We start from the raw sequence: 109,689 nt of genomic DNA, 5'->3' as shown, positions 1-109,689 counted from the left end.
CGGTTGCATGGCCGAGGCCGGCAGCGGCGCGCATCCTGTCTGTATTGAACGTCGCGCCCGCGATCATTCCCTGCATTGCGGCGAGACACAGGTCGAACAGGCCCGCGGCTTCGAAAACCGGTGGCTTGTCGTCCTGCATATCCTTCGAATAGGCGAGGGGCAGGCCTTTCATCGTGATCATGAGAGCCGTCGTTGCACCGACGATCCGCCCGGCGTGGCCGCGCACGAGTTCGGCGGCATCGGGGTTCTTTTTCTGCGGCATAATCGAACTGCCGGTCGAAAGGCTGTCGGGCAGTCGGATGAAACCGAACGGCTGGCTTGCCCAGAGGATCAATTCCTCTGCAAGGCGCGACAGATGGAGCGCGCACTGGCTCGCCGCCATCAGGTAATCGAGCGCAAAGTCGCGGTCCGACACGGTGTCGAGGCTGTTGGCGGTCGGCCGGTCGAAGCCGAGCGCCAATGCGGTCGCGTCGCGATCAATGGGGAAGCCGGTCCCGGCGAGCGCCGCGGCACCCAGCGGGCTCTCGTTCCCGCGATCTCGTGCATCGGCAAAGCGCGAGGCATCGCGGCGCAGCATCTCGTAATAGGCCATCAGGTGATGGCCCAGCGTCACCGGCTGCGCGGTCTGCAAATGGGTAAAGCCGGGCATCACGCTGTCGGCGTGTTCTTCGGCCCGTTCGACGAGCGCCCGCTGAAGGGCATCGATCCCGGCAATGGCGCGGTCGTTCGCATCGCGCACCCACAGCCGGAAGTCGGTCGCCACCTGGTCATTACGGCTGCGCGCAGTGTGGAGCCGACCGGCGACCGGGCCGACCAGTTCGGTCAGCCGCGCCTCGACCGTCATATGAATATCTTCCAGATCCCAGTCTTCCGGAACCCCGTCTCGCTCGTATTCGTCCGCAATCCTGGCCAGTCCGCCGTCGATGGTCGCTGCATCCTCGGGCGATACGATGCCTTGCGCGCCGAGCATGGCGACATGCGCGCGCGACGCTGCGATGTCCTGCCGCCACAGCGCCTTGTCGAACGGGATAGAGGCGTTGATTTCACGCATGATCGCGCTAGGGCCTTCGGCAAACCTGCCGCCCCACATCTGATTGGAGCCCGACGTGTCCTTACGGCTATCGCTCACAATGCCCTTCCTTGGTCTCGCATCAGCGCTGTTACTGGCTGGCTGCGATAGAGAGCCTGAACAGCCTGCGCAACAACAGGGCGAATTGGCGAGCGCAAAGCAGGGCTTGGACGGGGCGATAGATCGCAGCTTCGCGGGCGAATTGATGCCTGCAGTCGAACTCGTCGACCCCGCTGGCAAGACGCTGAACCTGGCCGCGCTGCAGGGCCGACCGGTGCTGGTCAACCTCTGGGCCACATGGTGTGCGCCCTGTGTGGTCGAAATGCCGATGCTCGATAACCTTGCCGATGAATTCGGCGACCGGCTGCGGGTTGTGACGGTGAGCCAGGACCTGCGCGGCGCGGAATTGGTCGAACCATTCTTCGCCGAAAAGAAATTCCGTAATCTCGAACCGTGGCTGGACACCGAAAACGAGCTTGGCTTCAAATTCCAGGGCAATTTGCCGACGACGGTGCTTTACGATGCGAGCGGCACCGAAATCTTCCGCGTGGCGGGGGGCTACGAATGGGATAGCGAGGAAGCGCGCGCTGCGATCGAAGAGGCGATCGGCAACTGAGAAGCGGCGGTGGTGGGCGATGACAGGCTCGAACTGCCGACCCTCTCGGTGTAAACGAGATGCTCTACCAACTGAGCTAATCGCCCCACGGCCCCGCTTCGGGAAGAGCGCTATCTAGCGTGCAAATCTTCAAAATCAATTGCTGAAAGCGCAATTCGTCGAAACTTGGACAATTGCTCCCTTGGCACTCGTCACTCCCGGCTAGTCACGCTAGTGAAAGAGCCATGTCGAGAGGCCTTCCGAAACTGAAATGCGCGGCAATCGCCGTGTTGCTGGTGTGGGCGATCTTTTCGGTTTCGAATGTCGGCTCTCCGCCGATCGACACGAGCCTAACGCCAGACACCGTCGAACTCACCGATATCGACCTCTATGTCGACGTTGCCGAAGGGGTCGCGTCGGGAAGCGATTATTACGAAACGGCAGCGCAGTTGCACCGCGAGCGGAACTATCCGCTCCAACCGTTCTACACCGTCCGCCTTCCGACCTTGGCTCTTTTTCAGTCGGTCGTTCCAGCGCGCGTTGGCGCGCTCGCACTGGCGTTTCTCGCCATACTTGTCTGGATCGTCAGACTGCCCGGGAGCGTGGTTGAACGCGCGGTTGCTGCCGTTGCGATGACGAGTTCGGCATTCCTTGCCGTCTCCACCGAGATGGCACATTCGCACGACTTGTGGTCGGGACTGCTTCTGACATTGGCACTGGGGCTGTATACGAAAGAGCGATGGCTCCCCACGGTCCTGCTTGCCGCGTTGGCGGTTTCGATACGCGAACATGCGCTATTGTTCGGAGCGATTTTCGGGGCCTTTGCCCTGTACCAGCGTCGCTGGAATGAAATGTCGGCGTGGCTGGTCGTTGCTGCATTGTTCGCAGCCCTGATGGCGTATCATTCCCAGATGGTTTCAGCCCAACTCCAGCCAGGTGACCTGACGTCCGGGGGTTGGCTCGGCCTGCAAGGCTGGGCAGGATTTGTCGATGTGATGTCGGATTACAGCCTGTTCGGACAGCTACCGATCATGCTCTTTGCTGCGATGCTGGCACTTTCATTCGTGGGCTGGTCGATACTTTCACCGGCGCGGGGGATGGCCGTGATGCTTGGATATTTCGGCGTGATCGCGATCTTTGCGCGACCGGACAATTCCTATTGGTCGCTGAACATGTTGCCTGCCCTGCTTGCCGGTTTGGCCTATGCTCCGAAAGCCATATCGGCACATTGTACTGGTAGATCAGCGTTCAAGTCCGGAGAGAGTTTCGCGGCATGACCGACACGATCAGGGTTCTGACGACCGGAGGAACGATTGCGGGCAGCGGCGGCTCCGCTTTTGGCAGCGGCTATCGCCCGGGACAGATCGGGGCGAGCGCCATGCTGGCCGAGGCGAGGGCGCTCGGTATCGATGCGCAGTTCGATACGCGCGAAATCGCATCGATCGGATCGCAGGACATCGGCTGGCCGGAGTGGCAGGCGCTTCACGCAGCGATCCTGGAGGCGCAATCCGATCCCGATATCTGCGCCGTGATCGTCACCCACGGCACCGACACTGCGGAAGAAACAGCGCTCCTGCTCGATCTCACGCTCGACTGCGGGATGCCCGTGATCCTCGTAGGCGCGATGCGGCCCGCCGATGCCGTGGGAAGCGACGGCATGCGCAATTTCGCCAATGCCGTGCAGGTTGCGCGCGACCCGGCTGCCCGCGATCGCGGCGTGCTGGTCGTGATGGGCGATACGGTCTTCGCTGCGCGAGATGTGCGCAAGGCGGCCACCAGCAACATCGATGCTTTCAAGGGATTTCCGAGAGGGCCGCTTGCCCGCGTTACGCCGAGCACTCTCGACTGGTTCGGCCCTGCGGCACGGATCGGAGAAAGGGCCCGGTTCGCCTGGCCGGAGGCGCTGCCGCGCGTCGCGATCCTGATCGCAGGTGCCGGGATGGATGAAAAGCCGGTGGAGGCGCTGCTCGGTATCGGATGCAAGGGCATCGTGCTCGCCGGGATGGGGCAGGGGAATGCACCCGAATGCGTGCTGGCTGCGCTTCAGCAGGCTGTTGCCGCAGGCGTCCCCGTCGTTCGATCGAGCCGGGTGGACGAGGGAATGGTTGATCGCAATGTCGAGGTGGAAGACGATGCTCGCGGCTTCGTCGCGGCGCGCGCGCTCAACCCGCAAAAGGCTCGCGTACTGCTGATGCTGCTGCTGGCGGGCGGGACCACCGACCCCGCCGCCATACAGTCTGCGTTCGACGCGCGCTAACGCGTCGCAGCCGGATCAGGCCCAGGGCGTGACGAGGTATTTCTCGCCCGTCTTCATCTGGCGATAGTCCATGACGGCGTCATTGGTCAGCATCTCTTCGAGATTGACCTTGCGCTTGTAGCTGCTGGCAAACGTCGTGGTAATGTTCGAAAGCACGCGCTGGCGCATGCGGCCAACCGTTTCCATCCCGGCGCTGGCGAGGAACGGGGTGAGCAGCCAGCCCGACAGGGTCCAGCCAAAGCCGTAGCTGGGCGTAAGGATCGTCGGGCCGAGGTCGAGCCGGCCATAGATGTACATGCGCTTCTGCTGGTTCGAACCATAGCGCGAATATTCGGACATCTTGCCCACCGCGACCTGTTCCATCGCCTTGAACACGGTGTCGACCGCCTGGCCGCCGCCGATCGGATCGAACCCGTAGAAGGCATTGGTCGCATCGATCGCCTCGCGCAGTTGCTTCATGAAATCGGGATCGGAGGAATTGACGACGTGCTTCGCGCCAAGTCCCTTGAGCATGTCGACATGCTCTGCCTTGCGGACGATGTTGACGAGTTCCATGTCGTCTTCCTGGCAGATCTTGATCAGCATCTGGCCGAGGTTCGACGCAGCGGCCGTGTGAATGATCGCCTTCTGGCCGTCCATCTTGGCATTTTCGACGAAACCCAGTGCGGTCATCGGGTTGACGAAGGCGCTTGCCCCGTCCTCTGCCGAAACGTCGCCCAGCGGCAGGCACATGGCGGCATCGGCAATGCAATACTGGCTGTAAGCGCTGCCCGGAACGCAGGCGACGCGCTGGCCCATCAGGGCTTTCGCCATGTCGCTGTCACCGGTCGCGACCACGGTGCCTGCACCTTCGTTACCGGCGGGCAGTTTCTGGCCGTGGCGCGCGCGCGCGCCGCTGTTGAACGGTTCGGGCATGTTGGCGACGAACTTGCCGGTGCTGTAATCCGCATTCTCGAGGTCGGCGGCGCTGGTGAGGATTGCGAGGTCCGAGGGATTGATCGGCGCGGCTTCCATCTTGACCAGGACCTGGTTGCCGGTTGGATCGGGGAAGCTCACTTCCTCGATCGCGACTGTCAGGGTGCCATCGCTTTCGAGCGTGGTGAAAAGCTGTTTGCCGGTAGTGGCCATGATCATTCTCCCAATTGCGAATCCGTTGCAGGTTGAAACGGTTGCTAGGCGCGGGAGAAGGGCTTGGCTAGGGTGACGTTAGGTCAAGCCTCGTCGGGATAGATCGCTTCGACGAAATAGAGCCCGTGCGGCGGTGCATTGAGGCCCAGCGCCTGCCGGTCGCGCGCGGCGAGCGCTTCTGCCACCTGTTCCTCTTCCCAGCGTCCCATGCCAACCAGCGCGAGGCATCCGACCATGCTGCGTACCTGGTGGTGGAGGAAGCTGCGCGCCTCGGCATAAATACGGATTTCGTCGCCATAAAAGCCGTCGACGCGCTCGACGTCGAGCCGGTCGAGCGTCTTAAGCGGGCTCGCCGCCTGGCACTGTACCGACCGGAAGGTGGTGAAATCGTGCTGGCCGACGAGCGCCTGTGCGGCGCGGTGCATGGCATTGTGGTCGAGTTCCTGCGGCACCTGCCAGGCGCGATTCTTCGCCAGTGTCAACGGCGCGCGGCGACTGGCGATGCGATAGACGTATCGCCGTTCGATGCAGGAGAAGCGCGCGTGCCAGTCACCTGCAACTTCCTCGCACGCCAGCACCGCCACCGGGTTCGGCCGAAGGTGATAGTTGAGCGCTTCCATCAGGCGGAAGGGCGCAATGTCCTTCTCGATATCCATGTGACTGCGCATGGCGAGGGCATGCACGCCGGTGTCGGTCCGGCCGGCACTGTGGAGCGTCACATCCTCGCCCGTTACCGCCTTGGCCGCATCCTCCAGCGCCTGCTGCACGCTCGGCCCATGCGGCTGGCGCTGCAGGCCCATGAAGGGCGTGCCATCGAATTCGATGGTCAGCGCATATCGTTTCGTGCCCGGGGCGGTCATGGACGCTTGCTAGCCAAGATTTCCGTAAAAGCCACCCGGCTTGGCACGCATCATTCGATGCGGATGCCTTCGGGCAGTGCTTCGGAGGTGCACTGGTACTGGCTCACCTCGACCGTGCCGTCGCGTTTCGTCACGGCACGTTCCATCGTCATTGCTTCCAGATCAACCAGGAACTGGTTGCGCACGCCGTTCTGGTTGACGGAGTAGGACGCGATGTCGTCGCCGATCCAGCCCTGTGCGCAATCGGGCTGGCCCGGATCGCAAAGGTTCCGGGCATAATTCTGGAACTGCGAATAGCTTTTCGCGGCACCCTGGGTGAGCACGAAATAGTTGGTGATCTTCGCGCCGATCTCGGTGGTGTGCGAACAGGTGAGAAGCTGTTCTTCGATAGGGTTTGCGCGAACAGGCTCGATTGCTTCGATCGTTACCGCTTGCGCGCCGCCAGCCGATTGCGCGGCTGCGCCATCGGATGCCTGCGAACAGGCTGCGGCAAATGCAAGGAGGCCGATCCCGATCCCGGCCGGGGCGTATTTCGATTTCATATCAGATCCTTGTTCTTATGCAGCTGGCCCGCTTATGCCTTCCGGTTCGGCAGGACGACACCCTTGTTTACGGGTTTTCCGCGCAAGAAATCTGCCCGATCCATCGCAGGCTTTCCCGCGCGTTGAAGGCGTACAGGGCGGATCGATCCCGTGCCGCAGGCAATGGCAAAGTCTTCGTCCAGCACCGTGCCGGCGTCGCCCGATCCTTCCGTCACTTCGGCGCGCAGCAACTTGACGCGTTCGGGGCCATTGACGCCGTCCATCTCGAACCATGCGCCGGGGAACGGTGCGAGACCGCGGGCGAGGCGCTCGATCTCTTCGGCAGGCTTGCTCCAGTCGATCCGCGCCTCCGCCTTGTCGATCTTGGGCGCATAGGTCGCGTCCTCGTCGTCCTGCGCGACCGGCACGTGGATAGCGAGATCGCGAAGGGTTCCGACCATCAGCTGCGCGCCGAGCTCTGCAAGTTCTTCGGTCAGTTCGCCGGTTGTCTTGTCCTCTATCGGGGTGCGGACCATCGCCAGCATCGGCCCTGTGTCCAGTCCCGCTTCCATCTGCATGATCGTGACGCCGGTCACTGCATCTCCGGCCAGGATCGCACGGTGGATCGGCGCGGCCCCGCGCCAGCGTGGCAGGATGGAGGCGTGAATATTGATGCAGCCGTGTTCGGGCGCATCGAGGATCGGCTGGGGCAGGATCAGGCCATAGGCGGCAACGACCGCGACGTCGGCGCCAAGCGCGGCGAATTTCTCCTGCTCTTCTAGGGACTTGAGCGAGACCGGATGGCGTACCTCGATCCCCAACCGCTCTGCGGTCTTGTGGACGGGCGAGGGCTGCAGCTTCTTTCCGCGACCGGCCGGACGTGGCGGCTGGGTATAGACGCAGACGATTTCATGCGCCGCATCGTGCAGCGCTTCCAGCGCCGGTACCGCGAATTCGGGCGTTCCCATGAAGATTATGCGCATGATGTAACTTGTGGCCTTTCTTGGTCGCGCTCTGGCCCCTATCTGTCACCCCATGGCATCGCAAGAGATCGAAGCATTGGCGAGCGCCCTGGCGCGGCTACCCGGGCTGGGTCCGCGTTCGGCACGGCGCGCTGTCCTGTGGCTGGTGAAGAACCGCGAGCAGGCACTGCCCGCGCTCCTGACTGCGCTGGGTGCGGTGCAGGACACGCTGGTCGAATGCGACACCTGTGGCAATGTCGATACGCGCAACCCTTGCGGCATATGTTCCGACCCGCGCCGCGACCAGAAGTCGCTCTGCGTGGTGGAAGACGTGGCCGACCTGTGGGCGCTCGACCGATCGCGCCTGTTCCAGGGCCGCTATCACGTGCTGGGCGGGAAACTGTCGGCGCTGGACGGCGTGCGGCCCGACGACCTCAATATTGCGAGCCTGCTGGGCAGGGTCGAGGAGGGCGGCATCGACGAGGTCGTGCTCGCCATGAATGCAACGCTCGAAGGGCAGACAACCGCTCATTACCTTGCCGAAAGGCTGGAGAAGTTTCCGCTCCGCATTACCCAGCTTGCGCACGGCCTGCCGGTCGGCGGCGAGCTCGACTACCTCGACGAGGGTACTTTGGCGCAGGCCTTGCGTGCGCGCAGACCTGTGGGTTGATCGATCAGACTTATCGGGAGCAATCGCTTGCGATGAGCGCGCCGCGACACTAAATCGCCCCCATGGCTATACGTGAAATCCTCGAAGTGCCGGATCCCCGGCTCAAGGTCGTGTCCGAACCCGTCAGGGACGACGAGTTCAACGACGAGCTGAAGACGCTCGTCGAAGACATGTTCGAAACTATGTATGACGCGCCCGGCATCGGCCTCGCGGCGATCCAGGTTGGCGTGCCCAAGCGCGTGCTGGTGATCGACCTCCAGCCCGAGGATCCCGACGGCGAGCCGGTCGAGTGCGAGCACGACGGGCACAAGCACACCCATCCGGCGACCAAGCTGGACCCGCGCGTGTTCATCAATCCGGAAATCGTCGATCCCGCCGAAGACCTTGCGACCTATCAGGAAGGCTGCCTTTCGGTGCCCGACATCTATGCCGATGTCGATCGTCCGGCGACCTGCACGGTCCGCTACCAGGACCTCGAGGGGAAGCACCACGAAGAACAAATGGAAGGCCTGATGGCCACCTGCATCCAGCACGAGATGGACCATCTCGAAGGGATCCTGTTCATCGACCACCTCAGCCGCCTGAAGCGCAACATGGCGCTGAAGAAGCTGAAGAAGCTTCGCCAGGCAGCGTAATCCGCTCACAAAAAACCCCGCCACTGGCGGGGTTTTTCTTTGCGGCGCGTGATGCCTGAAGTGGGATCAGGCGTGCTGCATCATGCCGTTGAGTGCCTTCAAGCAATCGTCGGCGCATTCGCGGCACATCTTTGCGCAGCGACGGCAGTGGTCGTTGTCATGCTTGGAACACTCATCGATGCAGTGCTCGCACGCGGTGATGCACGCACGCAGCTGGGCTTCGATCACGGCGACATTGCCGGCCGTGCGGCGGGTCGCGGTACGATAGGTGGCTGTGCAGATGTCCGCGCAGTCCATGCAGGCGCGGATACAGGCGGACATATCCATTTCTTCGGCGCTGCAGGCGTCCGCACAGCTGTTGCAGATCGCCGCGCAATACATTGCGTGCTTTACGGCCTCGCCCAGTTGCTCGTTCCAGTCGGCCCCGACTTGCGGGTGTTCCTTGATCATTTCCTTGATCGACATCGATTATCTCCTTTGCCTGATTAGCGTGCGAGGCTGGGGATTGGTTCCGAAATGTCCCACTGGCGTCTTGGCGAGACACCTCGTTCCAGCTATGTTCCGCTCATGGATCCTACACTTCTTGCCCTGATCGTTCTCGTCGTCGGCCTTGCTGCGGGCGCCATTGCCGGCTGGTTCATCGGTTCGCGCCCTGCCGCCGACTGGAAGGCACGACATGCCGAACGCGATGCCGAGGCGAAGGAGCTTGCGGAGAAGCTGTCCCGCATGGCGCCGGAACTTGCGACAATGTCGGACCGTGCCGCACGGGCGGACGATCTTGCGGCCAAGCTGGACGCTGCGCGAGACGAAAATACCGCGCTCAAGGCGCAGGCTGCAGGGTTCGAGGAACAGAAGCGCCTGCTCGAGGAAAGCCGGGAAAAGCTGCTCAAGGAGTTCGAGAATACCGGTGCCAAGGTGCTGGAAGCCGCGCGCGAGCGGTTCAGTAGCGAGGCGACCAGCAGGCTGGGCGAGGCCGAGGCCAAGCACAAGGAAGCCGTGGCTTCCCTGCTCAAGCCGGTGAACGAGCGCCTGCAGAAGTACGAGGAGCAGGTTGGCTCTCTCGAACGCCAGCGCGCCGATGCATTTTCGCGCCTTCATCAGCAGATCGAAGGAATGCGGATTTCGCAGGAGGAAGTGCGCAAGGAAGCGCAGCGGCTCGGCAACAGCCTCACCAATGCCCCCAAGGCACGCGGTCGCTGGGGCGAGCGGGCATTGCAGAATGTGCTCGAACAATGCGGGCTTGCCGAACACACCGACTTCCATCTCGAACAATCGATGGAAACCGAAGGCGGGCGGCTGCGTCCCGATGCCATCGTCAATGTTCCAGGGCAGAAGAAGCTGGTCATCGACGCCAAGGTCTCGCTCAACGCCTATCAGGCGGCGTTCGAGGCCGATGACGACGACGAGCGTAAACGCCACCTCGACCAGCATGCAAAGTCGATGCGTGGCCATGTCCAGACGCTGGGTTCCAAAGGCTATCAGAGCCAGTTCGACGATGCGCCAGATTATGTCGTGATGTTCGTGCCGGGCGAACATTTCGTGGCGGCGGCGCTCGAACACGATCCCGAGCTGTGGGACTTCGCCTTTCACAACAAGGTTCTGCTCGCAACGCCGACCAATCTCGTCGCCATTGCGCGTACGGTGGCGCAGGTCTGGCGACAGGACACGATCGCTCGCGAGGCGGTGGAAATCGGCAAGGCCGGGGCGGAGCTTTACGATCGCCTTGCCGTTGCAGCCGAGCACATGAAGCGCGTCGGCGGGGGCCTCGAAACTGCAGTCAGCAATTACAACAGGTTCGTCGGCAGTTTCGAGCGGAATGTGCTGTCATCGGGGCGCAGGTTGCAGGAAAAGGGCATCGAGATCGGCAAGCGCGAGATCGAGGAAATTCCGCTCGTCGAAGGTACGCCGCGTTACACCGCTGAGGATGTGAGTGATGCGGAACCGCAGATTGCCGCTCCGGTTGATGGGGAGGAATAGAATTTGGTCAGGACCTGTATGAAAACCGCATTCTCGCTCACCAGCGCCCTCGCACTATCGATGATCGTCGCAGCCTGTTCACGGGCGGAACCGCCCTCCGAAAAGCTGCGCGATTCGGTCGAGACTGCGATCAATGGTGTGGCGGAAACCGTCCAGACAACCGAACTGCAGGCCGGCCCGTATTCCCCGCGTAACGAGTGCGACGCCTTGCCGGGTGCCAAGGAGTTCCTGGCATCGCTCGGCCGCGCGGTCGAAGCGCGCGATGCCGATGCGCTGATCACCATTACCAGCCCCGATGTCGAACTCGATTTCGGTGGCGGTTCCGGAACCTCCACCCTCCGGGATCGGCTTGGTGATCCGGATTACAAGCTGTGGGACGAACTGGCCGCGCTCCAGAAGCTGGGCTGTGCTGCCAGTGATGACGGGTCGATCACGCTGCCCTGGTATTTCGCGCAGGACATGAACCTCGACGATCCCTATTCGGCGATGCTGGCACTGGGCGAGCGGGTTCCGGTGCGCGCCAAGGCTTCGGTAGATGCTGAACCGATCGAGTTCGTTGCCTGGGACCTCGTGACCCTGATCAACGACGGCTATACCGAAAAGCCGTTCCTCAATGTGCGAACGCGTGCCGGGCGCGAAGGCTGGGTGGCCCGCGAAGACCTTCGCTCGATCGTCGATTACCGGATGCTCGCCAACCGCAGCGAGAATGGCTGGCGGATCAACTTCTTCGTCGCAGGCGACTGATCAGGCTTCGAGGGTCTCCAGCACTTCATAGGCGAGTACTGCACCTGCGACTGCAGCGTTGAGGCTGTCGGCCCGCCCGCGCATTGGCATGGTTACGCGCAGGTCGCATGCGGCTTCGTATGCTTCGGGAAGCCCCTGAGATTCATTGCCGACCAGCACGAAGCACGGGGCGGAATAGGGTGCGCCGCGATAGGGCACGGCGTCGCGCAGGCTAGCGGCGACCAGTTGCCCTTGGCCGCCACGTAGCCAGGGCAGGAATTCGTCCCATCTCGCCCTTGCAACTGTCTGGGTGAAGATCGCCCCCATGCTGGCGCGCACCGCCTCCACGCTGAATGGGTCGGCGCAATCGTCGATCAGGATCAACCCGCCTGCGCCGACTGCATCGCCCGTGCGCAGCATCGTGCCGAGGTTGCCCGGATCGCGAAGTTCCTGCGCCACCAGCCATATCTTCGCGCTCGTGCGGTCGACGGCCGAAAGCGACGTATCGAATTCGTCGAAAACCCCCGCGACAGCCTGCGGGTTGGACTTGCCCGTGATCTTTTCGAGAATGTCGGGCGATGTTTCGATGATTTCCCCGCCAGCCGCGCTAACCGCATCTTCCAGGGCATCGATCAGCGGGTGCGGATCGCGTCCGCTAGCCATCACCAGGGTTTCCGGCACATGGCCGGATTCGCGCGCATCGGTCAGCAAGCGCAGGCCCTCGGCCATGAACTTGCCAGCAGCCTTGCGATGCTTCTTCTCGCGCAGGGAGCGCAGGAACTTTACTGTCGGATTGGAAAAGCCGGTAATCTCGCGGCGCATCATGTCTTCTCGCTCATTGCCGAGCCCGCGTCTGGATCACTCTTCGCCGAAGCCATCATCGACGAGCGTGACGAGCTGTTCCAGAACATTGTCCGCGTCGGTTCCGGACACGATAACTTCGATCTCGTCACCCTTGGCAGCACCGAGCATCATCAGCCCCAATATCGATCCGCCGGCAGCTTCGTTTGCACCCTTGGTGACGCGTACCTGCGTCGTATCGGGGAGCGCGCTGACGGCGCCGACGAATTTGGCGCTGGCACGTGCGTGGAGCCCGCGCTGATTGACGATCGTTACGGTGCGCCGGACTTCGCTCATGCCTTCGCCCGCTTTTCCGGTGTGCCCTGTTCGAGAAATTCGCTGGCGACCGTGATGTAGTTGCGCCCCGCATGCTGCGCCGCCTCTACCGCGTCATGAACGTCCATCGACTTGCGCGCGCCTGACAGGCGGATCAGCATCGGCAGATTGATACCGGCGATCACTTCGACATGCCCTGCATCGAGCAGCGAAATGGCAAGGTTCGAAGGCGTGCCTCCGAACAGGTCGGTCAGGATGACAACGCCCTTGCCTGCATCGACCTTGGTGATGGCGCTCGCAATCTCCTTGCGCCGCTGTTCCATGTCGTCGTTGGGGCCAATGCACACGGTAGCGACCCCGTCTTGCGGGCCGACGACGTGTTCCATCGCGTGAACGAATTCTTCTGCCAGGCGGCCATGGGTGACCAGAATCATACCGATCATGATTGCGAGAGAGTTCCGTTACCTGCGGGCGTGCGACGCCGTTGTGATCTTGCCGGGAAGTTCAACGCTTTTGTCCTTCGATCTCGTCGGTTGCGCGCGATCCCAGATTGCGGTGGCGGACAGTGGGCGAAAAACCTGACTCGCGCAAGCTTTCCGCCATACGTTCGGCAGTGAACACGCTGCGATGCCTGCCGCCAGTGCATCCGAAGGCGACATGGACATAGCTTTTCCCCTGCGCTTCGTAGAGCGGCAGCAAGGTCAGCAAGAGGTCGTGAATCTGCTCGAATGCTGGCTTGAATCCGGCGTCCTTTTCGATGTGTTCGCCCACCGGCGCATCCATTCCGGTCAGTTCGCGCAAGCCGGGTACCCAGTGCGGATTGTCGAGGAAGCGCATGTCGAACACCAGGTCCGCGAGCGGGGGCATCCCCCGTGCGAATCCGAAGCTCGAGACAGTCAGCGTCATCGGCTGTGCGCCAGTGTCGCCGAACAGGTCGCGGATGTGCTGCTGCAACTGGTTGGAAGAAAGCTCGCTGGTGTCGACGATCATGTCCGCCCACCGCCGCAACGGGTCGAGCAATTCGCGCTCCGCCTTGATGCCCTCTTGCAAGGGGCGTTCCTGTGCCATCGGATGACGGCGGCGGGTTTCGTTATATCGCCGTTCCAGTTCGCCCCCGTTGCAATCGATAAACAGGGTCGAGATCGCCAAATCGTCCCGCTGTGCGAGATCTTTGACGAGGTCGATGATTTCGGCAGGGACAAATCCGCGGGTCCGCGAATCGAAGCCGATCGCCAGCATTCCCTGTTGTCGGTCTGGCTTGGCGACGAGGCGCTTGAGCAGGCGGACGGGAAAGTTGTCGATCGCTTCCCAGCCAAGGTCTTCGAGCACTTGCAGCGCGGTCGTCTTGCCCGCTCCGGAAAGTCCGGTGACGAGAAGCACGCGCTGTTTGCCCGAATGGGGACCAGTTGAACTCATGGCCGTCCTTGTTGCGCCGTTGCTTCGCAAAGTGAAGGAGAATGTCGGCGGCCGGTCAAAATGCGACACCATGCAGCTTCAAGGCCCACTGGGCGCGGAGCGCTGCGTTGGGGGCCTTCGCGTCGAAGGGCAGGACCGGGATCGCGACATTGCCCATCGTTCGCATGACCAAAGTGTCGGGCAATCTTTCGGGACTGCCATCGAGGTCGAGGATCAATGCGATTGGAGCTGATCCGGTCGGCAGTTCGACGATGCCGACACCGCGGATTTCCAGCTTGCCGGCGATGTTCGGCGGGGGAAGGGCGATAGACCTGTTGCCGGAAGTATCGATCCGGATGCCGTCGTCCCCGATCAGCATCGCGCCCCGATCGATTATCGCCAGTGCGAGGGAGGATTTGCCGCTACCCGGCTTTCCTTCGATCAGGATCGCGCGACCGTCGATCGCAACAGCCGACACCCCCGACACGATGGAAAAGTGGTCGCTCATCGCGCGGCGGGCAGGTCCAGCCTCATGCAGGCACCTGGCTTTCCGTCGAGCCTGCTTTGTGCAGTCAGGATACCGTCATGCGCCTCTGCAATAGTGCGGGCAATCGCGAGGCCGAGCCCCGAGTGATTGCCGAAATCTTCCGTTTCGGGCCGCACCGAGTGGAAACGCTGGAACACCTTCTCGCGGTTTTCTTCGGGGATACCGGGGCCGCTGTCACAGACAGTCAGCACTACCCGTTCGCCGTCGTTCTCGACCATCACCTCGACCGATGCTTCCGGCGGCGAAAAGGACACGGCGTTGTCGAGAAGGTTTTCGACCACGCGTTCAAGCCGCGCACCAACGCCGGTGACGATCGCAGCATAACCGCGCGAATCCAGCACGATCCGGTGATCGAGGTTCTCCGCGCGTGCCTCTCTCGATCCGACGATGCGCTCCACGAGCTTGGTCAGGTCGATCCGTTCGAGCGTGGCGCGAGACATTTCCGCGTCGATGCGGCTGGCATCGGAGATCTCGGTGACAAGGCGGTCGATCCGCCGGACGTCGTGCGTGGCGATGTCGGTCAACTGCTTGCGAAGGTCGGGATCCTCGACCCGCGGCAGCGATTCGATGGCGCTACGCAGCGAAGCCAGCGGGTTCTTGATCTCGTGCGCAACATCCGCGGCAAAGCTGTCGACGGCATCGATCCTCTGGCGCAGCGCGCTGGTCATGTCCGAAACTGCACGCGCGAGCAGGCCGATTTCGTCCCGCCTTTCGGGCAGGCGGGGGACCTCGACTTCGCGCTCGCGCCCTTGCCGGACGCGCAGGGCGGCGCTCGCCAGCAATCGCAGCGGGGCGACGATGGTTCGGGCAAGGTAAAGCGACAGCAGGATCGAGGCGATCATGGCGAAGAAAACCGCCAAACCCAGTGTCGAGCGCGCGGCGCGTACGTTTTCCGTGATGTCGACCGCGTTGCGCGTCGTCAGCAGCGTGGCGCCGTTCAGCCCGACCGGCGCCGCGGCATTGATGACAGGCGTTCCGTCCGGCGCATCGCGCAGCTGGATCTGGGAGAGACCTTCCTCTCGTGCGCGAACGAGTTCTGGCCATGCGTCCGCCGAAGGATCCTCGGGCTCGTTGTAGTCGGGGATCGGTTCGGCACCGACGATCGTGTCGACCGCGCGGTCGAGCATTTGCGCAAAGTCGTCGGACAAATTGTCCTGCCGGATATCGTCGAACTCGAATGATGGTTCAGCCAATTCGAAGCTGTCAGCCCATAGGCGGCCCTCAGCGTCATACATGCGCACCCGCATCCGCTGTTCGCGGCCGATCTGGACCAGCAGCGCTTCCTGCCGTTCGCGTGTGGCACCTGCCAGCGCTTCGGCGGTGATCTGCGCTTCGATACGAGCCAGCTTGTAACGTTCTGACAGGAGCTGCTTGCGATAGGAATCGAGGTAGAAGATGCCGCCACCCAGCAGCGCCAGCGGCAGGATGTTCACGACCAGGATGCGCGAGGTAAGCGACAGGCGTCCCGCCCAGCCGAGCGGCTCGAGGTTCTTGTCCAGTCGCATTCGCTGCAATGTGCTAGCCATCGGTGAAGCTGTAACCTGCGCCGTAAAGCGTTTCTATTGCGCCGAACTCAGGGTCGGCCTGCCGGAACTTGCGGCGCATCCGTTTGATGTGACTGTCCACGGTGCGATCATCGACGAAGATGTCGTCGGGATAGGCTGCATCCATCAACTGGTTGCGGCTCTTGATGACGCCGGGCCGTGCCGCCAGCGCTTCCAGGATAAGGAATTCGGTGACGGTAAGCGAGACGGGCGCCCCGTCCCACGTCACCTGGTGACGGGCCGGATCCATGTGGAGGCGGCCGCGGTTGAGCGACGGGTTGGAAGGCTCGCCATCACCCACGTCGCTGTCCAGCGGGCGGGTCGGGTCGGCCCTTCGCAGGATCGCCTTTATGCGCGCCAGCAACAGGCGCAGGCTGAACGGCTTTGCGATATAGTCGTCGGCGCCAAGTTCCAGCCCGGCTTCCTCGTCCTGTTCATCGTCCTTGCTGGTCAGGAAGATGACGGGAAGGGCGGAATGTTCGCGCAGGCGGCGGAGCAATTCCATGCCGTCCATCTTCGGCATCTTGATGTCGAAAACAGCGAGGTCTGGCGGATTTTCCAGCAGCGCCTTCAAGGCAGTTTCGCCATCGGAATAGACCCGAGTAACGAAACCCTCTGCCTGGAGGGCGATCGAAACGGTCGTCAGGATGTTGCGATCGTCATCGACAAGAGCCACGACCATCTGGTCGCGCTTGCCGCTTTCCACCGTTTCCATCTCGTCCATGGCCGAGGCCCTTTCTGCTTTGCTCGCACGGGATTAGCGGTATCGTGTTGATGAAACAACGCGGCTGCGAATTTGGTCCTTTGGTCTTACGATGCGCGGACCGGTTTGACGCATGCCGCACGTCGCACTAGAGGGTTGCCGATCCCATGCATTCGTATGCAAATGTATCGCGAATCGCATGACCCGAGTCGATCCCGGCCGCCATCCCGGAACTGTCGCAGGAGAATTTCGTGTCCACTCCGCTTGCCCGCCCCCTTTCAGCCCAGGGCTTCGAAACGTCCGCCAAGATCCACGCCAATCTCGGCACGCCCCAGCTGGTCGAGCATGCTCTCGATCGTGGTGAGGGCAAGCTGGCGAAAGACGGCCCGCTGGTCGTCGATACTGGCAGGTTCACCGGCCGCAGCGTGAAGGACAAGTTCGTCGTCCGCGACGAAACGACCGAAGACACGATCAACTGGGGCGCGATCAACCAGCCGATGAGCCCGGAACACTTCGCCAATCTGAAGGCGGATTTCCTCGAGGCTCTGAAGGGTCAGGACGAACTCTATGTGGCCGACCTGTTCGGCGGTTCGCAGCCCGAATATCGCGTCAACGTGCGCGTCATCACGCAGATGGCCTGGCATTCGCTGTTCGCACGCACCCTGCTGGTTCGTCCGACCAAGGAAGAGCTGGCCGATTTCGACCCCGAATACACGATCATCAACCTGCCGAGCTTCAAGGCGGACCCGGAACGCCACGGCAGCCGCAGCGACACGGTGATCGCGGTCAGCTTCACTGAAAAGCTGATCCTGATCGGCAACACCGAATATTCGGGCGAGATGAAGAAGGGCGTCTTCGGCATCCTCAATTACCTGCTGCCTGCGCAGGGCGTGATGCCGATGCACTGTTCGGCAAATGTCGGCCCCGACGGCAAGACGGCAATCTTCTTCGGCCTTTCGGGCACGGGCAAGACGACGCTTTCGGCCGATGCCAGCCGCACGCTGATCGGTGACGACGAGCATGGCTGGTCCGACACTGCTGTCTTCAATTTCGAAGGCGGCTGCTATGCCAAGATGATCGACCTGTCGGCAGAGGGCGAACCCGAAATCTACGCCACGACGAAGATGTTCGGCACGATCCTCGAAAACGTCGCGATGGACGAGGACACGCGCGAGATCGATTTCAGCGATACGAGCAAGACCGAGAACACGCGCGGCGCCTATCCGATCAACTACATCCCGAACACCTCGGCCGAAAACCTCGGTCCGGTTCCGGCCAATGTCGTGATGCTCACCGCCGATGCATTCGGCGTGTTGCCTCCGATCTCTCGCCTCACGCCCGACCAGGCAATGTATCACTTCCTGTCGGGTTACACGGCAAAGGTCGCTGGCACCGAGATCGGCGTGACCGAACCCGAAGCGACTTTCTCGACCTGTTTCGGCGCTGCATTCATGCCGCGCCACCCCAGCGTTTACGGCAACCTGCTGAAGGAACGTATCGCAAGGGGCAATGCGACCTGCTGGCTGGTCAACACCGGCTGGACCGGCGGCCAATACGGCACAGGCAGCCGCATGCCGATCAAGGCAACCCGCGCACTGCTCAATGCGGCACTCGACGGTTCGCTCAACAATGTCGAATTCCGCGTCGATCCGAATTTCGGGTTCGAAGTGCCCGTCGCGGTTCCAGGTGTCGACAGCGCGATCCTCGATCCGCGTTCGACCTGGGCAGACAAGGAAGAATACGACCGCACCGCCAGCAAGCTGGTGCAGCTGTTCATCGATAATTTCGCGCAGTTCGAAAGCCACGTCGATCAGGGCGTGCGCGAGGCTGCGCCGGGGGCCGCCGTGGCGGCCTGACAACCGTTTTCCCGGTTGGAGAGGGGGGCCTCGTTCCTAAGGGAACGGGGCCTTTTCTTTGCGCCGGCTTTGCGTCAGAATGTACGCTTCTGATCCCTTTGGTGGAGAAATGACATGAGCCTGTTCGATCAAATCCTCGGTGCCGCTCACGACCATCCGACGGTCAAGAACCTTGCCGACAAGATGGGTGTGGATCCGCGTACGGTCGAGAAGGCGGTTGCCGGACTTGCGGAGGCGCACCACCAGGATGGCGACACCGTGGGCCTTGCAGCCAAGCGCACCGGTATCGACGAAAGCATCCTGGCGGAAGTTCGCGAAGCGGTCGGCGGCGAAGGTTCGCTCGCAAAGTTCATGCAAATTCTCGATGCCGATCACGATGGCAATCCGCTCGACGATATTGCCGACTTTGCCAGCAAGTTCTTCGGCAAGAAGTGAAACGAAAAGGGGCCGGAATCCCGGCCCCTTCAAACGGTCTAATGTGCGCCTGACCTAGTCGAGGAAGCTCGACGGCACCTTGCCGCCATTCTTGGCCAGCTCCTTCATCGTCTGCTTGTGCAGCCAGATGTTGTCTTCGGCGCTGCCCGAATAATCGCTGCGGCCCAGTTCGGTCGCGAGTTCCTTGCGATTCTCATAGGATGAATCGACGCCGATCAGCTTCATCAGGTCGACGATCGAGGTGCGCCAGTTCAGCCTGTCCGCGCCTTCCATGCCATCGAGACGCTGTTCGACATCGACTTCGCTCATGCCCTGCTTGTGTGCGGCAGAACCCCATCCGGCGCCACCACTTGGGGCAGTGCTGGGTGTCGGCGTGGTCGGCACGGTCTTGGCCTCTGCCTTCTTGCCAAAAATTGCATCCTTGATCTTGCCGAAAATACTCATCGCGCCGTCTCCTTCGTCAGTTGTCCCTGTTACAACCTATTGAACAATCGAAGGTCGAGGGATGTTCCGCCGCAGCCAATATTCGTCTAGCAGGATGTCATGACCATACGGAGACAGGTGTGAGCGCGGTCCTTTCCATCCTGATGCTGGCGGCGGTTGCGCTGGTGATCGGCGCGGTCGCGCTGTGGCGCAAGACGGGCGAGTTGAAGCGCCCGCTGCTGATGGTTTTCCTGGCCGTGATCGCGGTACTCAACATCGCGATCTGGACGGTGCCCGATGCGAGCGGGGATGCCCCGCTCGACAAGGTTTCGGGTCAGTAGTCAGTCCGGCATCTGCCAGCGGACGGCATTGGAATAGGTGCCGCGGGTGCTCGTACCCGTCGTATCCTTCGCAGCATCGAACCGGGCGCGCCTGGTGACGAGATCGCAAGTCGCGTCGTCCAGCGCCGGGTGGCCGGTGGACTGCGTGATCTGGCAGCTTTCGACACGGCCGTTCGATCCGATCTCCAGCTTGAAGCGGGCTGTGCCCGACAGTCCTTCGCGGATCCAGCGGCTCTTGTAGTCCGCGTCCGTCACCCATGCGCCCGGATTGTTGCGCGGGCTTGCGCCTTCGGCAGGCATGCCCGTCGGTTTGACGGGTGGGGTTTCACGAACAGGGGGCAGCACTTTAAGGATCACTTCGTCGGTCATCGGCGGCAATTCCGATGTCGTATCGACGAAGTTCGGCTTTGTGGGCAGCGGAATGGGTGCCGGCGGGACGTAGAGCGGCGGCGTCACCGGGTCGACCTGGGGCTCATCGACCGGCGGAGGCGGGGGAGGCGGTGGCTCGACCTCGTCCTTCACATCGAACGCGGCGACCGGACCATCGGTGATCAGGTTGACGACATTTGTCTGCAGGCCGAGCACGATGATCGCGCCCAGTCCGGCGTGGATGGCAATAACCCCCGCAACGGCGGCGGGGCGGTTGGCATGGCTCTGCGAAACATAGCTCATGATGCGGCTCCTCTCACTTTGCGAAGCCGCGCCTTGGCGACTCCATATGTGCAATGTTACAACATAACATTTCTGAGGCAAGAGATTTCGCGTTGCAAATCAGGACCTTTGGTGTGGTGGACCCTTGCGGACGCCCGATTACTTGATCGGGCAGTCCGGCGAGAGGCGGAAGTCGAGGTAGTTGTCGACCGAACCCATCAGGTCTTCCATTTCGTTTTCGAAGAAATGGTTGGCACGGGGAATTTCCTCGTGATGGATCGTGATGTGCTTCTGCGTGCGCAGCTTGTCGACCAGCTTCTGGACGGCGCCCGGCTGCACGACCGTATCGGCTGCACCCTGGATGAAGATGCCGCTGGCAGGGCAGGGGGCAAGGAAGCTGAAGTCGTACATGTTGGCCGGCGGTGCGACCGAGATGAAGCCGCGCACTTCGGGGCGGCGCATCAGCAGCTGCATGCCGATCAACGCACCGAAGCTGTAGCCGGCAACCCAGGTCGTCTGTGCTTCGGGGTGGATCGACTGGACCCAGTCGAGCGCCGATGCAGCGTCCGAAAGTTCACCGATCCCATTGTCGAAGCTGCCCTGGCTGCGGCCGACGCCGCGGAAGTTGAAGCGCAGGGTCGCGAAACCGCGGTCGGCGAATGTCTTGTACAGACGCTGGACGATGCGATCGTTCATCGTGCCGCCGCCTTCAGGATGCGGGTGCAGGATCATTGCAACAGGCGCACGCGGACGCGGCGGAGGGGAGAAACGACCTTCGAGACGGCCTTCGGGGCCGGGAAAGATGACTGAGGGCATCGAAAACCTTGCAGAAAATGGCCAATTCGCGAGCGGCCGGGTGGCCTATGCGAAGTCGGTGGCTATATAGGGCGTGATGTAAAAATCGCAATCATTTCGCGCACGTGACCATCGGGGGCGACCCATTCCTGAACGCATCTATCTCGATCATGCCGCAACCTCCCCGCTGCGCCCCGAAGCGCGCGCGGCGATGGAAGAGGGGTTTCGCATCTGGGCCAACCCATCGAGCCCGCATGCCGAAGGGCGCAAGGCGCGCGCCGCACTGGAAGATGCGCGCGAGCGGATCAAGGCGCGCCTCGGGTTGGGCCAAGGTGACAAGAACTACGAGCTGATTTTCACCAGCGGCGCGAGCGAAGCTGCGGCCCTTGCCTTGCAACAGGCGAAGGCAGGGGCGCGGCTGGTGAGTTCGGTCGAACACGACGCCGTCCTGAAGGCGGTGCCCGATGCAGAACGATTGCCGGTCCTTTCAAACGGCGCGCTCGATCTCGAGAATTTGCGCGAAGCGTTGCAGCGGGAAAATCCGCTGGTCGCAGTTCAGCAGGTGAATTCAGAGACCGGCAACCGCCAGGATCTCGAGGCGATTTCTGCCATGGTCGAAGATGCCGGCGGCATGCTGCTGGCGGATTGTGCGCAAAGCGCGGCCAAGTTGGCGCTGCCGCCTTGCGACATGGCGGTTTTGTCCGCGCACAAGTTCGGTGGGCCGATCGGCATCGGAGCATTGCTGGTAGCAGATTATGCCATGCTGTCCCCGACCGGTGGACATGAACGCGGCTATCGTCGAGGGACCGAGAACCTGCCCGGGGCGCTCGGCATGGCAGCGGCACTCGAGGTAGCGGGCCAACCCTATCTCGACCCGGCCATACTCAAACCGCTTGACCAATTGGCTGACGAGGTGCGCGCCGAGGGCGGCACCTGGCTGTCCGACAGGCTCTTAGACTCTACACCCTATATTCGCGCCATCGCCATGCCGAACATGAGCGCGACGGCCCAGGTCATGCGCTTCGACATGGCAGGTATTGCGGTCTCGCAAGGCAGCGCCTGTTCTTCGGGCACGATGAAGACCAGCCATGTCATGGAAGCGATGCAGGTCGAACCGGAAGTGGCTGCCAACACCATCCGCGTCAGCCTTGGATGGAATACGACCCGCGAAGAAGTGGAACGGTTCTGCGATGTGTGGTTAGGGATGGCCCGATCATGATTTATCTCGACTACCAAGCCACCACGCCGCTGGCCCCTGAAGCGCGCGATGCCATGCTGCGCTGGCTCGACGGACCGGAAGGGACGGGCTTCGGAAACCCCCACTCGCCCCATCGCATGGGGCGGCAGGCTAAGGCCGCAATCGAACTGGCGCGAGAGCGCGTTGCGGCCCTGCTTCCACCCGGCGGACGCGTGATATTCACCGGAAGCGCCTGCGAGGCGATCAATCTCGCCATGCGCGGTTCAGGCAGGGGCGGCAGCATATCATTAAGCTCATCCGAGCATGCCGCCGTGTACGATACGGCAAAGACATTGGGGCAGGCGCATTTCCTGAATGTCGCTGCCGATGGCCAGTGCAATACGAACCAAGATGTGCCAGCCGATTGCCGGCTGATCGCAGTCATGCAGGTCAATAACGAGATCGGCACGATCCAGCCGACGGCCGAGTGGCATCGCAAGGCGAAGGAGAACAACGCTCTCTACCTGTGCGATGCGGTGCAGGCCTATGGCAAGATCGAGGTTACCGGCGCGGACATGATCGCAATTAGTGCGCACAAGCTTTATGGCCCCAAGGGTATCGGCGCGCTGTGGGTGCGCGACGGGGTCGAACTCGATCCCCAGATCACCGGCGGTTTGCAGGAAGGCGACAGGTCCGGCACGCTCAGCCCGGCGCTGGTCGCAGGGTTCGGCGCGGCCGCCCATCTCGCGAAAGAGCGGATGGAAGAGGACGCCGATCATATCGAGGCCATGTGGAACCGCGCCAGGGAACTGTTCTCCGACTGGACCCTGAACGGCGGCGAGGATGCGCGCCTGCACGCCAATCTCAACATCCGGCGCGACGGGCTCGACGTGAACCGGCTGATGTCGGAATGCCGGGATGTGATGTTCAGCGCGGGAAGCGCCTGCGCCAGTGGTTCGGGCCGCCCGAGCCACGTGCTGAAAGCAATCGGACTATCGGACGCCCAAGCAAAAAGCTCTGTCCGCTTCGGCTTCGGGCGTTACACCACGCTCGAAGAAGTCGAGACTGCTGCGGCGAAGATCAACGCCGCGGTGAAGGAGCAGGGTTTGTGACCATTACCGTCCGCTTCATCGACGCCAGGGGTGGCGTCACAGAAGCGACAGCCGAAGCCGGCGACAACCTGCTGCGTGTCGCACAGGCGGTCGGCATGCCGCTGGAGGGGACATGCGAAGGGCAGATTGCCTGTTCGACCTGCCATGTCATCGTTGCCGATGATTGGTTCGGCAAACTGCCCGATGCCTCGGAAGAGGAAGAGGACATGCTGGATTTCGCTGCCGGTGTGAAACGGTGCAGCCGCCTGTCCTGCCAGATCGAGCTGACGCCCGAAATGGACGGTCTGACAGTCACGATCCCGATCGAAAGCTACGACATGCGCCGCAAGTAGCTGCGCGGCGAAAATTCTCGAACGCCTAGCTCACATGGAAAAACCCCGCCGCATTGCTGCGACGGGGTCCTCGCTGTGAGTCTGTCGGATCAGGCAGCTTCGGCCATCTTGCTCTGAAGCTGGCTGATCAGTGCCTTTGAGAACGCCGGAATGTCGTCCGGGTTTCGGCTGGTGATCAGATTGCCATCGACTGCGACTTCGCAATCATGGACCTGCGCACCTGCATTCTTGAGGTCGGTACGGATGGAGGGCCACCCGGTCACGGTCTTGCCGTCCAGGATGCCTGCTTCGGCGAGCAGCCACGGCGCATGGCAAATAGCGGCTACAGGCTTCCCGGCGTCGTTGAATTCGCGCACGAGTTCGATGACGCGATCGTTCATGCGCAGGATGTCAGGGTTCATCTGGCCACCGGGCAGCATCAGCGCATCGTAATCGCCGGTGCTGACTTCATCGACGGTCAGGTCGACCAGAACGCTTTTGCCCCAGTCCTTGTCCTGCCAGCCCTTGATCTCTCCGTCGTCGAGGCTGGCAACAGTGGTTTCGATTCCGGCATCTTCGAGATTGCCCTTGGGGCCCAGAAGTTCTGATTGCTCGAAGCCGTCCGTCGCGATGATGAGTACGCGTGTCATAGATAACTCCTTGTTTCGGTTTCGCTTGATCAACGGGCGGGGAAAGCGAAATGTTCCATGCTGACAGGTGAGCCGTGGCTCTGATAGGGCGAGATGTATGTCGACCACAGAACTCGATGATTCAGGCCCCGATCCATTCGACGCGATCGTCGATGCACCCTTCGATTCCGCGCTGGAGGAACGCTACCTCGTCTATGCGCTGAGCACGATCACGGCGCGTTCGCTGCCCGATCTGCGCGACGGGTTGAAGCCGGTGCACCGCCGCCTCCTCTGGGCGATGCGGCAGCTGAAGCTCGATCCGTCGAGCGCGTTCAAGAAATCGGCCCGCGTGGTCGGTGACGTGATCGGTAAATACCACCCGCACGGCGATGCATCCGTCTATGATGCGATGGTACGCCTCGCGCAGGATTTCGCTCTACGTTACCCGCTGGTCGAAGGGCAGGGGAACTTCGGCAATATCGATGGCGATAACGCTGCTGCCTATCGCTATACCGAGGCGCGCCTGACCAAGACCGCGCTGCAACTGATGTCGGGCCTCGACGAAGGGACGGTCGATTTCATCCCGACCTACAATGGCGAAGAGGTCGAACCCGAAATCTTCCCAGGCCTGTTCCCGAACCTGCTGGCCAATGGCGCAAGCGGGATCGCGGTCGGCATGGCGACCAATATTCCCAGCCACAATGTTGCAGAAATCATCGATGCGACGCTGGAACTGATCGACAATCCCCATGTCGAGCATGCGCGGCTGATGGAGCTGTTCCAGGGTCCCGATTTTGCAACCGGCGGCCATATCGTCGACAGCGCCGATGTCATTTCCCATGCCTATGAGACCGGGCGCGGCAGTTTCCGCGTGCGCGGTGTCTTTCACGCGGCCGAAGCTGAAAAGCCGGAGGATCGCGAGGCCGGGATCGAACGGCTGGGCGGCGGCCAGTGGCAGCTCGTCATTTCGGAAATCCCCTACCAGGTGCAGAAGGGCAAGCTGATCGAGCAGATCGCGCAGGCGATCGCCGACAAGAAGCTGCCCATCCTCGAAGACGTCCGCGACGAAAGCGACGAGCAGATCCGCATCGTGCTGGTTCCGCGCACGCGCAACGTCGATCCCGAATTGCTGAAGGAATCGGTGTTCAAGCTCACCGATCTCGAAACGCGCTTCGGTCTCAACCTCAACGTGCTCGACGCCCACCGCACACCGATGGTGATGGGGCTGAAGGAACTGCTGCAGAACTGGACCGCGAGCCAGATCGAAATCCTGCAACGCCGCAGCCAGCACCGGCTCGACCAGATCGCCCGGCGGCTGGAGCTGGTCGAAGGCTATATCATCGCCTTCCTCAATCTCGACCGCGTGATCGAGATCATCCGTTACGAGGATGATCCCAAGGCAGTGATGATGGAGGAATTCAAGCTCACCGACCGGCAGGCGGAAGCGATCCTGAACATGCGCCTGCGGAGCTTGCGCAAGCTCGAGGAAATGCAGCTTCGCCAGGAAAAGGACGACCTGCTGGCAGAGAAGGACGAGCTCGAAAAGCTGCTTGGTTCGCCCGCCCGCCAGCGCACAAGGTTGAAGCGCGACCTCAACGCCCTGCGCAAGGAATATGGCGAAGATACCACGCTCGGCAAACGCCGGACACGCATCGAGGAAGCCGAACCGGCGGTCGAATTCAGCATGGACGCCATGATCGAGAAGGCACCGGTCACGGTGATCCTGTCGAAGAAGGGCTGGATCCGTGCGGCCAGCGGTCACGTCCCGCTCGACCAGGAATTCAAGTACAAGGAAGGCGACGAACTCGCCTTCATCGCCCACGCCCAGACGACGGACAAGATCCTGATCGCGGCGGAAAACGGGCGATTCTACACCCTAGGCGCGGACAAGCTGCCGGGTGCGCGCGGCTTTGGCGAACCGGTCCAGTCGATGATCGACCTTGAGCCGGAAACGCGGGTCGCTGCGATGATAGTCCACCAGCCCAAGGACCGGCTGTTGCTCGGTTCGTCGGTCGGCAAGGGCTTCGTCGCCGAAACCAGCGAATTGCTGGCCGAAACGCGCAAGGGCAAGCAGGTCGTGAACCTCAAGGGCGATGCGAAGCTGGTCGTGGTGCGGCCCATCGGCGAAGGTCATGACCACGTCGCCTGCGTTGGCGAAAACCGCAAGCTGGTGGTGTTCAACCTCGAAGAAGTGCCGGTGATGTCGCGCGGGCAGGGCGTAACCCTGCAGCGCTATCGTGATGGCGGCCTGTCCGATGCCAAGACCTTTGTCCTAGCAGACGGACTCAGCTGGCAGATGGGGGGCAAGGGCGACCGTACGAGGACCGAGAACGATATCTGGCAATGGAAGGTCGCGCGCGGTGCGGCGGGTCGCATGCCGCCACAGGGCTTCCCCAAGGACAACAAGTTCGCGGGCGAATAAGCCCGGACCTGCAAGGAGCGCCGCTTGATCCGAAAGAGCCCTGACTCTGGACCGGCGGCAATTGTCCTACTCGCCTTTTTCGGGCCCCTCGCTGTACTCGCAATTGACCAGCATTTTCAGGCATTCGAAATGCTCGAAAATCCAGGTTTCGCGTTGTTGGCAGTAGGCGCGCTGGCGGGGCTGATCACCGGCATCGCTATGGCTCATAAATTTGCTGCGAGGCTACCGGCGGAAGCGCACCTGACAAAGGCGGGCCGGGTCGTATTCCTCCTGCTTTATACCTTGTACGGAGCAGGGGCTGCATCGGCGGCCTATCGCCATACTGCGACGCTGTCCGTGCAACCAGCCAGCCTTGGCGAGCAGGCCTTCGTCATTCACGATGCCAGCCGCCTTACATCGCGTAACAGGGAGCGAAAGCTTTACCTGGTTGGACCAGACAGCGATTGGGACCGCGTCGTGCAATCGACGTCGCGCAACCTGCATGAACGCTACAGCGTGGAAGCCAACAAGGACCGCGACTGCATCCAACTAGAGGTGATGCAAGGACGGTTCGGCCTGGAATTCGTTCGGAGAGATCCGGTTTTCGAAGAAGCTATCCTTCCCGGGTGCAGCTTCGGGCGCGAATAGAAAAAGGGCCGCGAGCGTTTCCGCCCACGGCCCCTTTCATTTCGTTATGGAAGCCTCGGCTTACTGAGCGCCGACGGTGGCCCCGTCGATCTGCTCCAGCGTGAACAGCGCCATCAGGCCGCCATTCGCGTCGACTGCGAAATGTTCGCGCTTCAGGGTCACGAGACCTGCGTCGCGCTCAACCACGATGGCATCGGCTTCGCTGTCGATTTCCTTGACCGTGCCGACGGCCTGGCCATCAGCCGAAACGACTGCTGCAGCAACCAGCAGGGCAGCGTCACGCTTCGCATTGGCGGCGGCGATCTGGTCGTCCATCATCTTGTTGAGGACAGTCTTGGTCACGGTGATGGTCAGGCCGGTTTCGGCTTCGCCGAAGGATTCTACACCCAGCGGAACCTTGTGCTTGCCGGTGTCGAGCACGGCCTGGCCGTTGGTCACGCTTTCGATCTTGCCGACTTCATTGCCTTCGGGTCCGTAAACGGTGGCACCCACAGCAACGTCGGCTGCGTGAGCCGCGATCGGGGTCGCCGCAAGCGCGGTGGCCAGGAAGGCGAGCTTCGCAAACTTCATGTAAAATCTCCAATTGGTTACTTCAGACGCGTCGCCAACCGCTGTCCTCACGCGGGGAGAGGCGACAAAAATTCGATTGTAGGGTGGCGGCACGAAGAGGGTGCGAGAACCGCCTGAAGGCCCGGAACGGGACCTTGCGGTGACAGGTCATAGCCACAAGGGCGCTATCCTGACAACCGCCCCCTTGTAGCAATCTCAGCCTGAAGCTGGGCTGAAGCACGGTGTCAGCGTTTGGCCAGTTCCTGGTCGAGCAGCTCGGAAACGCGGGCCTCGTCTGGAAAACCTTCGCGAACCCAGCGGTGTTCGATCGATTGGAGGATGCGGGCCACTTCAGGTCCGGCGGCCACCCCGCGAGCGACGATTGCGCCGCCTTTCAGCGGGAATTGCGGGATTTCCCAGTCACGAACGGTACCGGTATCGACCCCTGCCAGAAGCAGCCGGTCGATCGCGCAATCCAACCCTTCCGAATAGGCGAGGGCGCGGGGGTTTTCGCTGTCGGACGAGGTGCGCGAGGCCACGCAGGCGAGCCGGTTGCGCTGCGATCTCGACAGGCGCAGCCGCGAGGCGACTTCTCCTGCAACTTCGGGCATCGGAGGCAACAGCGCGGCAAGGCGGCGCATCGGATCGGGATCGATCCCCTGTTCCCGTTCGCGCGCGATCATCGTCGCCATCGTCCTGACGAAGGATTTGCAGCTTTCAGGCAGGATGACCTTCAGCACGCCGCGGTCGAGCATGCGCGCCACGGTATCGGACGGATCGGGCAGGGTGAGCAGATTCTGCAATTCCCAGCCGACGCGTTCTCGCGACAGGCCCTTAAGTGTTTCGGCCATTTCGGCACAGGCATCTTCTGCCTGCTGGTCCAGCGCGGAGCCGAAGCGGGCCTGGAAACGGTAGTACCGAAGGATACGTAGGTGATCTTCGCGGATGCGTTCATGCGCATCGCCGATGAAGCGCACGCGCCGCGCCGCAAGGTCGTCCAGCCCGCCGAAATAGTCGAAAATCTCCAGCGTTACCGGATCGGCATAGAGCGCATTGATCGTGAAATCGCGCCGTGCGGCATCGTCGCGCCATTCGGTTGCGAAATTGATCGTCGCGCGGCGCCCGTCGGTCGAAACGTCATGCCGCAGCGTCGTGATCTCTACATTGCCGCTTTCGAAGATCGCGGTGACGGTACCGTGATCGATCCCCGTCGGCACGGTGCGGATTCCGGCCTCGTCGAGGCGGTTGATGACTTCTTGCGGTTCGAGGGTCGTCGCAGCGTCAATATCGTGGACCGGATGGCCCAACAGGGTGTCGCGGACCGCGCCGCCAACCCAGCGCATGTTGTCTTTACCGAGAGCATCGACGAGCGCGGCAAGATCCTCGCGCTTCGGCCATTCGGCCTTCTGCAATGCCCCCAAATCGACCTCACCGGTCATCGAACAGCCCCCCGTGCGTGATCCGGCGCGACAGGTTGGCGATGATCGCCGCCGTCACGCCCCAGATCCGGAAACCCTGATAATCCATTTCGAGATATTGTCGCATCTTTCCGCGCCAGAAAACTTCCTGCTCGGTCCAGTTTTCGCGTCGGAGCACCAGCGAGAGGGGCACTTCGAACCATGCCTCTACCTCGTCAGGGTTGGGCGTCAGGTCGAGGTCGGGGGGAACCACGCCTAGAACCGGCGTCACGTCGAAACCGGTACCGGTCTGGTAACGATCGGTCGTGCCGATGATCCTCACCTGGGACGGGTCGAGCGCGATTTCCTCATGCGCCTCGCGAAGGGCCGCCTGCACGGCATCTTCCCCCGGATCGATCTTGCCACCGGGAAAGGCGACCTGTCCCGGATGGTCGCGCATGTCGCGCGGTCGCTGGGTCAGGAGCAAGCCCGGTTCATCTCTTTCGGTCACCGCGATCAGCACGGCCGCTTCTGTCGCCCTGCCAGCTTCGGCAAAGCGGGAATCGGTCATCAGGTCGGGAATGTCTTCCCGGTGCCCCTTTTCGAACAGGTCTGCGAGGCGGTCGAAAAGTGCGCTCATTCGGGCGTCAGCGTATATCGTTCGCCCTGGCTTTCGACGGTCCAGTCGTCTCCTTCGGCCAGGGCAATTTCGGCCAGCTGCTGGTAAGTGCTGCGATTGAGCCGCGCTTCGCAACCGCGCCGGACATGAAGGTAGATCGCCGGCGTATCCACGTCCCCTGCAGCGCGCAGGGCGTGATCGGGACCGGCAATCAGCAGCTCGTCGGTATTGAGACGGAATGCCAGCCCTCCGTCACGCCGTGCACAATCGGTCGCGATGAAGGCCGCATCCTCGACTTCTATCGTAAGTGCCTCGAACGGCGTCACCAGCCAATGCTGTCCATCCTCGTCGCGCTTCAGCAATCCGGCAAAGGCGCGGACCATGGCATCGCGGGTGATCGGCGATCCCTGATGGTACCAGGTGCCATCGGCAGCGATCCGCATTTCGCTGTCACCCTTGGACTGGGGTGCCCATCCTTCAACGGGGGGCAGTTTGCGCGCAGCGACTTGCTCGGCAATTTCACCCAGCGACAATTCTGCGAGATATGGGGGCGGTTCGTAAGGCATTCGGAATCCCGCGATGCCAGAGAGAGGTTAATTCGCCAACCCTGTCCGTTTACCGGTTTTCGGCAATCGCGGGCATCCAGGGGCCCAGCATGCCTTCCTGCGGCAGCACGGCTGTGTTCTTCGTCCGCACCAGCAGGCGCGCCGGATCGTTCGGTCCGGGGCAATGCCACCCGCCTGTCGCATCGGCATGGAAGCCGAAGAAGCGGCCGTAATAATCGGGATCGCCGATCAGCACTTGCGGCAGGGCCGGTTGTTCGCTCGACATGCCGTCTATCGCGTCGAGCGAGGCGATCATCAGCGCCTTGCCATATCCCTCGCCCTGGTGTTCGGGCACTACCGCGACGGGGCCGACCATCAATAGCGGGTGCTGGCGACCCTGCGGATCGGTCAACGCGACCGGCCAGATCTGGATCGTTCCGACCAGCATTTCGTCATCGTCGAGCGCGGCAAAGCTCAATCCCGGGAGCCAGTCGGTCCCCTCGCGAATGCGATAGGCGGTGCGCGCATGGCGGCCCGGCCCGAACGCACGGTCGAGCAATTGCTCGATCATTTCGGGCGGCACATTGGCAAGGGGGATCAGACTCGGCATCGGCGCGCGCGATTACGGTGCAGCGCACCCGCTGTCGATCAAAATACGCTTGGGCAGGGCAAAGCCCTAGCGCGGAGTGAGCTTCAGCAGGCGTCCCTTGTCGGCATCTTCCAGCAGATAGACCGCGCCGTCGGGTCCCTCGAACACCGAACGAAGGCGATTGTCGAAGCCATAGCGGGCCGCTTCGGTCGCGGTGTCGCCGTCGATCTCGACACGGATCAGCGCCTCGGTTGCGAGACCTGCGATCAGAGCATCGCCCTTCCATTCGGGGAACAGGTCGCCGCGATAGAAATGCATGTCGCCGGGCGCGATCACGGGCGTCCAGCTCAGCTTCGGAGCCTCGAGATCGGGGCGCGTGTCATGGTCGGGAATAGCGTCGCCATTGTAATGCACGCCGTTGGAAACGACCGGCCAGCCATAGTTCTTGCCGGGCAGGACGAGGTTGAGCTCATCCCCTCCGCGCGGGCCATGCTCGAGATCCCACAAGCGCCCTTGCGCATCCCAGTCGAGGCCGAGGATGTTGCGATGGCCATAGGACCAGACCTGCCGTGTCTCCTCGACCGGAGTGGCCGATTCATCGGTCCAGCCGAAAGGATTGCCCGTCGCCGCCACGCCATCCAGCGTCAGGCGGACGATCGAGCCGAGATTATTGCCGAGGTCCTGAGCGGGCTGCATCTTCTGCCGCTCACCGCTCGCGACATAAAGATATTGCTCGTCCGGAGAGAACAGCAGCCGGTGCGAGTAATGTCCGCGGCCCGATACCTTGGGCGACTGGCGCCAGATGACCTTCCAGTCGCGCACTTCGCATGTCTGGCGGTCCTTGCATGACAGGGTGCCCTTGCCGACTGCGGCGCCGCGGGTGTCTCCCTGGCCCGCTTCGGCAAAGCTCAGGAAGATCGTTCGCCCGGAAAGCGGCATGGCCGCCTCGCTCTGCAGGAAGGCGATGTCGCCCAAGCCACCCTGGCCGCCGTAGTCGACCTCGGGCAAGCCGGTGAAGGAGATCGTCCTGCCATTGTCCATGTCATGGCCGACGAGCTTGCCGGCCTTTTCCGTCACCACCACAACGTTGAGGCCGGGGACGAACGTGCCCGCCCAGGGCTCGTCGAAAGTTGCGATCTGTTCGACCTCGAAGGCGGTGTCAGAAGACGAGGCGCTGTCCACACCTGGCGCTGCCTGACAGCTTGCGGTCAGGGCCAGTGCGGGGAATAGGGATAGTCCTGCGAGAGATAGTTGCTTCATGCTGTGTGGAACTCCTGAACGCGGGCTTGGTGCCGCGCGACTTGTGATCGGCGTCGACGAGGCCGGTCGTGGCCCCCTCGCAGGTCCGGTCGTCGCTGCAGCGGTGGTGCTTTGCGAAGCCTACCCCGAAGGGCTGGACGATTCCAAGAAGCTGTCGGCCAAGCGGCGCGCACAGCTCGACGAAAGCGTCAGGTCCAGCTGTGCCTGGGCGGTCGGGATCATCGAACCGGCGGATATCGACCGGCTCAATATCCTCGCCGCAACTATGCAAGCGATGAGCGATGCGGTCGGACGGCTGACGGAGTTGCTGGGCGCTTCGCCGGACGAGGTGCTGATCGACGGCAACCTTACCCCCAACGGACGATGCAGGGACTGGCGCTGGCCGGCCCGGGCCATCGTCGGCGGAGACGGGATCGAGCCGAGCATTTCGGCCGCCTCGATCGTTGCGAAGGAATGGCGCGACCGGCTGATGCTGGCAGCGGCGGCCGAGCACCCCCAATACGGCTGGGACCGGAACAAGGGTTACGGCACCGCGGAACACATGGATGCGCTTCGCCGCCACGGCCCGACGCCGCTACATCGGCAGAGTTTCGCGCCAGTGGCGCAATTGACGCTTCTCTAATCCGCGCAACACACTACATCGCAGCCCATGATCGAAGCGATTATCTATAGCGCCATCGGCCTCGTGGCCCTTTTCATCGGCGGCGAACTGCTGGTCCGCGGCGCGGTATCGATTGCCCAGCGGCTGGGCGTGTCGAGCCTGTTCACCGGACTCGTCATAGTCGGCGCGGCAACTTCGATGCCTGAAATGGTGGCGAGCGTCGAGGCTGCCTTGCTCGGTTCGCCCGAACTGGCATGGGGCAATGTTGTCGGGTCGAACCTTGCCAATACGCTGCTTATCCTGGGCGTCGCCGCGCTCGTCATGCCGATTGCACTGAGCGGGACGGGCAAGCGCGACGCAGTCGTCGCCCTGGTGGCGACCTGCGTCCTGTGGGCGATCACCGCAGCGCAGCTTGCCTCGATATATGTCGGCCTGGTGCTGCTCGCAGGCATCGCTGCCTATGTTTACTGGCGTTACAACCACCCGCCGCATTACGAGCAGGAAGAAGACGACGCGGAAGGCGAGGGCGAAGCGTCCTATGGTCTGCCCGCTGCCATCGCACTGTTTGTGATCGGTGTCGGCATCCTCGTTTTCGGAGGCAATCTGCTCGTCACCGGCGCGATCGACATGGCGCGCCTGTTCGGCGTCAGCGAGACGGTGATCGGCCTCACCGTCGTGGCGGTCGGCACTTCGCTGCCCGAACTTGCTGCCTCTGTCGCCGCGGCCATGCGCGGCAAGCCCGGCCTTGCTCTTGGCAACGTGCTCGGTTCGAACATCTACAACATCCTGCTGATCGGCGGCGTCACGATGAGCGTCGCGCCCATGCCGGTGCCGACGAGCCTGCTGCTTTACGAGCTGGTCCTGCTGGCCGCATCGACTGCGGCCCTTCTCGTCATCCTTGCCAAGGCGAAGCAGATCGGCCGCGTGCTCGGCGCAGGGCTGGTGATGGTGTTCGCCGTCAACACGGCGCTGGCCTTCGGTGTCTAGCCGGAAGCGAAAGCTTTCTCCTTAAGCTCCGCGATATAACGTTTGCCGAAGGCTTCGGCTTCGTCGGGGCCCGGTTGGATCCCCTCTTCGCGGCTGGCCTCCTGGATCTCGTCGCGGCTGTTCACACGCGGAAATTTCTCAGGCGGGACGGGTACGCCCAAGAACTTGCACAGTGGCTCCCACCCTTCCTTGGGGTGGAACACCAGCAGGCGTTCGGGCGCGATCGTGTCGATCACGGTCTGGTTCCGGCGGTTGTACCAGTCGGTCATGAAGCCGCGGTCGCGAATATCGCCGCCGTCGAAGTGATCGAAGATCGCCCCCTTCATCATGTCGCCGGTCGGGCTGCCGACAAGGCCGGCCTGCATCTGGTCTGAAAAGATCGTCTCGCTGACGGATTCGAACCAGCCGTCGGCATCGCGCACGGTCAGGATGACCTTTGCCTGGGGGTAATAGTCGGCAAGTTCGCGCCAGTAGGAAGCGGAAGGGTAGTCGACGCAAGAGCGGAACCCGTCGAAGACTTCGTCCCAATCGGGCTTGCCGTTGATAACGCCCAGCCACAGCGGCACCTGCCTGCGGGCATCGGCCAAAACCTCTGCCATGTGGTGGCATGGACCGAAGCCCAGATGCTCCAGCGCAAATTTCATGGTGAAGGTTGCCGTACGGCCGGGGCCTGCCCCGATTACTTCCAGCGTCATGTTTCTCTCCCGGTTGGCGACCCGGGGCTCGTGACGACAGACAGTTCTTCACATTGCCGCCAATGTCGAGTCTTTCGTGTCACACCCCATCATGTCGAGTCACGAGAATCGATGCAGTCTCAACATCTTGTGCGGGACTCTTTTTGTTCTCTCATAGCTAACGCGCTGTTAACCATAACCGCCTATCGCTTTGCACTTGACGCAGAGTCCCGATGGACTCACCCTGTGGATAACTCGCTTGGATGCGACTGATGAGGGGTGAATGATGGGGGTCTTGGAGACCACGAAGACGCGCGCCACGCGTGCGAAAACAGCTGTCGAAACGCAGGCGGACCTGCCCACCGGGCTGATCCTGCCGGGCGATTGCGTGGAAGCGATGCGTTCGCTGCCCGACAACAGCGTCGACTGCGTATTTGCCGATCCGCCCTACAACCTGCAGCTTGGCGGCGATCTTTCGCGCCCCGATGGCAGCGCCGTCGATGCCGTGACCGATCACTGGGACCAATTCGACAGCTTCAAGGCCTATGATGATTTCACGCGTGCCTGGCTGACAGAGGCGCGCCGCGTCCTCAAACCCGATGGCGCACTGTGGGTCATCGGCAGCTATCACAATATCTTCCGCGTCGGCGCGATCCTGCAGGATCTCGGCTTCTGGATCCTCAACGACATCGTCTGGCGCAAGTCGAACCCGATGCCCAATTTCAAGGGCACGCGCTTCACCAATGCCCATGAAACGCTGATCTGGGCGAGCATGGGCGAGAAGTCGAAATACCAGTTCAACTATCGCGCGATGAAGACGCTCAACGACGAGCTCCAGATGCGCAGCGACTGGGTCCTGCCGATCTGCAATGGCGCCGAACGCCTGAAAGAAGGCGGGACGAAAGTTCACCCGACGCAGAAGCCCGAGGCGCTGCTTTACCGCGTATTGCTTGCGACGACCGAAAAGGGCGATGTTGTCCTCGATCCGTTCTTCGGCACCGGCACCACCGGCGCGGTGGCCAAGCGTCTTGGCCGCCAGTGGATCGGTTGCGAACGCGAGAACGTCTATCGCGATGCCGCCTACAAGCGGATCGAAAAGGAACTGCCGCTCGATGAAAGCGTGATCGAAACCATGCAGAGCAAGAAGTCGGCGCCGCGCGTCGCCTTCGGTTCGCTGGTCGAAAACGGCTTCCTCAAGCCTGGCACCGAAGTCTTCGACAAAAAGCGCCGCTGGGTTGCCACCGTTCGCGCCGACGGCTCGCTCGAACTCAATGGTTCCGAGGGCAAGCAGGTCGGCAGCATCCATGGCCTTGGCAAGGACCTGCAGGGCGCACCGAGCTGCAATGGCTGGTCGTTCTGGCACTACGAGGATGCGGCGTCTGGGGGCGATATGAAGCCGATCGACGCTGCCCGCCAGCTCTACCTCCTCGCGACAGAGGATTGATCGTCCTGTCCTACGCCTGCCTCGCGGGCTAGGACGGCGACATGACCGGCCCCCGTTTTCTCCCCCGCGATTCCAGTGCCGGGACTGTGTTCCATGTGTTCCATCGCGTAGGATTTGCCGAGGTAACCTGCATCTGGAAATGCCCGAGTGACTGACCGCATCTACATCCGCCCGATCGGGCTCGCATCGGCCCCCCAGGTGGAAGAAGGGCGGGCGGTCCGGCTCGCCGGCGGAATGGTCTATGCCAGCCGCTTTGCCGTGATCCTGCGCCGCGATGGCGAAGTCGCCGAACGCTGGCTTTGCGATGTCGAAAGCGTTGCCGAGGTTCTCGGCCGATTGCCCGACTGCGTGGCCGCCGAAGCGGAAGACCAGTGGTCGAACCTCGGCCTCGTCCACCCGCCGCTCGAATGCGGCCAGCGTACCGTGCGGCTCGACCAGCCGCAGGTCATGGGCATCCTCAATGTGACGCCCGACAGTTTCAGCGACGGCGGCGCGTTTCTCGACAATCCGGAAGCAGGGCGGGCTCATGCCTCCGCCATGCTCGAAGCGGGCGCGGCGATCATCGATATCGGCGGCGAAAGCACCCGCCCGGGTGCTCCTGCAACCTGGGAAGGCGACGAGAAGGATCGCGTCCTGCCGGCGGTCGAATACTGCTCTGCCATGGGCGCGGCAATCAGCGTCGATACGCGGCGCGCCGGCGTGCTCGAAGCCGCGCTGGAAGCTGGCGCGCATATCGCCAACGACGTGTCCGCGCTGCGCCACGATCCGCGTTCGGTCGAGATTGCAGCGCGTGCAGGCTGCCCAGTCATCCTGATGCATGCGCCCGGCAAGGGCGACGACCTCCATGCCGATGCAGATTACGACAATGTCGTGTTCGACGTGTTCGACTGGCTCGCCGCACGACGCGACGAGGCCGTGTCGAATGGCATATCGCGCTCGAAGATCGTGCTCGATCCGGGCATCGGCTTCGGGAAATCGCTGGCGGAGAACCTTGCGCTGCTGAATGCGCTGCCGTTGTTCCATGCGCTCGGCCAGCCGATCCTGCTCGGCGGAAGCCGCAAGCGGATGATCGGTGCGCTCTCGAACGAGGCTGAGGTTGGCGATCGGCTGGGCGGCAGCCTGGCGGTTGCGATCGCGGGAATGAATGCCGGGGTGCAATTGCTGCGTGTTCACGACGTTTTCGAAACGGTGCAGGCGCGCAATGTCTGGCGCGGGATGCGCGACGCGGCGCTCACCGATTTCAGCGAATTGCCCGAGGGCTAAGCTCGCTAGAGAATAAAGCCGCCGTCGCTGACCAGCACGTGGCCGGTCATGTTCGCGGCCTTGTCCGACAGCAGGAACAGGATGGTGTCCGCCATTTCCTCGGCAGTGGCGAACCGGCCCGAAGGGGTCGTCCCCGCCATCGCCTTCAATGTCGCTTCGCGGCCCTGTGCCTCGACCGATCGCTTGAAGTCTTCGGAGCTGTTCCAGATCGCGGTATCGACGCCGCCCGGGGCAATGGCGTTCACGCGAATGTTCTTCGGTGCGCCTTCCAGCGCCGCGATCCGCGCCATGTGCGCAACCGCCGCTTTCGCCACGCCATAGGGACCGATGCCGGCGATCGGCTTGATCCCGGTTGTCGAGGACGTGACGACTGCGCTCCCACCCTTTTGCGCCATGGCGCGCATGGCGGCGGCGAGGGTCAGGAACGCCCCGTCGAGATTCACGTCCATGACCTTGCGCCAGTCCGCGAAATCGAGTTCGGCGATCTGCCCGCCAGACCCGATGCCCGCGTTGACGACAGCATGGTCGAGCGCTTCCCATTCGCCCTCGAGCCGCTGCCACAAGGCCGGATCGGCGACGCTGCCGGTTATGCGGTGGACGGTGCAAGGGAGGTCGAGCGCATCGAGCCCGGCTTCATCGGTGTCGACGAGCCAGAGCGTATCGGCTCCGCGTTCGGCGAGAGCTTTCGCACATGCTGCCCCGATACCCGAAGCAGCGCCCGTAACGAGCGCAGTGCGCCCGGCAAAATCCTTGAGTTCAGACATGCGCAGCGGGCTAACCGCCTTAAGCTGCGCTGTCTATGCCGAGGTCTGAGAGCTTGCGGTAAAGCGTGGAGCGTCCGATGCCGAGGCGCCGGGCGACTTCGGTCATGCGTCCGCGATAATGGCCGATGGCGAGGCGGATGACGTCAGCTTCGATTTCCTCGAGCGCGCGGAGGTTGCCGTCCTCGGTGTAGAGCATCACGCCTACGCCTTCATGGATCGGACTGACGATTTCCTGCGGACCGCCGAGCAGTTCGGACAATTGCGGGAAGCTGTCAGCCGTCAGCGTTTCGCCTTCGCAATAGACGGCGGCGCGGAACAGCACGGATTGCAGCTGGCGGACGTTTCCGGGCCAATCATAGGCACCCAGCAAGGCGAGCGCGCTGTCGGTAATCGACAGGTGCACGAGGCCGGGCTGTTCGCCGATGCGGGCGAGGAAATGACGGGTCAGAGCGGAAATATCGCTCGCTCGTTCGCGCAAGGGAGGAAGCTTGATCGTCGTGGCGGCAAGCGCTGCATGCAGGTCGGCGCGGAAATGCCCGCTCTCGACGAGCTGCTCCATCGGGAAATTGCTTGCCGTCAGCAGCCGCACATCGACGCGGAAACCGTGGCTTGCGCCCAGCGGACGAACGATGCCCTTCTCGACAACCTCGAACAGCTGGTCCTGCAGGCTTTCAGACAGGCGATCGATCTCATCGAGAACCAGCGTGCCGCCGTCGCAATGCTGGAATGCCCCGATCTGGCGATCGAAAGCGCCGGCAAAGGCGTTGGGTTCATGGCCGAAAAGCACCGATTCGACCGAGTTGGCCGGAACGCCGCCGATGTTGATGATGCGAAACGGAGCCTTCGCACGCGGACTTGCCGCATGCATGGCGCGCATCAGCATTTCCTTGCCCGTGCCGTTTTCGCCCTCGATCAACACATGGCCGTGCCCTCGAGCTGTCTTTGCCGCCTGGGCAAGTGCCGTGCGGAACTTGGGCGCGGTGCCGATCATCGCGTCGAAATCGAGCGATGCGTGCATTTTTTCCGTCAGCGGCTGGAGCTCGTCCTGCGAGGAAGACCGCTCTGTCGCAGCACGCAACGCTTCCATCAGGCGATCAGGAGCGACCGGTTTTATCAGGTAGTCGGAGGCGCCGGCGCGCATGGCCTCAACCGCCAGCAGCGGAGAGGCGCTCGTCGTCAGCATGAGGATGGGCAGCGCGGGGCGGCGGCTCTTCAGTTCTTCGATCAGCGCGCAGGCGTCGTCACCCGGCACCCACTGGTCGAGGATGATCGCAGACAGCTGCATGCCCTCTCGTGTGCCGAGCATGGCGATGGCGGTTTCTGAGTCGGCGGCGACGATCGTGCGCCATCCCTCTCGCGAGGCAAGCGCCGAGATCAACCGGCTCTGTGCCGGTTCGTCGTCGATCAACATCAACAGGCGTTGGTCGCTCGTCCCCATATCCCTCAAACCGTCCCGATGTGAAACGCGGTCAGCTTTAACGGTGAGGAGTAAAGAGCCTATTAAGGCTGATAAGGATGCTATCGCCTGTCCGGCTGCATGGTCACTTGAGGTTGGCCGGAATGCGCGATAGACCGACGCCAGTTTTTGCCTTCACTACAGGGATAATCATGGCTTCGCAGGATATGAAATCGGCTGAAAAGATGTACGACAGCTTCATCGCCAGCCTCAAATGGACGGTGCCGCTCATCGCGGTCATCACTCTCGTCGTAGTCGTCCTGATTGCCGACTAAGCGGCGATAGCCCTTGCGGATCGCTATCCTGAAAGAACGCGCTGCCGGTGAGCAGCGCGTTGCCGCCACGCCCGAAACGGTGAAGAAATTCATCGGCCTGGGCGCCGAAGTAGCCGTCGAGAGTAGGGCAGGCGAAGGCGCCTCGATCACCGATGCGGCCTATGCTGAGGCGGGAGCATCCGTCGCCGGTGCGAAGGACGTGGTGAAGGGCGCCGACATCGTGCTCGGCATTCAGGCACCGGATGTTGCCGATCTGGCAGGCGCGAATGCAGGGGCGTGGGTCGCAGCGCTGTTCGATCCATTCACACGGCGCGACACGGTCGATGCCTATGCAAAGGCCGGTTTCGAGGCGCTTTCAATGGAATTCATGCCGCGCATCACCCGTGCGCAGAGCATGGACGTGCTTTCCAGCCAGTCGAACCTCGCTGGCTACAAGGCGGTGCTGGTCGCAGCGAACGAATATGGCCGCGCCTTCCCGATGATGATGACCGCTGCCGGCACGGTGCAGGCGGCCAAGGTTTTCGTCATGGGCGTGGGCGTTGCAGGGCTTCAGGCGATAGCGACGGCCAAGCGTCTGGGTGCGCAGGTTTCGGCGACCGACGTTCGCAGCGCGACGAAAGAACAGATCCAATCGCTCGGCGCCAAGCCGATTTTCGTCGAAAGCGTCGAAGGGATCGAGGGCGAAGGCTCGGGTGGTTACGCCACCGAAATGAGCGAGGAATACCAGAAGGCGCAGGCCGAGCTGGTGTCCGGCCACATCGCCAAGCAGGACATCGTGATCACCACTGCGCTCATTCCGGGCAGGGCCGCGCCGCGGCTGATCTCGGACGCGCAGATTGCGACGATGAAGCCCGGCAGCGTGATTTTCGACCTCGCGGTGGCCCAGGGCGGCAACGTCGAAGGCTCTGTGGCCGACCAGGTGGTCGTGAAACATGGCGTGAAGATCGTCGGTTATTCGAACACGCCGGGCCATCTTGCGGCGGACGCTTCGGCGCTGTTTGCTCGCAACCACTTCAATTTCCTCTCCGCCTTCTGGGACAAGGAAGCGGGCAAGCCTGTGCTCGACGAGGAGATCGGCAATGCCGTGCGTTTGACGCAGGGCGGCAAGGTCGTGAACGAGAGGCTGGCGGGTTGAGGGCTCTGCTTCCGCTCATGGCTTTGATGCTAGTGGCGGCAACGCCTGCTGAAGAGCGTGCCGAGGCGCTTTCGGGCGCATGGACCGTCAACTTGAGGTTGAACCTCGACGACCAATCCTATTCTCAGCCGATGGTGCTAACTGTCGGCAACGACGGCTCCGTTGGCGGCAGTTTCTACAACAGCGAAATTCTTGCTGGAAAAGCGGGAACGGCACAGGGCAGGACCTGTGTTGCCTTCCGTACCACCGACGGCAGCGGGTATTATCATACCTCGGCGTGCCTCGTGGATGGCAACATGATCGGGCAGACCTGGTCAGAGGGCCGCAGTTTCGTGCTGCCGTGGACTGCCAAGAGACCGGTAACCGGGGACTGACATGGACTTTATCTCGATCCTTTCGATTTTCGTGCTGGCGTGTTTCGTCGGCTATTACGTGGTCTGGTCGGTCACGCCCGCGCTGCACACGCCGCTGATGGCGGTTACCAATGCGATCTCCTCGGTGATTATCGTCGGCGCGCTGATCGCGGCGGCAGCTGCGGATGTGCCCGGGGCGAAGTGGCTGGGGCTGCTCGGCATCGTGCTTGCGAGTGTGAACATCTTCGGCGGCTTTGCAGTGACGGCGCGAATGCTCGCCATGTACAAGAAGAAGGAGCGCAAGTGATGGGCGTTCCTGCGCTTTCCGTGCCTCCGGGCACCGACTTCCAATTCATCGACGAGAACGGTCGCGAGGTTCTGGGTACTGTGGGCGAGGCTGCTGCCGCGCACGCACCGGTGAACCCGTGGGTAGCGCTTGCCTATCTCGTGTCGGGCGTTTTCTTCATCCTCGCGCTGCGCGGCCTGTCCTCGCCCGCGACGAGCCGGACGGGCAACCGCTTCGGCATGATCGGTATGCTGATTGCGGTGATGACGACGTTGGTTACTCATTGGCCCTATATTGACCCCAGCACGATAGATTGTTCGGGGTCCTTTGGCTTCGACGGGCCAGGACCTTGTGGAGGTGTGATCACTCCCGATTGGGCGTCTATCGGCGAAATTCTCGCTGCTATTGCCATCGGTGCAATCATCGGCGTCACCATAGCCCGCCGCATCGCCATGACCGCGATGCCCGAGCTGGTCGCGGCCTTCCATAGCCTTGTCGGCCTTGCCGCGGTGCTGGTGGGCTGGGCGGCCTATCTCAACCCTGAGGCTTTCGGCTTGCTCACTGAAACCGGCATAGGCGCAGTCTCAAAGGTCGAGATGGGTCTCGGTATCGCGATCGGGGCGATCACCTTTTCCGGCTCGGTCATCGCCTTTGCCAAGCTGTCGGGGCGGATGAGCGGTTCGCCGATCCTGCTGCCCGCTCGGCACGTCATCAACCTCGGCACGCTCGCTGCGATCATCGTTTTGACCGCACTGTTCGCCATGGCCGGACCTGCCGAGACCATGCCGCTGATCGTCGCGCTGACGGTGCTCGCCTTCGTCATTGGCTTCCTGCTCATCATCCCCATCGGCGGGGCGGACATGCCGGTCGTGGTCTCGATGCTGAACAGCTATTCGGGCTGGGCCGCAGCGGCGATGGGCTTTACGCTCGGCAATACGGCGATGATCATCACCGGCGCGCTGGTCGGCTCTTCGGGCGCAATCCTCAGCTACATCATGTGCCGCGCGATGAACCGAAGTTTCATCTCCGTGATCGCAGGCGGGTTCGGTGCCGATGCAGGCTCGGGCGCGGGCGGCGAAGCGAAGGAACAGCGCCCCTACAAGCAGGGCAGCGCGGCCGATGCCGCCTTCATGCTCGAACAGGCGGAAAAGGTCATCATCATCCCCGGCTACGGCATGGCTGTGGCGCAGGCGCAGCACGCGCTTCGCGAAATGGCGGACATCCTCGAGGAAAAGGGCGTCGAGGTGAAATACGCCATCCACCCCGTCGCCGGGCGCATGCCGGGGCACATGAACGTGCTGCTGGCCGAAGCGCAGGTGCCTTACGAGAACGTCTTCGAACTCGAAGACATCAACAGCGAATTCGCGCAGGCCGATGTCGCCTTCATCATCGGCGCAAACGACGTGGTGAACCCTGCGGCCAAGACCGACAAGTCTTCGCCCATCTACGGCATGCCCGTATTCGACGTGGACAAGGCCAAGCAGGTCTTCTTCATCAAGCGTTCGATGGGCGGCGTGGGCTATGCGGGCGTCGATAATGACGTTTTCTACATGGACCAGACCATGATGTTGCTGGCCGATGCGAAGAAAATGGTCGAGGAAATCGTCAAGGCGCTCGACTAGCGGCGCTTGCAATCTTTCTCCCTTGCGGCACAATGGCTTGCAAGGGAGAGCGACCATGATCCGCACCGTCATTTCCACCCTTGCGCTGCTGAGCGCATCGAGCCTTGCCGCCGCAACGCACGAGGTTGCCGCGGGCGCGGGAGCGCAGGAACGTTTGCAAGAGGCCCTGATCCTTGCCGAACCCGGTGACGAAATTGTTCTCGGTGCCGGGCGATTTGCCATCAGCGACGGGCTCAGCCTCGATGTCGACAATGTCACCGTTCGCGGTGCCGGGATGGAAGCGACGGTGCTCGATTTCACCGGCCAGCGTGATGCGGGCGAGGGGCTGCTGGTAACCAGCGATGGCGTGACGCTGCGCAATTTCGCGCTCGAGAATCCCAAGGGTGACGGGATCAAGTCGAAGGGTGCGGATGACATCGTCTATCACCGCATCAGGGTAACCTGGACCAATGGTCCGGCAGCCACCAATGGCGCCTACGGCATCTATCCGGTCGAAAGCACCGGCATCCTGGTCGATGCCTGCGAGGTGTCGGGCGCATCCGATGCCGGCATCTATGTCGGGCAGTCGAAGAAGATCACGGTCCGCGATTCCATCGCGACCGACAATGTCGCCGGGATCGAGATTGAGAACAGCCGCGATGCCATCGTGGAGCGCAACTTTGTCACCCGCAACACCGGCGGGATCCTCGTCTTCGACCTGCCCGGCCTGCCAGTTATGGGCGGCGGCAATGTCATCCTGAAACAGAACCTCGTCGTGGGTAACAAGACCGCGAACTTTGCTCCGCCGGGCAATATCGTTGCGGGCGTCCGGCGCGGAACGGGCATCATGGTGATGGCGAACGAGAAGGTCTGGATCAGCGACAATATCGTGCGCGACAATCCCACCGCATCCTTCATCATCGCCGCCTATACGAAGCCGTTTGACGATGCGCGCTACAATCCCTTCCCGCGCGAAGTCGTGATTGCAGAGAACGACGTCGATGAAGGTTCGACCGACCCGCAGCTTGACGGGGCAGAGCAATTGCTGGCGGGCTTCGGTGGTGCCCTGCCGCCGATCATGTGGGACGGACTGAATCAGGACAAAGACAATCCCGCACTGCTTGCAACGCCCGAGATCTCTTCGTGGACCCTTAACCTGACGCGCCAGGGACAGCCTCTCGCGGAAGCGCAGCCCGGCCCGGGCGATCTTCCGGCCTACGGGCAACCGTGGGAATTCGGTGAAATCGGCGCGCCGGAACGGCTGTTCGACCGTATCTGACCATGAAGGCAGGTGTACTTGCCGGCCTTGCGGTCGCCGCCTTGCTCGGCGCGGTCACGGTGCGGGCCAATCCCCAGACGGCGGTGGACGATACAGCGGTCAGCGGGCTCGACCTGCCGCGCAACCTTTCCGAGTTCGGCTTCTTCGCCGACGCGCCAGCGCAGCAGCCCAGCCCGGGCGTAGTGCCCTATCGCCTCAACACGCCGCTCTTTTCGGATGGCGCTGAAAAATTGCGCTTCGTCTATGTGCCTGGCGGCAAGGTGGCGAAGGCAAGGGGCGAAGGCTTGCTCGCTCTCCCGGTGGGCAGCGCGCTGATCAAGACTTTCGCGTTCGGCGAGGGGAATGGCCGTCGCTTGATCGAAACGCGTGTGCTGCTCCATCGCACCGACGGTTGGGTTGCCTTGCCCTATCGCTGGAACGACCAGCAGACCGAAGCGGTGCTGGCGGTTGCCGGAGGGCGGCTGCCTGTAACCACGCCTTCGGGGCAGACCATCAGCTACCGGATTCCGAACAAGAACCAGTGCAAGGAATGCCACGGATTGAATGGCGAGGTTGTGCCGATCGGGCCGAAGGCGCGCAATCTTTCCGCCGACTGGCTCGACGACTTTGTCGGATTGGGCAAGTTGGACGAGGCACCCGAACTCGCCGCCCGTATCCCCTTGTGGGAGGAGAGGGCATCGGTCCCGATCGATGCTGCAGCTCGCGGATATCTCGAGACCAATTGCGCCCATTGTCACCAACCGGGAGCCACGGCCTCCAATTCCGGGCTCGACCTGCGCTGGGAGCAGCACGATCCCCATGCCATCGGCATCTTCAAACGTCCGGTTGCAGCGGGACGGGGATCGGGTGGTCATGAATTCGATATCGTCCCGGGCGATCCGGATGACTCTATCCTGACCTTTCGCATGGGGTCGCCAGAACCGGGTGTGGCGATGCCCGAACTGGGCAAATCGACCGTCGATAGCGAAGGGCTGGACGTTGTGCGCCGCTGGATCGCGCAGATGCAGAAGTGATCTTTCCGCACGTGCGCTGCGCGTGCGGGCCGCCCTCACTAATTCCCCGTTAAACAACCAAGATCAGAAAATGCCTCGGAAAATCCTTGGCTCTGGACGCTCGTGACGATGCATGCATAAAAGCGGCTGCGAGGGGGAATAGACGGAAGGGGTTTTAGTGCGAAAACTCGGCATGATTGGCGGTATGAGCTGGGTCTCTACCGCCGTTTATTATGACTGCATCAACCGTTCGATCCAGAAAAGGTCCGCCCCCAAGGCAAGCGCGCCGCTTTTGATCGAAAGCCTCGATTTCCAGGAGCTTTACGGCCTTCGCGAAGATGCCGACTGGCAACGGGCGGGCAGCGTCCTGGCGGAGAGTGCTTCTCGGCTCGAAAAGGCCGGAGCCGAAGGGCTGATCATCTGCGCCAATTCCATGCACAGGATCTACGACCAGGTTGCGGACGCGGTTGATATTCCCATCCTCCACATCGCCGATTGCGTAGGCGCCCGGATGCATGCCGACGGCTGCGAGAGCGCGGCCCTGATCGGAACGCGCAATGTCATGACCGAAAGCTTTTATCGCAAGCGGCTCGTCGCGCATGGTGTCGATCTCCTGCCTCCCGACATGAGCAATGTGGAGGCGATCGACCGCATCATTTACGAGGAACTGATGGTGGGGAAGGTAACGCGCGCCGCCGAAAGGACGCTGCGCACGATCATCACGCGCAAGGAACAGGAAGGGGCTCGGGCGATCGTGCTCGCCTGCACCGAACTGGATCTTGTGGTCGATGTCGATGCCAACATCCTGCCGATCTATGACAGCACGCGGATTCATTGCGACGCGGCGGCCGAATGGATCTTGGGCAAGGAATGAACTGCTGATGTGGAGGGTGCTGGGGCGACTTATGCCACGGATCACCTCTTTCAGAAAACAACCTGTCGATTTTTTACAAGTCGCGCTTCCAATTCGTGACATCTTGATTACGAAATGACGAATACCGCGCTTCGCATGGCGCGTACATGAAGCTCAAAAGAGCTCTTCGGATCGCTTGGTTCAGTCGGGTCGCTCTCCCCTTGGGGAAAGCGACCCTTTCCATTTCTGGCGATGAGCTGCAGTGTTGCCCGATTGTTCCGGTTGTCGGCGCGGCGACGCTCCACTAATCCGCTACCCGATGACGAGGGCACCTTACGCAGCCGATCCCGCCGCTCCGCGCGGTCGCCAATACTCCCTCGGCAGCGGTGGGTCGCGTGGACCACGTAGCGAATTCCAGCGCGACCGCGACCGGATTATCCATTCGATGAGTTTTCGCCGGCTTCGCTCGAAAACACAGGTCTTCATCGCGCCCGAGGGCGATCACTATCGCACCCGGCTGACCCATAGCCTGGAAGTTGCCCAGATCGGGCGCGTCATTGCGCGTGTACTCGGCCTCGACGAGGACCTGACCGAGGCATTGTGCCTGGCACACGACCTGGGCCATCCGCCGTTCGGCCATGCCGGGGAATCGGCGCTGTCCGAAGCGATGGCCCGCCACGGCGGCTTCGATCACAATGCCCAGGCGCTGCGCACGGTGATGCACCTCGAAAGCCCTTATCCGGAACACGATGGCCTCAATCTCAGCTGGGACCTGCTCGAAGGCCTGGCAAAGCACAATGGACCGGTTATCGCTCCCAACTGGGCCTTGGCAGAGCTCGATGCCGAATTCCCGCTAGACCTCGGTCAATATGCGTCGCTGGAGGCGCAGATCGCGGCGGTTGCAGACGATATCGCCTACGACAATCACGACATCGACGATGGGCTCAGGGCAGGCTTTCTGGAGCTGGACGACCTGCTGACCGTCGATTTCCTCGCAGACCAGTGGCGTGCCGTCGAAAAACGCTTCCCCAACGCCCCGCGCGACAGGCAATTGCGCGAACTCGTGCGCGACCAGATCGGCCTGATGGTCAACGATGTGATCCAGCACACGAGCGAGCAGGTAAAAGGGATCGGCTCTATCGCGGAAGTGCGCGATGCCGGGCGGCAACTGGGCGGCTTCTCTCCTTCGCTCGCACAGGAAGAGCGCGGTCTGAAGAAGTTCATGTACGAAAGACTCTACTATCATCCCGAACAGATTGCCGCTGCCGAGCGTGCCCGCGATGTCGTGGCGCGCCTGTTTGCCGCCTATGCGCAGGACGCACAGTTGATGCCTAAGGACTGGTTGGACCGTCTTCCCGAACACGATCCTGCGCGCAGCCGCGTGATCGCCGATTTCATTGCGGGGATGAGCGACAGTTTCGCGATCGAGAGCTGTGCCGCCATTTACGGCGAGCGTCCCAAGGGTTTGACCAATGTCTGAGCCGGTCCGCATTGCTCTGGTCGGTGCAACCGGCCTCGTCGGCCGAACGCTGCTCGAAACTGCTGTGGGACAGCCAGAGGTCCAGGTCGTTGCCATCGCCCGCCGCGAGATGAAATTGCCCCCCGGCGGACGGATGGAAATGGTTCTCGCCGATCCGGCAAACTGGAACGAGGTGCTGGATGTCCTTCGCCCGACAACTCTCATCTGCGCGCTCGGTACGACATGGAAACAGGCGGGGAAGGACGAGGCGGCTTTTCGCGCGGTGGACCAGGACCTCGTCCTGGCGACTGCCCGTGCTGCATTGAATGCCGGGGCGGAACGAATGGTCGCGGTCAGCTCGGCTGGCGCAGACCCGCAGTCGAAGAACTTCTATCTCAAGGTGAAAGGCGAAGTAGAGCGCGAGTTACAGTCGTTGAAATTCAAACGTCTCGACATCTTGCGACCGGGTTTGCTGAAGGGACCCCGCGAACGAGACATGCGCATAGGCGAGGGGCTTGCCCGGATTGCCAGTCCGCTGGTCGATCCGTTCCTCAATGGCCCGCGTCGTCGTTACCGCTCGATCGAGGCCACAACCGTGGCAGAGGCGGCCCTGCAGCTTTCGATGCGCCGTGCCGCCGGAAAATTCATCCATGACAACGACGGCATAATCCGGGCAGCTCGCGACTGGGCAAACCGCACCAGCTAGGCAGGTGACGCTTTCGGCGCTAACCCGTTCTGGAGGGAGAGGGGGCGCTGGATGATCCGCAAGGCGACGGACCTTTTTGCAGTCTGGACGGTGCTGGGAACGCTGTGGGCGTGGTTGATCCCGTCGCATTTCCTGTGGGTCGTAGACGGCACTTTCCAGCCTTTCGGCCAGTCGCTGGTCAGCGTGCTACTCGGCCTGATCATGCTCGGAATGGGGCTGACGCTTTCTCCGGGGGATTTCCGCCGGATACTATCGATGCCCCGTGCGGTCGGCATCGGGGTGGCCCTGCAATTTACAGTCATGCCGCTGGCTGGCGTCGTCTTTGCTCGATTGTTCGGGCTTGAGACCGGGCTGGCGGTCGGTTTGATACTGGTCGCGTGCTGCCCGGGCGGCACAGCTTCCAATGTCGTGACTTACCTTGCCCGTGCCAATCTCGCGCTATCGGTGACGATGACGATGGCATCGACCATGGTTGCGATCGTCGCGACACCTCTGCTGACGAGCTGGCTGGCCGGGATCTATGTCGAAATTGACCAGTGGGCCCTGTTCCGGGGAATGGTCACGGTAGTCCTGCTGCCTGTCGTTGCCGGGGTCGTCCTGAATCGGCTGTTGCCCGGCGTGACCGCGAAAGCGGCAATTGTTTCCCCGATGGTCTCCGTGATCGGTGTTGTCCTGATCGTAGGCGGTATCATTGCCCGATCAAAGGACCTGATCATCGACAATGCAGGTACGCTGTTGTTCGCGCTCTTCGCCTTGCACGCCACCGGCTTCCTGTTCGGTTATTGGCTCAGCCGCTTGACCGGTTTCGGAGAGGAGGAAGCGCGAACCTGTTCGATCGAGGTCGGCATGCAGAACTCGGGACTGGGATCGACCCTGGCCTCCAGCCCCAGTTTCGCAGCCCAGTTCCAGATGCCGCTACAGGCGGCACTCGCACCGGTACCGAGCGCGGTTTCCGCACTGTACCATGTTGTCATGGGAAGCCTCTTGGCCGCATGGTGGCGGCGCGGCAGCAATACTGACACGGGAGAAATCGAATGAGCTGGGATGCCATATTCGGAGGAGTGAACCTGCTCGCACTGATCGCCTGGGGTGCGCTGATCTTGCTTCCGCGATGGCCGGCGCTGCTTTCTGCCCTGCTGTATCTCGGCGTGGGTTTGCTCTGCCTCGTCTATGCGGCCGGGCTAGTTTCCATCCTGACAGGCCTGGTCGATCCGGTCGGCGGTGCCGGTGGCAACTTCAATTCGATCGAGGGCGTTCGCACGATCTTCGCCAGCGATGGAGGGGTGACGATCGGATGGACGCACTATCTCGCTTTTGACCTGTTCGTCGGAATCTGGATCTCGCGCGACGCCGACGCCAAAGGGTTCTCGCGCATCTTGCAGGCGCCTATCCTGCTCGCGACGTTCTTCGCCGGGCCATTCGGCCTGTTGCTGTGGCTGATCATTCGCGAAGGCAGGGCCCGCGCACAGGGGCGCTGGAGCTGATCAGTCCTGCTGCGCAACTTATCTGGCGCTAGGCGATATTCCTTGTCATAAGTCTCAACCAGGGATCGAAGAATCCGTGGAGAGAGCATGACCGACCAGCATACCTACCTCACCTATGATGAAGTAATCCGACACTGGGCAAAGCATCGTCCCGAAAACATCGCGACCGAGCAGGACGACCGCAAGCTCACCTACACCGACCTGCTCGAACTGACCGACCGCGCTGTCGGCTATTTCCAGAGCGCCGGTGTTGCGAAAGGTGACCGGATCGCATGGCTCGGCAAGAACAGCGATCTTTATGCGATCCTGTTCGCCGCCGCGGCAAGGATGGGCGTGGTCATGGCCCCTATTGGCTGGCGACTTGCGCCGCCAGAGATCGCCTACATCGTTAAGGATACCGGTTCGAAGATCCTCTTTGCGGGCGAAGAATTCGCCGAAACAGCACGCACTGTCGCCTATGGGATCGATCCACGTCCTGCGGTGCTCAGCGAAGGCGAGGCGTGGAAAGCGGTGCGCACCAGCGATCGCGCCGAGTTCGACGCCGCCGGACCTGACGACGGCATTTTGCAGCTTTATACCTCGGGAACGACGGGAAATCCCAAGGGCGTGGTCCTTACCGGGCGCAATCTTCTTGGCTTGCGGCCTTTCGGTATCGCCGAAGAATTGCCTTGGGCCGAGTATCGCCCGACCGACTGCGTTCTCGTCGCTATGCCGATTGCGCATATCGGCGGAACCGGGCTGATCAACATTTCCTTTGCCAGCGGCGTCAGGGCGCTGATCCAGGCCGAATTCACTCCCGAAGGCGTGCTCGACGGAATCGAGAGCGGTGTAACGCAGATGTTCATCGTCCCTGCGGCGCTGCAGATGGTGATCCAGCATCCGAAGGCCGCGACGACCGACTTTTCGAACCTTCGCTACCTGATGTACGGCGCTGCCCCGATCCCGCTCGAATTGCTGCGCGAGGCGGTGAAGACAATGCCGACGACAGGCTTCCTGCAAGCTTACGGGATGACAGAAACAACCGGTACCATCGCGAGCCTGCCGCCGGACGATCATACGCTGGAAGGCAACAAGCGCATGCGTTCTGCCGGCAAGGCGGTGCCCGGGACCGAGATTGCGATCCTCGGCCCTGACGGCAAGGAAGTCCCTCGCGGTGAAATCGGCGAGATCGCCGTACGCTCGCCCTCCAACACATCGGGATACTGGAAACTGCCCGAAGCAACCGCTGCTACAATCGACAAAGATGGCTGGCTGCACACGGGCGATGCCGCCTACATGGATGATGACGGTTACCTTTATATCCAGGACCGCATCAAGGACATGATCATTTCGGGCGGCGAGAACGTCTATCCGGCAGAGGTTGAAAGCGCGATCTACGGGCACCCTGCCATTGCAGAAGTTGCCGTTATCGGCATTCCGAGCGAGAAATGGGGCGAAGAGGTCAAGGCCTGTGTCGTCGCAAAGCCCGGGATGGAAGTCGATCCCAACGATGTCATCGCATGGGCGCGTGAGCGCGTGGCTGCCTTCAAGGCGCCGAAGACCGTCGATGTCATTCCCGAAATGCCGCGCAATCCATCAGGCAAGATCCTGCGACGCGAACTGCGTGCGCCCTTCTGGGAAGGGCAGGAGCGCCAGGTCAGCTGAAGCACCGAACCGTCGCTAGAAAATGAAAAGCCCGCCGAAAACGGCGGGCTTTTTGCTTGGTCTCTTCAAGCGCGACCTCGAAGGTTCGGACCAGAGGGGTTCGATCAGGTAGCCTGATCTACGTCGTTAGCGACGGATTCGAGATCCTGACCGGCGCCGCGGACGGTGTTGCATGCGGCAGAAGTCAGGGTCATCGCAGCCAGGGCCGCTGCGATAAGGGTCTTGCGGACAGTCATGTTCGATCTCCTCGCACGTGATGCGCGTATGAGAGGCTAACGATCAAGGAACGCTCGGGTTCCTGCTAGAGCGTGGCAGGCGGCCTGACTTTCTTGCGGACGAGGTTTTCCCGCCATGCAATGATCAGACCGGCCGCGACCACCAATGGCGCGCCTAGCCAGGTCGTTGTCGACGGAAGTGCCTCGAACAAGGCGTATCCAAGCAGGGTCGCCCATAGCAGGCCCGAATAATCCATCACGATGACGCTCGCGACACTTCCGTAGCGCAAGGCTGCCGTGAGCAGGAATTGTCCGAGCAGACCGACGAGGCCGGCTCCGATCAGTATGGCCCATTGCTCCACTGTCTTTTCGGTCCAGAAGAACGGCAGCGCACCGCCGAGGATGGGAAGCGAGAGGAGCGAGAAATAGAACACGATTACAAGCGGTTGCTCCGTCCGCGATAGGTCGCGGATCAGGATCGAGATAAGCGCAATCATGAATGCAGCACCCAAGGCGACCGCTGCGCCGAGAACCGGGATATGTCCGTCGCCGGGTTGGGTGATTATGATCACACCGCCAAATCCGAGGGCAACAGCACTCCAGCGCCAGATCCCTATGTGTTCGTGAAGGATCAGCGCCGACAGGATCACGGCCCAGATCGCGGAGGTAAAGTTGAAGGTCGTTGCCTCCGCCAGCGGAAGCAATGTCACGGCACCGAAGTTCAGGACCATGCCCATCAGGCCGATCACCGCACGTTTCCCGTGCTGGCGCAGGCGATCGGTCTTGAGATCGGCCATCCGGCCCTGGCTCCAGAAGAACAACAGGACCAGCGGGACAGTGGGGAGTTGCCTCCAGAATAGGATTTCGGGGAGGGCGATCCCGCTCTCGCTGCCGAGCTTCACCAAAGCCACGAGCAAGGCGAGGCTTGCAGCGGCGGCCAATCGCAAAAGGAGAGCAAACAAAGGGCGCTGGTCGGGAGGCGACGCGTTCATAACGGCATCGCTCGTCCGATTTGATGCAGGTATTTGGGGATTGCGATAAGCGCCATCGAGACCCATGTGAGCCGACCGATGAACTTCTACCAGTCCATTTTGTTCGCCAGCGATGCAGAAATTCTTGCCCTGTGGGGGGCAGGCTTCATCGCGCTTTCGATTGTGGCGCTGATCGGTGACCGGCGTCGGTCGAAGCGGAGTGACATCAACAAGGTCAGCCTGGTGCCGTGGACCAGCCTGTTCATGGCGAGCATGATTATCGGCGGGGGACTTATCGCCCTGTCGCTTCCGAAGTTACTCGCCAACTAGAAGCCGGCGTCAGCGCGAAGTTTTAGAGGCAGGCTTCCAGATAGGCCTGGTCGAAACCGAACTGGCGTGCCTTTTCCAGCGTGTAGGGGCGCAGGCCCTGGCTGCGGAATTCGCCCAGGATCTTGCCGTCTTCGCTCTCGTCGAGATACTCGAACTTGAAAAGCTCCTGCGTCACGATCACGTCGCCTTCCATCCCGATCACCTCGGTGATGTTGGTGGTACGGCGAGAACCATCGCGCAGACGCTTCACCTGGACGATCAAGTCGACCGATTCCGCGATCTGGCGCGAGATGGCTTCCTTCGGAATCTTGATGTCGCCCATCAGGATCATGTTTTCCATACGGCCAAGACACTCGCGAGGAGAGTTGGCGTGGAGCGTACACATTGAACCATCGTGGCCGGTGTTCATGGCGGCGAGAAGGTCGAAACATTCCGCGCCACGAATTTCGCCCAGGATGATTCGGTCAGGACGCATACGCAGGGCGTTCTTCACAAGGTCACCGATGGTGATGGCACCTTGCCCTTCGAGGTTCGGCGGACGCGTTTCGAGCGGCAGCCAGTGGGGCTGCTGCAGACGAAGTTCGGCCGCGTCTTCGATAGTCAGCACGCGCTCGCCCGGGTCGATCATCTTCGAAAGGGCGTTGAGCATGGTCGTCTTACCCGAACCCGTACCGCCCGAGATAACGATGTTCATGCGGCAGGCGCCGGCAATCTTGAGGGCGGTCGCCATCTTCTCGCTCATGGAACCGAATTCCTTGAGCATGTCGATGGTGATCGGTTTCTCGGAGAACTTACGAATCGAGATCGCCGTGCCCTTGAGGCTGAGCGGCGGGACGATGACGTTCACACGGCTGCCGTCCTTGAGACGGGCGTCGGCCAGCGGTGTGGTCTGGTCGACGCGGCGGCCGACCTGGTTCACGATGCGCTGCGCGATCTGGAACAGGTGCTGCTCGTCGCGGAAACGGATCGGGGCAATGATCAGCTTGCCCTTCTTTTCGATGTAGGTCTGGTCCGGGCCGTTGACCATGATGTCGGACACGTCGGGATCGTTCAGCAGCTCTTCGAGCGGACCGAAGCCCAACAGCTCATCGATCAGGACCTTTTCGAGTGCAAACTGTTCGCGGCGGTTGAGCGTGACCTTCAGTTCGGCCAGCACTTCCATGATGATCGGACGGAATTCTTCCGACAGCTCTTCTTTCGAAAGGCTGGCGGCGGCTTCCGGATCGACGCGTTCGAGCAGGCGCGGCAGTACCTGTTCCTTGATCTTGTGGACGCTGGCTTCGAAACCACCGATTTCGGTGTTTTCGTGTGTCGCGTTCATGCGCTCCGACAGGCGCGCCATTGCATCTTCGGTGCCCTTGCCGCCCGAGCTGGGCGCGGGGGAGGGTGCTGGGACCTGCTGGTCGTCCGGCAGCGGCGGGAATTGTTCTCCGCCTGCGTTCGGGTTGGCAGCCTGCTGGCCACCACCGGCGCCGCCCTTCATCGGGCGAGCCACACCAAAGGACGGACGCGCCCCGGGCTGCATGCCCCCGGGTCCGTTCTTCCTTCCGAATGCCGTCATTCCAAGCCCCCTAGGCGTCAACTGTCTCACTTCGGCAATCGCCGTCATATGACGAAGATCACCTCACGAAGATTGGTGAATAAAGAGGAAACCTTATTTTTTTCCTAAGGATCGCCTCGTCCCTTCCAGCTATCGGCGGATTGCCGGTTTGCAGCGCGGTACAGCGTAGGAAACTAGCTGGAAAAGATGAATTTTCAGCGCATGCTGGACGCGATTGACGGAGCGTTTAAGGAAGGACCGATGCACGTCCTGTTCCTGACTTCGACCTTGCCCCGTTTCGAAGGGGACATGCAGGCAAATTTCGTCCGCGAGCAGGCCGATGCATGGCTTGCGGCAAGGCCTGGCGACAGCCTCACGATCCTTGCTCCGCACGACCTGGCGGCACCCCGTTTCGAGCAGCATGGGCGCCTTTCGATTGAGCGCTTTTCCTATTTCAGGCCGGCGAAGTGGCAGGGCCTCGCCTACCCGGCTATCCTGCCAAACCTTAGGCGGAACCCGCTGCTGGCAGCGCAGATCGCGCCATTCCTGCTGTCGCAATACATGCATGCAAAGCGATTGATCGAGGAGCGCGCAATCGACCTGGTCTATGCGCATTGGGTCATGCCGCAGGGGCTTGTTGCGCATCGGCTGAAGCGCAAACTTGGCATTCCGTATATCCTGCAAACCCATTCGAGCGACCTTGCCGTGTTCGATAGGCTTGGCGGATTGGGCAGGGCAACCGCACGGGCGATCCTGCGCGATGCGAAACGGTTCTTCTGCGTCAATTCCGGCCAGCTCGACCTTGCGCTTGGTTACCTTGGGGCGGCTGAGGGTGATGCGTTTCGCGCCAAGTCGGCCGTGCTTCCGATGGGCGTTGCCAAACTGGTCGAAACAATCCCAACCGAACAGTCGATCGATATCGGCACGATGGGCCGACTGTCGCGCAAGAAGGGGCTCAATTATCTCATCGAGGCAGCGGAGATGCTGGCTTCTCGAGGTGCCAAACCTTCGATTGCAATCGCTGGGGATGGCGAAGATGGAGCCGCGCTGCGCAAGATGGTCGCACAGTCGGATGTTAGCTTTCCGGGGTTCTTGGTCGGCGAGAAGAAGGACGCTTTTCTGGCCTCGTGCGCGCGCTTCGCATTTCCGGCCAGGGCGGCTGGCGGTGACGTCGAGGGACTGCCTGTCGCCTTGCTCGAAGCATTGATGCGCGGTCAGCCGGTCCTTGCCTCGCGCGACACGAATATCGAGCTGCTACCCGAATGGGAGAGCATCAAGGGCGACATCGTCTTTGTCGAGGATCCTGCGGATGTCGGCGCGCTGGCAGCAGGGCTTGAAACACTGATGTCACGCCAGCCCGGCTCAGCCGGTCGCTCTGCACAAATCCTGTCGCGCTATCGCTGGGAAAAGCTGATCGAGGAGTATCTTGCGCCGATCGAAGCGGCAATGGATCACTAGGTTCACTCGCCAAGGCGTGCCGCAAGATCGGCAATCATTTCCTGTTTCGAAGCGCGGATCTTGTCGCAGCTTTGCGCCACTGCCTGCCAGAATGGCCCGGCATCCTGCGACAATTCACGGACCTGGGCTGCGACGAGTTCCGGATCGAAGTCGCGCGCATCGTGAACCCATCGGGCAAGGCCAAGGTCTTCATAGGCGCCCCATCCCTTGCGTTCATAGGCGAGATGGATCGTCGGTCGTCCCGCCAGCAAGGCAGCGATCGCGCCGTGAAGCCGTACCGAAACCACCGGGCCCGTCGGTTCCTGCAGAACCTGCGCCAGCGACCCGGCATCGTGCCATCCGTGTCGGTGGTAGAAGGCGCGGTCGCTGCGAGGGCCGGCAACGTCGGCCTGCACCGCCCAGCAGGCATCGCCGAGAGAGTTCGACAGCTTGCCCAGACGTTCGACATAGTCACCTGCTCTTGGCAGGTCCCTGCCGACGAGGACCGGGCGGCCATCTGACGGGGAAGCCTCGATCCCGGAAAACCGCTCTGCTAGTTCCATGACTGCGAGATCCGGGCAGCGGCGCGTGTTGGAAAAGCCGAGCTCGCGCTCGGTCTCGTCGTCGCGAACCCAGATCCTGTCAATCTTCGCCAGGGCCGGCAGAGCGAGAGCCTTGGCCACTCCGTGGAGAGGGCCGATGCTCTGCGGCAAGTAGATCGTTGGGCCCGGATGGCCCGCTGCGGCACGCAATTGCGCGAGGTGATTGAGCAGCACGCCGGCCTGACGTGTCGGGCTATCGGCAACGAGATAGCCACCACCCACTGCGACGAGTGCATGCGATTTCTTCAGGCGGTCTCTCAAGCTGTCCACACCCGCAAGGCTGGCAGCAAGCGTACCGGCGGCCTTGGCAAGCTTGATCGTCGGCCTGGCTGTCGGCTCCCCCGGCGCGCGGTGCACCTTGTCCAGCTCGGGAAAGCTTTCCGGGTCGAGCGCGAGCACTTCGATCCGGTGGCGCTTCACTCCGGCGGCGGCCAGAGCATCAAGCGTTAGGTCGACCAGCAGGCCGTCGCCCGCATTGTGCCGGCTGAAAGCATGCAGAACCGTAATCGGTCTCGTTTCGCCAGACACTTTACAATCCCGCTGTTTTTGCCTGGCGCATTGCGTGGAGCGAAAACAGCCCTGCGGCAATGGCGTTGACAGCCAATCCCAACAACCTGCTGAGAGCAACGGCGAGAAATGCGCCGGCAGGTGCGACATTGGCAGGCGCCGCTACGATTGCGGCAAGGCCTTCCGAAACACCCAGTCCGGACGGAACGATGGCCGAGGCGGTCCCGGCAATGATCGCGAAAGTGAAGGCCAGTGTGTCGGACCAGGCGATAGCCAGACCAATCGTGGCAAAGGCAAGCCCAACCCGCACGGCCATCAGGCCCAGTCCAAGGATTCGCAGGGCGAGAGCCGCCATCGCGATAGCAAATCCGAACCGGGCTGCGATCCAGCCTGTGATGAAGAGGGTCGCCATCGCCGAAATCACTGCGACAGGAAGTGCGGCGGGACTGGCTGTCTGAAGCGACAGAGCGGCACCTACGGCAGCGCAAGCGATCCATAGCAAGCCGAAGCCGACGACCAATTCGACGCTGTGCGACAACTTGCTGCCCGATCTGACGAGCGCGTGCGAGCGCACGATGGCGCCCCCAGGAATTGGCAGCAATTCCGCTAGCGAAGCAAAGACGTTGGTGCGCAAGGAATCGGCGAAGGTCATGGCGGTGCCGGCCGCCCGTGCCATCAGCATGAGGTTGACGGCACTATAGGCGAGAGTGGCCGGTATGATGGCGACTATCAGGATCACGAGAGGTCCGATCGCGATATCGCCTGGGGCTAGATCGAGAGAAGCGATCGACCATATCGCACCGCCCAGGAAGAAGATTGCGGCTATGGCCAGGACAGGCGTCCGCCAGCGCCTCTGGAACGCGCGCAATTTCCCCGTCAGCGACACGGGTTCCGTTCCGGCCTTGTCGACTGGCGGTTTGAACAGGGCCGGTTCGGCGTTCAAAACAGCGTCCAGTATTCTTCGGGGAAGGGGCGCGAAGGCGCCTTGGTCCCGGCTCCCCAGAGTAGCCTCGCTTCCGTTCCGTCCCTGTTTTCGAGCTTCACGTCGCCGCGGTCCAGTTGCACCAGATCGCCGTCGGTGTGACCAACGCCGTCGATAAGCACATTGCCTTCGACAGTGTAGGTCCCGGGGACCAGCACGTTCCACGTCAACTGATCGCCCGCGGACACGATTTTGCCAGCCACGAAGACATCGCCCCAGAGCGGGATGTATGTATTGCGCAGCGCGGCGGCATCATCAGGGTGGAAGGTGATGGCGTCGTCCCCGTCGAACAGGCCGGTGAACAGGGTGTCATTGGCCAGAAGCAGCGGGACGGGCTTCGTTTGCATGGCTTCCAGCATCGCGGGGCGTCCGGAAGCGAGGTAACGCTCAATGCCCCACGGCGTGCGGAATGTGTTCGACTTGCTGAAGGTCGAGACCATCGAACAGCAATCGAAATAGGAAACCGGCTCTGGGAAAATCTCGTGCACGCCGCCGATGACTTCCTGCTGTGCACCAGTCATGCCGCGTTCGTCGACGATCCAGACCGCCGCTGCGTTGAGAGCGATGATCGCTGCCACTGCTGCTGCACCGTAACGCTTGGTCAGAACCGGCATCGAAAGGGCACATGCCATCGCGACCGGCGGAAGGATGAAGGTATAAAGATAGGGCGCGCTGTTGTGGTAAAAGAACGGTGTCAGGATCGGGAAGAACAGGCCCGCTATCGCAAGGCGCCTTGTCCAGTGGGCGTCGATCTTCGCCAGCCTGAACGGGACAAGCACTATTCCTATCGCAAGGATGATGGCGGTCAGCGCGCCTTTCACCATGAAGATCAGGTAGGGCGTGTTGAAGAATCCGAACATCTTCGCAATCGAAGAACTGGCAATGTCCTGCGCCGCGGCATTCGCCTGGTCCGGATCGGCGCCCATCGAATGAAAGGCATAAAGGCTCGCAAAGCTCGCAGCGGCAGCGAAAACAGAGGCGGCAACACGAACGACGTAGCCCTTGTCCCAGCCACGTTCATGCCATTGCATCACGCCCACAGCCGCAAAGGCGGGCAGCCACAGAACGACCTTGATCGTCACCATCGCGGCCAATCCGCACAGAGCCCCCATCGCGAGGGCGTGGAACCAATTCATCTGTGACCTTGCGAGAACGAGCAGGGCGAGTGAAAGCAGGGCCGCAGCCATCGGATCGACCCGAAACGAAGTGCCGTGCTGAAGTACCAGTCCGGCACCGAGATAGGCTGCGCTACACAGCGCCGCGTTCTGCTTGTCAGTGAATTTCGATGCCACACCGTAGATCGACGCACCGATCGCGCCGAGGCTTGCGAGCATGAATAGCCGCGCCACGATGATGTGATCAACCTCGTCACCCGGCAGGGCAGCGATCCAGACGAACAGGCGGGTGTGGATTGTCTGCAGCGGCTTCAGGAACTCGCCCCGCGCCAGCATTTCCACCTGGCCGTAGAAGAAGAATTCGTCCCAATTGATCGCCCGGCCGAACGCCATCGAAAGGTGCATCCCGGCGAGCATCGCGAACAGGGCAAGCGTGAGCGGGCGGCTCAGCGAGCGTGAAAAGAATGCGCTGCCATTGTTCTGAGGGGTAACGGCCAAGATCGGGGCGCTCGCCATGGCGCCTATCCAGCTTTGCGGACCGGCTCTGCTTGCGCGGGCACTTCTGCAGGGCCCTCTCTGCGCAATCCGGCGACCTCGTCACGCAGCTGGCGGATTTCGAGCAGGCTCGTTTCGACCAGTTTCCTGTTCGAGGCGACGAGATCCGCAAGCACTCCAAGCAGGCAAAGGAGCACACCGATCACCATCAGCGATCCGCCGATGACGAGCGACTGGATGTGACCCGATCCGTCCCCTTGAAGGACGAACCACACGAAGCGCAGCATCGGAATGACACCGATCGTGCCGACGACGAGGCCGGAGCCGACGAATGCCCGCAGCGGGTTATACGTCGTATAGGCGCGCGCCATGGTGACGCCGGTGTTCATGATGAAGCGCGGGATCGATTTGAACAGGCGCGAGGGACGTTCTGTCGCGTGGGTCCGCACCGGCACGCTGGTAATGGCCAGACGCTTGCGACCGGCCTGGATCAGCATGTCTGTGGTGTAGCTGAATTCGGTCGTGATCGTCATGCGCTGGGCTGCATCGCGGCTGATGGCGCGAAAGCCACTCACCGCATCGCCGATATCCGCGCGCGAAAGGCGCCGAACGACATAGCTGCCGAGCCGCTGCAGGCGGCGCTTGAACGGGCCGAAATGGGCATTGTCGGCCACGCCGCGGTCGCCGATGACGATATCCGCCTCGCCTGCGAGGAGGGGTTGGACGAGAAGGGCGATGTCGGCCCCTTCGTATTGGCCATCGGCATCGGTGTTGACGATGATGTCCGCACCAGATGCCAGCGCCTTGCGGACGCCGTCCTGGAATGCTGACGCCAGACCCTGGTTGCGGCGATGGCGCACCACGTGATGCACGCCCCAACGGCGCGCAACCCCGACTGTGTCGTCGGTGCTACCGTCGTCGATGATGAGGATTTCGATCGTGTCGATCCCGTCGATCTGGCGCGGCAGGCGCGACAGCGTTTCGGGCAGGGATTCTGCCTCGTTCAGACATGGGATCTGGATGATCAGTTTCGTCATGAAATTTCAGTTGCCCCCGGCTTGTGGAGGCCGTTCTGGGGCAAGGCCCTTTAAGGAATGGTAAACCATGGAAACCAAGGCTTGCCTTTGACTTGCATCTGCGGGAGGGGCTGCCGGGCTAAGAATTCGCCAGGGGAGACGGGGTGCAACACGACGAACGGGCCGGCATGCTTTACGCGCTGGCCGGATTTTCCATTCTTTCCGTGGGCGATGCGGTGGTGAAATCCATGGCGGGCGACTGGCCGGTCACGGCTGTCGCCGCACTTCGCTTTGCAATTGGTGCGATTGTGCTTTCTGCGCTGCTGGTGGTTCGCCAGGGGCCGCGTTCCCTGATGCCCGATCACCCGTGGTTGCAGATCGGCAGGGGCATCTGCCTCGCCTTCTCCTCGCTCGCGTTCTTTGCCGCGATTTTCATCATGCCGCTGGCAGAAACTATGGCGATCACTTTCGTCTCGCCGGTGCTGACTGCGCTGCTGAGCGGTCCTTTGCTGGGCGAGCGGGTGCGCCCGGCGGTGTGGTTCGCCTCGCTTGCTGCGCTGGGTGGCGTATCGATCATCCTGCGGCCCAATCTCGCTGAGGTCGGCTGGCCTGCAGTCCTCCCGCTGATTGCGGCTATATTCTTCTCGCTGATGATCATTCTCAACCGTGCATCTGCCGGCAAGGGCAGCGCCTTGTCGATGCAGGCATATATCGCGGTTGTTTCGGCGCCGATCCTGATCGTCGCGGCTTTCGGAGCCGATTGGGCCGGTATTGACGGTTTTGAAATCGGCATGCCGGATTGGAGCGTTGTCATCCGCTGCGCTATCGTTGCGGCGACCGCTTCGACGGCGCACTGGCTGACCTACATCGGCACGACGAAGGCCGGTGCAGCGCAAATCGCACCTGCGAGCTATGTCCAGATACTGGTTGCCAGCGTGCTCGGCTGGTTGTTCTTCGACGATGTGCCCGACATTCTTACCGTCGTGGGTGCAGCGATCATCATCGGGGCAGGGCTGTATCTCTGGCGAGACAGCCGAAAAACGGCGTCGCCTGCGACTAGCGTTTGAAGTGCGGGCAATTCCCGTTACAGCACACGCTTCGTTCATCATCGAGCGCCTAGGGGCGCGCCACTTCCAACTCGCAAACGGATAGAAACATGTGCGGAATTATCGGCATCGTCGGCAATGATATGGTCGCAGACCGGCTGGTCGATGGCCTCAAGCGGATGGAATACCGCGGCTACGACAGTTCCGGCATCTGCGTCGTCCATGATGGGCAACTGGTGCGTCGCCGCGCCGAGGGAAAGCTTGCCAACCTCGTCGATGTCCTGAAGGCCCAGCCGGCAGACGGTTCGATCGGTATCGCACATACCCGTTGGGCAACGCACGGGGCACCGACCGCCAACAATGCCCACCCGCATGCGACGGGCGAAGTCGCTCTCGTACACAACGGGATCATCGAAAATTTCAAGAGCCTGCGCGATGAACTCACCGCCGCCGGCCGCACGCTCGATAGCGAAACCGATACCGAAGTCGTCGCCCACCTCGTTTCCCGCGAGATCGAGAACGGAGCCTCGCCCGAAGACACGATGAAGACCGTTCTTCCGCGCCTTCGCGGGGCATTCGCGCTCGCCATTGCCTTCCGCCAGCATCCCGACATGCTGATCGGTGCACGGCTCGGTTCGCCGCTTGTGATCGGTTACGGCGAAGGCGAGATGTATCTCGGCTCCGATGCTCTAGCGCTGGCTCCGCTGACGCAGCGCATTTCCTATCTCGAGGAAGGCGACTGGGTCGTCGTGACCAAGGATGGTGCACGGATTTACGATGCCGACAACAATGCCGTCGAGCGGGACGTCGTCACATCGGGTGCATCGGCCGCAGCGGTAGAGAAGGGCAATTATCGCCACTTCATGCAGAAAGAGATTTTCGAGCAGCCGACGGTCGTCGCGCAGACGCTCGGTTCCTATCTGCGCCAGGCGGACAACTCGGTTGCACTGCCGCAGATCGATTTCGATCTTTCGGCGATCAATCGCATCACCATCGTCGCGTGCGGCACTTCCTATTACGCCGGGATGGTGGCGAAATACTGGTTCGAGCAATTCGCCCGCGTACCGGTCGATATCGATGTAGCCAGCGAGTTCCGCTACCGCGAACCAGTGCTCGAGGACGGCGGCTTGTCGCTCTTCATCTCGCAGAGCGGCGAGACTGCAGATACACTCGCAGCCCTGCGCCACTGCAAGGAAGCGGGGCAGACGATCGGCGTGGTGGTGAATGTGCCGACAAGTTCGATGGCGCGCGAAGCAGACCTGCTCCTCCCGACGCATGCCGGACCGGAGATTGGTGTTGCATCGACCAAGGCCTTCACCTGCCAGCTCGCCGTGCTGGCAGCCCTGGCAGCGCACATGGCGGTCAAGAAAGGCCGCATGAGCCGCGAGGAAGAACAGGAAGTCGTGCGACACCTTCTCGAAGCGCCCGCATGTCTCAATTCCGCGCTCGACCATGATGACGATATCGCCTCGATGGCGCACCTGATCGCGCCTGCCCGCGATGTCCTCTACCTGGGGCGCGGACCTGACTATCCGCTCGCGCTCGAGGGTGCACTCAAGCTCAAGGAAATCAGCTACATTCACGCTGAGGGTTATGCCTCTGGCGAGATGAAGCATGGCCCGATCGCCCTGATTGACGAAGATGTTCCGGTAATCGTCCTCGCGCCCTCGGGACCGCTATTCGAGAAGACGGTCTCCAACATGCAGGAAGTTCGCGCCCGCGGTGGCAAGGTCGTCCTGATTTCGGACGAGGAAGGCCTCGAGGAAGCGGGCGAGGATTGCATCGCGACGATCCAGATGCCCAAGGTGCATCCGCTGATCGCTCCGCTGGTCTATGCAGTGCCGGTGCAATTGCTCGCCTATCACGTCGCCTGCGTTAAGGGGACGGACGTCGACCAGCCGCGCAATCTCGCAAAATCCGTTACCGTCGAGTGACACCCTGTGTGGCGTGACAACTCGCAGACAGGCTGATTTGCGTAAATTTTTCTGCGAAATTTCGCAGACAGGGTCCTGTTAGAGCGAAATTTACCACAGTTGAGCGGCTTGGTTTACTGCCGGATAACCTTTCGCACCTAATTGCGAAGGCGTGAGTGGACCTGCAGCCTCGTCAAAACCCGCACGGGAATTGATGCCTATCAAGGCAATACTCGGACTATCGGACAGTGCCGATACCGACTGGACGCGCCTGCGTGGCCTGCAATTGTCGACAGTCGGCCACCATGCGCGCATTCGCATGGCTGCTCACCTGATCCTCGGCTTGATTACGGTCTGGACCTTTCAGGGCAGCTTCAACATCGTCGGCTTGCTGATGTGGTTTACAGCGCTCGCATCGCTGCACATTCGCGGAGGGCTGGCGGACCAGAAGCTGGTCCATGCAGAACGCAAGCGGATGTCCAACCGCGAATTCCAGCGCCACCTGGTGACCCCGGTGGGTTCGGGCGTCATCTGGGCGGCGGCGATCCTCGTCTTCGCACCATTTGCCGAACTGGCCCAGCAAGTGACGCTGTGGAGCGCTGTCGCCGTCCTCATCGCGGCATCGATCCTGTTCTATTCCGCTGCTCCGATGGGCCTGTTCGTTTTTGCCCTGATCACCGGAACGGCATCTGCCATCAGCTTCCTGCTGCAAGGTCATTTCGAGATGGTCCTGCTTGTCGCCGCCATGGTGGCGACCGCGCTTGCCGGATCGGTCGAGATCGCGCGCACTTCTCTCGCCTCGCGCATTTCCGAAGGGCGTGTGAGCGAAAAGGACGAAGTCGTATCGATGCTCCTGCGCGAGTTCGAAGAGAACGAGGCCGACTGGCTGTGGCAGATCGACACGTCGCGCCGTGTCCGCTCGGTTTCGCCGCGCTTCGCTTATGCACTCGGGCGCCAGCAGGACGAAGCCGAAGGCCGTCCGCTGTTCGACCTGATCGGCGGCAAGAACCTCGAGCCTGCAGAGATGCACCCCAGCATGCACGAGCTTATCGACTACATGAAACAGCAGGAGAACTTCTCCAACCTGCTGGTTCGCGTTCAGATCCGTGGCGAGCGTCGCTGGTGGGAGCTTTCCGGCACACCCATTCGTGACAAGCACGGCAATTTCTCGGGTTTCCGGGGCGTCGGTTCGGACGTTACCGAGCAGCGCGAATCTTCCGAAAAGATCGCATACCTTGCCCGTTTCGATACGCTGACTTCGCTGCCTAATCGCATGCAGGTGAATGAATCGCTGGGCGAGGCGCTGATCCACGCAGACCAGTGGAAGAGCAGTTGCGCCTTCCTCATGATCGACCTCGACCGGTTCAAGGCGGTCAACGATTCGCTTGGCCACCAGGTCGGCGACAAGCTTCTGGCGCAGGTGTCGCAGCGGCTTCAGTCGCTGATGGGCGACGGCCAGCTTTGCGGCCGCCTCGGCGGAGACGAATTCGCGGTCGTCATCCGCGATGCCTCGAACCGCAAGGTTGTGTCGGAGGTGGCGAACAAGATCATTACCCTGCTTTCCAAACCTTACCGCGTCGATGACCAGACCCTGCACGTGGGTGCCAGCGTCGGTTCGGCCATTGGACCGCGCGATGGCGCCACTGTCGAAGAACTGATGCGAAATGCCGACCTCGCGCTCTACAAGGCGAAGGACAACGGCCGCGGCGGGCACTTCGGCTATGTTCCCAGCCTTCACGCATCGGCCGAGGAACGTCGCCAACTGGAACTGTCGCTGCGTGAAGCCCTGGACCGCGAGGAGCTGACCCTGCAGTTCCAGCCTGTCGTCAGTTCGAAGGATGGCAGCATCGTCAGCTTCGAAGCACTGAGCCGGTGGAACAGCCAGGAGCACGGCTTCGTCAGTCCCGGGAAGTTCATCCCGATCGCAGAAGACACGCGCCTGATCGTGCCGATTGGCAAATGGGTCATGCGCGAAGCGTGCGAGGAAGCCCGCAACTGGCCAGAGCACGTCAAGGTCAACGTCAACGTGTCGCCCGAACAATTGCTGGAAGATAACTTCGCCGACGAAGTGGTCGATTGCCTTGCTGCGACCGGCCTACGCCCTGAGCGGCTGGAGATCGAGGTTACGGAAAGCATCTTCCTGCGCGATGCGAGCATTGCACGCGCAGCGCTGGAACAGGTGCTCGCGCTCGGCTGCCAGGTCGCGCTCGACGATTTCGGCACCGGCTACTCGTCGCTCGGCTACATCCGCAAGCTGCGATTCTCGACGATCAAGGTCGATCGCACTTTCGTGAAGGGCGCAGCGCAGCACAATGCGGAAAGCCTTGCGATTATCCGCGCGGTGGTCGCGATGGCGCAGAGCCTCGACATGACGACGACCGCAGAGGGTGCCGAGACGACCGAAGAGGTCGAACTGATCCGCCGCCTTGGCTGCGACAAGATCCAGGGGTTCTATTTCGGCAGGCCGATGACTGCCGCCGATGCACGGCGCCTGTTCCGCACTCGCGAGGAACTCAAGCGCGCCTGACCTGGCGCATGGCCGAAGCGATCAGGCTTCGATCAAAGCCTTGAACGCGCCGTCGAAAAGCTTCGCACCGTCGCTGCTTCCCAGCACGTCTTCGATCGCGCGTTCGGGGTGCGGCATCATGCCGAGCACATTTCCGGCGGCATTCAGCACACCGGCAATGTCCCGCCGCGAACCGTTGCAAGGTTCAAGGTAGCGGAACGCCACGCGGCCATCGCCTTCCAACCGATCGAGCGTTTGATCGTCGGCATAGTAATTGCCGTCATGATGAGCGACCGGGATCTGGATCGTCTCGCCCGCCTCGTATCCACGAGTGAAAAGCGACTGGTTGTTTTCGACCTTGAGCGGGACGGTGCGGCAGATGAAATTCTGGCTGGCATTGCGCATCAATGCGCCGGGCAGGAGACCGGCTTCGGTCAGGACCTGAAATCCGTTGCAGACGCCCAGAACAGGTACGCCCTTGCCGGCGGCAGCTACTACGGACCGCATGATCGGACTGTTCGCCGCCATCGAACCCGAACGCAGGTAATCCCCGTAGGAAAATCCGCCGGGCAGGGCGATGAAGTCGAGATTGTCGGGCAGCTCCGCATCGCCGTGCCAAACGCGTATCGGGGCGGTGCCCGAAATCTTCTCGATTGCGACCGCCATGTCACGATCGCAGTTCGAACCGGGAAAGGTTATGACTGCGGCGCGGAAAGCCATCAGGCGGGCTCCCCTGCGGGCACTTTCTCGATCGCGTAGTCTTCGATCACCATATTGGCGAGAAGCTGGCGGCACATCTTGTCGACGTCTTCGTCGCTGGTGCCGTCGGCGAGATCCATCTCGATCATCCGGCCGATACGCACATCGTCGACGCCCGAAAAACCGAGTCCTTCGAGGGCATGGTGGACTGCACGGCCCTGCGGGTCGAGCACTCCGGGTTTGAGGCGGACCAGGATGCGGACTTTCATGATCGGTTCTCCGGCGCGAGAGGAGGGATATGGCCGGTGCCTATAGCGAAGCGGCGCTGCGGTGCAATCGCCCTGCGTGCATTCCCCACTGTCACCGAAGTGAAAGAATTGTAGCGGTTTTGCCACATGGCGTCACATATCGGCACTCCAAACCTGTGTTTTCGGCGTTTTCAGGCGGCGGAGGCTCGCAAAAAACGAGAAAAGCGCGCATGGGCGTGGGCCTCTCGTATCGTTCGCTGCCGCGCAGCGCATTCAAGGGCACAGCCATGAAAAACCGTCTCTCCATTTCGCGCCGGGCATTGCTTGGCACCTCGATTCTGTCTGCGACGCTGGCGCTGGGCGCTGCACCGGCGCTCGCTCAGGACGCCTCCACCGCAGAGGCCGCCGAAGAAGGCGCGCTCGACGCAATCATCGTCACGGCACAGCGCCGCGAACAGAACATCCAGGACGTTCCGATTTCGGTCACTGCGATCGATGACGAAGCGCTCGCCGCAATCAACAGCGGTGGCCAGGACATTCGCGCTCTTTCGGGCCGCGTACCCAGCCTGGTCGTCGAATCCTCATTCGGTCGTACGTTCCCGCGTTTCTATATCCGCGGCCTTGGCAACACCGATTTCGATTTCAACGCGTCGCAGCCGGTCAGCCTGGTCTATGATGATGTCGTACTCGAAAACCCGATCCTCAAGGGCTTCCCGGTCTTCGACCTCCAGCAGGTCGAAGTCCTGCGCGGTCCGCAAGGCACGCTGTTCGGTCGCAACACGCCGGCCGGCATCGTCAAGTTCGATTCGGTGAAGCCGAAGAACTACGCCGAAGGTTATGCGAAGCTCGCCTACGGCCGCTTCAACAACATCAACGGCGAAGCAGCGGTCAACATTCCGATGGGTGACCGTTTCGCCCTTCGCGTCTCGGGCCTGTACCAGCGCCAGGACGATTACGTCGACAATGTGCTGCCGACGGGCACCGAGAAGGACGCATTCGGCGGCTATGAAGACATGGCCTTCCGCCTTCAGGCCAAGGCTGATCCGACGGACAGCCTCGAAGTCCTGCTGACGGGCCAGTTCCGCAAGCTCGACGGTACCGCACGCCTGTTCCGCGCCAACAATTTCACCCGCGGCGAAGAAGGGCTCAACGCCAATTTCTCACGCGGTGAAGTTTCGACCGATGGCAAGAACGACCAGAGCCTCGACACACAGAACGCTTCGGCGCGCCTGACCTGGGACGTAGGCCCTGTCTCGCTGATCTCGGTTACCAGCTACTGGCACGGCACTTCGACTTCGGTCGGCGATGTCGACGGCGGCTACGGCTTTGCCGACTTCCCGCCATCGGGCCCGGGCTATATCCCGTTCACTGCCGAAACGCGGGACTCTGTCCCCGATCTCGACCAGTTCACCCAGGAATTCCGGATCGCGAGCAATGGCAGCGGCCCGATCAGCTACCAGGCCGGCTTCTTCTATTTCGACGAGCACCTGGAAATCCTGTCGGAGAACTATTCGACCCTGGGCGATCCGTTCAACGACGTTGGCGGCGTGAACATCGTCGTCAGCCAGGAACAGGACAGCAAGGCGTACGGCGCATTCGGATCTGTCACGGTCGATCTCAGCGAACAGCTGAGCGTGACCGGCGGCATCCGCTACAACGACGACGAGCGTGACTTCACGGTCGTCCGTTCGAAGGATACGCAGTTCCCCGGGTTCCTCCAGAACCCGCTCGGCACGGTGACCCGCAAGGTCAGCGACGACACGATCACGTGGGACGCAAGCGCGGTTTACGAAGCATCTTCGGACCTGAACCTCTACGCACGCGTCGCTCGCGGCTATCGTGCACCGAGCATCCAGGGCCGCATCCTGTTTCCGCCAGCGACCGCCACTCCGCTCGAAGACGGTGTCACCGTCGGCAAGTCGGAAACGATCACTTCGTATGAAGCGGGCTTGAAGTCGACGCTGCTCGATGGCCGCGCACGCTTCAACCTGAGCGGCTTCATCTACGACCTCAACGACGCGCAGCTCACCGCTGTCGGCGGCGAAGTCAACGCGAACCGCCTGATCAATGCCGACAACGTCCGCGGCTACGGTTTCGAAATGGATGCGGAAATCGCACCGGTCGACAACCTGCTGCTGACCGCCGGCCTGAGCTACAACCACACCGAAATCCAGGACAAGAACCTGACCACTGCCGCTTGCGGTGCGGTCCGTGTCGATACGTTCCCCGATGTTTCGCTGTGTACCGTACTTGATCCGGTGGTGGTCGATGCAGCGCCGTTCAGTGCCGCGATCGTCAGCATCGATGGCAACAGCCTGCCGCAGGCGCCGCGCTGGATCGCCAACTGGACCGCTCGTTACGGCGTTCCTGTGGGTGACGGCGAAGTCTATCTTTTCACCGACTGGGCCTATCGTTCGAAGATCAACTTCTTCCTCTATGAATCGGTTGAATTCCAGGACGCTCACCAGCTCGAAGGCGGCATTCGCGTAGGCTACAAGACCGACGCATTCGAACTGGCCGGCTTCGTTCGCAACATCACCAACGACACCTCGGCTGTCAGCGGTATCGACTTCAACAACCTGACGGCGATGGTCAACGAACCGCGCATCTGGGGCGTCGAAGCCGGTATTCGCTGGTAATCCCGAGGCTGAAAGCCGAATTCAGGCGGGGTCGGGCGCTCAGGCGTCCGGCCCCGTCGCCGTTTCGGGCAGGACAAGGACTTCGAACTCCTCGCCTTCGACCAGATAGCGTCGCGCCATTTCCTGCACGTCTTCTGCCGTGATCGAGCGCAGGATCGGTTCTGCTTGGAAATACCTGTCCAGCCGCTCGTTTTCGCTCTGGGCGTGGTCGGCAAGCGACATCCATCCGCCGAGCGATTTGAGCATGTTCGCATACCCTTCGAGCAGCGGCTCTCGGGCACGGTCGAGAAGATCGGCATCGACCGGCTTTTCACGGAGACTCGCAAGCGTCGCGCGGATGGCGGCGCGTGTTTCCTCCACCTCCGCAAGATCGACCGACGCGGCGAGGCTCATCACCCCGTAACCGGTATAGGTGCTGGACGGCGCGCTTCCGGTGGAAGGGGAGTAGGCCTTGCCCAGTTCCTCGCGCAATGTTTCCTGGAGCCGGATGCGCAGGACGCGTTCGAGCATTTCGAGCTTCATGACTTCCGCGAAATCGCTGTCGTCACGCGTCGGCCATGTCATGCGCACCAATGCCTGGTCTTCCTCGCCCGAATGGCGGATGACACGGGTGGAACGATCTGCGGTGAAGGTGCGGATGCGGGCTTCGGTACGCTCCTGAAAGGCATCTTCCCGTTGCGGCAAGGCGCCGAGCGTTTTGGCGACAGCCGCAATGGCAGCGTCCTCGTCGAAATCGCCAACCAGGGCGACCTCGATCGCGCCATTCGCCAGACGGTCGCCGATATCGCTGGCAAGCTTCGCAAAATCGAGCGCTTCGTATGCTGCCTGGTCCTGCACGGTGAAGCGCGGATCGCCATCGGAGAGTATGGATCCAACCGAGTTGGCATAGGCGGCTGCAGGCGTTGCATCGCGCTTTGCGAAGAATTCAGCGATGTTGCGGCGGTATCGCTCGATCGCTTCACCGCGATATCCGGGATCTGTCAAACCGGCGGTCACCAGTTGCATCTGCAGCAACAGGTCTTCGGGCGTCGTCCCGCCGCTGATCCTGAAACCGTCGGTCGATGCACCGATGGAGAGGCGCACGTCGTGCCCGGCGAGCACCGTTTCGAGTTCATCCTCGCTGTGCTTTCCGAGTCCGCCTGCAGACATCGAGGAGACAAGCGCGGTCTTGAGCGGATCGTCCGCGGTATTGAGCAAGGTACCGCCGTCCACGGTCACGCGGAAGCTGACGCGGTCCTTGCGAATGTCGGTCTGCTTCAGGTTGAGCATTACGCCATTCTCGAAGCGGATAAGCCGGAAGCCGAAGCGGTCGTCTCGCTCCTCGGAAACGACCACGCCCGGCGTTCCGAAATCGGTATAGGCAAAGGACTGGACCTGCTCCGCTGCCAATGGCTCGACCGGGGCGGCGGCTGCCGCTTGCCACGCGTGGCGCAGGGCCGCCTGGCCGCCTTCCGGTGCGGAACGACCGTGGTACCGGATCAGCGGGTTGTCGAGCGGGCTGCAATCGGCCTTGACTGCTGCCAGTGCCATCTCTGCCGTGATCGCATCCGCATAGGAATCGAAACGTTCGAGCGAGCTTTCCGGAGTGGCAGGGACGGTTCCATCATCGACGAGGTTCAGTGCCGTCCCGACCAGCGCGCCATTGGTGCGCGTGTCGCTGCTCTTGACCCCGTTCTCTATCGAATTGCGCAACCTTGCGACCTGTTCGCGCACCTCGTCTTCGGTAAAACCGAATTCGAGCGCGCGGCGCAATTCCAGCGTCGCTGCCTCCAACCCCTTCTGCCATTCTCCATCGGCGGTATCTATAACGAGATTGGTCATTCGGCCGTCCTCGAAAACATCGCCTACGCCGAATCCCGCACCCCTGAACGGTGCGTCGGCCTGCCGCGCGACCTTTTCGAGCCTGCGGTTGATGACGCCATATCCGATCTGGCGGACGAGGTTAGCCTGGCGCATGTCGGAGGTGTCGGGGCGTTCCTCCCACGGGCCAAAGCTGGTGACGGTCACCCGCTCCGACAGGGCAGGATCGACGTAGATATCGGTTTCGCCCTTGCGCGTGATGTCGATTGGCCCGGTCTCCGGCTCGACCGGATCGCCCGCGCCTTCCCAGTCGGCAAAGTGCGTGTTGATTGCGGCTTCCATGACAGCAACCGGGTAATCGCCGACGATGACCAGAACGGTGTTTTCAGGCACGTAGGTCCGTTCGTAAAATGCGCGAAGGCGGGCTGCGTCTGCCGTCTCAAGGACCTCGAGTGTTCCGATCGGCAGCCTGTCGACATAGCGGGCTCCAGGCGAAAGGAAGGCGAGCCGGTCCTCTGTCTCCGTGAGCGCGTAGTTCCTTCGATCGCGCCGTTCGGCCAGGATCACGCCTCGTTCGCGCTCGACAGCATCCTGGGCGATGGTTAACTCGCCTGCCGTTTCGCGCATCAGCATCAGCGCCGTATCCAGTAGCGCTTCGTCGTTTCGTGGCAGGTTGAGCTTGTAAACCGTGGTCTCGAAATTGGTCGACGCGTTGGTGTCCGCTCCGAACGCCAGGCCTTCGCGTTCCAGCAGCTTGACCATTTCGCCTTCGGGCACACGCTTCGATCCGTTGAAGGCCATGTGCTCGAGGAAATGCGCGAGCCCGCGTTCGTCGTCGCGTTCGTCGAGAGAACCCGAACCGATGTGCAACCTGACGAGAGCGGTGTCTTCCGGTGTGCTGTTCTGCCGGAGGATATAGCGCATGCCATTGGCAAGGCGTCCGAACGAATATCCCGGATCCACCGCAATGTCGGTCTGCTCGATTTCCCAGTCGGCGGGATTCCAGCCTGTGGTCGCTTCCTCACCTTCCTGTGCGGCAAGCGCAGTCGAACACAGCAGGAAGGCGGCAAAGGGCAGGGCAAATCGTGTCATGATCGATTGCTGCCTTAATGCGCAAGCAGTGACAATCGGATGAATGTGGTTTTCCGTCACATACCAATGGTTCTGGCCGTGACCGAACGCTAGAAGGCGCAGCATGGCAAGGGTCGACTTCGTCTACAATCCGGTATCGGGCAGTTTTCGCGAGCCCGTGATGCGTGGTTTCGTGACCGCGCTGGAAGAGGTCGGATTCGATGTAACGCCCATTCCGACAGAGGCGGAAGGTGTGCGTCTGTCAGGCAGCGCAGACCTGATTTGCGTCCACGGGGGCGACGGCACCTTGCGCGACACGGTCCAGTCGCTGGGCGACCGGGCCGGGGACACGCCGCTTTGCATAGCGCGTGCAGGCACGATCAACCTCGTTGCGAGGGAACTCGATTACCCGACCGATCCCAGGGCCTTCGCACGAAGGATCGCCGATGGTTTCGCCAAGGGAGCGGAAGGCTGGCTTCATTCCCCGCTTTATTCGCTGGGCAGTATGCCGATCGTATCCTGCCTCAGCATCGGGCCCGACAGTCACGCCGTTGCGCGTGTGTCCGGAGCGATGAAGAAGCGCATCGGCAGATACGCCTATGTCCTCGCCATGCTGCAACAGATGCGCGACTGGCCGCGCAATGTCATAACGATTAGCGGCGAGTTGAGCGATGGCACCGGCTTCGCATGCGAGGCAGAGGCCGTCATCGCATCGCACGGCGCATTGTACGCCGGGCCGTTCCGGTTGAGTCCGAAGGCAGCGCTGGGCGAAGATTCGATCGAACTGATCACGCTGCGACGGTCGACACGGCTGGGGATGCTCGCATTCAGCCTCGCTGCCATGCTGCGCATTTCCGTTGATCGGTTCGCTTTCGTCGAAATACGCAGCGTGCGCCGCGTCGTATTCGATCGCTGCGTCACGCCCGTGCAGGTGGATGGCGACCACATGCCCGAATGCTCATTTGCAATCGGGGCAAGCGGTCAAACCCTCAAATACGTGGTGTAGCCTTTATTTCTTCGGCTTGGGCGTGCCGCGCAGGCGGCCGCGATGGGCCGAAAGGTCGAAGACCTCGCCCGGAGCATTGTCGTCGCCTTGCAGCAGGCCGAGACGGCGCGCCACTTCCTGGTAGGCTTCGCTTTCGCCGCCAAGGTCGCGGCGGAACCGGTCCTTGTCCAGCTTCTCGCCCGTCTTCATGTCCCACAGGCGGCAGCCATCCGGGCTGATCTCGTCGGCCAGGATCACGCGGCTGTAATCGCCGTCATAGATGCGGCCGAATTCGAGCTTGAAGTCGATCAGTCGGATGTCGATCGCAGCGAACATGCCGCACATGAAGTCATTCACGCGGATCGCCATCGCGGCGATATCCTGCATTTCTTCGTTCGATGCCCAGTTGAAGCAGGCGATGTGCTCTTCCGCGATCAGCGGATCGCCGAGCGCATCGTCCTTGTAGTAATACTCGATCAGCGTGTGCGGCAGGGGCTCGCCTTCCTCGATGCCGAGACGTTTGGAGATCGAGCCGGCAGCCACATTGCGGACAACGACTTCGATCGGGATGATTTCGCACTGGCGAACCAGCTGTTCGCGCATGTTGAGGCGGCGGATGAAGTGCGTCGGAATCCCGATGTGGGCGAGGCGGGTGAAGACGTGTTCGCTGATGCGATTGTTGATCACGCCCTTGCCGTTGATCGTGCCCTTCTTTTGCGCGTTGAAGGCGGTCGCATCATCCTTGAAATACTGGATGATCGTGCCCGGTTCGGGGCCTTCGTAAAGGATCTTGGCTTTGCCTTCGTAGATCTGGCGCCGACGCGACATGCGGGAGTTCCTGTCAGAAAAATGCTTTGCCCCGGCTGGGCGAAACCGGTGGAGTCGCGCGGGCCGGGGCGAGGCCTGAGCCTTTACCGATAAAGCGGTGCCAGCGCAATTGCAGCGTGCCGGGTCCGGTCAGGCAGCGTCGTTGGTCCCGATCTCCTTTTCCATCGCCGGCGCATTGTTGGCCTTCATCGTATCAATCAGCTTGCCCAGCGTCGCGCGTTGCACCAGCACGGAAAATAGAACCGCAGCGAAAGTTGCGGCTAGCAGCAGGTCGCGTGTCGGACCGGCGGGTAGCGAAAGCGCGAGCGCAATCGAGATCCCGCCGCGCAGTCCGCCCCACCACAAGACGCGTCCGGCGCCCTTGGTATCGAGGCGCGCAGCCGGGATGAGCTTCACAGCGCTCCCGACCGATATGGCACGCGCTGCTAGGGTGATGACGATTGCTGCGAACCCGAGCACGATGTGCGGGACACCCGGCACGACAGCGATCAATTCCAGACCGATCAGCAGGAAAAGGACCGAATTGAGCATTTCGTCGACCAGTTCCCAGAACTTGATCACGTAGTCGCGGGTGACGTCGCTCATCGCAAAGGTGACGCCGTGATTGCCGATCAGCAGCCCTGCGACCGCCATGGCCAGTGGGCCGGAAATATGCAGTTGCATGCAGAGGGCATAACCGCCCATGACGATGGCGAGCGTGATCAGAACCTCTAGCGCATATTCGTCCATGCTGGCGAGCGCGCGGTATCCGATCCAGCCGAAAACAAGTCCAACCAGAACGCCGCCTCCGGCCTCGAGAGCGAACAGTCGCGCCCCTTCGGCGAGGGAAAATTCGGCTCCGGTCAGTGCCGCTCCGAGCAGGATGACGAAGATCACGATGCCCACACCGTCGTTGAACAGGCTTTCTCCCGCAACCGCGCTCTGCAGCGATCCGGGCACGTTTTCTTCCTTGAGTACGCCGAGGACGCTGACCGGATCGGTGGGGGAAATCAGCGCTCCGAAAACGAAGTACCAGATCGGCGCGATGGGAAGGGCCAGCAGGCTGCCCACGCCCCAGGTCGCAAAGCCGATCAGGGCGGTCGAAAGGATGACGCCAACGGTGGAGAGCAGCAAGACGGGAAACCAGCTCTGCTTCAGCTTTTCGAGGTCGACATGCAGCGCCCCTGCAAACAGCAGGAAGCACAGCATCCCTTCGAGCAGGGTGTCGGTGAAATTCATCTGTTCGAGCAGCCGCCCCACCGTATCGTCGAGCGTGATGCCGGGGATGAACGCATTGGCGAGCATCAGGCCGATGGCGCCGATGGCGCCCATGACCGTCAGGCCGATGACATGCGGCAGCTTCAGGAAGTGGTGGTTGAACCAGCCCAGCAGGGCAGCCGCGACCACCAGGATGGAAGCGATGTCGAAAGCGGAAAGCGCGTTGCCGGCAGTGTCGTGCATTCACTTTCGTTAGCCGGTCGGGCGCAGCGAAACCAGCCGCAAGGCTTTACAAATAATCACAGGCTGGCATTCCTAGATTTCAATCTCGATTTGCAACGAAAGCCGTTCCCCATGCTCGATACATCCAAGCGTTTCGCCTATAACGAAGATCACGCCATGTTCCGCGACACCGTGCGCAAGGTGTTCGCGCAGCATCTCGAGCCGCATCTCGACGATCACGAAAAGAACGGCATCGTGCCGCGCGAAACCTGGAAAGCCGTCGGCGAAGCGGGCCTGCTTTGTCCGACCGTGAAGGAAGAAAACGGAGGTCTCGGCCTCGATTTCGGTTATTGCGCGATCGTTGGCGAGGAGCTCGCCTATCTCGGATCGGCCGCAGGTTTCACCCTGCAAAGCGACATCACGGCAAATTATTTCGAGCGCCTAGGCACAGAGGAACAGCGCCAGAAATACCTTCCCGGCATGGTGTCGGGTGACATCATCACTGCCATTGCGATGACCGAGCCGGGCGCAGGCAGCGACCTTCAGGGAATTCGCACGACCGCCAAGAGCGACGGCGACGATTTCATCATCAACGGTTCGAAAACCTACATCACCAACGGCCAGAATGCCGACTGCGTGATTGTGGTTGCCAAGACCGATCCGAGCATGGGTGCGAAAGGCACCAGCCTGATCCTGGTCGATGACGGCACCCCCGGCTTCGTTAAGGGGCGCAACCTCGACAAGATCGGCCAGCACGGTGCCGATACTTCGGAGCTGTTTTTCGAAGATGTGCGCGTTCCCAAATCGAACATCCTTGGCGGGGAAGGGCGCGGCTTCATCCACCTGATGGAAGAACTGCCGCAGGAACGCCTTGGCATCGCAGTGGGCGCTCAGGCGGCAGCCCAGCGCGCATTCGACGAAGCGGTCAACTTCACCAAGGAGCGCAAGGCATTCGGCCAGACGGTGTTCGAATTCCAGAACACCAAGTTCACGCTCGCAGACCTGAAAGCGGACCTTCAGGTCGGCTGGGCGCACCTCGACTGGGCGCTGCTGCGTCATTTCGACAAGGAACTGACGACGGACGAAGCCTCCGCTGCCAAGCTGTGGCATACCGACCTGCAATGGAAGGCGGTCGATACCGCGCTGCAGTTGCATGGCGGTGCAGGCTACATGAACGAATACGCCATCGCCCGGCTGTGGCGCGATGCGCGCGTCACGCGCATTTTTGGCGGCACGAACGAGATCATGAAAGAAGTGATCAGCCGTTCGATCTGAGGAGGAAACACCATGTCCGATCCGCTCGATTTCTCCCAGCAACGTGTACTCGTGGTCGGCGGGTCGAGCGGTATCGGCAATGGGATCGCGCATGGTTTTGCCCGGCGCGGGGCCGAAGTCCACGTCACCGGCACGCGCCATGACGAGGGCGACTATCTCGAGAACGAGGATAGCGACTTCACCGGCCTGAGCTATCACAGGCTCGACGTGACCGACCGGTCTGCACCAGATGCACTGGCCGCCGGAATCGGGGTCATGAACGTCGTGGTCCTGTGCCAAGGTGCCGTTCGATACGGACGGGAGGAATTCGAACGCGAAGGCTGGGATGCCGTCGTCGATGTGAATCTCAACTCCGTCATGGATTGTGCCCGCGCATTCTATCCCGGCCTGGCGGAGAAGGGCGGCTCTCTCATCATCGTCAGCTCTACCGGGGCGTTCCACGCGATGATCGGTAACCCGGCCTATGGGGCGAGCAAGGCAGGGGCAGCAAGCCTTGTCGGTTCGCTTGCCCAGGCCTGGGCGAAAGACGGGATCAGGGTGAACGGGATCGCACCGGGCTTCGTTGCCACCAAGATGACCCGCGTCACGACCGACAACGAAAAACGGCGCCAGGGCGTGATCGAGCGGGTGCCATTGCGCCGGATGGGAACGCCGGAGGATATGGCGGGTGCCGCCCTGTTCCTCGCCTCCCCGCTCGCATCCTATGTCACGGGCCAGTCGCTGATCGTCGACGGCGGCCTATCGCTCTGAACAGGAAGGTCTGACACATGAAGTTCACCCGCCTCGGCAATACCGGGCTCATGGTTTCGCGGCTTTGCCTCGGCTGCATGAGCTATGGAGATACGACCAAGGGCTGGCACGGCGACTGGTTGCTGGGAGAAGAGGAATCGCGACCCCACTTTCGCCATGCGCTGGAGAGCGGGATCAATTTCTTCGATACTGCCAACATGTATGCTGGCGGCACCTCGGAGGAAATCACCGGCAAGCTGCTGGGCGAGATGGCGCGCCGCGACGAGATTGTAGTTGCCACGAAGGCCTATTTCCCTTGGCGCCAGGCACCCAATTGCGGCGGACTGTCGCGCAAGGCGCTGATGCAGGCGATCGACGACAGCCTTGGCCGGCTTGGGATGGACTATGTCGACCTGTTCCAGATCCATCGTTTCGATGATGAAACGCCGATCGAGGAAACGATGGAGGCGCTGCACGACATCGTGAAAGCGGGCAAGGCGCGGTATATCGGTGCGTCCTCCATGTTCGCATGGCAGTTCGCCCATATGCAGGAAACCGCCCGCGCAAACGGCTGGACGCGATTTGTCTCGATGCAGAACCAGCTCAACCTTCTGTACCGCGAGGAAGAGCGCGAAATGCTGCCGCTTTGCGCTGCCGAAGGGGTTGGCGTCATTCCGTGGAGCCCGCTGGCGCGTGGCCGCCTGACACGTCCTGCAGACGAGGAAACGGTGCGGAGCAAGACCGATGGCGTCGGCCAGCGCCTCTACAAGCAGGACGACGAGGCGGACCGGGCGGTCATCGATGCTGTCGGGGAAATCGCAGATGCGCGCGGGATCAAGCGGGCGCAGGTCGCGCTGGCATGGCATTTCACCAAGCCGCAGGTCACCGCTCCGATCATCGGCGCGACGAAACCGCACCACATCGGAGATGCCGTTGCGGCGCTCGAGGTCGAGCTTTCCAGCGAGGAAATCGGCAAGCTCGAAGGCCCGTATCGGCCCAAGGCCCCAACGGGTTTGGGCATGCCGCTGCCGCCGATGGAGCAGGTCAGCGTTCTCTAGGCGCTGGTTGCCCATGTTGACTGGCGAGTGACAAGCCGGACCGGCTGATTTACTTTGTCGCCTGGAGGCGCAAAGCGGCCAGCTTCCCGCCCCTCGATTACCGGAACGGCCAGAGCATGAGCAGCGAACCGATCACGAACGATAACGACGCGTCGACCGGCGCGGACGGAACGCTGTACTTCAATCGCGAACTGAGCTGGCTCGCCTTCAACGAACGTGTCCTGGCGGAAGCGGAAAACGAACGGTATCCGCTTCTGGAACGGCTCCGCTTCCTGTCGATCTCGGGCAGCAATCTCGACGAGTTCATGATGATCCGCGTCGCAGGACTGGAGGGCCAGGTCCAGCGCGGCATCGATGTCCCTTCTATCGACGGGCTCAGCCCGTCGCAGCAATTGGCTGCAATCCGCAGCAAGCTTGCCGAACTGGCAGAACGGCAGCAGGTCATCTGGCGCAATCTCAATCCGCTGCTTGGCGCCCAAGGCATTCACATCGCGGGTGACGAACGCGTGGACGAAAGCGCCTATGGCTGGCTGCGCGAATATTTCCTCGAAGAAATCATGCCGGTGATCACGCCGCAGGCGCTCGATCCGGCACACCCGTTTCCGTTCATCTCGAACGAAGGAATGGGGCTGCTGTTCAACCTCACGCGTGAGGCAGACAAGGCCAAGATCATGGAGATGATCCTGATCCCACCGGCCATGCCGCGCTATGTCAGGGTGCCGGGGCCGGAAGCTGTCTATATCAGCATGGCCAGCCTGATCTGCCGCTTTGCCGACCATCTTTTCCCGGGCTTCAAGATCAAGGGATCGGGTCTTTTTCGCGTCCTTCGTGACAGCGATATCGAGATCGAGGAAGAAGCCGAAGATCTCGTCCGCACGTTCCGCAGCGCGATCCAGCGCCGCCGCCGCGGCAAGGTGATCCAGCTCGAAATCGAGGAGGATTTCGACAAGCGGGCAGAGCAGGTCCTGCTCGAACAACTGGGCATCGGCGATGCGATGGTGATCAAGTCCGATGGCGTTATCGGCTTCGACGGACTGTCGGAAATCGTCGATGGTGAAGACCGCCCCGATCTGAAGTTCGAGAGCTATTCCCCCCGCTATCCCGAACGGATTCGCGAACACGACGGCGATTGTTTCGCCGCCATTCGCGAGAAGGACATCGTGATCCACCACCCCTATGAAAGTTTCGAGGTGGTGGTCGATTTCATTCGCCAGGCGGCGATGGATCCCGATGTCGTTGCGATCAAGCAGACGCTCTATCGTGCAGGCAACCAGTCGGCGGTCATCAATGCACTGATCGCGGCTGCCGAGGCCGGCAAATCGGTGACGGCCGTAGTAGAGCTGAAAGCCCGGTTCGACGAAGAGCAGAACCTGATGTGGGCGAGCAAGCTGGAGCGCGCGGGCGTCCAGGTCATCTATGGTTTCGTCGACTGGAAAACCCATGCCAAGGTGGCGATGGTCGTCCGGCGCGAGGAAGAGGGCTATCGCACCTACTGCCATTTCGGGACCGGCAATTATCACCCGGTCACGGCGATGACCTACACCGACCTCAGCTTCTTCACCGCCGATCCCCGGTTGGGACGCGACGCTGCGCGCCTGTTCAACTTCGTCACCGGATATGTCGAGCCGCGACACACCGAACTGCTCTCGATCGCCCCGCTCAACCTGCGCGAGGAATTGTACGAGCGGATCGATTTCGAGATCGCCAAGGCCAAGCGCGGCGAACCGGCCGCAATCTGGATGAAGTGCAACCAGATCACCAACAGGGCGATGATCGACCGGCTTTATGCCGCGAGCCAAGCCGGCGTATCGGTCGACCTGGTGGTGAGGGGAATCTGCTGCCTGAAGCCGGGAATCCCGGGCGTAAGCGACAATATCAGGGTGAAATCGATTATCGGGCGTTTCCTCGAGCACGGACGCATCTATGCCTTCGCCAATGGCAAGGCGATGCCGAGCACCAAGGCAATGGTCTACATTGCATCTGCCGACCTGATGGGGCGCAATCTCGATCGCCGGGTCGAAACGCTTATCCAGATCAAGAACAAGACGGTGCACGACCAGGTCCTGAAGCAGGTGCTGCTTGCCAATATGCTCGATACCGAGCAGAGTTGGGAACTCCATGCAGACGGCAGCTACACAAGGGTCGAGGCGGCAGGCGAACCATTCAACTGCCACCAGTATTTCATGACCAATCCCTCGCTCTCTGGCCGCGGTGGCGCGCTCGAAGCCGGTGCCGTGCCTGAACTTGCCCTGCGCAAGGGCGCGGCTGGATGACCCTGCGCGCAAGGCGTCCCGATCGCGAAGGGATTTTTTCCGGAGACAGGGCCCAGCGGGCAATAATCGATATCGGCTCCAATACCGTCCGCCTCGTGGTGTATGGCGGCTCGCCCCGTGCGCCGACGGTCCTCTACAACGAAAAGGTCGCGGCCCGGCTCGGGCGGGAGATGGCCGAAACGGGCGCGATGCCCGCCGATTCCATCGAACTTGCCATGCGCGGTCTCAAGCGGTTCGCCCTCCTGCTCGACGATCTTGGCATCGAGGATGTCGAAACGGTGGCGACTGCCGCTACCAGAGAGGCAAGCAACGGACCTGAATTCATCGCCGCCATCGAAGAACTGGGTCTGTCGCCGCGAGTGATTTCCGGCGAGGAAGAAGCGTGCCTTTCTGCCCACGGCGTGCTTGGTGCTTTCCCTGGTGCGAAGGGCGTGGTCGCCGATCTTGGCGGTGGCAGCCTCGAATTGGTGCATATTGCGGACAACCGGACGGGCGATCCGGTTTCTCTCCCGCTGGGAACATTGCGATTGCCTGCCCTGCGGCAGAAGAAGCGGTCGGAAACGCGCAAAGCTCTCGAAAAGAAGCTCGGCAAGAATGGTTGGGGCAATGCCGAGAACGCGCCGCTCTACCTCGTCGGCGGGACATGGCGGGCGATGGCTGTCTATGCGATGGAGGCCCGCAACTACCCGCTGACCGACCCGCACGGGACCTCGCTCGATCCGGAACAGGCAATGAAGCTTGCACGCAGGCTTGCCAGCAGCAGGCCGGACGATCTGCGCGCAATTGAGCGTATTTCCTCGATGCGATCCGAAACGATGCCCGATGCGGCGATCCTGCTCCAAGCGCTGATCAACCGCCTGCAGCCCACGCGGCTGGTCTTTTCATCATGGGGCCTGCGCGAGGGACTGCTTTACGACCGGCTGGCGGACCACGCCAAGGCGCAGGATCCGCTGCTGGCGGGCATGGCCGCCTTCGCGACACAGCGCGGGGCCCCGCCGCAGCTCTCTACACGAATTGCAGGCTGGACGGTCGATGCGCTGCAGTCAGGCACGAATGGCGAGGAAAGATTGCGCCTGGCGGCGACCATGCTCTCGCTGGCCTCTATGCAGATCGAGCCGAACCTGCGCATGCAGCAGGCGACCGACTGGGCCCTGCACAAGCGGTGGATCGCGATCGATCCAAGAGGTCGTGCCTTGCTGGCAGCGGCAGTTGCAGCCAACGGAAACCACCTCGACCTGCCGAAATCGCTGCGGGTGCTGGCGGACGAGCAGGGCCTGAACGAAGCCATCGGGTGGGGACTCGCGACCCGCCTTGCCCGGCGGATCGGGGCGCGGTCGCGCCGCTCGCTACACGTCAGCCGTGTGGGAATCGAAGGCGACGAGCTCGTTCTCAGCCTGCAGGAAAGCCATGCCGACCTGTATGGCGTGCCCAACGAAAAGGACATGAAGCTGCTCGCCGATCACCTCGGGCTGGAGCCTGCAGTGCGCTTCGTGCCCGATGAAGAATGGCACAGTGCGGACGAGAGCCTGTCGGATCCGTTCGCGAGTGCGGGCTAGGCCTCTGCCTTTTCCGAGGCAAAAGGCGAGAAATCGGTTTCCGTATCGTAGAGGTCGATGCCCTCGCGACGTTTGAGCGAATTGACGACAAGGTAGGTCACCGGCGTCAGCACGGCTTCCCACACGGTCTTGATGATCCACTGCGAGATCACGACCTGGAACAGCGTTTCGGGGGGCCATCCCGCGATACCGTAGAAGGCGAGGGGGTAGAAGATAAGGCTGTCCAAGCCCTGTCCGACCACAGTCGATCCGATGGTGCGCATCCAGAGGAAGCGGCCATCGGTCCAGACCTTCATCTTGGCAAGGACATAGGAATTGGCGAATTCCCCGACCCAGAAGGCTGTCATCGAGGCAATCACGATGCGCCAGCTGTTGCCGAAAACCGCCTCGTAGGCACCCTGGTGCGGCCATCCCTCGGCAGGCGGCAGCTTGACCACGACCCAGGCCATGAAGGCCATGAAGGCAAGGGCGGCAAACCCTGTCCAGATCACGCGGCGGGCGCGGGCATAGCCATACACTTCGGTCAGCACGTCACCGATGATGTAGCTGATGGGAAAGAACAGGACGCCCGCACCGAAGATCCATGTCTCGCCTCCGGGCAGCGAAATATAGCTCGGTTTCGACGCACCGATGATGTTCGACAGCAGCAGGATCGCCACGAAAGCGGCCATCACAAGGTCGTAATACCGGAAGCGGTTGGGCGCGTGGGTTGAGCGCACCGGGGCGTGATCGTTATCCATGGATAGACTGACTATCCGCATTTGAATGGACAGGAAAGCGCGCTAATGGGGCTGCGGTGCGCGCCCGTAGCTCATCTGGATAGAGCGCGAGACTTCTAATCTTGAGGCAGCAGGTTCGAGTCCTGCCGGGCGCGCCACCGGTCCTGTGACAGATCAGCCGCGCATAACCGTGTCGATCGGTTCGCCCGTCACCGGATAACCCAGGTCTTCGCCGATATTGAGCCAGGTCTTGCCCTCTGCCTCTGCCATAAATGGCGTGATGGTGCGGACGGGGATGGCATCGGCTTGTGCCTTGGCTTCATCGAAGCTGCCGAACAGGGCGAGCCGCTCAAGATTGCGGCGCGTAGGGAAGATAATCTTGATGTCGCCCGTTTCGGCGGAATCAAGCGCGCCTTGCGCCGTGGTCCAGAACAGGTGTGTATTTTCCGACAGGTCGGCTTCGATCTCGACCGCGCCTGTCCCGAGGTTCGCAAGATAAAACCGCGTATCGTAAACCCGCGGAATACGTTCGTTCTTGGGAAACCAGCGCGCAAAGGGGGTCAGTTGCGACAGGTCGAGCGACCAGTCGTACTCCTCCAGAACGGGCGCGAGCGAGCCGACATTGAGCAGCCTTTCGCGCGCCGCGTGCGCTTTTGCAGCAGTAACCTCTCCGGCCAGTCCGATCGCGAGCCCGGTTTCCTCCAGGGTCTCTCGGACGACCGCGATCTGGTGCGCCGTTTCGTCGTGCGGCAGCGATGTTTCGATCCTGCCTGCAAGTTCGAAATCCTCTGGGTCGACCCGTCCGCCAGGGAAAACCGCCATGCCGCCTGCAAACACCATGTTGCGCGAACGGATGGTCATGAGGATTTCCGGGGGCCCGCCATCGGGGCCATTGCGGAAGATTACGACGGTTGCTGCGGGGATGCCGTCGGGCGGATTTTCGGCGCTGGTGCTCATTGCGGTGGAGTGTGGCGCGATGCAATGCGATTGCCAAGTGGGATTGGAGGCCAGACCTGTCGGTAAAACTTACAGACCGCCACGTGGCAAAATCCTGTTAACCGTAAAACTCCGCAGATATCCGAGGGTTGCCATTTTTGGCACGGCCCATGCAAAGTGATGCTCATCCCGAATGGTCTTCGATAAAGAGGCGGGACCACCCTGGTCTCCCGGTCCCGCCTCCCCGAAACGAGAAAACCGCCCCGGAAGCCCCCGAGGCGGTTTTTCTTTTGCCAGTGACAAATCGGCCGCCGCAAGCGGCCTGAAGGGTTCAGCCTTCGGCCTTGGCGACCTGCTTTTCGTCCAGCAACTGCTGCAGCTCGCCGGCTTCGAACATTTCCATCATGATGTCGCTGCCGCCCAGGAATTCACCCTTCACATAAAGCTGGGGGATTGTCGGCCAATCCGAAAAGGACTTGATGCCCTGGCGGATTTCCATGTCCTGCAGCACATCGACGCTTTCGTAGGCGACGCCGCAATGATCGAGGATGGCGACAGCTCGGCTGGAAAAGCCGCACTGCGGGAAGAGCGGTGTGCCCTTCATGAAGAGTACGACGTCGTTGTCGCCAACGATGGTCGAAATGCGGGAGTTAACGTCGGACATAGATACCGGACCCAAATGAAATGATTGCTGCGACCTAGTTGGGGGCAGCGGTCGTCAGTTGCAAGGCGTGCAGCACGCCGCCCATCCGGCCGCCGAGTGCATCGTACACCATCTTGTGCTGCTGGACGCGCGACTTGCCGGCAAATTGCGGAGCGACGACCCTGGCTGCCCAATGATCGTCATCGCCTGCCAGATCGCGAAGTTCGATTTCCGCACCGGGCAGCGCTTCGGTCACCAGGCGGGTAATTTCATTCGCGCTCATCGGCATGGGATATCAGGCCTCGCCCATCAGCTGGCGACGGGCTTCGATCGCCTTTTCGTCGAGCTTTGCACGGATGTCGGATTCGCTGACATCACAGCTTGCAGCGGTAAGATCACCCAGCAGCTTGCGAATGACGTCTTCGTCACCGGCTTCCTCGAAGTCGGCCTGGACCACGGCCTTTTTGTAGGCGTCGGCTTCTTCGTCGGTCAGGTTCATCAGTTCGGCTGCCCATTCGCCCAGCAGGCGATTGCGGCGCGCAGCAATCTTGAACGCGTTTTCCTCGTCGAATGCGTATTTTGCTTCTTCGCCGCGCTCGCGGTCTTTGAAATCGGTCATGGGATACCCTCGGGAAATTGAATCGATACCGAAATAGGGCGGCGCAGCTTGTGCGGCAAGGCCGGGTCGCCCTTAATTTCGGTCAGTCGATCAATCAGTCCATCGTCACGACGAGCTTGCCCACTGCCTGACGGCTTTCGAGCTTGGCGATCGCATCGCCGCCACGTTCAAGGGGGAAAGTCTCTGATACGAGCGGGTCGATCTTGCCAGCTTTCATCAGCTCGAACAGTTCGGCGACCTGTTCGCGATACTTGACCGGTTCGCGCGCAGTGAAGGCGCCCCAGAATACGCCGCAGATGTCGCAGCTCTTCAGCAGGGTCAGGTTGAGCGGCATCTTCGCGATGCCTGCCGGGAAACCGACCACGAGGAAACGGCCTTCCCATGCTATCGATCGCAGGGCGGGTTCGGAATATTGTCCGCCAACGATGTCATAGACAATGTTTGCGCCTTCGGGGCCGCACGCGGCCTTGAACGCATTGGCGAGCGCTTTCGACGCGTCCTTGTCCATCTCGTCCTTGGGATAGATCACAACTTCGTCGGCACCGGCCTTGCGTGCGACTTCGCCCTTTTCCTCGCTCGAAACGGCAGCAACGACGCGGGCGCCGAATGCCTTGGCCAGTTCGACCGCTGACAGGCCGACGCCGCCTGCAGCGCCGAGGATGAGGACGGTGTCGCCTTCCTTGATGTGGCCGCGATCCTTCAGGCCGTGAATGGTCGTGCCATAGGTCATCAGCAGCGACGCTGCCTTCTCGAACGGCACGCCGTCGGGAATGGGGAACAGGCGGTTTGCAGCGACCACGACCTTTTCGACCAGGCCGCCGTTGCCGATGCCGGCCAGAACCTTGTCACCGACCGCAAATCCCTCGACGCCCGGGCCGACAGCTTCGACCACGCCGGCGATCTCGCCGCCAGGCGCATAGGGACGCTCGGGCTTGAACTGGTAGAGATCGCGGATCATCAGCGTATCGGGAAAGTTGATCGCGCAGGCCTTCACATCGACCAGTACCTGGCCTTCGCCGGGGGTGGGTACGTCGACCTCGTCGAGGGTCAGTGTGTCCGGTCCGCCAACGGCGTGCGTGCGAAGTGCCTTCATGCTGCAATCTCCCTATCTGTTTCGGTTCCGCGCGTTAGCCAGCCCATGGCCTGCTCGCGCGTCTTTTCGTGTTTTGCGATGGCGTCGTCACGCTCGAGCGTGAGGCCGATTTCGTCGAGCCCGTTCATCAGGCAGTGTTTGCGGAACGGGTCGATGTCGAAGGTAAATCGGTCCTGGAAAGGAGTCGTGACGGTCTGCGTCTCGAGATCGATATTGATCTCGTCGGTCTCGGCGACTTTCATAAGACGGTCGATCTGCTCTTGCGGAAGGACGACGGTCAATATGCCGTTCTTGAAGGCGTTGCCTGAAAAAATGTCCGAGAAGCTTGGCGCGATGACCGCCTTGATGCCCAGGTCCAGCAGGGCCCATGCGGCGTGTTCGCGGCTCGACCCGCAACCGAAATTGTCGCCCGCGATCAGGATCGGGGAACCGGCATATTCGGGATCGTCGAAGACATTGCCGTCCTGCGCGCGGATGGTCTCGAACGCCCCTTCGCCCAGTCCTTCGCGGCTGATGGTCTTGAGCCAGCTGGCGGGAATGATGACGTCGGTATCGACGTTCTTGGCGCCGAACGGATAGGCGCGTCCCTCGATTCCCTCCACCTTGTCCATCAGTCGGTTTCCGGGTTCTCGCCCGAAGGGATCGGACCGGGCTGGGTCGGCTGATTGTTCTTTTTGCGCTTGCCGGCATAGAGCAGTGCTGCAGCGATGGCGGCGGAACCGATGGCGGCGCCGATGGCGGCCTTGCCTTTGATCTTCTTTGTCATGGTTTTTCTCATGGGGAGCATGAATCGATAAGGCAAGAGGTCAACCGGCAAAGTCGCGGACGTCTGCGAGATGGCCGGCGACGGCTGCGGCAGCAGCCATGGCCGGCGAGACGAGATGCGTTCGCGCTCCGGGGCCCTGTCGGCCGACGAAATTGCGATTGCTGGTCGATGCGCAGCGTTCGCCGGGGGGGACCTTGTCCGGGTTCATCCCGAGGCAGGCCGAACAGCCGGGTTCGCGCCATTCGAAACCTGCATCGATGAAAACCTTGTCCAGCCCTTCTTCCTCGGCCTGGCGCTTGACCAGCCCAGAACCCGGCACGACGATCGCCCAGCGTACGTTAGGTGCCTTTGTGCGCCCTTTCAGTATCGCTGCGGCGGCGCGCAAATCCTCGATCCGGCTGTTGGTGCAACTGCCGATAAAGACGTTCTCGACGGGAATGTCCTGCATCCGCTGGCCCGGTTGCAAGCCCATGTAATCGAGGCTTTTTTGCGCGGCCTGCTGCTTGGAAGGATCGCTGAAACTGTCGGGAGATGGCACGGTGCCGCCGATCGCGACGACGTCTTCCGGGCTGGTGCCCCAGGTCACTGTCGGCTCGACATCGCGTGCGTCGATGGTGACCGATTTGTCGAATTCGGCCCCGGGGTCCGTTCGGAGCGAACGCCAGTATGCGACTGCCGCGTCCCAGTCCTCTCCCTTGGGGGCGTAGGGGCGCCCCTTCACGTAATTGAAGACTGTCTCGTCTGGCGCGATCAGGCCGGCACGTGCGCCGCCCTCGATGCTCATGTTGCAAACGGTGAGGCGTTCTTCGACGCTCATCGCCTCGAACACGGGGCCGCGATATTCGATCACGTAACCCGTGCCGCCGGCAGCGCCGATCCTGCCGATGATGTGGAGGATAAGGTCCTTGGCCGTGACACCCGGGCCAAGCTCTCCTTCGACCCGGATCTCCATCGATTTCGAGCGCTTAAGCTGGAGCGTCTGGGTGGCGAGGACGTGCTCGACCTCGCTCGTGCCGATACCGAAGGCGAGGGCACCCAGACCGCCGTGGCAGGCGGTGTGGGAATCGCCGCAAACGATGGTCGTACCAGGTAGCGAGAAGCCCTGTTCCGGGCCGACAACATGCACGATCCCTTGCGCTTCTGCCGTTGCATCGATGTAGCGGATGCCGAACGAAGGCGCATTCGCCTCGAGCGCTGCGAGCTGTGCCGCGCTTTGCGGATCGGTGATCGGAAGCCGTTTCCCGTCAGCGTCGACGCGCGCTGTGGTGGGAAGATTGTGGTCTGGTACGGCCAGCGTCAGCTCTGGGCGGCGGACGGTCCGTCCGCTCATCCTCAATGCCTCGAAAGCCTGGGGGCTGGTCACTTCGTGCACGAGGTGACGGTCGATATAGATCAGGCTGGTGCCATCGTCGCGCGTTTCAACGACGTGGGCGTCCCAGATCTTTTCATAGAGTGTGCGGGGGCGGCTTGCCATGAGCCTTGGCCTAGGATGGCCGCCCCCACAGGGGCAAGATGGTAAAACTTGGTCAGGCTATAGCTTCAGCGCCTGCCCGAACCGTCGCGATAATTCGCCGGGCGATCGTCCCTGCCATTGCCGCCATCGTTGAGATCCTTCGTCAGCTGGCGGCGAACATTGGAGATGCCGCGATCGAGCGCGCGGACCTCCCATCGCTCGAAGCCACCACGGGCGTAGCTGCGGAATTCGCGCTGCAAGCCGTCGACCTGCGCTTCCAGCCTGACAGCTTCACGGCGGGTAATCTGGCGCTTGACCAGCGCGCGGTCGATCTGGCGATCGAGCTGGGCGATATCGCTACGGAGCGATTTTGCATTGTCATAGCGGGCTGCAGATGCAGGCGCAGCTGCGCCCAAGGCAAGTGCGGCTGCTGCAATGGGAATCCCGAACATCGTCGTCTTCTTCATCGTCATTTCCTTCCATCAGGGCGGTAAAGTCCGCTGGTTCAGAAATATTGCCGATTTGATGAACGCGGAAGATACGGTCTGTCGCAGATGGCACTCGAAAAGTAACGAAATGTCGCCATTTCGCGCGCCGAAGCTGTGACAGTCATTGAATCGAAAGATATCCATGTCTAACTGACACTCATGTCAGCAGTGCCGCCAGCCAAACCCTTCGCATTCCCCATCAAGGTCCTTCCCGAGGACATCGATTTCATGGGGCATGTAAACAATGCGCGTTACCTCAACTGGGTGCAGGATGCTGTCCTGGCGCACTGGCGCAAGTTGGCGCCTGCTGAAGAGGTTGCAGCGAAGGCCTGGGTCGCGCTGAAGCACGAGATTACCTATCGCAAGCCGGCGTTTCTCGAAGATGACGTCATCGCCCAAACGGTGCTCGAACATTTCCAGGGTGCACGGGCATTCTATCACACGGTCATCAGCCGGGGTGAGGAAGTGCTAGCAGAGGTGAAGTCGAGCTGGTGCTGCATCGATGCAGAGACATTGCGACCGGCACGAATTGGCGATCACATGCGCGCCTTCTTTTTCCCGCGCGACTAATCTTCTATACCTATCGGCATGCCCGACTGGATTCTGCCCGTTGTCATTGTGATCGCGACCGTGTTCGCGATGGAATGGGTCGCGTGGGCGAGCCACAAATACATCATGCACGGCTGGGGATGGGGCTGGCACAGGGACCACCACGAACCGCACGACAACCTGTTGGAGAAGAACGACCTCTATGCCATCGTCGGCGCAGCGATGAGCATTTCAATGTTCGCCGTGGGCAGCCCGATGATCATGGAGGCTTCTGCTTGGTGGCCGGGCACGTGGATCGGCCTCGGCATTCTGTTCTACGGGATCATCTACACATTGGTTCACGACGGGTTGGTGCATCAGCGCTATTTCCGATGGGTGCCCAAGCGCGGATATGCAAAGCGTCTGGTGCAGGCGCACAAGCTGCATCATGCAACGATCGGTAAAGAGGGCGGCGTGAGCTTTGGTTTCGTCCTCGCCCGCGACCCTGTGAAGCTGAAGGCCGAACTTAAACGTCAGCGAGAGGCCGGAATTGCCGTGGTGCGGGACAGCGCCGGGGCGTAACTATTCGTTGCGCGTGGCGATCCAGCTTCCCGCGATCACCAGTATGGCAACCGAAATCCAGTACCAGGGATGGCCGAGCGTGAAGTAGGTTACGACCGCACCGGTCGCCATCGCGCCGATCGCCATGGTCTTTGCGCGGCGACTGATGGCGCGGCGCTCGCGCCAATCAAGAACTTGCGGTCCCCAGGTCGGATGGTCGAGAATCTTCTGTTCCCATTCGGGATTGCTGCGGGCGAAGAAATAGACCGCCAGCAACAGGAACGGCACGGTAGGCATGATCGGCAGGAAAGCGCCGATGATCCCAAGTCCTACGGCAAGAAAGCCCAGAGCGCTGTAAATTGGCCGCATGGAAAGGTAACGCGTTTCAGCCCCCGGCGATCCGGGCGGCGTGCTCCTTGACCAGCGAGATCATGTTCGGGACCCCCTGAGTCCGGTTGGATGACAGCTGGTTCTTGAGGTCGAACGGCTCGAGCGCACCGGTGACATCCATCGCAGCGACTTCGGCAGCGGGCTTGTCCTGTACGGCGGCAACGACCAGCGCGACTATACCCTTGGTGATCGCGGCATTGCTGTCGGCCAGGAAGTGCAGCTTTTCGGCCTCGCCCGTGGGATAGACCCAGACGCTTGCCGAACAGCCCCTGACGAGTGTGGCATCGGTCTTTAGCGCATCGGGCATGGGGTCGAGTTCGCGCCCCAGCTCGATCAGCAGGCGATAACGCTCGTCGCCTTCGAGGAATTCATATTCTTCACGGATATCGTCGAGACTACGCATGGCGGCGGCATCTAGCGGGGCTATGCCCCTGCGTCCAACGTTTCAGCCTGCCAGTCCGCCCGGGCGGGTCAGGGCGTAATAGATGACGTAGAACCAGCCGAAAAATCCCTGGATGACGGCCCAGACGATCGATTTGTGCAGGCTCCACGAGATTGCGACTGCGATCGCACTGCCAAGGCCAATCCCGGCACGAGCAGCATCGGTGCGCGCTGCGCTCACAGGTCCACCCCGCTCGCGATCGCTTCCAGCTTCTTGATACGCTCTTTCAGGTCCGCGATCTCGATCCGCGCGGCGCCTACGCCGCCCGTCATCCCGACGCTGCCTTCAATGTCGCGTGACTGGCTTTCGAGTTCGCGCTGTTTCAGCGACAGCCAGCCCTGCCATGCCTTGAGCAGTGCCATGGCAGTCACGCAAAGCCCGACAAGCGATGCTGCGGCGATGATTACAGTCGGTTCGAACATACCCTCATGTCCTCCTTCAACCCTGGCCTCTCAAAACGGCCTTAGCTGTCCTGTTCGTTGCGCAGCGCCTCGATTTCGGCGGCGATACGCTTCGTTTCCCTGGCATCGACCGAATTACCATCGGTGGCGATGCGTTCGAGCACCTTGATCCGTTCACGCAGATCCTCGATCTCCCGGCGAGCTTCGGGATCATCTCTCCGGACGAATTCTTCATTGCCCAGATAGTCCCGCGAAACGCCGTTCTGTGCGCGGTGTTTCGATTTGATCACTTCGGTCACCGCGACAATCGCGACGATGATGACGATGGCAGTCCAGAAACTCACCGCGTTGTCTCCTGTCGCGCTTCGAGCGCATCGAGTTCATGAAGGTCGCGCAGCTGTTCGATCTGCATCGCCAGGTCCTGCTTGCTGTCGGTTGCGATGCGTTCGAGCACGCGCACCCGTTCTTCCAGCTTGCGGAACACCTCTGTGTTGCCTCCCTTGCGCGCTTCTTCTGCGCGGGCGATCAGTTCCAGCTTGCGTTCCTCGTGGTTCACGGCGCGGCGGTGGAACTGGTGTCCTGCCCACAGCGCAATCGAACCGGCGACGATTACGAACAGGAAAATCAGGGCGAGGACGTCCATCAGACACGCTCCCCGTGCTTGATGTCGAGCGGCGTGCCGCTGCCGATTTCATCGTCGACGCGGCGCGTGTCGCGAAGCGCCTCGATCTGCGTGGCGACATCGTATCCGCGGTCGGTGACGATCCGCTCCAGGACCTGGACGCGGTCTTCGAGCCGCTGGATCTGGCTGGCGTATTGCGCCGCTTTTTCGGCGCTGGCACCCGCTGTCGCTTCCAGACGGCGTTCTTCCAGCTTGCTCCGCTTGGAGATCCAGACGATCCCCAGGACCATCAGGAACGGTGCGGTAACGCTGGCTAGGCCAATCAATTCACCCATTTCTCAATTCCCCCTTTCCAGATGTCAGCGCAGGCGTTCGATTTCGGCGTTCAGGCGCGGATTGCTCGAAACATAGTAGGTTTCGACATCGGCCAGGCGGCGATCGACGTCGCGGAACCGAGCGCGGATTTCACGGGCGGTGCGTTTCGGGCTCTGCCGCACGCGCTGCCAGTAACGCTGTTCGTCCTGGTCGACATAAAGGTGCGAAGGCTTCTTGTTCAGCAGGATGCCGGCGATGAAATAGCCCGGGATGACCAGCGGCGCAGCGCCCATCACTGTGAGTGCGATCGCGCCGAGGCGGACCCACATCACGTTGACGCCGGTGTAGTCCGCGATGCCCGAACAGACGCCCAGCAGCTTCGCATTGAACTTGTCGCGGTAAAGCGTGGTGCGGGGGCTGTTCATCGTGCACTTCCTTTCTTTTCTGCGAGCAGGTTCTCAAGCTCGCGCAGCTGCTGGTTATCGCGGTCCTGATCGGCGATCAGGCGCTTCGGCTGGAAATCGGGGTTGTCGGAGGCAACCAGTCGTTCGACCGTATCCATCCGCTCGTCGAGGCGTTTGGCGAGGCTGTAGAGCTCTTCCAGCAGCACTTCGTCGTCGGTGGTGATCGTCGCTGCCGTCTTCCAGCGCGTGATGTAGTGCAGGATCAGCCAGGGCAGGCCGATAACGATCATAGGGATGATAATGGCTTCTTCACCCATGACTTAGTCCTCCTTCTCGGCGCTGCCTTTGCCCAGCGCTCTTTTCAGTTCTTCCAATTCTTCATCGATCTTGTCCGAGCCTTCGAGCGCGGCAATTTCGTCTGCCAGGCTCGGCTTGCCCGACTGGTCGGCAATGCTCAGCGCTTCGGCGCGTCCTTCGGCGTAATCGACGCGGCGTTCGAGCTGGTCGAAACGGGCCAGTGCCTCGTCGGTGCGTTCGGTGCTCATCAGCGTGCGCAGCTTGACGCGGTTCTCGGCGCTTTCGAGGCGCGCGGCGATCGCGGTCTGGCGGCTGCGAGCTTCGCGCAGGCGGTTCTGCAACTTCTGGATGTCGGCTTCGTAGGCTCGCAGCGCATCGTCGAGCACGGCGATTTCCTGCTTCAGCTGGTCGGCCATGTCGGCCGCCTTCTTCCGTTCTACCAGCGCTGCGCGCGCCAGGTCTTCGCGATCCTTGCTAAGGGCAAGCTGGGCCTTTTCACCCCAGTCGGCCTGCAAACGATCGAGCTTCACGATATGGCGGTGCATTTCCTTCTGGTCCGCGATCGTGCGGGCGGCGCTCGCCCGGACTTCCACCAGCGTTTCCTCCATCTCGAGGATGATCATGCGGATCATCTTGGCCGGGTCGTCGGCCTTGTCGAGCATGTCGTTGAAATTGGCGGCGATAATATCACGGGTTCGGCTGAAAATGCCCATGAAGGCTACTCCATTGAGAAAGTTGTCTGCAGTCTTTTCGTCTTCGGCATCGCTGCGCGTGGACTGGGTCGGGGTCGGGCTGCGGCGCAGCCGTTCGATCTCCGCATCCAGCCGCGACAGGCGCTTGCCGGGAGGGGTTTGGGCCGGAGCGGATGCGCCGGGACTGGAAAAAGCGTCACCCGTCTTGCTTTCGGGGGGGACTGAGCTCTCCGGCCCAAGTTCGGTATTGGGGGTAGGCTTGGTCATGCCAGCTCGACGACTTCGTGCTGGGCGACAGCGGCATAAGCCGGGGTTGCCTGCATCTGGGCCGAGAGTGCCACGAACGCAGCCATCGCCGCGATGCTGGCGAGTGCTGCCTGTCCCAGCTTGGTCTGGAAGAAGCGGCGGTTGTACATGATCTCAAACTCCCTTGTGTTGTGTTCATCATTCAGCAAGGGGCATGCCAAACTTCAAAAATGCTTGATTTGCTTGGGTTTTATCCAGTTGCGAATTCGAGTGATTGGTTTTTCTTGCCAAGATTTGGGAAATATCACTATACATTGGGCATGGAGCGGGAAAATCAGTTTATTGGTCAATCCGGAGCGTTTCTCGACGCAGTGGAACGGACCTCTCGTGCCGCACCAATGAACCGTCCGATCCTGGTGATCGGAGAGCGAGGCACGGGCAAGGAACTGATCGCCGAGCGCCTTCATCGCCTGTCCACCCGCTGGGACGAACCGCTCGTCACCATGAACTGCGCCGCCTTGCCGGAAACGCTGATCGAAGCTGAACTGTTCGGTCACGAAGCGGGGGCATTCACCGGTGCTACCAAGGCTCGCGCCGGAAGGTTCGAGGAAGCCGACAAAGGCACGCTATTTCTCGACGAACTGGGCACTTTGTCGATGGGTGCGCAGGAACGCCTGCTTCGCGCCGTCGAGTATGGCGAGGTTACGCGCATTGGCGCTTCCCGTCCGATCCGGGTCGATGTTCGCATCGTTGCTGCGACGAATGACGATTTGCCTACTCTGGCAGAGCGCGGTGAGTTTCGTGCCGACTTGCTCGATCGCCTCAGTTTCGAAGTCATCACGCTGCCGCCGCTCAGGGTGCGGGAAGGGGACGTCCCGGTGCTGGCCGACTATTTCGGACGCCGGATGGCGGCCGAACTGGCGTGGCACGATTGGCCCGGTTTTGCACCGCATGTGGCGGCCGAACTCGAAAACCATCAATGGCCGGGTAATGTGCGCGAGCTTCGCAATGTCGTGGAGCGGGCGGTCTACCGCTGGGATGATTCCGGCCAGCCTATCGGCCATGTCCAGTTCGATCCGTTCGAAAGCCCGTGGAAGCCGTTTGCGCCCAATCACCGCAAGCAATCCAACAATGCCGCCGAAGTCACGGCGACTCCAGCGCCGGTTGTTGCGCCGGATCTCGATCAGATCGACGATCTGCGCGCGGCAGTGGACGACCATGAGAAGCGGATCGTTGAACATGCCTTGGGCAAGCATCGCTGGAACCAGCGGCAGACTGCAAAGGCTTTGGGCCTTTCCTATGATCAGTTACGCCATTGCATCAAGAAGCACGGGCTGAGCGAATAGAACAGGGTAGACTGGGTTATGCGTACGGGTCGAATGCTGGTGCTCATCCTGATCATGCTGCTCGTTGCCGGCCTTGCGGTCGGTTTCAACCATTATGCCAGCCAGCAAGCCGATGAAATCGCCGCAAACGCTCCTGCAGTTCTCGCCGAGACGGAAACCGCAGAGGCTGACGACAGCGAAGGACGCATGGAGATGCGGCAATGTGAAGAGGCGCAGGCGGAGTACGACGACCTGTGGGACCGCAGCCTGGAAAATCCTGAAGATGCAGAGCTCGAGGAAGAACTGGAGGTCGCATACGGCAAGGTGCTGAGCATCTGCGAAGGCTGAACCAGGCAAGCTCAATCGCTTTGCCGTTGATATGGAGCGGGCAGTCGCTTTGTTCACCAGCAATCTTGTCTAGGGCGCTCTTCGGCGCTTGCGGGAACAAGATGGCGCGTTATTGTCCGGCCGAGGGATTGGAATCACCAATATGTCGAATGCGTGCCCCCGGGTCGCCGGGCACTTGCATATTCTAATGTTGGCCGTGCTGGCCGTAGTCGGTGCGCTTCTTGCGCCCGTGGCTTCACGCGCGCAGGTCGTCCCGTCGGTTCTCGAAGAAATGACGGTCGTTACGCAGGACGATGAAAGCGCGACTTTCATCCTCCGCTTCTCTCCGCGAGAGCCGCGCATCGCGATCGTCGAGAACAATCCGACCAGGCCAGAACTGGTCATGGCAACGACATTGAAGACCGGGCGGACCAAGGACCGGCAGAGCTTCCGTGGGATCGTTCGCCAGCTGCAGTTCTTTCGTCAGGACGGCAGCCTGATCCTTCGCTTCGATACGGCATTGCCGGCTACGGTTAAAAGCGAGCTTGTCGGCAACAACGCGGTCCAGGTGCGAGTCCAGCGGGTCAGCGACGAGGAAGTGCTCGGCAGCCGCCCAATCGGATCGGAAGGCGAGGATGTCGTCCCCCAGCAGGAGCTCAATCGCGGTCCGGTCGATGCATGGCAGCCCGGCGATTCTTACGAGCTGGTAATGCTCAAATATGCCGATGTGTCGGAGGTTATCGGCCTGCTGACTGAAGGCGTCGAGATTCAGCCGAACGATGTCTTCATTCGACGCGAACCGGGTTTCGGGTCGCCCGGAGCGACGCAGCAGAACAACTACATTAGTCCGCCCCAGCAGGTGCAACGGGAAGAGCAGCCGCTTGGCCAGAATTTCGGAAACGGACTGGCCGTTGACCGGCGATTGAATGCAATCTGGGTTACCGGCTCGCCCGAGAGGATCGAGCGGGTAAAGCGTCAGATCGCACTGATCGATGTGCCCGTCGACAGCGTCATTCTGGAAACCCAGTTCGTGGAATTGACGGAAAGCGGCGCGCGCAATCTGGGGATCGATTTCACCAACCAGAACGGCCAGATCGCCGTGGGGACGGCGACACGCGGATCATACAATCCGTTCGGGATCGATCTTACCGACATTCTATTGTCGGGCCAGCTGCAGGCGGCGATCAACGCCCAGATACAGAAGGGCGAGGGCCGCATTGTATCGCGCCCGCGGATTGCGGCGCAGAGCGGTTCCACTGCCAAAATCATTACCGGCGATGCGCTTCCCATCCTGACTTCGATCCAGTTGTCAGGCGTCAACGGCGTTTCGCAGCAGGTTCAATATGTGAACGTGGGTGTGACGTTGCAGATTGCGCCGCGCGTCAGCAGCGATGGCTACATCACGTCCAAGATATACGGCGTCGTCTCTTCGGTTACGGGCTTCAGCCAGGGCTACCCGACGATCAGCCAGCGCGAGGCTGAGACGAGTGCTTCGGTGCGCGATGGTGAAACCTTCGTCATCGGCGGTCTGACCCAGGAAAACGTGCTCACCACGAAATCGAAAATCCCGCTCCTGGGGGATCTGCCCCTGGTAGGCGCGGCTTTCCGGAACGAGCGTTCGACCAGCACCAAGACCGAACTCTACATCGTCATCACGCCGCGGATTGTGCGCCACCGCCGCTTCGAGCAATTGCAGAGCGGCGAAATGGACTCGGAAACATCGGAAGTTGAAATGGACCGATTCAGTCAGTAAGGGACGTTAGGCAACACAAGAGTGAGTAATAATAATATAATAATTAGTAATAGCCAAATACTTAACTTGGTTAATATTAAGTGATTATTACTCTGATTTCCTCACTCTGATTTTTTTAGTGTGTAATTTCAAAAACTAGTGACTTTTTGCAGTCCTTTACTGGTTTTCCCGTCGACAGTGATATTTTCCTCCTTATAGTCTGCATGTCGGGTCGTTGCTCAGGCGAGCCGCCAATCATGATAATTGGAGGGTCTCAATGAAACTGAAGGTTCTTGCTGTTGCTGCTGGCCTGCCGCTGGTGGCGATGGCCACTCCGGCGCATGCAGAAAAAGCAGGCGACAAGATCGCCAACAGCTACATCTGCGTATTCAAGAAAGGTGCTGTTTCGCGCGGCAATGTGAAGGCCGAGGCAAATCGCGCCGCACAGGCCAATGCCGCACAGGTGAAGCATGTTTATGACGTCGTGCTTCGCGGTTTCGCCGTGAACGCAGCGCCCCAGGCTGTCGAGAACATGCAGCGCAACAACGCGAACATCGCCTATTGCGAGCAGGACCAGGTCGTAACCGCCATCCAGTGGCAGGGCAATGGTCTGGCCGGCAAGGGTAAGCCCGGTGGCGGCGGTGGCTCGCAGCCCCCTCAGGAGACCCCGTGGGGTATCGCACGTGTCGGTGGCGGCGGTGCGGGTAACTTCAAGACTGCATGGGTCATCGACAGCGGCATCCAGCTCGACCATCCCGACCTCAACGTCGATGTCGCCCGTTCGGCCAGCTTCCTCTCGCGCGGTGGCCCGGGCGATGAAAACGGTCACGGAACCCACGTCGCAGGCACGATCGCTGCGATCGACAACAGCATTGGCGTGATCGGTGTAGCACCGGGTGCGCCGGTCGTGGCCGTTCGCGTGCTCGACCGTCGCGGTTCGGGTTCTACCTCGGGCGTTGTCGCAGGCATCAACTATGTTGCGACCTACGGCCAGCCGGGTGACGTGGCCAACATGAGCCTTGGCGGCGGTATCAGCCAGTCGCTTGACCAGGCTGTAGTCGATGCTGCAGCGGGCGGTGTCCGCTTCGCCCTTGCTGCCGGTAACGAAGGCGACGATGCGAACAATCACTCGCCTGCCCGTGCAAACGGTCCGAACGTCTTCACCATTTCGGCGATCGACATTAACGACACGCTTGCGAGCTGGTCAAACTACGGCAACCCGCCGGTCGATTTCGCCGAGCCGGGTGTGAGCATCAAGTCGACCTGGACCGGTAGCGGTTACAACACCATCTCGGGTACCTCGATGGCGACCCCGCACTTCGCCGGAATCCTGCTGTGGCACACGACCGGTTCGGTTCCGACCGATGGCCGCATCAACGGCGATCGTGACGGCAACCCCGATTACGTTGGCGTCGTCCAGTAAAACTGGACCTCGCTACGAAAACGAAGGGCCCGGTTCACGCCGGGCCCTTTTTCGTTGCATTCGGCGCGCCTCGCGCCTATCTGCAGCTTATCCCGACATTGTCGATACAAGGTTTGGATGCTGGCGCCGAAAGGGGCCGGCACGAAAAACCGTTTCTGCAATGCTCGATCCGATGGAGACCGAATGGCGAATATCGCGCGATTGAACGAAGTTATCGAACCCGAAGCTCAGGCTCTGGGATTTGATCTCGTGCGCGTGAAAATGGTCCAGTCCGAGGCTGGTGATGGCGGCATGGCGCTGCAAATCATGGCGGAGGATCCGGCGACCGGCCAGCTGATCATCGAACAGTGTGCAGCCCTGAGCCGCCGCGTGTCCGAGCGGATCGATGCGCTGGAGGAAGCGGGTGAGGTGCTGATTGAGGGCGCCTACCACCTCGAAGTCTCGTCACCAGGCATCGACCGGCCGCTAACCCGGCCCAAGGATTTCGCCAACTGGGCGGGCCACGAAGCGAAGATTTCGCTGGTCGAGAAGGTCGACGGTCATCGCAATCTGCGCGGGCCATTGGTCGGCATCGACGGCGAAACCGTGACGGTCGCGGATAACAAAGCGGGGGAGGTTTCCTTCCCGCTCGACAATATTCATAGCGCCAAGCTCGTCCTCACCGACGAACTGATCGCTGCAACGCAACCTCTCGACACCAGTGGTGCCGAGGACATAGTCGAAGACGAAGAAGAAAAGGCTGACGACTGATGGCCAGTGCAATTTCCGCCAACAAGGCCGAGCTGCTCGCGATTGCGAACTCGGTTGCTTCCGAAAAGATGATCGACAAGGCGATCGTCATCGAAGCGATGGAAGAGGCGATCCAGAAGAGCGCGCGTAACCGCTACGGCGCCGAAAACGACATTCGTGCAAAACTCGATCCGCAGACCGGCGACCTTCGCTTGTGGCGCGTCGTCGAGGTCGTCGAAGAGGTTGAAGATTACTTCAAGCAGATCGACCTGAAGGCTGCGCAGAAGCTCGAGAAGGATGCCAGCATCGGCGACTTCATCGTCGACCCGCTGCCGCCGGTCGATCTCGGTCGCATCGACGCGCAGAGCGCGAAGCAGGTGATCTTCCAGAAGGTCCGCGATGCAGAGCGCGAGCGCCAGTACGAAGAATTCAAGGATCGCGCAGGCGAAGTCATCACCGGCGTGATCAAGTCGGTCGAATTCGGCCATGTGATCGTCAACCTCGGCCGCGCCGAAGGCGTCATCCGCCGTGACCAGCAGATCCCGCGCGAGGCAGCTCGTGTCGGCGAACGCGTTCGCGCGCTGATTACCAAGGTCGAGCGCAACAACCGCGGCCCGCAGATTTTCCTCAGCCGTGCGCACCCCGACTTCATGAAAAAGCTGTTCGCGCAGGAAGTGCCCGAAATCTACGACGGCATTATCGAGATCAAGGCCGCAGCCCGCGATCCGGGCAGCCGCGCCAAGATCGGCGTGATCAGCCACGACAGCAGCATCGACCCGGTCGGTGCCTGTGTCGGCATGAAGGGTAGCCGCGTTCAGGCGGTCGTCCAAGAATTGCAGGGCGAAAAGATCGACATCATCCCCTGGTCGGACGATCAGGCGACCTTCATCGTCAACGCGCTGCAGCCAGCAACGGTCAGCCGCGTCGTGCTCGATGAAGACGAGAGCCGCATCGAAGTCGTCGTGCCCGACGACCAGCTGTCGCTGGCCATCGGCCGCCGCGGTCAGAACGTTCGTCTGGCAAGCCAGCTGACCGGCAACCAGATCGATATCATGACCGAGGAAGAAGCTAGCGAGAAGCGGAGCAAGGAATTTGCCGAGCGTTCGAAGATGTTCGAGGAAGAACTCGACGTCGACGAAACGCTGTCGCAGCTCCTGGTTGCCGAAGGCTTCGCCGAGCTTGAAGAAGTCGCCTATGTCGAACTGGCCGAACTCGCCAGCATCGAAGGGTTCGACGAAGAGCTGGCAGAGGAACTGCAGAGCCGTGCAATCGAAGCTCTCGAGCGCCAGGAAGCGACCTATCGCGAAGAGCGCCAGGCACTCGGTGTGGAAGATGATCTGGCGGAAATTCCGCACCTGACCGAAGCGATGCTTGTCACGCTCGGCAAGGCAGGGATCAAGACGCTCGACGATCTCGCCGACCTCGCAACCGACGAACTGATCGCGAAGAAGCGCGAAGCTCCTCGCCGTCGCGGCAATGCCGATGGTCCGCCGATGCGTCGTCCGCAGCGCGAGCAGGACAAGGGCGGCGTTCTGGGCGAATACGGTCTTTCCGAAGAGCAGGGCAACGAGATCATCATGGCTGCCCGTGCACACTGGTTCGACGACGAAGAGGTAGCGGCACCCGCCGAATCCACCGAGGCAGCAACGCAGGAGGCCGCTGATGCGGACTCCACCCAATGAGCGCCTGACGCCCGACATCGCTGAAGATGCCGAGGCCCGGAGCACTTCCGGGCCCGGAAAGTCCTGCGCGAACAGGAAAGAGCCCGAACGGCGCTGTATCCTGACAGGGGATCATGCGGCGCGCGCATCGCTGATGCGTCTCGCAATTTCGCCTGACGGTGACGTGCTGCCCGATCCAGGGGCGAAAGCGCCTGGTCGCGGTGCCTGGATCGGTGTTTCGCGCACTCAACTTGAAGAAGCGCTCGCCAAGGGCCATCTGAAGGGTGCGCTGGCGCGTGCATTCAAAGGGGCTCCGCTCAGGATTCCCGATCAATTGCCGCAAATGATCGAAGATGCGCTGACTCGCAGCTTCCGCGACCGGCTCGGCCTTGAAATGCGTGCAGGGCATTTGCTGCTCGGCTCGGATCGCATTGCGGAACAGGCCCGCGCTGGGCGTGTGGCGCTGCTGATGCACGCGTCCGATGCCAGTGAAGATGGGCGCAAGAAGCTCGATCAGGCCTGGCGTGTCGGTCGCGAGGCGGAAGGAAGCGGAGAGCGCGGTACCGTCTTGCCACTGGACCGTGCGGCTTTGTCTGTGGCATTGGGCCGCGACAATGTCGTTCATCTGGGGGTGAGCGGCCAGGGCGGAGGCCGCATGGCGGCACAGCGGGTGGCATCGTCCCTCGTACGCCTGCAGAAGTTTATCGGGACTGAGACCCGTGAAGAATCAGACGGTTGTGCGCAGGATGCGCATGCCGATACGACGAATTGAATGCGTGAAGGAATAGCAAGCTAGATGAGCGACGAAGAAAACAAACCTGCCCGTAAACCGCTTGGCCTGAAGAGGTCGGTCGATGCTGGAGAGGTCAAGCAGACCTTCAGCCACGGCCGCACCAACAAGGTTGCGGTTGAGGTCAAGCGCCGCCGCAAGCTGCTGAAGCCGGGCGAAACCGCTCCGGCGCCGGAGCCGACCCCGACGCCCGCACCCGCGCCTGAACCCGTTCAGGAAGCGCCGAAGAAGGCTGCGCCGCCGAAGAAACCGGCAGCTCCTTCCGAAACCCCGCAGGAACGCGTCGCGCGTTTGCAGCGCGAGGCCGAAGAAGAGCGCCTGCGTCTGGCAGAAGAAGCGCGCAAGCGCGATGATCAGGCTGCCAAGAAGGCAGCCGAAGACGAGAAGCGTCGCGCCGAAGAAAACCGCAAGGCCGAGGAAGAAGCCGAGAAGCGCGCTGCCGAAGAAGCTAAGGCCGCTGCCGAAGCGCCTGCGGCCGAGGAACCGGTTGAAAGCGACGAATCGGAAGCTGACGACGGATCGGGCAAGGCTGCGCCCAGCCCGCGCAAGTTCACGCCTGTCGCACGTCCCGAGCCGAAGCGTCCGGACAAGAAGAAAAAAGAAGAAAAGCCTGCTCGCGGCGCGGTGGCAAACCCGAAGGACAAGCGTCGTTCTGGCAAGCTTACGGTCACCAAGGCGCTCAACGAGGACGAAGGGCGTCGCGCCCGTTCGCTCGCAGCGCTCAAGCGTGCGCGTGAAAAGGAACGCCGCCTCCACGGTGGCCCCGCCGCTCCGCGTGAAAAGCAGGTGCGCGACGTCGTCGTGCCGGAAGCGATCACGGTCCAGGAACTCGCCAACCGCATGGCGGAAAAGGGTGCCGACCTGGTGAAGGAGCTGTTCAATCTCGGCATGATGGTGACCGTCAACCAGACGATCGACCAGGATACGGCCGAGCTGCTGGTCGATCAGTTCGGACACAACGTCACCCGCGTTTCCGAAAGCGATGTCGATATCGACACCTCGCAGGATCAGGATCCCGAAGAAACGCTGAAGCCGCGTCCGCCGGTCGTAACCATCATGGGCCACGTCGATCACGGCAAGACCTCGCTTCTCGATGCACTTCGCGGTGCCAATGTCGTGAAGGGCGAAGCCGGCGGCATTACGCAACATATCGGCAGCTATCAGGTGAAAACGAAGGGCGGCGATACGGTCACCTTCCTCGATACGCCGGGCCACGCTGCCTTTACCGAGATGCGTCAGCGCGGCGCGAACGTCACCGATATCGTCGTGCTCGTCGTGGCAGCTGACGATGGCATCATGCCGCAGACGATCGAGGCCATCAATCATACGAAGGCTGCTGGCGTTCCGATGATCGTGGCGATCAACAAGGTCGACAAGCCAGAGGCCAATCCGGACAACATCCGCACCCGCCTGCTCGAACACGAGGTCATCGTCGAGAAGATGTCGGGCGATGTGCAGGACGTGGAGATTTCCGCGAAGGAAAAGACCGGCCTGGATGAACTCCTCGAAAAGATCGCGCTTCAGGCAGAGCTGCTCGAACTCAAGGCAAACCCCGACCGTATGGCCGAGGCGACCGTGATCGAAGCGCAGCTCGACAAGGGCCGCGGCCCGGTTGCGACCGTGCTCATCACGCGCGGCACCTTGAAGCGCGGCGATACCTTCGTTGTCGGTACCGAGAGCGGCCGTGTTCGTGCGATCGTCAACGACCAGGGCAAGCAGATCAAGGAAGCCGGTCCTTCGATGCCGGTCGAGGTTCTTGGCCTCGGCGGTGTGCCGAGCGCCGGTGATACGCTCACCGTGGTTGAAAACGAGCAGCGCGCCCGCGAAGTTGCCCAATACCGTCAGGAAAAGGCGACCGAGAAGCGCACCGCGCTGGCCCCGACCAGCTTCGACACCATGTTCAACAACCTCGCTTCGAACGTGATCGAATTCCCGGTCGTGGTGAAGGCCGACGTCCAGGGTTCGGTCGAAGCGATCAACACCGCGCTTCACAATCTCTCGAATGACGAGATCAAGGTGCGTGTCCTGCACGCAGGTGTCGGCGCGATTACCGAAAGCGATGTGTCGCTGGCCTCGGCTTCGAACGCACCGATTATCGGCTTCAACGTTCGTCCCAATGCCAAGGCACGCGAACTGGTGAAGCGCGACGGCGTCGAAATGAAGTATTACGACGTCATCTATCACCTGACCGAGGAAATCGCGAAGGAGATGGCGGGCGAGCTTGGTCCGGAGCGGATCGAGAACGTTGTCGGCCGTGCTGCGGTCAAGGAAGTGTTCCGTTCGGGCAAGCGCGACAAGGCAGCCGGCCTGCTGGTGGAAGAGGGTGTCATCCGCAAGGGTCTGCACGCTCGTCTCACCCGCGACGACGTCATTGTCTCGGCCACGACTATCGCGTCGCTGCGCCGCTTCAAGGACGACGTGGACGAAGTCCGCGCCGGTCTCGAATGCGGTGTGGTCCTCGCCGATACGAACGACATCCAGGCGGGCGACCAGCTGGAAGTCTTCGAAGTCGAGGAACGTGAACGCACTCTGTGAGCGCCGATCCAGCAAAGCACGCCTTGGGCGCGGCCCACGCCGACCTGATGGGTGTGGAGTTCGACAGTTTCGATGCGGAGCGTGAGGAAATCACGCTCCGTTTTCGGGCTCCCGACAGCTTTATTACTCCGCGCGGAAGCGTGCAGGGAGGGCTGGTCGCAGGCTTTCTCGACGAGGTAATGGGCTGGGCGCATGTCTGGGCGACCGATCACGCAGAAGCGCCGCTCAACCTCGACATCACCATGACGCTGCTGCGTCCTGTGATGGCCGGTCCGGTGATCGGCAAGGGCAGGGTGATCAGGCGGGGCAAGAGGGTGATCTTCCTCGAAGGCGAATTGTTCGACCTCGAAGGGCGTCTTCTCGCACGATCCACAAGCACTGCCATCCCGACGCCAAGGCCGGGCGGCGCCGGCTAGCGCTGATGGGGCGCGTGGTCGCTTTTCTCGGCAGCATCAATGTCGGCGGAAACCGGATCAAGATGGTCGACCTGGTGGACGCGCTGGAAGATGCCGGGTTCGGAGACGTGTCGACGGTCGCGGCCAGCGGCAATGTGATCCTTCCCGATGCACACGATCCTGCCATGTTGGAAATGCGGCTTGAAAGCGTCGTCCAGCAGCGTTTCGGCTTCAAATCCTGTGCGATGGTTCGCACGACTGCCCAGATCCGCTCGGCCATCGAAGACAATCCGTTTCACGGAACCGGACCGGAACACGGCACCGACAAAATGGTCCATTCGATCTTCCTCAGCCAGCAACCCGATGTGGCAGCGGTCGAAGCCGTTATCGTGGAACACAGCGCAAGGGGAAGCGAACGCCTCGCACTGGGTGACCGGGTCCTGTTTCTGGACTATGTGCACGGGGTTGGCGTGTCCGACCTTTCAAACAAGTTCCTCGAACGGAGGCTTGGCTGTAAGGGGACGGCGCGCAATATGAGCTCGCTAAAACGTATTCTTGGTAAGATGACAGCCTGATGGCACGACAACAATTCACCCCCGAGCAGCACTCCGTCCGCGTACTGAAAGTCAGCGAACGGGTGCGCCACATCCTGTCCGAACTTCTCGCGCGGCAGGAGGTTCATGACGAGCGTGTCTCGGCCGCGAATATCGCTGTGACCGAGGTGCGGATGACGCCGGACCTGCGCAATGCGACCGCCTACGTCAAACCCCTGCTGGGCAAGGACGAGGGCGAGATCGTCACAGCTTTGCGCCAGAACACGGCTTTCCTGCAGCGCGAAGTTGCCAAGCGATTGGGGCTGAAGTTTGCGCCGAAGCTCAAGTTCAGGGCCGATGAAAGCTTCGACGAAGCCGACCGTATCGAAATGTTGCTGCGCGATCCCAAGGTCGCCCGCGACCTCGACGAAGAAGAATAGGGGCGGACAGCAATGAGTGCGCCGAACGATCGCGTAACGGTCGTCCATGAGAATTTCCTGCGACGCGTCGCAGCCGGTGATTTTCCTGCGGGGCGAGCCCCTGCAGGACCGCTCGACGACAGGCTCGCCCTTTCGATCTTTCGCAGCGCATGCCTGACCCGCGCGATCGACCGTCAAAGCCGGAAAATGCAGGCGGCGGGGCAGGGGTATTACTCCATCGGGCCATCGGGCCACGAGGGGTTGGCGGCCATTGCGGCGGCACTTCGCCCCACCGACATGGCATTCCTGCACTATCGCGACACTGCCTTCCAGATCCAGCGAAGCGAGCAGGTGGCAGAGCGGCAGGGCGGCCAGACGACGGCTTGGGATATCCTCTTGTCCTATTCGTGTGCGGTCGATGATCCGATTTCGGGCGGACGCCACAAGGTGCTCGGTTCGAAACAACTCAACATCCCGCCGCAGACTTCGACGATCGCCAGTCATCTGCCCAAGGCGGTCGGCGCGGCCTACTCACTCGGACTTGCCAAACGTTGTCCGCCGGAATTCAAGCAATTGCCGGACGATGCGATCATCTATTGTTCGTTTGGCGATGCTTCCGTGAACCACTCGACGGCGCAGGGTGCGTTCAACACGGCCGCGTGGACCAGCTACCAGTCGGTCCCTTTGCCACTGCTGTTCGTTTGCGAAGACAACGGGATCGGAATTTCGACGAAAACGCCGACCGGTTGGGTCAAGGCGACCTTTCAGAACCGTCCTGGCATCAGGTACTTCGAGTGCGACGGACTCGACATCTACGAGACCTTCAAGGTCGCCAAGCAGGCTGCGGAATACGTCCGGACGCGCCGCAAGCCTGCCTTCCTGCATGTGCGCACGATCCGCCTGTATGGACATGCAGGCGCGGATGTCGCGATGGCCTATCTCTCGCGCCAGGAAGTCGAGGCGGAGGAGGCACAGGACCCGCTGCTGCACATGGTTCGCCAGCTTGAGGAAGCCGAGGTGCTGCCCGCTTCAGATGCCCTGGCGATCTACGAAGAAACCGGCCGCCGGGTAGCCCGCATTGCAGACGAAGTCGTCAAGCGCGCGAGACTTGAAAACGCCGACCAGGTCATGGCGAGCCTGATCCCGCCGAAGCGGGACTGTGCGATTGCCAAACAGCCTTCGGAAGAAGAACGCGCTGCGGTTTTCGGATCGGATATCGCACTGATGGCCAAGCCCCAGCCGATGGGCAAGCTGATCAACATGGCGCTCACTGACCTGATGCTGGATCATCCCGAAGTCGTCATGATGGGTGAGGACATCGGTCGCAAGGGCGGCAATTATGGCGTTACGCAGCGCCTATCGAGCAGGTTCGGCCGCGCTCGCGTGATCGACACCTTGCTCGACGAACAGGCCATTCTCGGTCTCGCCATCGGCATGGCCCAGAACGGTTTCGTCCCAATCCCGGAAATCCAGTTTCTGGCCTACCTCCACAATGCCGAAGACCAGTTGCGCGGAGAGGCAGCCACCTTGCCGTTCTTCTCCGACGGGCAATACACGAACCCGATGGTCGTCCGGATATCAGGGCTTGGCTATCAAAAGGGCTTCGGCGGTCATTTCCACAATGACAATTCGCTCGCCGTGCTGCGCGATATTCCGGGCCTCATACTCGCGTGTCCTTCGAATGGCCGCGATGCTGCCATGATGCTGCGCGAATGCGTCAGGCTCGCCCGCGAAGAGCAGAGGCTGATCGCTTTCCTCGAACCGATTGCACTTTATCCCATGCGCGACTTGCATGAAGCAGGCGATGGCGAATGGATGCAGCTATACCCCGAACGTGATGCGACTATCGGCTTGGGCGAGGTCGGAGTTCACGGAGACGGGACGGACCTCGCCATCGTCACTTTCGGCAATGGCGTTTACCTGTCGTCACAGGCTGTTTCGCTCCTGGCCAAGCAGGGGATCAACGCGCGGATCGTCGACGTGCGCTGGCTCACGCCATTACCAGAACAGGCCATCGCCGATGCCGTTTCAGGATGTGGCGCGGTTCTGGTGGTTGACGAGACGAGGCGTAGCGGCGGAGTTGCGGAAGCCTTGATGGCTACGCTGACAGAGCGCGTGGACATACCCCATTCGCGCCTCACCGCGCAGGACAGCTTCATTCCAACTGGGCCAGCCTATGCCGCTACAATGCCTTCGTGCGACCAGATAGTCGGCGCTACGCTCGATCTCTTGGGGAAGGGCGCATGAAGACTGCGGCAGTCATCTGTCCGGGACGCGGGACCTACAACGCCGCCGAGCTCGGTTATCTCGCGACACACTTTCCCGATCCGGCCCTGCTCAGCCAATTCGACGAGATTCGTCGTCAGGCCGGTCAGGATACGCTCAGCGAGCTTGACGGAGCCGAGCGATTCTCGATGGCGCGACACACGCGCGGCGACAATGCATCAGGACTGATCTTCGCCGCCTCTTACGGCGATTTTCTCTCGATCAACCGAAACGAGATCGAAGTCGTAGCGGTGACCGGGAATTCCATGGGCTGGTACACTGCACTGGCGTGTGGGGGCGCACTGACTGCGACCGATGGGTTCAACGTTGCCAACACCATGGGAACCTTGATGCAGCAGGCGCTGATCGGGGGGCAGACGATCTATCCCTGGATCGGCGACGATTGGAAGCCTGACTTCGCCCGCAAGGCAGAGCTGCTGCAACAAGTCGAGGCAATCAATGCGGAGACTGACAACGAGCTTTATCTCTCGATCGATCTGGGCGGGATGCTGGTTCTTGCCGGGAATGCGGAAGGGCTGGAAGCATTCGAGCAGACCGTTGAGCCACTACAGGGGCGTTTTCCCATGCGCCTGGGCAATCATGCTGCCTTTCATACGTCTTTGCAGGAGCCGGTAGCCTCGCAGGGGCAGCAGCAATTGTCGCGCGATCCCTTTGGCCAGCCTGAACTCCCGCTTGTCGACGGCACAGGCCGTATCTGGTGGCCAGGCGCGACCGATGCAGACGCGCTATACGACTATACGCTTGGGGCGCAGGTAACGCAGACCTACGACTTCACTCGCGCGCTTACCGTTACGGCGCGGGAATTCGCACCCGATATCTTCATCATCCTTGGGCCTGGGACGACATTGGGCGGGGCGGTCGCACAATCGCTGATCTGTGCCGATTGGCGCGGGATGGACGGCAAGGCTGCCTTCCAGCGGGAGCAATCGGAAGAAACTCTCCTCGCTGCGATGGGGATGCAGGACCAG

The 109,689-nt window shown here is 61.6% G+C and carries 118 protein-coding genes and 2 tRNA genes (2 of these 120 cut by a window edge); 60 read left to right on the top strand and 60 right to left on the bottom strand.

The window, feature by feature from the left end; genetic code table 11:
* Positions 1 to 1,090: the 5' portion of an argininosuccinate lyase gene (argH, locus tag AMC99_RS08765; RefSeq protein WP_061925570.1), read on the bottom strand. It extends 287 nt beyond the left edge of the window; only the first 1,090 of its 1,377 coding nucleotides appear in the window; its start codon is at positions 1,088 to 1,090; its stop codon lies off the left edge, out of view.
* Between the two features lie 145 nt (positions 1,091 to 1,235).
* Here argH and AMC99_RS08760 point away from each other — a divergent pair, with 145 nt between their 5' ends.
* The gene (locus AMC99_RS08760; RefSeq protein WP_338021430.1) at positions 1,236 to 1,685 is read left to right on the top strand and encodes a TlpA family protein disulfide reductase; all 450 of its coding nucleotides are present in this window, start codon (positions 1,236 to 1,238) and stop codon (positions 1,683 to 1,685) included.
* A gap of 10 nt (positions 1,686 to 1,695) precedes the next feature.
* Here the strand turns inward: AMC99_RS08760 and AMC99_RS08755 are convergent.
* A tRNA-Val gene (locus AMC99_RS08755) sits at positions 1,696 to 1,771 on the bottom strand.
* Positions 1,772 to 1,909: 138 nt separating this feature from the next.
* On the opposite strand from AMC99_RS08755, the gene AMC99_RS08750 reads away from it, so the two are divergent.
* Entirely contained in the window at positions 1,910 to 2,941 is a 1,032-nt protein-coding gene (locus AMC99_RS08750) for a hypothetical protein (RefSeq protein WP_061925565.1), read from the top strand.
* Entirely contained in the window at positions 2,938 to 3,921 is a 984-nt protein-coding gene (locus AMC99_RS08745) for an asparaginase (RefSeq protein WP_061925563.1), read from the top strand. The genes AMC99_RS08750 and AMC99_RS08745 overlap by 4 nt, the downstream gene beginning before the upstream one ends.
* 15 nt (positions 3,922 to 3,936) lie before the next feature.
* Here AMC99_RS08745 and AMC99_RS08740 read toward each other — a convergent pair whose 3' ends face one another.
* The 4 genes from AMC99_RS08740 to fmt all read right to left on the bottom strand — a co-directional run bounded on the left by AMC99_RS08740 (position 3,937) and on the right by fmt (position 7,413).
* Entirely contained in the window at positions 3,937 to 5,049 is a 1,113-nt protein-coding gene (locus AMC99_RS08740) for a zinc-binding dehydrogenase (RefSeq protein ID WP_061927867.1), read from the bottom strand.
* An 83-nt stretch (positions 5,050 to 5,132) separates the two neighbouring features.
* Positions 5,133 to 5,909 (bottom strand): tRNA pseudouridine(38-40) synthase TruA, encoded by a 777-nt coding sequence (gene truA, locus AMC99_RS08735; RefSeq protein WP_061925560.1) that lies wholly within the window; start codon positions 5,907 to 5,909, stop codon positions 5,133 to 5,135.
* A gap of 50 nt (positions 5,910 to 5,959) precedes the next feature.
* Entirely contained in the window at positions 5,960 to 6,451 is a 492-nt protein-coding gene (locus tag AMC99_RS08730; protein ID WP_061925557.1) for a hypothetical protein, read from the bottom strand.
* Between the two features lie 32 nt (positions 6,452 to 6,483).
* Positions 6,484 to 7,413 carry a methionyl-tRNA formyltransferase gene (gene fmt, locus AMC99_RS08725; protein WP_061925554.1) on the bottom strand — a complete coding sequence of 310 codons (930 nt, stop codon included), beginning with the start codon at positions 7,411 to 7,413 and terminating at the stop codon, positions 6,484 to 6,486.
* 52 nt (positions 7,414 to 7,465) lie between these two features.
* Between fmt and recR the strand changes: the two genes are divergently transcribed.
* Together recR and def are read left to right on the top strand one after the other, a co-directional pair.
* Positions 7,466 to 8,062 (top strand): recombination mediator RecR, encoded by a 597-nt coding sequence (gene recR / locus AMC99_RS08720; RefSeq protein ID WP_061925552.1) that lies wholly within the window; start codon positions 7,466 to 7,468, stop codon positions 8,060 to 8,062.
* 62 nt (positions 8,063 to 8,124) lie between these two features.
* Complete coding sequence (gene def / locus AMC99_RS08715) at positions 8,125 to 8,697, top strand: peptide deformylase (protein ID WP_061925549.1); 573 nt, start codon at positions 8,125 to 8,127, stop codon at positions 8,695 to 8,697.
* Between the two features lie 66 nt (positions 8,698 to 8,763).
* On the opposite strand, the gene AMC99_RS08710 is transcribed toward def, so the two are convergent.
* The gene (locus tag AMC99_RS08710; RefSeq protein WP_061925546.1) at positions 8,764 to 9,162 is read right to left on the bottom strand and encodes a four-helix bundle copper-binding protein; all 399 of its coding nucleotides are present in this window, start codon (positions 9,160 to 9,162) and stop codon (positions 8,764 to 8,766) included.
* A gap of 102 nt (positions 9,163 to 9,264) precedes the next feature.
* On the opposite strand from AMC99_RS08710, the gene AMC99_RS08705 reads away from it, so the two are divergent.
* Positions 9,265 to 10,674, top strand: coding sequence for a DNA recombination protein RmuC (locus AMC99_RS08705; protein ID WP_061925543.1), 1,410 nt, complete (start codon positions 9,265 to 9,267; stop codon positions 10,672 to 10,674).
* An 18-nt stretch (positions 10,675 to 10,692) separates the two neighbouring features.
* On the top strand, positions 10,693 to 11,418 hold the full coding sequence (locus AMC99_RS08700) for an SH3 domain-containing protein (protein WP_061925540.1): 726 nt from the start codon (positions 10,693 to 10,695) through the stop codon (positions 11,416 to 11,418).
* Here AMC99_RS08700 and AMC99_RS08695 read toward each other — a convergent pair whose 3' ends face one another.
* The 7 genes from AMC99_RS08695 to AMC99_RS08665 form a co-directional block, all read right to left on the bottom strand.
* Positions 11,419 to 12,222, bottom strand: a complete 804-nt coding sequence (locus AMC99_RS08695; RefSeq protein ID WP_061925537.1) for a TrmH family RNA methyltransferase — start codon at positions 12,220 to 12,222, stop codon at positions 11,419 to 11,421.
* Between the two features lie 33 nt (positions 12,223 to 12,255).
* Positions 12,256 to 12,534 (bottom strand): HPr family phosphocarrier protein, encoded by a 279-nt coding sequence (locus AMC99_RS08690; RefSeq protein ID WP_061925534.1) that lies wholly within the window; start codon positions 12,532 to 12,534, stop codon positions 12,256 to 12,258.
* Positions 12,531 to 12,956, bottom strand: coding sequence for a PTS sugar transporter subunit IIA (locus AMC99_RS08685; RefSeq protein ID WP_061925532.1), 426 nt, complete (start codon positions 12,954 to 12,956; stop codon positions 12,531 to 12,533). Before AMC99_RS08685 ends, AMC99_RS08690 begins: the two co-directional genes overlap by 4 nt.
* 61 nt (positions 12,957 to 13,017) lie before the next feature.
* Positions 13,018 to 13,929, bottom strand: a complete 912-nt coding sequence (gene rapZ / locus AMC99_RS08680) for an RNase adapter RapZ (protein WP_061925527.1) — start codon at positions 13,927 to 13,929, stop codon at positions 13,018 to 13,020.
* Positions 13,930 to 13,984: 55 nt separating this feature from the next.
* Entirely contained in the window at positions 13,985 to 14,416 is a 432-nt protein-coding gene (locus AMC99_RS08675; protein WP_061925524.1) for an HPr kinase/phosphorylase, read from the bottom strand.
* Positions 14,413 to 15,981 carry a stimulus-sensing domain-containing protein gene (locus AMC99_RS08670; protein ID WP_061925521.1) on the bottom strand — a complete coding sequence of 523 codons (1,569 nt, stop codon included), beginning with the start codon at positions 15,979 to 15,981 and terminating at the stop codon, positions 14,413 to 14,415. Before AMC99_RS08670 ends, AMC99_RS08675 begins: the two co-directional genes overlap by 4 nt.
* On the bottom strand, positions 15,974 to 16,723 hold the full coding sequence (locus tag AMC99_RS08665; RefSeq protein ID WP_420805547.1) for a response regulator transcription factor: 750 nt from the start codon (positions 16,721 to 16,723) through the stop codon (positions 15,974 to 15,976). The genes AMC99_RS08670 and AMC99_RS08665 overlap by 8 nt, the downstream gene beginning before the upstream one ends.
* A gap of 230 nt (positions 16,724 to 16,953) precedes the next feature.
* Between AMC99_RS08665 and AMC99_RS08660 the strand changes: the two genes are divergently transcribed.
* Together AMC99_RS08660 and AMC99_RS08655 are read left to right on the top strand one after the other, a co-directional pair.
* Complete coding sequence (locus AMC99_RS08660; RefSeq protein ID WP_061925518.1) at positions 16,954 to 18,558, top strand: phosphoenolpyruvate carboxykinase; 1,605 nt, start codon at positions 16,954 to 16,956, stop codon at positions 18,556 to 18,558.
* A 114-nt stretch (positions 18,559 to 18,672) separates the two neighbouring features.
* Positions 18,673 to 18,993 (top strand): hypothetical protein, encoded by a 321-nt coding sequence (locus AMC99_RS08655; protein ID WP_061925515.1) that lies wholly within the window; start codon positions 18,673 to 18,675, stop codon positions 18,991 to 18,993.
* Between the two features lie 54 nt (positions 18,994 to 19,047).
* On the opposite strand, the gene AMC99_RS08650 is transcribed toward AMC99_RS08655, so the two are convergent.
* Positions 19,048 to 19,437: a DUF3597 domain-containing protein gene (locus AMC99_RS08650; RefSeq protein ID WP_061925512.1), complete on the bottom strand. Its 390-nt coding sequence runs from the start codon at positions 19,435 to 19,437 to the stop codon at positions 19,048 to 19,050.
* A gap of 119 nt (positions 19,438 to 19,556) precedes the next feature.
* Between AMC99_RS08650 and AMC99_RS08645 the strand changes: the two genes are divergently transcribed.
* Positions 19,557 to 19,757: a hypothetical protein gene (locus tag AMC99_RS08645; RefSeq protein WP_061925509.1), complete on the top strand. Its 201-nt coding sequence runs from the start codon at positions 19,557 to 19,559 to the stop codon at positions 19,755 to 19,757.
* On the opposite strand, the gene AMC99_RS08640 is transcribed toward AMC99_RS08645, so the two are convergent.
* Both AMC99_RS08640 and AMC99_RS08635 read right to left on the bottom strand, forming a co-directional pair.
* Positions 19,758 to 20,429 carry an energy transducer TonB gene (locus AMC99_RS08640; protein WP_061925504.1) on the bottom strand — a complete coding sequence of 224 codons (672 nt, stop codon included), beginning with the start codon at positions 20,427 to 20,429 and terminating at the stop codon, positions 19,758 to 19,760. It abuts the gene before it with no gap.
* A gap of 138 nt (positions 20,430 to 20,567) precedes the next feature.
* Positions 20,568 to 21,224: an alpha/beta hydrolase gene (locus AMC99_RS08635; protein ID WP_061925501.1), complete on the bottom strand. Its 657-nt coding sequence runs from the start codon at positions 21,222 to 21,224 to the stop codon at positions 20,568 to 20,570.
* Between the two features lie 190 nt (positions 21,225 to 21,414).
* Between AMC99_RS08635 and AMC99_RS08630 the strand changes: the two genes are divergently transcribed.
* Genes AMC99_RS08630 through AMC99_RS08620 form a run of 3 tightly spaced genes read left to right on the top strand, consistent with a single transcriptional unit; the run spans position 21,415 to position 23,824 of the window.
* Positions 21,415 to 22,422 carry a cysteine desulfurase family protein gene (locus AMC99_RS08630; protein ID WP_232301356.1) on the top strand — a complete coding sequence of 336 codons (1,008 nt, stop codon included), beginning with the start codon at positions 21,415 to 21,417 and terminating at the stop codon, positions 22,420 to 22,422.
* Positions 22,419 to 23,492, top strand: a complete 1,074-nt coding sequence (locus AMC99_RS08625) for a cysteine desulfurase family protein (protein ID WP_061925495.1) — start codon at positions 22,419 to 22,421, stop codon at positions 23,490 to 23,492. Before AMC99_RS08630 ends, AMC99_RS08625 begins: the two co-directional genes overlap by 4 nt.
* Before the next feature lie 2 nt (positions 23,493 to 23,494).
* Positions 23,495 to 23,824: a 2Fe-2S iron-sulfur cluster-binding protein gene (locus AMC99_RS08620; protein WP_232301547.1), complete on the top strand. Its 330-nt coding sequence runs from the start codon at positions 23,495 to 23,497 to the stop codon at positions 23,822 to 23,824.
* An 89-nt stretch (positions 23,825 to 23,913) separates the two neighbouring features.
* Here AMC99_RS08620 and AMC99_RS08615 read toward each other — a convergent pair whose 3' ends face one another.
* On the bottom strand, positions 23,914 to 24,453 hold the full coding sequence (locus AMC99_RS08615; protein WP_061925490.1) for a type 1 glutamine amidotransferase domain-containing protein: 540 nt from the start codon (positions 24,451 to 24,453) through the stop codon (positions 23,914 to 23,916).
* A gap of 97 nt (positions 24,454 to 24,550) precedes the next feature.
* On the opposite strand from AMC99_RS08615, the gene parC reads away from it, so the two are divergent.
* On the top strand, positions 24,551 to 26,854 hold the full coding sequence (gene parC / locus AMC99_RS08610; protein WP_061925487.1) for a DNA topoisomerase IV subunit A: 2,304 nt from the start codon (positions 24,551 to 24,553) through the stop codon (positions 26,852 to 26,854).
* Between the two features lie 129 nt (positions 26,855 to 26,983).
* On the top strand, positions 26,984 to 27,481 hold the full coding sequence (locus tag AMC99_RS08605; RefSeq protein WP_061925485.1) for a hypothetical protein: 498 nt from the start codon (positions 26,984 to 26,986) through the stop codon (positions 27,479 to 27,481).
* A 60-nt stretch (positions 27,482 to 27,541) separates the two neighbouring features.
* Here the strand turns inward: AMC99_RS08605 and AMC99_RS08600 are convergent, their stop codons facing one another.
* The 6 genes from AMC99_RS08600 to AMC99_RS08575 form a co-directional block, all read right to left on the bottom strand.
* A complete protein-coding gene (locus tag AMC99_RS08600) occupies positions 27,542 to 28,051 on the bottom strand; it encodes a hypothetical protein (RefSeq protein WP_061925482.1) in 510 nt (169 codons plus the stop codon).
* Positions 28,052 to 28,275: 224 nt separating this feature from the next.
* Positions 28,276 to 29,469 (bottom strand): CCA tRNA nucleotidyltransferase, encoded by a 1,194-nt coding sequence (locus tag AMC99_RS08595; RefSeq protein WP_061925479.1) that lies wholly within the window; start codon positions 29,467 to 29,469, stop codon positions 28,276 to 28,278.
* Positions 29,459 to 30,067: a CoA pyrophosphatase gene (locus AMC99_RS08590; protein ID WP_061925476.1), complete on the bottom strand. Its 609-nt coding sequence runs from the start codon at positions 30,065 to 30,067 to the stop codon at positions 29,459 to 29,461. Before AMC99_RS08590 ends, AMC99_RS08595 begins: the two co-directional genes overlap by 11 nt.
* The gene (locus AMC99_RS08585; protein ID WP_061925473.1) at positions 30,064 to 30,612 is read right to left on the bottom strand and encodes a DUF1285 domain-containing protein; all 549 of its coding nucleotides are present in this window, start codon (positions 30,610 to 30,612) and stop codon (positions 30,064 to 30,066) included. The genes AMC99_RS08590 and AMC99_RS08585 overlap by 4 nt, the downstream gene beginning before the upstream one ends.
* Positions 30,613 to 30,661: 49 nt before the next feature.
* Positions 30,662 to 31,201 carry a GNAT family N-acetyltransferase gene (locus tag AMC99_RS08580; protein ID WP_061925470.1) on the bottom strand — a complete coding sequence of 180 codons (540 nt, stop codon included), beginning with the start codon at positions 31,199 to 31,201 and terminating at the stop codon, positions 30,662 to 30,664.
* 66 nt (positions 31,202 to 31,267) lie between these two features.
* Entirely contained in the window at positions 31,268 to 32,440 is a 1,173-nt protein-coding gene (locus AMC99_RS08575; RefSeq protein WP_061925467.1) for a PQQ-dependent sugar dehydrogenase, read from the bottom strand.
* Here AMC99_RS08575 and AMC99_RS08570 point away from each other — a divergent pair.
* Positions 32,439 to 33,062, top strand: coding sequence for a ribonuclease HII (locus AMC99_RS08570; RefSeq protein ID WP_061925463.1), 624 nt, complete (start codon positions 32,439 to 32,441; stop codon positions 33,060 to 33,062). The two genes, AMC99_RS08575 and AMC99_RS08570, sit on opposite strands and share 2 nt — an antisense overlap.
* A 27-nt stretch (positions 33,063 to 33,089) precedes the next feature.
* Positions 33,090 to 34,028 carry a calcium/sodium antiporter gene (locus AMC99_RS08565; RefSeq protein WP_061925460.1) on the top strand — a complete coding sequence of 313 codons (939 nt, stop codon included), beginning with the start codon at positions 33,090 to 33,092 and terminating at the stop codon, positions 34,026 to 34,028.
* Here AMC99_RS08565 and AMC99_RS08560 read toward each other — a convergent pair.
* Complete coding sequence (locus tag AMC99_RS08560) at positions 34,025 to 34,723, bottom strand: sulfotransferase family protein (protein ID WP_061925456.1); 699 nt, start codon at positions 34,721 to 34,723, stop codon at positions 34,025 to 34,027. The genes AMC99_RS08565 and AMC99_RS08560 overlap by 4 nt on opposite strands.
* A gap of 265 nt (positions 34,724 to 34,988) precedes the next feature.
* Here AMC99_RS08560 and AMC99_RS08555 point away from each other — a divergent pair, with 265 nt between their 5' ends.
* Together AMC99_RS08555 and folP are read left to right on the top strand one after the other, a co-directional pair.
* Positions 34,989 to 36,146 carry a site-specific DNA-methyltransferase gene (locus AMC99_RS08555; protein ID WP_061927862.1) on the top strand — a complete coding sequence of 386 codons (1,158 nt, stop codon included), beginning with the start codon at positions 34,989 to 34,991 and terminating at the stop codon, positions 36,144 to 36,146.
* 147 nt (positions 36,147 to 36,293) lie between these two features.
* Entirely contained in the window at positions 36,294 to 37,409 is a 1,116-nt protein-coding gene (gene folP, locus AMC99_RS08550; RefSeq protein WP_061925453.1) for a dihydropteroate synthase, read from the top strand.
* Positions 37,410 to 37,414: 5 nt separating this feature from the next.
* Here folP and AMC99_RS08545 read toward each other — a convergent pair whose 3' ends face one another.
* Together AMC99_RS08545 and AMC99_RS08540 are read right to left on the bottom strand one after the other, a co-directional pair.
* Positions 37,415 to 38,173, bottom strand: a complete 759-nt coding sequence (locus AMC99_RS08545) for an SDR family NAD(P)-dependent oxidoreductase (RefSeq protein ID WP_061925451.1) — start codon at positions 38,171 to 38,173, stop codon at positions 37,415 to 37,417.
* A 19-nt stretch (positions 38,174 to 38,192) separates the two neighbouring features.
* Positions 38,193 to 39,611 (bottom strand): sigma-54-dependent transcriptional regulator, encoded by a 1,419-nt coding sequence (locus AMC99_RS08540; protein WP_061925448.1) that lies wholly within the window; start codon positions 39,609 to 39,611, stop codon positions 38,193 to 38,195.
* 170 nt (positions 39,612 to 39,781) lie between these two features.
* Here AMC99_RS08540 and AMC99_RS14270 point away from each other — a divergent pair, with 170 nt between their 5' ends.
* The 13 genes from AMC99_RS14270 to AMC99_RS08480 all read left to right on the top strand — a co-directional run bounded on the left by AMC99_RS14270 (position 39,782) and on the right by AMC99_RS08480 (position 51,696).
* Positions 39,782 to 39,904, top strand: a complete 123-nt coding sequence (locus AMC99_RS14270) for a hypothetical protein (RefSeq protein WP_257719950.1) — start codon at positions 39,782 to 39,784, stop codon at positions 39,902 to 39,904.
* A 13-nt stretch (positions 39,905 to 39,917) separates the two neighbouring features.
* Positions 39,918 to 41,039 (top strand): NAD(P) transhydrogenase subunit alpha, encoded by a 1,122-nt coding sequence (locus AMC99_RS08535; protein ID WP_061925445.1) that lies wholly within the window; start codon positions 39,918 to 39,920, stop codon positions 41,037 to 41,039.
* A 17-nt stretch (positions 41,040 to 41,056) separates the two neighbouring features.
* Positions 41,057 to 41,413 carry a hypothetical protein gene (locus AMC99_RS08530; RefSeq protein WP_061925443.1) on the top strand — a complete coding sequence of 119 codons (357 nt, stop codon included), beginning with the start codon at positions 41,057 to 41,059 and terminating at the stop codon, positions 41,411 to 41,413.
* Position 41,414: 1 nt separating this feature from the next.
* A complete protein-coding gene (locus AMC99_RS08525) occupies positions 41,415 to 41,699 on the top strand; it encodes an NAD(P) transhydrogenase subunit alpha part 2 (protein WP_061925440.1) in 285 nt (94 codons plus the stop codon).
* Positions 41,699 to 43,300, top strand: coding sequence for an NAD(P)(+) transhydrogenase (Re/Si-specific) subunit beta (locus AMC99_RS08520; RefSeq protein ID WP_061925437.1), 1,602 nt, complete (start codon positions 41,699 to 41,701; stop codon positions 43,298 to 43,300). The genes AMC99_RS08525 and AMC99_RS08520 overlap by 1 nt, the downstream gene beginning before the upstream one ends.
* Positions 43,301 to 43,355: 55 nt before the next feature.
* A complete protein-coding gene (locus tag AMC99_RS08515; RefSeq protein WP_061925434.1) occupies positions 43,356 to 44,558 on the top strand; it encodes a parallel beta-helix domain-containing protein in 1,203 nt (400 codons plus the stop codon).
* 2 nt (positions 44,559 to 44,560) lie between these two features.
* The gene (locus tag AMC99_RS08510) at positions 44,561 to 45,571 is read left to right on the top strand and encodes an SO2930 family diheme c-type cytochrome (protein ID WP_061925431.1); all 1,011 of its coding nucleotides are present in this window, start codon (positions 44,561 to 44,563) and stop codon (positions 45,569 to 45,571) included.
* A 184-nt stretch (positions 45,572 to 45,755) separates the two neighbouring features.
* Positions 45,756 to 46,424 carry an aspartate/glutamate racemase family protein gene (locus tag AMC99_RS08505; RefSeq protein WP_232301355.1) on the top strand — a complete coding sequence of 223 codons (669 nt, stop codon included), beginning with the start codon at positions 45,756 to 45,758 and terminating at the stop codon, positions 46,422 to 46,424.
* A 298-nt stretch (positions 46,425 to 46,722) separates the two neighbouring features.
* A complete protein-coding gene (locus AMC99_RS08500) occupies positions 46,723 to 47,883 on the top strand; it encodes a deoxyguanosinetriphosphate triphosphohydrolase (RefSeq protein WP_061925425.1) in 1,161 nt (386 codons plus the stop codon).
* The gene (locus tag AMC99_RS08495; protein ID WP_061925422.1) at positions 47,876 to 48,568 is read left to right on the top strand and encodes an NAD(P)H-binding protein; all 693 of its coding nucleotides are present in this window, start codon (positions 47,876 to 47,878) and stop codon (positions 48,566 to 48,568) included. Before AMC99_RS08500 ends, AMC99_RS08495 begins: the two co-directional genes overlap by 8 nt.
* Before the next feature lie 51 nt (positions 48,569 to 48,619).
* Positions 48,620 to 49,606 carry a bile acid:sodium symporter family protein gene (locus AMC99_RS08490; protein ID WP_061925419.1) on the top strand — a complete coding sequence of 329 codons (987 nt, stop codon included), beginning with the start codon at positions 48,620 to 48,622 and terminating at the stop codon, positions 49,604 to 49,606.
* Entirely contained in the window at positions 49,603 to 50,052 is a 450-nt protein-coding gene (locus tag AMC99_RS08485) for an ABA4-like family protein (protein ID WP_061925416.1), read from the top strand. The genes AMC99_RS08490 and AMC99_RS08485 overlap by 4 nt, the downstream gene beginning before the upstream one ends.
* A gap of 87 nt (positions 50,053 to 50,139) precedes the next feature.
* Positions 50,140 to 51,696: a long-chain-fatty-acid--CoA ligase gene (locus AMC99_RS08480; protein ID WP_061925413.1), complete on the top strand. Its 1,557-nt coding sequence runs from the start codon at positions 50,140 to 50,142 to the stop codon at positions 51,694 to 51,696.
* Between the two features lie 104 nt (positions 51,697 to 51,800).
* Here AMC99_RS08480 and AMC99_RS14265 read toward each other — a convergent pair whose 3' ends face one another.
* Together AMC99_RS14265 and AMC99_RS08475 are read right to left on the bottom strand one after the other, a co-directional pair.
* Positions 51,801 to 51,932 carry an entericidin A/B family lipoprotein gene (locus AMC99_RS14265; protein WP_157058286.1) on the bottom strand — a complete coding sequence of 44 codons (132 nt, stop codon included), beginning with the start codon at positions 51,930 to 51,932 and terminating at the stop codon, positions 51,801 to 51,803.
* Positions 51,933 to 51,997: 65 nt separating this feature from the next.
* Complete coding sequence (locus AMC99_RS08475; RefSeq protein WP_232301354.1) at positions 51,998 to 52,822, bottom strand: DMT family transporter; 825 nt, start codon at positions 52,820 to 52,822, stop codon at positions 51,998 to 52,000.
* Positions 52,823 to 52,981: 159 nt separating this feature from the next.
* Here AMC99_RS08475 and AMC99_RS08470 point away from each other — a divergent pair, with 159 nt between their 5' ends.
* Positions 52,982 to 53,212: a hypothetical protein gene (locus tag AMC99_RS08470; protein WP_083440125.1), complete on the top strand. Its 231-nt coding sequence runs from the start codon at positions 52,982 to 52,984 to the stop codon at positions 53,210 to 53,212.
* A 22-nt stretch (positions 53,213 to 53,234) separates the two neighbouring features.
* Here the strand turns inward: AMC99_RS08470 and AMC99_RS08465 are convergent, their stop codons facing one another.
* Positions 53,235 to 54,773: a TadA family conjugal transfer-associated ATPase gene (locus tag AMC99_RS08465; RefSeq protein WP_061925404.1), complete on the bottom strand. Its 1,539-nt coding sequence runs from the start codon at positions 54,771 to 54,773 to the stop codon at positions 53,235 to 53,237.
* Positions 54,774 to 54,959: 186 nt separating this feature from the next.
* Here AMC99_RS08465 and AMC99_RS08460 point away from each other — a divergent pair, with 186 nt between their 5' ends.
* Complete coding sequence (locus AMC99_RS08460; protein WP_061925402.1) at positions 54,960 to 56,210, top strand: glycosyltransferase; 1,251 nt, start codon at positions 54,960 to 54,962, stop codon at positions 56,208 to 56,210.
* A gap of 2 nt (positions 56,211 to 56,212) precedes the next feature.
* Here AMC99_RS08460 and AMC99_RS08455 read toward each other — a convergent pair whose 3' ends face one another.
* Genes AMC99_RS08455 through AMC99_RS08440 form a run of 4 tightly spaced genes read right to left on the bottom strand, consistent with a single transcriptional unit; the run spans position 56,213 to position 60,927 of the window.
* Positions 56,213 to 57,319, bottom strand: coding sequence for a polysaccharide pyruvyl transferase family protein (locus tag AMC99_RS08455; RefSeq protein ID WP_061925399.1), 1,107 nt, complete (start codon positions 57,317 to 57,319; stop codon positions 56,213 to 56,215).
* Position 57,320: 1 nt separating this feature from the next.
* Entirely contained in the window at positions 57,321 to 58,241 is a 921-nt protein-coding gene (locus AMC99_RS14155; protein WP_061925396.1) for a hypothetical protein, read from the bottom strand.
* Positions 58,238 to 59,911 carry a hypothetical protein gene (locus AMC99_RS08445; protein WP_061925393.1) on the bottom strand — a complete coding sequence of 558 codons (1,674 nt, stop codon included), beginning with the start codon at positions 59,909 to 59,911 and terminating at the stop codon, positions 58,238 to 58,240. Before AMC99_RS08445 ends, AMC99_RS14155 begins: the two co-directional genes overlap by 4 nt.
* A 5-nt stretch (positions 59,912 to 59,916) precedes the next feature.
* Positions 59,917 to 60,927: a glycosyltransferase family 2 protein gene (locus AMC99_RS08440; protein ID WP_061925392.1), complete on the bottom strand. Its 1,011-nt coding sequence runs from the start codon at positions 60,925 to 60,927 to the stop codon at positions 59,917 to 59,919.
* Between the two features lie 143 nt (positions 60,928 to 61,070).
* On the opposite strand from AMC99_RS08440, the gene AMC99_RS08435 reads away from it, so the two are divergent.
* From AMC99_RS08435 to AMC99_RS08425, 3 genes are all read left to right on the top strand, one after another.
* Positions 61,071 to 61,973, top strand: a complete 903-nt coding sequence (locus AMC99_RS08435) for a DMT family transporter (RefSeq protein WP_232301353.1) — start codon at positions 61,071 to 61,073, stop codon at positions 61,971 to 61,973.
* An 89-nt stretch (positions 61,974 to 62,062) separates the two neighbouring features.
* Entirely contained in the window at positions 62,063 to 63,886 is a 1,824-nt protein-coding gene (gene glmS / locus AMC99_RS08430; RefSeq protein ID WP_061925389.1) for a glutamine--fructose-6-phosphate transaminase (isomerizing), read from the top strand.
* Between the two features lie 193 nt (positions 63,887 to 64,079).
* Complete coding sequence (locus tag AMC99_RS08425) at positions 64,080 to 66,392, top strand: putative bifunctional diguanylate cyclase/phosphodiesterase (protein WP_083440123.1); 2,313 nt, start codon at positions 64,080 to 64,082, stop codon at positions 66,390 to 66,392.
* 21 nt (positions 66,393 to 66,413) lie between these two features.
* Here the strand turns inward: AMC99_RS08425 and purQ are convergent, their stop codons facing one another.
* Both purQ and purS read right to left on the bottom strand, forming a co-directional pair.
* Positions 66,414 to 67,091 carry a phosphoribosylformylglycinamidine synthase subunit PurQ gene (gene purQ / locus AMC99_RS08420; protein ID WP_061925383.1) on the bottom strand — a complete coding sequence of 226 codons (678 nt, stop codon included), beginning with the start codon at positions 67,089 to 67,091 and terminating at the stop codon, positions 66,414 to 66,416.
* The gene (purS, locus tag AMC99_RS08415) at positions 67,091 to 67,339 is read right to left on the bottom strand and encodes a phosphoribosylformylglycinamidine synthase subunit PurS (protein ID WP_061925380.1); all 249 of its coding nucleotides are present in this window, start codon (positions 67,337 to 67,339) and stop codon (positions 67,091 to 67,093) included. The genes purQ and purS overlap by 1 nt, the downstream gene beginning before the upstream one ends.
* Positions 67,340 to 67,605: 266 nt before the next feature.
* On the opposite strand from purS, the gene AMC99_RS08410 reads away from it, so the two are divergent.
* The gene (locus tag AMC99_RS08410; RefSeq protein WP_083440218.1) at positions 67,606 to 69,957 is read left to right on the top strand and encodes a TonB-dependent receptor; all 2,352 of its coding nucleotides are present in this window, start codon (positions 67,606 to 67,608) and stop codon (positions 69,955 to 69,957) included.
* Between the two features lie 39 nt (positions 69,958 to 69,996).
* On the opposite strand, the gene AMC99_RS08405 is transcribed toward AMC99_RS08410, so the two are convergent.
* Positions 69,997 to 72,849, bottom strand: coding sequence for a M16 family metallopeptidase (locus AMC99_RS08405; protein WP_061927859.1), 2,853 nt, complete (start codon positions 72,847 to 72,849; stop codon positions 69,997 to 69,999).
* A 103-nt stretch (positions 72,850 to 72,952) separates the two neighbouring features.
* Between AMC99_RS08405 and AMC99_RS08400 the strand changes: the two genes are divergently transcribed.
* Entirely contained in the window at positions 72,953 to 73,834 is an 882-nt protein-coding gene (locus AMC99_RS08400; protein ID WP_061925375.1) for a diacylglycerol/lipid kinase family protein, read from the top strand.
* 3 nt (positions 73,835 to 73,837) lie between these two features.
* On the opposite strand, the gene purC is transcribed toward AMC99_RS08400, so the two are convergent.
* Complete coding sequence (gene purC / locus AMC99_RS08395) at positions 73,838 to 74,641, bottom strand: phosphoribosylaminoimidazolesuccinocarboxamide synthase (protein WP_061925372.1); 804 nt, start codon at positions 74,639 to 74,641, stop codon at positions 73,838 to 73,840.
* A gap of 129 nt (positions 74,642 to 74,770) precedes the next feature.
* A complete protein-coding gene (locus AMC99_RS08390; protein ID WP_061925369.1) occupies positions 74,771 to 76,081 on the bottom strand; it encodes a cation:proton antiporter in 1,311 nt (436 codons plus the stop codon).
* Positions 76,082 to 76,192: 111 nt separating this feature from the next.
* Here AMC99_RS08390 and AMC99_RS08385 point away from each other — a divergent pair, with 111 nt between their 5' ends.
* The 5 genes from AMC99_RS08385 (at position 76,193) to AMC99_RS08365 (ending at position 82,951) form a co-directional block, all read left to right on the top strand.
* Positions 76,193 to 77,335, top strand: a complete 1,143-nt coding sequence (locus tag AMC99_RS08385) for an acyl-CoA dehydrogenase family protein (protein ID WP_061925366.1) — start codon at positions 76,193 to 76,195, stop codon at positions 77,333 to 77,335.
* Positions 77,336 to 77,347: 12 nt separating this feature from the next.
* On the top strand, positions 77,348 to 78,085 hold the full coding sequence (locus AMC99_RS08380; protein ID WP_061925364.1) for an SDR family NAD(P)-dependent oxidoreductase: 738 nt from the start codon (positions 77,348 to 77,350) through the stop codon (positions 78,083 to 78,085).
* 17 nt (positions 78,086 to 78,102) lie between these two features.
* Positions 78,103 to 79,122: an aldo/keto reductase gene (locus tag AMC99_RS08375; protein WP_061925361.1), complete on the top strand. Its 1,020-nt coding sequence runs from the start codon at positions 78,103 to 78,105 to the stop codon at positions 79,120 to 79,122.
* A gap of 116 nt (positions 79,123 to 79,238) precedes the next feature.
* Positions 79,239 to 81,395 carry an RNA degradosome polyphosphate kinase gene (locus AMC99_RS08370; protein ID WP_061925358.1) on the top strand — a complete coding sequence of 719 codons (2,157 nt, stop codon included), beginning with the start codon at positions 79,239 to 79,241 and terminating at the stop codon, positions 81,393 to 81,395.
* Positions 81,392 to 82,951 (top strand): Ppx/GppA family phosphatase, encoded by a 1,560-nt coding sequence (locus tag AMC99_RS08365; RefSeq protein WP_061925355.1) that lies wholly within the window; start codon positions 81,392 to 81,394, stop codon positions 82,949 to 82,951. The genes AMC99_RS08370 and AMC99_RS08365 overlap by 4 nt, the downstream gene beginning before the upstream one ends.
* On the opposite strand, the gene AMC99_RS08360 is transcribed toward AMC99_RS08365, so the two are convergent.
* A complete protein-coding gene (locus tag AMC99_RS08360; protein WP_061925352.1) occupies positions 82,948 to 83,691 on the bottom strand; it encodes a queuosine precursor transporter in 744 nt (247 codons plus the stop codon). The two genes, AMC99_RS08365 and AMC99_RS08360, sit on opposite strands and share 4 nt — an antisense overlap.
* 60 nt (positions 83,692 to 83,751) lie before the next feature.
* Between AMC99_RS08360 and AMC99_RS08355 the strand changes: the two genes are divergently transcribed.
* Positions 83,752 to 83,828: transfer RNA gene (locus AMC99_RS08355), tRNA-Arg, on the top strand.
* A 16-nt stretch (positions 83,829 to 83,844) separates the two neighbouring features.
* Here the strand turns inward: AMC99_RS08355 and AMC99_RS08350 are convergent.
* The 9 genes from AMC99_RS08350 to AMC99_RS08310 all read right to left on the bottom strand — a co-directional run bounded on the left by AMC99_RS08350 (position 83,845) and on the right by AMC99_RS08310 (position 89,647).
* Positions 83,845 to 84,627: an NUDIX hydrolase gene (locus AMC99_RS08350; RefSeq protein ID WP_061925348.1), complete on the bottom strand. Its 783-nt coding sequence runs from the start codon at positions 84,625 to 84,627 to the stop codon at positions 83,845 to 83,847.
* Positions 84,628 to 84,937: 310 nt separating this feature from the next.
* Positions 84,938 to 85,270, bottom strand: a complete 333-nt coding sequence (grxD, locus tag AMC99_RS08345) for a Grx4 family monothiol glutaredoxin (protein WP_061925346.1) — start codon at positions 85,268 to 85,270, stop codon at positions 84,938 to 84,940.
* A 34-nt stretch (positions 85,271 to 85,304) separates the two neighbouring features.
* Positions 85,305 to 85,538 (bottom strand): BolA/IbaG family iron-sulfur metabolism protein, encoded by a 234-nt coding sequence (locus AMC99_RS08340; RefSeq protein WP_061925343.1) that lies wholly within the window; start codon positions 85,536 to 85,538, stop codon positions 85,305 to 85,307.
* A gap of 6 nt (positions 85,539 to 85,544) precedes the next feature.
* Positions 85,545 to 85,868, bottom strand: coding sequence for a DUF1476 domain-containing protein (locus tag AMC99_RS08335; protein ID WP_061925340.1), 324 nt, complete (start codon positions 85,866 to 85,868; stop codon positions 85,545 to 85,547).
* Between the two features lie 94 nt (positions 85,869 to 85,962).
* On the bottom strand, positions 85,963 to 86,961 hold the full coding sequence (locus tag AMC99_RS08330) for an NADPH:quinone oxidoreductase family protein (protein WP_061925337.1): 999 nt from the start codon (positions 86,959 to 86,961) through the stop codon (positions 85,963 to 85,965).
* The gene (gene leuD, locus AMC99_RS08325) at positions 86,958 to 87,572 is read right to left on the bottom strand and encodes a 3-isopropylmalate dehydratase small subunit (protein WP_061925334.1); all 615 of its coding nucleotides are present in this window, start codon (positions 87,570 to 87,572) and stop codon (positions 86,958 to 86,960) included. Before leuD ends, AMC99_RS08330 begins: the two co-directional genes overlap by 4 nt.
* On the bottom strand, positions 87,572 to 87,727 hold the full coding sequence (locus AMC99_RS08320; protein ID WP_061925331.1) for a hypothetical protein: 156 nt from the start codon (positions 87,725 to 87,727) through the stop codon (positions 87,572 to 87,574). Before AMC99_RS08320 ends, leuD begins: the two co-directional genes overlap by 1 nt.
* Before the next feature lie 40 nt (positions 87,728 to 87,767).
* Positions 87,768 to 89,201, bottom strand: coding sequence for a 3-isopropylmalate dehydratase large subunit (leuC, locus tag AMC99_RS08315; protein WP_061925328.1), 1,434 nt, complete (start codon positions 89,199 to 89,201; stop codon positions 87,768 to 87,770).
* A gap of 65 nt (positions 89,202 to 89,266) precedes the next feature.
* On the bottom strand, positions 89,267 to 89,647 hold the full coding sequence (locus AMC99_RS08310) for a hypothetical protein (protein WP_061925325.1): 381 nt from the start codon (positions 89,645 to 89,647) through the stop codon (positions 89,267 to 89,269).
* A gap of 180 nt (positions 89,648 to 89,827) precedes the next feature.
* Here AMC99_RS08310 and AMC99_RS08305 point away from each other — a divergent pair, with 180 nt between their 5' ends.
* Together AMC99_RS08305 and AMC99_RS08300 are read left to right on the top strand one after the other, a co-directional pair.
* Positions 89,828 to 90,238, top strand: coding sequence for an acyl-CoA thioesterase (locus tag AMC99_RS08305; protein WP_061925322.1), 411 nt, complete (start codon positions 89,828 to 89,830; stop codon positions 90,236 to 90,238).
* Between the two features lie 18 nt (positions 90,239 to 90,256).
* Positions 90,257 to 90,778: a sterol desaturase family protein gene (locus AMC99_RS08300; protein ID WP_061925319.1), complete on the top strand. Its 522-nt coding sequence runs from the start codon at positions 90,257 to 90,259 to the stop codon at positions 90,776 to 90,778.
* Here AMC99_RS08300 and AMC99_RS08295 read toward each other — a convergent pair whose 3' ends face one another.
* Genes AMC99_RS08295 through AMC99_RS14145 form a run of 11 tightly spaced genes read right to left on the bottom strand, consistent with a single transcriptional unit; the run spans position 90,779 to position 94,736 of the window.
* Complete coding sequence (locus AMC99_RS08295; protein ID WP_061925316.1) at positions 90,779 to 91,126, bottom strand: YbaN family protein; 348 nt, start codon at positions 91,124 to 91,126, stop codon at positions 90,779 to 90,781. It lies immediately after the preceding gene.
* Positions 91,127 to 91,142: 16 nt separating this feature from the next.
* A complete protein-coding gene (locus AMC99_RS08290) occupies positions 91,143 to 91,550 on the bottom strand; it encodes a SufE family protein (RefSeq protein WP_061925313.1) in 408 nt (135 codons plus the stop codon).
* 42 nt (positions 91,551 to 91,592) lie between these two features.
* Positions 91,593 to 91,769 (bottom strand): hypothetical protein, encoded by a 177-nt coding sequence (locus tag AMC99_RS14150; protein WP_198143504.1) that lies wholly within the window; start codon positions 91,767 to 91,769, stop codon positions 91,593 to 91,595.
* The gene (locus AMC99_RS08285; protein WP_061925310.1) at positions 91,766 to 92,011 is read right to left on the bottom strand and encodes a hypothetical protein; all 246 of its coding nucleotides are present in this window, start codon (positions 92,009 to 92,011) and stop codon (positions 91,766 to 91,768) included. The genes AMC99_RS14150 and AMC99_RS08285 overlap by 4 nt, the downstream gene beginning before the upstream one ends.
* Positions 92,012 to 92,052: 41 nt before the next feature.
* Entirely contained in the window at positions 92,053 to 92,334 is a 282-nt protein-coding gene (locus AMC99_RS08280) for a hypothetical protein (RefSeq protein ID WP_061925307.1), read from the bottom strand.
* On the bottom strand, positions 92,331 to 92,633 hold the full coding sequence (locus AMC99_RS08275; protein WP_061925304.1) for a hypothetical protein: 303 nt from the start codon (positions 92,631 to 92,633) through the stop codon (positions 92,331 to 92,333). Before AMC99_RS08275 ends, AMC99_RS08280 begins: the two co-directional genes overlap by 4 nt.
* On the bottom strand, positions 92,633 to 92,947 hold the full coding sequence (locus tag AMC99_RS08270) for a hypothetical protein (protein ID WP_061925300.1): 315 nt from the start codon (positions 92,945 to 92,947) through the stop codon (positions 92,633 to 92,635). The genes AMC99_RS08275 and AMC99_RS08270 overlap by 1 nt, the downstream gene beginning before the upstream one ends.
* A gap of 24 nt (positions 92,948 to 92,971) precedes the next feature.
* Positions 92,972 to 93,352, bottom strand: a complete 381-nt coding sequence (gene pspC, locus AMC99_RS08265; protein WP_061925298.1) for an envelope stress response membrane protein PspC — start codon at positions 93,350 to 93,352, stop codon at positions 92,972 to 92,974.
* Positions 93,349 to 93,648 carry an envelope stress response membrane protein PspB gene (gene pspB, locus AMC99_RS08260; protein WP_061925295.1) on the bottom strand — a complete coding sequence of 100 codons (300 nt, stop codon included), beginning with the start codon at positions 93,646 to 93,648 and terminating at the stop codon, positions 93,349 to 93,351. Before pspB ends, pspC begins: the two co-directional genes overlap by 4 nt.
* A gap of 3 nt (positions 93,649 to 93,651) precedes the next feature.
* A complete protein-coding gene (gene pspA / locus AMC99_RS08255) occupies positions 93,652 to 94,587 on the bottom strand; it encodes a phage shock protein PspA (RefSeq protein ID WP_420805546.1) in 936 nt (311 codons plus the stop codon).
* Positions 94,584 to 94,736 (bottom strand): hypothetical protein, encoded by a 153-nt coding sequence (locus tag AMC99_RS14145; protein ID WP_198143503.1) that lies wholly within the window; start codon positions 94,734 to 94,736, stop codon positions 94,584 to 94,586. The genes pspA and AMC99_RS14145 overlap by 4 nt, the downstream gene beginning before the upstream one ends.
* A 150-nt stretch (positions 94,737 to 94,886) precedes the next feature.
* On the opposite strand from AMC99_RS14145, the gene pspF reads away from it, so the two are divergent.
* The 13 genes from pspF to AMC99_RS08190 all read left to right on the top strand — a co-directional run.
* The gene (gene pspF / locus AMC99_RS08250) at positions 94,887 to 95,912 is read left to right on the top strand and encodes a phage shock protein operon transcriptional activator (RefSeq protein WP_061925293.1); all 1,026 of its coding nucleotides are present in this window, start codon (positions 94,887 to 94,889) and stop codon (positions 95,910 to 95,912) included.
* A gap of 33 nt (positions 95,913 to 95,945) precedes the next feature.
* On the top strand, positions 95,946 to 96,239 hold the full coding sequence (locus AMC99_RS08245) for a hypothetical protein (RefSeq protein WP_061925290.1): 294 nt from the start codon (positions 95,946 to 95,948) through the stop codon (positions 96,237 to 96,239).
* A gap of 229 nt (positions 96,240 to 96,468) precedes the next feature.
* Positions 96,469 to 97,971 (top strand): type II secretion system protein GspD, encoded by a 1,503-nt coding sequence (locus AMC99_RS08240; protein WP_198143502.1) that lies wholly within the window; start codon positions 96,469 to 96,471, stop codon positions 97,969 to 97,971.
* A 256-nt stretch (positions 97,972 to 98,227) separates the two neighbouring features.
* Positions 98,228 to 99,373 (top strand): S8 family peptidase, encoded by a 1,146-nt coding sequence (locus AMC99_RS08235; RefSeq protein ID WP_061925284.1) that lies wholly within the window; start codon positions 98,228 to 98,230, stop codon positions 99,371 to 99,373.
* Positions 99,374 to 99,556: 183 nt separating this feature from the next.
* On the top strand, positions 99,557 to 100,123 hold the full coding sequence (gene rimP, locus AMC99_RS08230) for a ribosome maturation protein RimP (RefSeq protein ID WP_061925281.1): 567 nt from the start codon (positions 99,557 to 99,559) through the stop codon (positions 100,121 to 100,123).
* A complete protein-coding gene (gene nusA / locus AMC99_RS08225) occupies positions 100,123 to 101,784 on the top strand; it encodes a transcription termination factor NusA (protein ID WP_061925278.1) in 1,662 nt (553 codons plus the stop codon). The genes rimP and nusA overlap by 1 nt, the downstream gene beginning before the upstream one ends.
* The gene (locus AMC99_RS08220; RefSeq protein ID WP_061925275.1) at positions 101,765 to 102,535 is read left to right on the top strand and encodes a DUF448 domain-containing protein; all 771 of its coding nucleotides are present in this window, start codon (positions 101,765 to 101,767) and stop codon (positions 102,533 to 102,535) included. The genes nusA and AMC99_RS08220 overlap by 20 nt, the downstream gene beginning before the upstream one ends.
* Before the next feature lie 24 nt (positions 102,536 to 102,559).
* Complete coding sequence (gene infB / locus AMC99_RS08215; protein ID WP_061925271.1) at positions 102,560 to 105,088, top strand: translation initiation factor IF-2; 2,529 nt, start codon at positions 102,560 to 102,562, stop codon at positions 105,086 to 105,088.
* A complete protein-coding gene (locus AMC99_RS08210) occupies positions 105,085 to 105,504 on the top strand; it encodes a PaaI family thioesterase (protein WP_338021428.1) in 420 nt (139 codons plus the stop codon). The genes infB and AMC99_RS08210 overlap by 4 nt, the downstream gene beginning before the upstream one ends.
* Before the next feature lie 5 nt (positions 105,505 to 105,509).
* Complete coding sequence (locus AMC99_RS08205; protein WP_061925268.1) at positions 105,510 to 106,058, top strand: DUF1697 domain-containing protein; 549 nt, start codon at positions 105,510 to 105,512, stop codon at positions 106,056 to 106,058.
* The gene (gene rbfA, locus AMC99_RS08200; protein WP_061925264.1) at positions 106,058 to 106,456 is read left to right on the top strand and encodes a 30S ribosome-binding factor RbfA; all 399 of its coding nucleotides are present in this window, start codon (positions 106,058 to 106,060) and stop codon (positions 106,454 to 106,456) included. The genes AMC99_RS08205 and rbfA overlap by 1 nt, the downstream gene beginning before the upstream one ends.
* Positions 106,457 to 106,468: 12 nt before the next feature.
* Positions 106,469 to 108,682, top strand: a complete 2,214-nt coding sequence (locus AMC99_RS08195) for a thiamine pyrophosphate-dependent enzyme (RefSeq protein ID WP_061925261.1) — start codon at positions 106,469 to 106,471, stop codon at positions 108,680 to 108,682.
* Positions 108,679 to 109,689 carry the 5' portion of an ACP S-malonyltransferase gene (locus AMC99_RS08190; RefSeq protein WP_061925258.1) on the top strand. 21 nt of this gene lie beyond the right edge of the window, so 1,011 of the gene's 1,032 nt are visible here — the first part of the coding sequence; it begins with the start codon at positions 108,679 to 108,681; its stop codon lies beyond the right edge, outside the window. Before AMC99_RS08195 ends, AMC99_RS08190 begins: the two co-directional genes overlap by 4 nt.

Origin of the sequence: Altererythrobacter epoxidivorans (genome assembly GCF_001281485.1) — a bacterium.
Classification (GTDB): Bacteria; Pseudomonadota; Alphaproteobacteria; order Sphingomonadales; family Sphingomonadaceae; genus Erythrobacter; species Erythrobacter epoxidivorans.
This window is presented reverse-complemented; position numbering and strand designations above follow the sequence as displayed.

Coding starts and splice junctions, on each gene's coding strand:
- AMC99_RS08595 (WP_061925479.1), bottom strand. CDS start 29,469: ATGACCGGTGAGGTCGATTTGGGGGCATTGCAGAAGGCCGAATGGCCG.
- AMC99_RS08600 (WP_061925482.1), bottom strand. CDS start 28,051: ATGAAGTTTGCGAAGCTCGCCTTCCTGGCCACCGCGCTTGCGGCGACC.
- AMC99_RS08560 (WP_061925456.1), bottom strand. CDS start 34,723: ATGACGCTGGAAGTAATCGGGGCAGGCCCCGGCCGTACGGCAACCTTC.
- AMC99_RS08730 (WP_061925557.1), bottom strand. CDS start 6,451: ATGAAATCGAAATACGCCCCGGCCGGGATCGGGATCGGCCTCCTTGCA.
- AMC99_RS08650 (WP_061925512.1), bottom strand. CDS start 19,437: ATGAGTATTTTCGGCAAGATCAAGGATGCAATTTTTGGCAAGAAGGCA.
- AMC99_RS08580 (WP_061925470.1), bottom strand. CDS start 31,201: ATGCCGAGTCTGATCCCCCTTGCCAATGTGCCGCCCGAAATGATCGAG.
- nusA (WP_061925278.1), top strand. CDS start 100,123: ATGGCCAGTGCAATTTCCGCCAACAAGGCCGAGCTGCTCGCGATTGCG.
- AMC99_RS08205 (WP_061925268.1), top strand. CDS start 105,510: ATGGGGCGCGTGGTCGCTTTTCTCGGCAGCATCAATGTCGGCGGAAAC.
- rimP (WP_061925281.1), top strand. CDS start 99,557: ATGGCGAATATCGCGCGATTGAACGAAGTTATCGAACCCGAAGCTCAG.
- AMC99_RS08270 (WP_061925300.1), bottom strand. CDS start 92,947: ATGGGTGAATTGATTGGCCTAGCCAGCGTTACCGCACCGTTCCTGATG.
- AMC99_RS08685 (WP_061925532.1), bottom strand. CDS start 12,956: ATGATCGGTATGATTCTGGTCACCCATGGCCGCCTGGCAGAAGAATTC.
- AMC99_RS08470 (WP_083440125.1), top strand. CDS start 52,982: ATGAACTTCTACCAGTCCATTTTGTTCGCCAGCGATGCAGAAATTCTT.
- AMC99_RS08630 (WP_232301356.1), top strand. CDS start 21,415: ATGGAAGAGGGGTTTCGCATCTGGGCCAACCCATCGAGCCCGCATGCC.
- AMC99_RS08545 (WP_061925451.1), bottom strand. CDS start 38,173: ATGTCTGAACTCAAGGATTTTGCCGGGCGCACTGCGCTCGTTACGGGC.
- pspF (WP_061925293.1), top strand. CDS start 94,887: ATGGAGCGGGAAAATCAGTTTATTGGTCAATCCGGAGCGTTTCTCGAC.
- AMC99_RS08530 (WP_061925443.1), top strand. CDS start 41,057: ATGGCTTTGATGCTAGTGGCGGCAACGCCTGCTGAAGAGCGTGCCGAG.
- def (WP_061925549.1), top strand. CDS start 8,125: ATGGCTATACGTGAAATCCTCGAAGTGCCGGATCCCCGGCTCAAGGTC.
- purQ (WP_061925383.1), bottom strand. CDS start 67,091: ATGGCTTTCCGCGCCGCAGTCATAACCTTTCCCGGTTCGAACTGCGAT.
- AMC99_RS08515 (WP_061925434.1), top strand. CDS start 43,356: ATGATCCGCACCGTCATTTCCACCCTTGCGCTGCTGAGCGCATCGAGC.
- AMC99_RS08340 (WP_061925343.1), bottom strand. CDS start 85,538: ATGCCGATGAGCGCGAATGAAATTACCCGCCTGGTGACCGAAGCGCTG.
- AMC99_RS08505 (WP_232301355.1), top strand. CDS start 45,756: ATGAGCTGGGTCTCTACCGCCGTTTATTATGACTGCATCAACCGTTCG.
- AMC99_RS08380 (WP_061925364.1), top strand. CDS start 77,348: ATGTCCGATCCGCTCGATTTCTCCCAGCAACGTGTACTCGTGGTCGGC.
- AMC99_RS08575 (WP_061925467.1), bottom strand. CDS start 32,440: ATGAAGCAACTATCTCTCGCAGGACTATCCCTATTCCCCGCACTGGCC.
- AMC99_RS08365 (WP_061925355.1), top strand. CDS start 81,392: ATGACCCTGCGCGCAAGGCGTCCCGATCGCGAAGGGATTTTTTCCGGA.
- glmS (WP_061925389.1), top strand. CDS start 62,063: ATGTGCGGAATTATCGGCATCGTCGGCAATGATATGGTCGCAGACCGG.
- AMC99_RS08675 (WP_061925524.1), bottom strand. CDS start 14,416: ATGAGCGACCACTTTTCCATCGTGTCGGGGGTGTCGGCTGTTGCGATC.
- AMC99_RS08335 (WP_061925340.1), bottom strand. CDS start 85,868: ATGACCGATTTCAAAGACCGCGAGCGCGGCGAAGAAGCAAAATACGCA.
- rapZ (WP_061925527.1), bottom strand. CDS start 13,929: ATGAGTTCAACTGGTCCCCATTCGGGCAAACAGCGCGTGCTTCTCGTC.
- recR (WP_061925552.1), top strand. CDS start 7,466: ATGGCATCGCAAGAGATCGAAGCATTGGCGAGCGCCCTGGCGCGGCTA.
- AMC99_RS08555 (WP_061927862.1), top strand. CDS start 34,989: ATGGGGGTCTTGGAGACCACGAAGACGCGCGCCACGCGTGCGAAAACA.
- AMC99_RS08385 (WP_061925366.1), top strand. CDS start 76,193: ATGCTCGATACATCCAAGCGTTTCGCCTATAACGAAGATCACGCCATG.
- AMC99_RS08705 (WP_061925543.1), top strand. CDS start 9,265: ATGGATCCTACACTTCTTGCCCTGATCGTTCTCGTCGTCGGCCTTGCT.
- AMC99_RS08640 (WP_061925504.1), bottom strand. CDS start 20,429: ATGAGCTATGTTTCGCAGAGCCATGCCAACCGCCCCGCCGCCGTTGCG.
- parC (WP_061925487.1), top strand. CDS start 24,551: ATGTCGACCACAGAACTCGATGATTCAGGCCCCGATCCATTCGACGCG.
- AMC99_RS08745 (WP_061925563.1), top strand. CDS start 2,938: ATGACCGACACGATCAGGGTTCTGACGACCGGAGGAACGATTGCGGGC.
- AMC99_RS08495 (WP_061925422.1), top strand. CDS start 47,876: ATGTCTGAGCCGGTCCGCATTGCTCTGGTCGGTGCAACCGGCCTCGTC.
- AMC99_RS08375 (WP_061925361.1), top strand. CDS start 78,103: ATGAAGTTCACCCGCCTCGGCAATACCGGGCTCATGGTTTCGCGGCTT.
- AMC99_RS08370 (WP_061925358.1), top strand. CDS start 79,239: ATGAGCAGCGAACCGATCACGAACGATAACGACGCGTCGACCGGCGCG.
- AMC99_RS08360 (WP_061925352.1), bottom strand. CDS start 83,691: ATGGATAACGATCACGCCCCGGTGCGCTCAACCCACGCGCCCAACCGC.
- grxD (WP_061925346.1), bottom strand. CDS start 85,270: ATGTCCGACGTTAACTCCCGCATTTCGACCATCGTTGGCGACAACGAC.
- AMC99_RS08220 (WP_061925275.1), top strand. CDS start 101,765: ATGCGGACTCCACCCAATGAGCGCCTGACGCCCGACATCGCTGAAGAT.
- AMC99_RS08275 (WP_061925304.1), bottom strand. CDS start 92,633: ATGGACGTCCTCGCCCTGATTTTCCTGTTCGTAATCGTCGCCGGTTCG.
- AMC99_RS08525 (WP_061925440.1), top strand. CDS start 41,415: ATGGACTTTATCTCGATCCTTTCGATTTTCGTGCTGGCGTGTTTCGTC.
- AMC99_RS14145 (WP_198143503.1), bottom strand. CDS start 94,736: ATGTACAACCGCCGCTTCTTCCAGACCAAGCTGGGACAGGCAGCACTC.
- AMC99_RS08750 (WP_061925565.1), top strand. CDS start 1,910: ATGTCGAGAGGCCTTCCGAAACTGAAATGCGCGGCAATCGCCGTGTTG.
- pspC (WP_061925298.1), bottom strand. CDS start 93,352: ATGAACAGCCCCCGCACCACGCTTTACCGCGACAAGTTCAATGCGAAG.
- AMC99_RS08465 (WP_061925404.1), bottom strand. CDS start 54,773: ATGACGGCATTCGGAAGGAAGAACGGACCCGGGGGCATGCAGCCCGGG.
- AMC99_RS08635 (WP_061925501.1), bottom strand. CDS start 21,224: ATGCCCTCAGTCATCTTTCCCGGCCCCGAAGGCCGTCTCGAAGGTCGT.
- AMC99_RS08520 (WP_061925437.1), top strand. CDS start 41,699: ATGGGCGTTCCTGCGCTTTCCGTGCCTCCGGGCACCGACTTCCAATTC.
- AMC99_RS08460 (WP_061925402.1), top strand. CDS start 54,960: ATGAATTTTCAGCGCATGCTGGACGCGATTGACGGAGCGTTTAAGGAA.
- infB (WP_061925271.1), top strand. CDS start 102,560: ATGAGCGACGAAGAAAACAAACCTGCCCGTAAACCGCTTGGCCTGAAG.
- AMC99_RS08490 (WP_061925419.1), top strand. CDS start 48,620: ATGATCCGCAAGGCGACGGACCTTTTTGCAGTCTGGACGGTGCTGGGA.
- AMC99_RS14265 (WP_157058286.1), bottom strand. CDS start 51,932: ATGACTGTCCGCAAGACCCTTATCGCAGCGGCCCTGGCTGCGATGACC.
- AMC99_RS08590 (WP_061925476.1), bottom strand. CDS start 30,067: ATGAGCGCACTTTTCGACCGCCTCGCAGACCTGTTCGAAAAGGGGCAC.
- pspA (WP_420805546.1), bottom strand. CDS start 94,587: ATGACCAAGCCTACCCCCAATACCGAACTTGGGCCGGAGAGCTCAGTC.
- AMC99_RS08245 (WP_061925290.1), top strand. CDS start 95,946: ATGCTGGTGCTCATCCTGATCATGCTGCTCGTTGCCGGCCTTGCGGTC.
- purC (WP_061925372.1), bottom strand. CDS start 74,641: ATGTCGCGTCGGCGCCAGATCTACGAAGGCAAAGCCAAGATCCTTTAC.
- leuD (WP_061925334.1), bottom strand. CDS start 87,572: ATGGACAAGGTGGAGGGAATCGAGGGACGCGCCTATCCGTTCGGCGCC.
- AMC99_RS08410 (WP_083440218.1), top strand. CDS start 67,606: ATGAAAAACCGTCTCTCCATTTCGCGCCGGGCATTGCTTGGCACCTCG.
- AMC99_RS08350 (WP_061925348.1), bottom strand. CDS start 84,627: ATGAGCACCAGCGCCGAAAATCCGCCCGACGGCATCCCCGCAGCAACC.
- AMC99_RS08310 (WP_061925325.1), bottom strand. CDS start 89,647: ATGAAGAAGACGACGATGTTCGGGATTCCCATTGCAGCAGCCGCACTT.
- AMC99_RS08300 (WP_061925319.1), top strand. CDS start 90,257: ATGCCCGACTGGATTCTGCCCGTTGTCATTGTGATCGCGACCGTGTTC.
- AMC99_RS08690 (WP_061925534.1), bottom strand. CDS start 12,534: ATGAGCGAAGTCCGGCGCACCGTAACGATCGTCAATCAGCGCGGGCTC.
- AMC99_RS08700 (WP_061925540.1), top strand. CDS start 10,693: ATGAAAACCGCATTCTCGCTCACCAGCGCCCTCGCACTATCGATGATC.
- AMC99_RS08400 (WP_061925375.1), top strand. CDS start 72,953: ATGGCAAGGGTCGACTTCGTCTACAATCCGGTATCGGGCAGTTTTCGC.
- AMC99_RS08390 (WP_061925369.1), bottom strand. CDS start 76,081: ATGCACGACACTGCCGGCAACGCGCTTTCCGCTTTCGACATCGCTTCC.
- AMC99_RS08195 (WP_061925261.1), top strand. CDS start 106,469: ATGAGTGCGCCGAACGATCGCGTAACGGTCGTCCATGAGAATTTCCTG.
- AMC99_RS08585 (WP_061925473.1), bottom strand. CDS start 30,612: ATGCCTTACGAACCGCCCCCATATCTCGCAGAATTGTCGCTGGGTGAA.
- AMC99_RS08500 (WP_061925425.1), top strand. CDS start 46,723: ATGACGAGGGCACCTTACGCAGCCGATCCCGCCGCTCCGCGCGGTCGC.
- AMC99_RS08405 (WP_061927859.1), bottom strand. CDS start 72,849: ATGACACGATTTGCCCTGCCCTTTGCCGCCTTCCTGCTGTGTTCGACT.
- AMC99_RS08605 (WP_061925485.1), top strand. CDS start 26,984: ATGCTCGAAAATCCAGGTTTCGCGTTGTTGGCAGTAGGCGCGCTGGCG.
- AMC99_RS08445 (WP_061925393.1), bottom strand. CDS start 59,911: ATGGCGAGCGCCCCGATCTTGGCCGTTACCCCTCAGAACAATGGCAGC.
- pspB (WP_061925295.1), bottom strand. CDS start 93,648: ATGGGTGAAGAAGCCATTATCATCCCTATGATCGTTATCGGCCTGCCC.
- AMC99_RS08540 (WP_061925448.1), bottom strand. CDS start 39,611: ATGGGGACGAGCGACCAACGCCTGTTGATGTTGATCGACGACGAACCG.
- fmt (WP_061925554.1), bottom strand. CDS start 7,413: ATGCGCATAATCTTCATGGGAACGCCCGAATTCGCGGTACCGGCGCTG.
- AMC99_RS08235 (WP_061925284.1), top strand. CDS start 98,228: ATGAAACTGAAGGTTCTTGCTGTTGCTGCTGGCCTGCCGCTGGTGGCG.
- AMC99_RS08710 (WP_061925546.1), bottom strand. CDS start 9,162: ATGTCGATCAAGGAAATGATCAAGGAACACCCGCAAGTCGGGGCCGAC.
- AMC99_RS08290 (WP_061925313.1), bottom strand. CDS start 91,550: ATGCGTAGTCTCGACGATATCCGTGAAGAATATGAATTCCTCGAAGGC.
- AMC99_RS08510 (WP_061925431.1), top strand. CDS start 44,561: ATGAAGGCAGGTGTACTTGCCGGCCTTGCGGTCGCCGCCTTGCTCGGC.
- AMC99_RS08305 (WP_061925322.1), top strand. CDS start 89,828: ATGTCAGCAGTGCCGCCAGCCAAACCCTTCGCATTCCCCATCAAGGTC.
- AMC99_RS08440 (WP_061925392.1), bottom strand. CDS start 60,927: ATGACGAAACTGATCATCCAGATCCCATGTCTGAACGAGGCAGAATCC.
- AMC99_RS14270 (WP_257719950.1), top strand. CDS start 39,782: ATGGCTTCGCAGGATATGAAATCGGCTGAAAAGATGTACGACAGCTTC.
- AMC99_RS08480 (WP_061925413.1), top strand. CDS start 50,140: ATGACCGACCAGCATACCTACCTCACCTATGATGAAGTAATCCGACAC.
- AMC99_RS08485 (WP_061925416.1), top strand. CDS start 49,603: ATGAGCTGGGATGCCATATTCGGAGGAGTGAACCTGCTCGCACTGATC.
- AMC99_RS08655 (WP_061925515.1), top strand. CDS start 18,673: ATGAGCCTGTTCGATCAAATCCTCGGTGCCGCTCACGACCATCCGACG.
- leuC (WP_061925328.1), bottom strand. CDS start 89,201: ATGGCAAGCCGCCCCCGCACACTCTATGAAAAGATCTGGGACGCCCAC.
- AMC99_RS08740 (WP_061927867.1), bottom strand. CDS start 5,049: ATGGCCACTACCGGCAAACAGCTTTTCACCACGCTCGAAAGCGATGGC.
- truA (WP_061925560.1), bottom strand. CDS start 5,909: ATGACCGCCCCGGGCACGAAACGATATGCGCTGACCATCGAATTCGAT.
- AMC99_RS08695 (WP_061925537.1), bottom strand. CDS start 12,222: ATGATGCGCCGCGAGATTACCGGCTTTTCCAATCCGACAGTAAAGTTC.
- AMC99_RS08665 (WP_420805547.1), bottom strand. CDS start 16,723: ATGGACGAGATGGAAACGGTGGAAAGCGGCAAGCGCGACCAGATGGTC.
- AMC99_RS08565 (WP_061925460.1), top strand. CDS start 33,090: ATGATCGAAGCGATTATCTATAGCGCCATCGGCCTCGTGGCCCTTTTC.
- purS (WP_061925380.1), bottom strand. CDS start 67,339: ATGAAAGTCCGCATCCTGGTCCGCCTCAAACCCGGAGTGCTCGACCCG.
- rbfA (WP_061925264.1), top strand. CDS start 106,058: ATGGCACGACAACAATTCACCCCCGAGCAGCACTCCGTCCGCGTACTG.
- AMC99_RS08570 (WP_061925463.1), top strand. CDS start 32,439: ATGCTGTGTGGAACTCCTGAACGCGGGCTTGGTGCCGCGCGACTTGTG.
- AMC99_RS08295 (WP_061925316.1), bottom strand. CDS start 91,126: ATGCGGCCAATTTACAGCGCTCTGGGCTTTCTTGCCGTAGGACTTGGG.
- AMC99_RS08615 (WP_061925490.1), bottom strand. CDS start 24,453: ATGACACGCGTACTCATCATCGCGACGGACGGCTTCGAGCAATCAGAA.
- AMC99_RS08285 (WP_061925310.1), bottom strand. CDS start 92,011: ATGTTCGAACCGACTGTAATCATCGCCGCAGCATCGCTTGTCGGGCTT.
- AMC99_RS08670 (WP_061925521.1), bottom strand. CDS start 15,981: ATGGCTAGCACATTGCAGCGAATGCGACTGGACAAGAACCTCGAGCCG.
- AMC99_RS08625 (WP_061925495.1), top strand. CDS start 22,419: ATGATTTATCTCGACTACCAAGCCACCACGCCGCTGGCCCCTGAAGCG.
- AMC99_RS08320 (WP_061925331.1), bottom strand. CDS start 87,727: ATGACAAAGAAGATCAAAGGCAAGGCCGCCATCGGCGCCGCCATCGGT.
- AMC99_RS08425 (WP_083440123.1), top strand. CDS start 64,080: ATGCCTATCAAGGCAATACTCGGACTATCGGACAGTGCCGATACCGAC.
- AMC99_RS08330 (WP_061925337.1), bottom strand. CDS start 86,961: ATGAAGGCACTTCGCACGCACGCCGTTGGCGGACCGGACACACTGACC.